Annotated in this window: 130 protein-coding genes, 1 tRNA gene, 2 riboswitches and 1 other annotated feature (2 of these 134 running past the window's edge); of the genes, 29 read left to right on the forward strand and 102 right to left on the reverse strand. The window is 41.5% G+C overall.

The window, feature by feature from the left end; genetic code table 11:
- Positions 1-35, reverse strand: the 5' portion of a protein-coding gene (locus tag MHB38_RS11285) for a GNAT family N-acetyltransferase (protein ID WP_017357930.1). Its footprint begins 940 nt before the window's first position; the window shows 35 of its 975 coding nt (coding positions 1-35); the start codon lies at positions 33-35; its stop codon lies beyond the left edge, outside the window.
- Positions 32-511: a GNAT family N-acetyltransferase gene (locus MHB38_RS11290; protein WP_017357931.1), complete on the reverse strand. Its 480-nt coding sequence runs from the start codon at positions 509-511 to the stop codon at positions 32-34. Before MHB38_RS11290 ends, MHB38_RS11285 begins: the two co-directional genes overlap by 4 nt.
- Before the next feature lie 286 nt (positions 512-797).
- Between MHB38_RS11290 and MHB38_RS11295 the strand changes: the two genes are divergently transcribed.
- From MHB38_RS11295 to MHB38_RS11310, 4 genes are all read left to right on the forward strand, one after another.
- Positions 798-1,247: a YfmQ family protein gene (locus MHB38_RS11295; protein WP_008343832.1), complete on the forward strand. Its 450-nt coding sequence runs from the start codon at positions 798-800 to the stop codon at positions 1,245-1,247.
- 141 nt (positions 1,248-1,388) lie between these two features.
- Entirely contained in the window at positions 1,389-2,621 is a 1,233-nt protein-coding gene (locus MHB38_RS11300; RefSeq protein WP_017357932.1) for a DNA polymerase IV, read from the forward strand.
- Between the two features lie 15 nt (positions 2,622-2,636).
- Positions 2,637-2,981: a YolD-like family protein gene (locus MHB38_RS11305; RefSeq protein WP_007501076.1), complete on the forward strand. Its 345-nt coding sequence runs from the start codon at positions 2,637-2,639 to the stop codon at positions 2,979-2,981.
- Between the two features lie 231 nt (positions 2,982-3,212).
- Positions 3,213-4,448, forward strand: a complete 1,236-nt coding sequence (locus MHB38_RS11310; protein ID WP_008343828.1) for an MDR family MFS transporter — start codon at positions 3,213-3,215, stop codon at positions 4,446-4,448.
- Positions 4,449-4,676: 228 nt separating this feature from the next.
- On the opposite strand, the gene coaA is transcribed toward MHB38_RS11310, so the two are convergent.
- Positions 4,677-5,636 (reverse strand): type I pantothenate kinase, encoded by a 960-nt coding sequence (gene coaA / locus MHB38_RS11315; protein ID WP_008342294.1) that lies wholly within the window; start codon positions 5,634-5,636, stop codon positions 4,677-4,679.
- Between the two features lie 188 nt (positions 5,637-5,824).
- Between coaA and MHB38_RS11320 the strand changes: the two genes are divergently transcribed.
- A complete protein-coding gene (locus MHB38_RS11320) occupies positions 5,825-7,153 on the forward strand; it encodes a CoA-disulfide reductase (protein WP_341003426.1) in 1,329 nt (442 codons plus the stop codon).
- 8 nt (positions 7,154-7,161) lie between these two features.
- The gene (locus tag MHB38_RS11325) at positions 7,162-7,584 is read left to right on the forward strand and encodes a VOC family protein (protein WP_231947209.1); all 423 of its coding nucleotides are present in this window, start codon (positions 7,162-7,164) and stop codon (positions 7,582-7,584) included.
- 16 nt (positions 7,585-7,600) lie between these two features.
- Here the strand turns inward: MHB38_RS11325 and MHB38_RS11330 are convergent, their stop codons facing one another.
- Together MHB38_RS11330 and MHB38_RS11335 are read right to left on the reverse strand one after the other, a co-directional pair.
- Positions 7,601-8,377 carry an SDR family NAD(P)-dependent oxidoreductase gene (locus MHB38_RS11330; RefSeq protein ID WP_007501086.1) on the reverse strand — a complete coding sequence of 259 codons (777 nt, stop codon included), beginning with the start codon at positions 8,375-8,377 and terminating at the stop codon, positions 7,601-7,603.
- A complete protein-coding gene (locus MHB38_RS11335) occupies positions 8,378-9,340 on the reverse strand; it encodes an MBL fold metallo-hydrolase (protein ID WP_072367802.1) in 963 nt (320 codons plus the stop codon).
- A gap of 169 nt (positions 9,341-9,509) precedes the next feature.
- Positions 9,510-9,721 (forward strand) — a binding site (T-box leader).
- 41 nt (positions 9,722-9,762) lie between these two features.
- On the opposite strand from MHB38_RS11335, the gene proC reads away from it, so the two are divergent.
- On the forward strand, positions 9,763-10,590 hold the full coding sequence (gene proC, locus MHB38_RS11340; RefSeq protein ID WP_072367803.1) for a pyrroline-5-carboxylate reductase: 828 nt from the start codon (positions 9,763-9,765) through the stop codon (positions 10,588-10,590).
- A gap of 35 nt (positions 10,591-10,625) precedes the next feature.
- Here proC and MHB38_RS11345 read toward each other — a convergent pair whose 3' ends face one another.
- Together MHB38_RS11345 and MHB38_RS11350 are read right to left on the reverse strand one after the other, a co-directional pair.
- Positions 10,626-11,117, reverse strand: coding sequence for a DinB family protein (locus MHB38_RS11345; RefSeq protein ID WP_116307118.1), 492 nt, complete (start codon positions 11,115-11,117; stop codon positions 10,626-10,628).
- A gap of 117 nt (positions 11,118-11,234) precedes the next feature.
- Positions 11,235-12,848: a M20/M25/M40 family metallo-hydrolase gene (locus tag MHB38_RS11350; RefSeq protein WP_046527206.1), complete on the reverse strand. Its 1,614-nt coding sequence runs from the start codon at positions 12,846-12,848 to the stop codon at positions 11,235-11,237.
- Between the two features lie 140 nt (positions 12,849-12,988).
- Here MHB38_RS11350 and namA point away from each other — a divergent pair, with 140 nt between their 5' ends.
- Together namA and MHB38_RS11360 are read left to right on the forward strand one after the other, a co-directional pair.
- Entirely contained in the window at positions 12,989-14,005 is a 1,017-nt protein-coding gene (gene namA / locus MHB38_RS11355) for an NADPH dehydrogenase NamA (protein WP_035390757.1), read from the forward strand.
- 119 nt (positions 14,006-14,124) lie between these two features.
- On the forward strand, positions 14,125-14,889 hold the full coding sequence (locus MHB38_RS11360; RefSeq protein ID WP_017367554.1) for an alpha/beta fold hydrolase: 765 nt from the start codon (positions 14,125-14,127) through the stop codon (positions 14,887-14,889).
- Positions 14,890-14,934: 45 nt separating this feature from the next.
- Here MHB38_RS11360 and MHB38_RS11365 read toward each other — a convergent pair whose 3' ends face one another.
- Together MHB38_RS11365 and rnz are read right to left on the reverse strand one after the other, a co-directional pair.
- A complete protein-coding gene (locus MHB38_RS11365) occupies positions 14,935-16,242 on the reverse strand; it encodes an aminotransferase class I/II-fold pyridoxal phosphate-dependent enzyme (protein WP_017367555.1) in 1,308 nt (435 codons plus the stop codon).
- Between the two features lie 139 nt (positions 16,243-16,381).
- A complete protein-coding gene (gene rnz / locus MHB38_RS11370; RefSeq protein ID WP_035702824.1) occupies positions 16,382-17,311 on the reverse strand; it encodes a ribonuclease Z in 930 nt (309 codons plus the stop codon).
- Between the two features lie 222 nt (positions 17,312-17,533).
- On the opposite strand from rnz, the gene zwf reads away from it, so the two are divergent.
- Positions 17,534-19,009, forward strand: coding sequence for a glucose-6-phosphate dehydrogenase (gene zwf / locus MHB38_RS11375; RefSeq protein WP_135226719.1), 1,476 nt, complete (start codon positions 17,534-17,536; stop codon positions 19,007-19,009).
- 50 nt (positions 19,010-19,059) lie between these two features.
- On the opposite strand, the gene MHB38_RS11380 is transcribed toward zwf, so the two are convergent.
- The 5 genes from MHB38_RS11380 to MHB38_RS11400 all read right to left on the reverse strand — a co-directional run bounded on the left by MHB38_RS11380 (position 19,060) and on the right by MHB38_RS11400 (position 23,367).
- Complete coding sequence (locus tag MHB38_RS11380; RefSeq protein ID WP_017357941.1) at positions 19,060-19,782, reverse strand: GntR family transcriptional regulator; 723 nt, start codon at positions 19,780-19,782, stop codon at positions 19,060-19,062.
- 175 nt (positions 19,783-19,957) lie between these two features.
- Positions 19,958-21,364 carry a glycoside hydrolase family 1 protein gene (locus MHB38_RS11385; protein ID WP_035390766.1) on the reverse strand — a complete coding sequence of 469 codons (1,407 nt, stop codon included), beginning with the start codon at positions 21,362-21,364 and terminating at the stop codon, positions 19,958-19,960.
- The gene (gene celB / locus MHB38_RS11390; RefSeq protein WP_007501108.1) at positions 21,348-22,694 is read right to left on the reverse strand and encodes a PTS cellobiose transporter subunit IIC; all 1,347 of its coding nucleotides are present in this window, start codon (positions 22,692-22,694) and stop codon (positions 21,348-21,350) included. The genes MHB38_RS11385 and celB overlap by 17 nt, the downstream gene beginning before the upstream one ends.
- Positions 22,695-22,719: 25 nt before the next feature.
- Positions 22,720-23,052 (reverse strand): PTS lactose/cellobiose transporter subunit IIA, encoded by a 333-nt coding sequence (locus MHB38_RS11395; RefSeq protein WP_007501110.1) that lies wholly within the window; start codon positions 23,050-23,052, stop codon positions 22,720-22,722.
- 3 nt (positions 23,053-23,055) lie between these two features.
- Positions 23,056-23,367: a PTS sugar transporter subunit IIB gene (locus MHB38_RS11400; protein WP_017367558.1), complete on the reverse strand. Its 312-nt coding sequence runs from the start codon at positions 23,365-23,367 to the stop codon at positions 23,056-23,058.
- 437 nt (positions 23,368-23,804) lie between these two features.
- On the opposite strand from MHB38_RS11400, the gene MHB38_RS11405 reads away from it, so the two are divergent.
- Entirely contained in the window at positions 23,805-24,794 is a 990-nt protein-coding gene (locus tag MHB38_RS11405) for a hypothetical protein (RefSeq protein WP_125590470.1), read from the forward strand.
- A gap of 122 nt (positions 24,795-24,916) precedes the next feature.
- On the opposite strand, the gene MHB38_RS11410 is transcribed toward MHB38_RS11405, so the two are convergent.
- The 4 genes from MHB38_RS11410 to MHB38_RS11425 all read right to left on the reverse strand — a co-directional run bounded on the left by MHB38_RS11410 (position 24,917) and on the right by MHB38_RS11425 (position 29,442).
- Positions 24,917-25,702, reverse strand: coding sequence for an SDR family oxidoreductase (locus MHB38_RS11410; protein WP_008342255.1), 786 nt, complete (start codon positions 25,700-25,702; stop codon positions 24,917-24,919).
- A gap of 12 nt (positions 25,703-25,714) precedes the next feature.
- Complete coding sequence (locus tag MHB38_RS11415) at positions 25,715-26,560, reverse strand: GRP family sugar transporter (protein ID WP_024718904.1); 846 nt, start codon at positions 26,558-26,560, stop codon at positions 25,715-25,717.
- A 117-nt stretch (positions 26,561-26,677) separates the two neighbouring features.
- Positions 26,678-28,087, reverse strand: coding sequence for an NADP-dependent phosphogluconate dehydrogenase (gene gndA, locus MHB38_RS11420; RefSeq protein WP_008342251.1), 1,410 nt, complete (start codon positions 28,085-28,087; stop codon positions 26,678-26,680).
- A gap of 98 nt (positions 28,088-28,185) precedes the next feature.
- Positions 28,186-29,442: a DNA polymerase IV gene (locus MHB38_RS11425; protein WP_007501120.1), complete on the reverse strand. Its 1,257-nt coding sequence runs from the start codon at positions 29,440-29,442 to the stop codon at positions 28,186-28,188.
- A 120-nt stretch (positions 29,443-29,562) separates the two neighbouring features.
- Between MHB38_RS11425 and MHB38_RS11430 the strand changes: the two genes are divergently transcribed.
- Entirely contained in the window at positions 29,563-29,844 is a 282-nt protein-coding gene (locus MHB38_RS11430) for a hypothetical protein (protein ID WP_008342247.1), read from the forward strand.
- Positions 29,845-29,869: 25 nt separating this feature from the next.
- Entirely contained in the window at positions 29,870-30,688 is an 819-nt protein-coding gene (locus MHB38_RS11435; RefSeq protein ID WP_007501121.1) for a membrane protein insertase YidC, read from the forward strand.
- A gap of 126 nt (positions 30,689-30,814) precedes the next feature.
- Here MHB38_RS11435 and MHB38_RS11440 read toward each other — a convergent pair whose 3' ends face one another.
- Genes MHB38_RS11440 through mce form a run of 4 tightly spaced genes read right to left on the reverse strand, consistent with a single transcriptional unit; the run spans position 30,815 to position 34,310 of the window.
- Complete coding sequence (locus MHB38_RS11440) at positions 30,815-31,279, reverse strand: chemotaxis protein CheW (RefSeq protein ID WP_008342245.1); 465 nt, start codon at positions 31,277-31,279, stop codon at positions 30,815-30,817.
- A 14-nt stretch (positions 31,280-31,293) separates the two neighbouring features.
- Positions 31,294-32,415 (reverse strand): tripeptidase T, encoded by a 1,122-nt coding sequence (locus MHB38_RS11445; RefSeq protein ID WP_035390776.1) that lies wholly within the window; start codon positions 32,413-32,415, stop codon positions 31,294-31,296.
- Between the two features lie 16 nt (positions 32,416-32,431).
- Entirely contained in the window at positions 32,432-33,895 is a 1,464-nt protein-coding gene (locus MHB38_RS11450) for an acyl-CoA carboxylase subunit beta (protein WP_017357949.1), read from the reverse strand.
- Positions 33,888-34,310 carry a methylmalonyl-CoA epimerase gene (gene mce / locus MHB38_RS11455; RefSeq protein ID WP_017367566.1) on the reverse strand — a complete coding sequence of 141 codons (423 nt, stop codon included), beginning with the start codon at positions 34,308-34,310 and terminating at the stop codon, positions 33,888-33,890. Before mce ends, MHB38_RS11450 begins: the two co-directional genes overlap by 8 nt.
- Positions 34,311-34,411: 101 nt before the next feature.
- Between mce and prli42 the strand changes: the two genes are divergently transcribed.
- Entirely contained in the window at positions 34,412-34,504 is a 93-nt protein-coding gene (gene prli42 / locus MHB38_RS11460; RefSeq protein WP_017357951.1) for a stressosome-associated protein Prli42, read from the forward strand.
- Between the two features lie 39 nt (positions 34,505-34,543).
- Here prli42 and MHB38_RS11465 read toward each other — a convergent pair whose 3' ends face one another.
- From MHB38_RS11465 to MHB38_RS11490, 6 genes are all read right to left on the reverse strand, one after another.
- Positions 34,544-35,053 carry a L,D-transpeptidase gene (locus MHB38_RS11465; RefSeq protein ID WP_008342241.1) on the reverse strand — a complete coding sequence of 170 codons (510 nt, stop codon included), beginning with the start codon at positions 35,051-35,053 and terminating at the stop codon, positions 34,544-34,546.
- A gap of 52 nt (positions 35,054-35,105) precedes the next feature.
- Positions 35,106-36,059, reverse strand: coding sequence for an aromatic acid exporter family protein (locus MHB38_RS11470; RefSeq protein WP_007501130.1), 954 nt, complete (start codon positions 36,057-36,059; stop codon positions 35,106-35,108).
- Positions 36,060-36,170: 111 nt separating this feature from the next.
- Positions 36,171-36,893, reverse strand: coding sequence for an amino acid ABC transporter ATP-binding protein (locus tag MHB38_RS11475; protein WP_008342240.1), 723 nt, complete (start codon positions 36,891-36,893; stop codon positions 36,171-36,173).
- Positions 36,886-37,539, reverse strand: coding sequence for an amino acid ABC transporter permease (locus tag MHB38_RS11480; RefSeq protein WP_008342239.1), 654 nt, complete (start codon positions 37,537-37,539; stop codon positions 36,886-36,888). The genes MHB38_RS11475 and MHB38_RS11480 overlap by 8 nt, the downstream gene beginning before the upstream one ends.
- A gap of 127 nt (positions 37,540-37,666) precedes the next feature.
- On the reverse strand, positions 37,667-38,431 hold the full coding sequence (locus MHB38_RS11485) for a transporter substrate-binding domain-containing protein (protein ID WP_017357953.1): 765 nt from the start codon (positions 38,429-38,431) through the stop codon (positions 37,667-37,669).
- A gap of 196 nt (positions 38,432-38,627) precedes the next feature.
- Complete coding sequence (locus tag MHB38_RS11490) at positions 38,628-39,065, reverse strand: BrxA/BrxB family bacilliredoxin (protein WP_007501138.1); 438 nt, start codon at positions 39,063-39,065, stop codon at positions 38,628-38,630.
- A gap of 167 nt (positions 39,066-39,232) precedes the next feature.
- Here MHB38_RS11490 and MHB38_RS11495 point away from each other — a divergent pair, with 167 nt between their 5' ends.
- Positions 39,233-40,126 carry a YegS/Rv2252/BmrU family lipid kinase gene (locus MHB38_RS11495; protein WP_008342237.1) on the forward strand — a complete coding sequence of 298 codons (894 nt, stop codon included), beginning with the start codon at positions 39,233-39,235 and terminating at the stop codon, positions 40,124-40,126.
- Positions 40,127-40,140: 14 nt separating this feature from the next.
- Here MHB38_RS11495 and MHB38_RS11500 read toward each other — a convergent pair whose 3' ends face one another.
- The 9 genes from MHB38_RS11500 to MHB38_RS11540 all read right to left on the reverse strand — a co-directional run bounded on the left by MHB38_RS11500 (position 40,141) and on the right by MHB38_RS11540 (position 50,565).
- Positions 40,141-40,434: a YesK family protein gene (locus MHB38_RS11500; RefSeq protein ID WP_008342236.1), complete on the reverse strand. Its 294-nt coding sequence runs from the start codon at positions 40,432-40,434 to the stop codon at positions 40,141-40,143.
- A 68-nt stretch (positions 40,435-40,502) separates the two neighbouring features.
- Positions 40,503-41,759 (reverse strand): dihydrolipoamide acetyltransferase family protein, encoded by a 1,257-nt coding sequence (locus MHB38_RS11505; protein WP_048003062.1) that lies wholly within the window; start codon positions 41,757-41,759, stop codon positions 40,503-40,505.
- 19 nt (positions 41,760-41,778) lie between these two features.
- Positions 41,779-42,762 (reverse strand): alpha-ketoacid dehydrogenase subunit beta, encoded by a 984-nt coding sequence (locus MHB38_RS11510; RefSeq protein ID WP_007501148.1) that lies wholly within the window; start codon positions 42,760-42,762, stop codon positions 41,779-41,781.
- A gap of 12 nt (positions 42,763-42,774) precedes the next feature.
- A complete protein-coding gene (locus MHB38_RS11515; RefSeq protein ID WP_017357956.1) occupies positions 42,775-43,767 on the reverse strand; it encodes a thiamine pyrophosphate-dependent dehydrogenase E1 component subunit alpha in 993 nt (330 codons plus the stop codon).
- A 17-nt stretch (positions 43,768-43,784) separates the two neighbouring features.
- Complete coding sequence (gene lpdA, locus MHB38_RS11520; protein WP_341003442.1) at positions 43,785-45,209, reverse strand: dihydrolipoyl dehydrogenase; 1,425 nt, start codon at positions 45,207-45,209, stop codon at positions 43,785-43,787.
- Positions 45,199-46,320: a butyrate kinase gene (gene buk / locus MHB38_RS11525; RefSeq protein WP_065460683.1), complete on the reverse strand. Its 1,122-nt coding sequence runs from the start codon at positions 46,318-46,320 to the stop codon at positions 45,199-45,201. Before buk ends, lpdA begins: the two co-directional genes overlap by 11 nt.
- A 33-nt stretch (positions 46,321-46,353) precedes the next feature.
- Positions 46,354-47,448: a branched-chain amino acid dehydrogenase gene (gene bcd / locus MHB38_RS11530; RefSeq protein WP_341003448.1), complete on the reverse strand. Its 1,095-nt coding sequence runs from the start codon at positions 47,446-47,448 to the stop codon at positions 46,354-46,356.
- A gap of 25 nt (positions 47,449-47,473) precedes the next feature.
- Positions 47,474-48,367: a phosphate butyryltransferase gene (gene yqiS / locus MHB38_RS11535; protein ID WP_008342231.1), complete on the reverse strand. Its 894-nt coding sequence runs from the start codon at positions 48,365-48,367 to the stop codon at positions 47,474-47,476.
- 125 nt (positions 48,368-48,492) lie between these two features.
- Positions 48,493-50,565, reverse strand: coding sequence for a sigma-54 interaction domain-containing protein (locus tag MHB38_RS11540; RefSeq protein WP_017367572.1), 2,073 nt, complete (start codon positions 50,563-50,565; stop codon positions 48,493-48,495).
- A gap of 149 nt (positions 50,566-50,714) precedes the next feature.
- On the opposite strand from MHB38_RS11540, the gene MHB38_RS11545 reads away from it, so the two are divergent.
- Positions 50,715-50,951: a DUF2627 domain-containing protein gene (locus tag MHB38_RS11545; protein ID WP_017357960.1), complete on the forward strand. Its 237-nt coding sequence runs from the start codon at positions 50,715-50,717 to the stop codon at positions 50,949-50,951.
- 33 nt (positions 50,952-50,984) lie between these two features.
- Here the strand turns inward: MHB38_RS11545 and MHB38_RS11550 are convergent, their stop codons facing one another.
- The 29 genes from MHB38_RS11550 to MHB38_RS11690 all read right to left on the reverse strand — a co-directional run bounded on the left by MHB38_RS11550 (position 50,985) and on the right by MHB38_RS11690 (position 76,714).
- Entirely contained in the window at positions 50,985-51,722 is a 738-nt protein-coding gene (locus MHB38_RS11550) for a glycerophosphodiester phosphodiesterase (protein ID WP_017367573.1), read from the reverse strand.
- Between the two features lie 226 nt (positions 51,723-51,948).
- Positions 51,949-53,049 (reverse strand): Rap family tetratricopeptide repeat protein, encoded by a 1,101-nt coding sequence (locus MHB38_RS11555; RefSeq protein WP_007501159.1) that lies wholly within the window; start codon positions 53,047-53,049, stop codon positions 51,949-51,951.
- A gap of 449 nt (positions 53,050-53,498) precedes the next feature.
- Complete coding sequence (gene spo0A / locus MHB38_RS11560) at positions 53,499-54,302, reverse strand: sporulation transcription factor Spo0A (RefSeq protein ID WP_008342226.1); 804 nt, start codon at positions 54,300-54,302, stop codon at positions 53,499-53,501.
- Between the two features lie 283 nt (positions 54,303-54,585).
- Positions 54,586-55,863: a SpoIVB peptidase gene (gene spoIVB, locus MHB38_RS11565; protein ID WP_025207604.1), complete on the reverse strand. Its 1,278-nt coding sequence runs from the start codon at positions 55,861-55,863 to the stop codon at positions 54,586-54,588.
- Positions 55,864-56,061: 198 nt separating this feature from the next.
- The gene (gene recN / locus MHB38_RS11570; protein WP_113747197.1) at positions 56,062-57,795 is read right to left on the reverse strand and encodes a DNA repair protein RecN; all 1,734 of its coding nucleotides are present in this window, start codon (positions 57,793-57,795) and stop codon (positions 56,062-56,064) included.
- 34 nt (positions 57,796-57,829) lie between these two features.
- Positions 57,830-58,279 carry a transcriptional regulator AhrC/ArgR gene (gene ahrC / locus MHB38_RS11575; protein WP_007501163.1) on the reverse strand — a complete coding sequence of 150 codons (450 nt, stop codon included), beginning with the start codon at positions 58,277-58,279 and terminating at the stop codon, positions 57,830-57,832.
- A gap of 369 nt (positions 58,280-58,648) precedes the next feature.
- A complete protein-coding gene (locus MHB38_RS11580) occupies positions 58,649-59,503 on the reverse strand; it encodes a TlyA family RNA methyltransferase (protein ID WP_048001394.1) in 855 nt (284 codons plus the stop codon).
- Positions 59,500-61,401, reverse strand: a complete 1,902-nt coding sequence (dxs, locus tag MHB38_RS11585; protein ID WP_007501165.1) for a 1-deoxy-D-xylulose-5-phosphate synthase — start codon at positions 61,399-61,401, stop codon at positions 59,500-59,502. Before dxs ends, MHB38_RS11580 begins: the two co-directional genes overlap by 4 nt.
- Before the next feature lie 151 nt (positions 61,402-61,552).
- On the reverse strand, positions 61,553-62,449 hold the full coding sequence (locus MHB38_RS11590) for a polyprenyl synthetase family protein (RefSeq protein WP_218646142.1): 897 nt from the start codon (positions 62,447-62,449) through the stop codon (positions 61,553-61,555).
- Positions 62,433-62,693, reverse strand: coding sequence for an exodeoxyribonuclease VII small subunit (locus MHB38_RS11595; protein WP_003215880.1), 261 nt, complete (start codon positions 62,691-62,693; stop codon positions 62,433-62,435). Before MHB38_RS11595 ends, MHB38_RS11590 begins: the two co-directional genes overlap by 17 nt.
- A complete protein-coding gene (gene xseA, locus MHB38_RS11600) occupies positions 62,677-64,035 on the reverse strand; it encodes an exodeoxyribonuclease VII large subunit (RefSeq protein WP_017357964.1) in 1,359 nt (452 codons plus the stop codon). Before xseA ends, MHB38_RS11595 begins: the two co-directional genes overlap by 17 nt.
- 70 nt (positions 64,036-64,105) lie before the next feature.
- A complete protein-coding gene (gene folD / locus MHB38_RS11605; RefSeq protein ID WP_007501171.1) occupies positions 64,106-64,957 on the reverse strand; it encodes a bifunctional methylenetetrahydrofolate dehydrogenase/methenyltetrahydrofolate cyclohydrolase FolD in 852 nt (283 codons plus the stop codon).
- A gap of 14 nt (positions 64,958-64,971) precedes the next feature.
- Complete coding sequence (nusB, locus tag MHB38_RS11610; RefSeq protein ID WP_008342218.1) at positions 64,972-65,364, reverse strand: transcription antitermination factor NusB; 393 nt, start codon at positions 65,362-65,364, stop codon at positions 64,972-64,974.
- A 209-nt stretch (positions 65,365-65,573) separates the two neighbouring features.
- Positions 65,574-65,981 carry an Asp23/Gls24 family envelope stress response protein gene (locus tag MHB38_RS11615; RefSeq protein ID WP_017357965.1) on the reverse strand — a complete coding sequence of 136 codons (408 nt, stop codon included), beginning with the start codon at positions 65,979-65,981 and terminating at the stop codon, positions 65,574-65,576.
- A 25-nt stretch (positions 65,982-66,006) separates the two neighbouring features.
- Positions 66,007-67,356 carry an acetyl-CoA carboxylase biotin carboxylase subunit gene (gene accC / locus MHB38_RS11620; protein ID WP_008342217.1) on the reverse strand — a complete coding sequence of 450 codons (1,350 nt, stop codon included), beginning with the start codon at positions 67,354-67,356 and terminating at the stop codon, positions 66,007-66,009.
- An 11-nt stretch (positions 67,357-67,367) separates the two neighbouring features.
- Complete coding sequence (gene accB, locus MHB38_RS11625; protein ID WP_341003459.1) at positions 67,368-67,850, reverse strand: acetyl-CoA carboxylase biotin carboxyl carrier protein; 483 nt, start codon at positions 67,848-67,850, stop codon at positions 67,368-67,370.
- 194 nt (positions 67,851-68,044) lie between these two features.
- Positions 68,045-68,677: a SpoIIIAH-like family protein gene (locus MHB38_RS11630; RefSeq protein WP_024718861.1), complete on the reverse strand. Its 633-nt coding sequence runs from the start codon at positions 68,675-68,677 to the stop codon at positions 68,045-68,047.
- Complete coding sequence (gene spoIIIAG / locus MHB38_RS11635) at positions 68,677-69,312, reverse strand: stage III sporulation protein AG (protein ID WP_370529232.1); 636 nt, start codon at positions 69,310-69,312, stop codon at positions 68,677-68,679. Before spoIIIAG ends, MHB38_RS11630 begins: the two co-directional genes overlap by 1 nt.
- 28 nt (positions 69,313-69,340) lie before the next feature.
- Complete coding sequence (gene spoIIIAF, locus MHB38_RS11640; protein WP_007501185.1) at positions 69,341-69,973, reverse strand: stage III sporulation protein AF; 633 nt, start codon at positions 69,971-69,973, stop codon at positions 69,341-69,343.
- A gap of 14 nt (positions 69,974-69,987) precedes the next feature.
- Positions 69,988-71,181, reverse strand: a complete 1,194-nt coding sequence (gene spoIIIAE, locus MHB38_RS11645) for a stage III sporulation protein AE (RefSeq protein ID WP_017357967.1) — start codon at positions 71,179-71,181, stop codon at positions 69,988-69,990.
- A 19-nt stretch (positions 71,182-71,200) separates the two neighbouring features.
- The gene (gene spoIIIAD / locus MHB38_RS11650) at positions 71,201-71,614 is read right to left on the reverse strand and encodes a stage III sporulation protein AD (RefSeq protein WP_087978339.1); all 414 of its coding nucleotides are present in this window, start codon (positions 71,612-71,614) and stop codon (positions 71,201-71,203) included.
- A complete protein-coding gene (spoIIIAC, locus tag MHB38_RS11655) occupies positions 71,611-71,817 on the reverse strand; it encodes a stage III sporulation protein AC (RefSeq protein ID WP_003153142.1) in 207 nt (68 codons plus the stop codon). The genes spoIIIAD and spoIIIAC overlap by 4 nt, the downstream gene beginning before the upstream one ends.
- A 19-nt stretch (positions 71,818-71,836) precedes the next feature.
- Entirely contained in the window at positions 71,837-72,352 is a 516-nt protein-coding gene (gene spoIIIAB, locus MHB38_RS11660; protein WP_007501189.1) for a stage III sporulation protein SpoIIIAB, read from the reverse strand.
- Positions 72,346-73,269, reverse strand: a complete 924-nt coding sequence (gene spoIIIAA, locus MHB38_RS11665; RefSeq protein WP_083693024.1) for a stage III sporulation protein AA — start codon at positions 73,267-73,269, stop codon at positions 72,346-72,348. The genes spoIIIAB and spoIIIAA overlap by 7 nt, the downstream gene beginning before the upstream one ends.
- 66 nt (positions 73,270-73,335) lie before the next feature.
- Positions 73,336-73,617 (reverse strand): YqhV family protein, encoded by a 282-nt coding sequence (locus MHB38_RS11670; protein ID WP_017367580.1) that lies wholly within the window; start codon positions 73,615-73,617, stop codon positions 73,336-73,338.
- A gap of 375 nt (positions 73,618-73,992) precedes the next feature.
- Entirely contained in the window at positions 73,993-74,550 is a 558-nt protein-coding gene (gene efp, locus MHB38_RS11675) for an elongation factor P (RefSeq protein WP_007501192.1), read from the reverse strand.
- A gap of 25 nt (positions 74,551-74,575) precedes the next feature.
- Positions 74,576-75,637: a M24 family metallopeptidase gene (locus tag MHB38_RS11680; RefSeq protein WP_017367581.1), complete on the reverse strand. Its 1,062-nt coding sequence runs from the start codon at positions 75,635-75,637 to the stop codon at positions 74,576-74,578.
- Complete coding sequence (aroQ, locus tag MHB38_RS11685) at positions 75,634-76,077, reverse strand: type II 3-dehydroquinate dehydratase (protein WP_007501195.1); 444 nt, start codon at positions 76,075-76,077, stop codon at positions 75,634-75,636. The genes MHB38_RS11680 and aroQ overlap by 4 nt, the downstream gene beginning before the upstream one ends.
- A gap of 109 nt (positions 76,078-76,186) precedes the next feature.
- Positions 76,187-76,714 carry a YqhR family membrane protein gene (locus tag MHB38_RS11690; protein WP_017367582.1) on the reverse strand — a complete coding sequence of 176 codons (528 nt, stop codon included), beginning with the start codon at positions 76,712-76,714 and terminating at the stop codon, positions 76,187-76,189.
- A 221-nt stretch (positions 76,715-76,935) separates the two neighbouring features.
- Here MHB38_RS11690 and MHB38_RS11695 point away from each other — a divergent pair, with 221 nt between their 5' ends.
- Both MHB38_RS11695 and MHB38_RS11700 read left to right on the forward strand, forming a co-directional pair.
- Positions 76,936-77,892 (forward strand): DUF1385 domain-containing protein, encoded by a 957-nt coding sequence (locus MHB38_RS11695; protein ID WP_017357970.1) that lies wholly within the window; start codon positions 76,936-76,938, stop codon positions 77,890-77,892.
- A 38-nt stretch (positions 77,893-77,930) separates the two neighbouring features.
- Positions 77,931-78,326: an SA1362 family protein gene (locus MHB38_RS11700; RefSeq protein WP_008342206.1), complete on the forward strand. Its 396-nt coding sequence runs from the start codon at positions 77,931-77,933 to the stop codon at positions 78,324-78,326.
- On the opposite strand, the gene MHB38_RS11705 is transcribed toward MHB38_RS11700, so the two are convergent.
- The 3 genes from MHB38_RS11705 to MHB38_RS11715 form a co-directional block, all read right to left on the reverse strand.
- On the reverse strand, positions 78,323-79,198 hold the full coding sequence (locus MHB38_RS11705) for a patatin-like phospholipase family protein (RefSeq protein WP_341003462.1): 876 nt from the start codon (positions 79,196-79,198) through the stop codon (positions 78,323-78,325). The two genes, MHB38_RS11700 and MHB38_RS11705, sit on opposite strands and share 4 nt — an antisense overlap.
- 102 nt (positions 79,199-79,300) lie before the next feature.
- Positions 79,301-79,735: a transcriptional regulator MntR gene (mntR, locus tag MHB38_RS11710; RefSeq protein WP_003215946.1), complete on the reverse strand. Its 435-nt coding sequence runs from the start codon at positions 79,733-79,735 to the stop codon at positions 79,301-79,303.
- Between the two features lie 85 nt (positions 79,736-79,820).
- Positions 79,821-80,657, reverse strand: a complete 837-nt coding sequence (locus MHB38_RS11715; RefSeq protein ID WP_017357972.1) for a lipoate--protein ligase family protein — start codon at positions 80,655-80,657, stop codon at positions 79,821-79,823.
- A gap of 219 nt (positions 80,658-80,876) precedes the next feature.
- Between MHB38_RS11715 and MHB38_RS11720 the strand changes: the two genes are divergently transcribed.
- Positions 80,877-81,257 (forward strand): rhodanese-like domain-containing protein, encoded by a 381-nt coding sequence (locus MHB38_RS11720; RefSeq protein ID WP_024718853.1) that lies wholly within the window; start codon positions 80,877-80,879, stop codon positions 81,255-81,257.
- Between the two features lie 40 nt (positions 81,258-81,297).
- Here MHB38_RS11720 and gcvPB read toward each other — a convergent pair whose 3' ends face one another.
- From gcvPB to gcvT, 3 genes are read right to left on the reverse strand one after another with little or no spacing between them, the layout of a single operon-like run.
- Entirely contained in the window at positions 81,298-82,758 is a 1,461-nt protein-coding gene (gene gcvPB, locus MHB38_RS11725; RefSeq protein WP_017367585.1) for an aminomethyl-transferring glycine dehydrogenase subunit GcvPB, read from the reverse strand.
- Complete coding sequence (gcvPA, locus tag MHB38_RS11730; protein WP_341003464.1) at positions 82,751-84,097, reverse strand: aminomethyl-transferring glycine dehydrogenase subunit GcvPA; 1,347 nt, start codon at positions 84,095-84,097, stop codon at positions 82,751-82,753. Before gcvPA ends, gcvPB begins: the two co-directional genes overlap by 8 nt.
- Before the next feature lie 16 nt (positions 84,098-84,113).
- Positions 84,114-85,211, reverse strand: a complete 1,098-nt coding sequence (gene gcvT, locus MHB38_RS11735) for a glycine cleavage system aminomethyltransferase GcvT (protein ID WP_116307130.1) — start codon at positions 85,209-85,211, stop codon at positions 84,114-84,116.
- Between the two features lie 104 nt (positions 85,212-85,315).
- Positions 85,316-85,411: riboswitch (glycine riboswitch) on the reverse strand.
- A 3-nt stretch (positions 85,412-85,414) separates the two neighbouring features.
- Positions 85,415-85,522: riboswitch (glycine riboswitch) on the reverse strand.
- A 250-nt stretch (positions 85,523-85,772) separates the two neighbouring features.
- Between gcvT and MHB38_RS11740 the strand changes: the two genes are divergently transcribed.
- From MHB38_RS11740 to sinR, 4 genes are all read left to right on the forward strand, one after another.
- A complete protein-coding gene (locus tag MHB38_RS11740) occupies positions 85,773-87,443 on the forward strand; it encodes a DEAD/DEAH box helicase (RefSeq protein WP_144610269.1) in 1,671 nt (556 codons plus the stop codon).
- Between the two features lie 14 nt (positions 87,444-87,457).
- Positions 87,458-88,255 (forward strand): YqhG family protein, encoded by a 798-nt coding sequence (locus MHB38_RS11745; RefSeq protein ID WP_017367588.1) that lies wholly within the window; start codon positions 87,458-87,460, stop codon positions 88,253-88,255.
- Positions 88,256-88,439: 184 nt separating this feature from the next.
- Positions 88,440-88,604, forward strand: a complete 165-nt coding sequence (locus MHB38_RS11750) for an anti-repressor SinI family protein (protein WP_008342197.1) — start codon at positions 88,440-88,442, stop codon at positions 88,602-88,604.
- Between the two features lie 33 nt (positions 88,605-88,637).
- Positions 88,638-88,973, forward strand: coding sequence for a transcriptional regulator SinR (gene sinR, locus MHB38_RS11755; RefSeq protein ID WP_017357978.1), 336 nt, complete (start codon positions 88,638-88,640; stop codon positions 88,971-88,973).
- Between the two features lie 67 nt (positions 88,974-89,040).
- Here the strand turns inward: sinR and tasA are convergent, their stop codons facing one another.
- The 3 genes from tasA to tapA are packed head-to-tail and all read right to left on the reverse strand — an operon-like array spanning position 89,041 to position 91,049.
- The gene (gene tasA, locus MHB38_RS11760) at positions 89,041-89,841 is read right to left on the reverse strand and encodes a biofilm matrix protein TasA (RefSeq protein ID WP_035390805.1); all 801 of its coding nucleotides are present in this window, start codon (positions 89,839-89,841) and stop codon (positions 89,041-89,043) included.
- A gap of 58 nt (positions 89,842-89,899) precedes the next feature.
- On the reverse strand, positions 89,900-90,472 hold the full coding sequence (gene sipW / locus MHB38_RS11765; protein WP_041091749.1) for a signal peptidase I SipW: 573 nt from the start codon (positions 90,470-90,472) through the stop codon (positions 89,900-89,902).
- Positions 90,473-90,521: 49 nt separating this feature from the next.
- Entirely contained in the window at positions 90,522-91,049 is a 528-nt protein-coding gene (gene tapA, locus MHB38_RS11770; RefSeq protein ID WP_046527018.1) for an amyloid fiber anchoring/assembly protein TapA, read from the reverse strand.
- Positions 91,050-91,301: 252 nt separating this feature from the next.
- Between tapA and MHB38_RS11775 the strand changes: the two genes are divergently transcribed.
- Positions 91,302-91,628, forward strand: coding sequence for a DUF3889 domain-containing protein (locus tag MHB38_RS11775; protein WP_039166025.1), 327 nt, complete (start codon positions 91,302-91,304; stop codon positions 91,626-91,628).
- A 34-nt stretch (positions 91,629-91,662) separates the two neighbouring features.
- Here MHB38_RS11775 and MHB38_RS11780 read toward each other — a convergent pair whose 3' ends face one another.
- The 9 genes from MHB38_RS11780 to MHB38_RS11820 form a co-directional block, all read right to left on the reverse strand.
- The gene (locus tag MHB38_RS11780; protein ID WP_008342191.1) at positions 91,663-91,857 is read right to left on the reverse strand and encodes a YqzE family protein; all 195 of its coding nucleotides are present in this window, start codon (positions 91,855-91,857) and stop codon (positions 91,663-91,665) included.
- Between the two features lie 60 nt (positions 91,858-91,917).
- Positions 91,918-92,301: a competence type IV pilus minor pilin ComGG gene (locus MHB38_RS11785; protein ID WP_046343972.1), complete on the reverse strand. Its 384-nt coding sequence runs from the start codon at positions 92,299-92,301 to the stop codon at positions 91,918-91,920.
- A complete protein-coding gene (gene comGF, locus MHB38_RS11790; protein WP_046343974.1) occupies positions 92,298-92,795 on the reverse strand; it encodes a competence type IV pilus minor pilin ComGF in 498 nt (165 codons plus the stop codon). The genes MHB38_RS11785 and comGF overlap by 4 nt, the downstream gene beginning before the upstream one ends.
- Complete coding sequence (gene comGE / locus MHB38_RS11795) at positions 92,737-93,051, reverse strand: competence type IV pilus minor pilin ComGE (protein WP_007501227.1); 315 nt, start codon at positions 93,049-93,051, stop codon at positions 92,737-92,739. Before comGE ends, comGF begins: the two co-directional genes overlap by 59 nt.
- Positions 93,035-93,481 (reverse strand): competence type IV pilus minor pilin ComGD, encoded by a 447-nt coding sequence (gene comGD, locus MHB38_RS11800; protein ID WP_017357985.1) that lies wholly within the window; start codon positions 93,479-93,481, stop codon positions 93,035-93,037. Before comGD ends, comGE begins: the two co-directional genes overlap by 17 nt.
- On the reverse strand, positions 93,474-93,767 hold the full coding sequence (gene comGC, locus MHB38_RS11805; protein ID WP_008342186.1) for a competence type IV pilus major pilin ComGC: 294 nt from the start codon (positions 93,765-93,767) through the stop codon (positions 93,474-93,476). The genes comGD and comGC overlap by 8 nt, the downstream gene beginning before the upstream one ends.
- Positions 93,768-93,783: 16 nt before the next feature.
- Positions 93,784-94,824 (reverse strand): competence type IV pilus assembly protein ComGB, encoded by a 1,041-nt coding sequence (comGB, locus tag MHB38_RS11810; protein ID WP_035390815.1) that lies wholly within the window; start codon positions 94,822-94,824, stop codon positions 93,784-93,786.
- Complete coding sequence (gene comGA, locus MHB38_RS11815; RefSeq protein WP_341003479.1) at positions 94,805-95,875, reverse strand: competence type IV pilus ATPase ComGA; 1,071 nt, start codon at positions 95,873-95,875, stop codon at positions 94,805-94,807. Before comGA ends, comGB begins: the two co-directional genes overlap by 20 nt.
- 458 nt (positions 95,876-96,333) lie before the next feature.
- Positions 96,334-97,206, reverse strand: a complete 873-nt coding sequence (locus MHB38_RS11820) for an STAS domain-containing protein (protein ID WP_041506953.1) — start codon at positions 97,204-97,206, stop codon at positions 96,334-96,336.
- A 99-nt stretch (positions 97,207-97,305) separates the two neighbouring features.
- Here MHB38_RS11820 and MHB38_RS11825 point away from each other — a divergent pair.
- Positions 97,306-97,376: transfer RNA gene (locus tag MHB38_RS11825), tRNA-Gln, on the forward strand.
- Between the two features lie 55 nt (positions 97,377-97,431).
- Here the strand turns inward: MHB38_RS11825 and MHB38_RS11830 are convergent.
- Positions 97,432-97,812: a Spx/MgsR family RNA polymerase-binding regulatory protein gene (locus MHB38_RS11830; RefSeq protein WP_007501232.1), complete on the reverse strand. Its 381-nt coding sequence runs from the start codon at positions 97,810-97,812 to the stop codon at positions 97,432-97,434.
- 212 nt (positions 97,813-98,024) lie between these two features.
- Here MHB38_RS11830 and MHB38_RS11835 point away from each other — a divergent pair, with 212 nt between their 5' ends.
- Complete coding sequence (locus tag MHB38_RS11835) at positions 98,025-98,267, forward strand: DUF2626 domain-containing protein (RefSeq protein ID WP_003217440.1); 243 nt, start codon at positions 98,025-98,027, stop codon at positions 98,265-98,267.
- 48 nt (positions 98,268-98,315) lie between these two features.
- Here MHB38_RS11835 and MHB38_RS11840 read toward each other — a convergent pair whose 3' ends face one another.
- The gene (locus MHB38_RS11840) at positions 98,316-98,954 is read right to left on the reverse strand and encodes an MBL fold metallo-hydrolase (RefSeq protein ID WP_017357989.1); all 639 of its coding nucleotides are present in this window, start codon (positions 98,952-98,954) and stop codon (positions 98,316-98,318) included.
- 160 nt (positions 98,955-99,114) lie between these two features.
- Between MHB38_RS11840 and MHB38_RS11845 the strand changes: the two genes are divergently transcribed.
- Complete coding sequence (locus MHB38_RS11845; RefSeq protein WP_003217333.1) at positions 99,115-99,288, forward strand: DUF2759 domain-containing protein; 174 nt, start codon at positions 99,115-99,117, stop codon at positions 99,286-99,288.
- Between the two features lie 24 nt (positions 99,289-99,312).
- Here the strand turns inward: MHB38_RS11845 and MHB38_RS11850 are convergent, their stop codons facing one another.
- From MHB38_RS11850 to rpmG, 11 genes are all read right to left on the reverse strand, one after another.
- The gene (locus tag MHB38_RS11850; protein WP_017367597.1) at positions 99,313-99,627 is read right to left on the reverse strand and encodes an MTH1187 family thiamine-binding protein; all 315 of its coding nucleotides are present in this window, start codon (positions 99,625-99,627) and stop codon (positions 99,313-99,315) included.
- Positions 99,628-99,704: 77 nt separating this feature from the next.
- Positions 99,705-100,958 carry an MFS transporter gene (locus MHB38_RS11855; RefSeq protein ID WP_341003480.1) on the reverse strand — a complete coding sequence of 418 codons (1,254 nt, stop codon included), beginning with the start codon at positions 100,956-100,958 and terminating at the stop codon, positions 99,705-99,707.
- 330 nt (positions 100,959-101,288) lie between these two features.
- On the reverse strand, positions 101,289-102,410 hold the full coding sequence (locus tag MHB38_RS11860) for a M14 family metallopeptidase (RefSeq protein ID WP_341003482.1): 1,122 nt from the start codon (positions 102,408-102,410) through the stop codon (positions 101,289-101,291).
- A gap of 86 nt (positions 102,411-102,496) precedes the next feature.
- A complete protein-coding gene (locus MHB38_RS11865; RefSeq protein ID WP_017357992.1) occupies positions 102,497-104,416 on the reverse strand; it encodes an LTA synthase family protein in 1,920 nt (639 codons plus the stop codon).
- Between the two features lie 212 nt (positions 104,417-104,628).
- Positions 104,629-105,582 carry an ROK family glucokinase gene (locus MHB38_RS11870; RefSeq protein WP_099496604.1) on the reverse strand — a complete coding sequence of 318 codons (954 nt, stop codon included), beginning with the start codon at positions 105,580-105,582 and terminating at the stop codon, positions 104,629-104,631.
- Between the two features lie 13 nt (positions 105,583-105,595).
- Complete coding sequence (locus MHB38_RS11875; RefSeq protein ID WP_008342322.1) at positions 105,596-105,799, reverse strand: YqgQ family protein; 204 nt, start codon at positions 105,797-105,799, stop codon at positions 105,596-105,598.
- A gap of 70 nt (positions 105,800-105,869) precedes the next feature.
- The gene (locus tag MHB38_RS11880; RefSeq protein ID WP_268438619.1) at positions 105,870-107,408 is read right to left on the reverse strand and encodes a rhomboid family intramembrane serine protease; all 1,539 of its coding nucleotides are present in this window, start codon (positions 107,406-107,408) and stop codon (positions 105,870-105,872) included.
- Between the two features lie 86 nt (positions 107,409-107,494).
- A complete protein-coding gene (locus MHB38_RS11885; RefSeq protein ID WP_017357994.1) occupies positions 107,495-107,668 on the reverse strand; it encodes a hypothetical protein in 174 nt (57 codons plus the stop codon).
- A gap of 100 nt (positions 107,669-107,768) precedes the next feature.
- Positions 107,769-108,092, reverse strand: coding sequence for a hypothetical protein (locus tag MHB38_RS11890; RefSeq protein ID WP_235632455.1), 324 nt, complete (start codon positions 108,090-108,092; stop codon positions 107,769-107,771).
- Between the two features lie 159 nt (positions 108,093-108,251).
- Entirely contained in the window at positions 108,252-108,812 is a 561-nt protein-coding gene (locus tag MHB38_RS11895; RefSeq protein ID WP_341003486.1) for a 5-formyltetrahydrofolate cyclo-ligase, read from the reverse strand.
- Between the two features lie 49 nt (positions 108,813-108,861).
- Entirely contained in the window at positions 108,862-109,011 is a 150-nt protein-coding gene (rpmG, locus tag MHB38_RS11900; protein ID WP_008360061.1) for a 50S ribosomal protein L33, read from the reverse strand.
- A gap of 451 nt (positions 109,012-109,462) precedes the next feature.
- On the opposite strand from rpmG, the gene MHB38_RS11905 reads away from it, so the two are divergent.
- Both MHB38_RS11905 and MHB38_RS11910 read left to right on the forward strand, forming a co-directional pair.
- Positions 109,463-109,810: a hypothetical protein gene (locus tag MHB38_RS11905; RefSeq protein WP_003217285.1), complete on the forward strand. Its 348-nt coding sequence runs from the start codon at positions 109,463-109,465 to the stop codon at positions 109,808-109,810.
- Positions 109,807-110,307 carry an endolytic transglycosylase MltG gene (locus MHB38_RS11910; RefSeq protein WP_008342335.1) on the forward strand — a complete coding sequence of 167 codons (501 nt, stop codon included), beginning with the start codon at positions 109,807-109,809 and terminating at the stop codon, positions 110,305-110,307. Before MHB38_RS11905 ends, MHB38_RS11910 begins: the two co-directional genes overlap by 4 nt.
- A gap of 44 nt (positions 110,308-110,351) precedes the next feature.
- On the opposite strand, the gene pstB (MHB38_RS11915) is transcribed toward MHB38_RS11910, so the two are convergent.
- The 5 genes from pstB (MHB38_RS11915) to MHB38_RS11935 all read right to left on the reverse strand — a co-directional run.
- Entirely contained in the window at positions 110,352-111,134 is a 783-nt protein-coding gene (pstB, locus tag MHB38_RS11915; RefSeq protein ID WP_017367606.1) for a phosphate ABC transporter ATP-binding protein PstB, read from the reverse strand.
- A gap of 15 nt (positions 111,135-111,149) precedes the next feature.
- On the reverse strand, positions 111,150-111,962 hold the full coding sequence (pstB, locus tag MHB38_RS11920; protein ID WP_007501258.1) for a phosphate ABC transporter ATP-binding protein PstB: 813 nt from the start codon (positions 111,960-111,962) through the stop codon (positions 111,150-111,152).
- A gap of 23 nt (positions 111,963-111,985) precedes the next feature.
- A complete protein-coding gene (gene pstA, locus MHB38_RS11925) occupies positions 111,986-112,870 on the reverse strand; it encodes a phosphate ABC transporter permease PstA (RefSeq protein WP_035390827.1) in 885 nt (294 codons plus the stop codon).
- Positions 112,870-113,796, reverse strand: a complete 927-nt coding sequence (gene pstC / locus MHB38_RS11930; RefSeq protein ID WP_017367608.1) for a phosphate ABC transporter permease subunit PstC — start codon at positions 113,794-113,796, stop codon at positions 112,870-112,872. The genes pstA and pstC overlap by 1 nt, the downstream gene beginning before the upstream one ends.
- A 79-nt stretch (positions 113,797-113,875) precedes the next feature.
- Positions 113,876-114,528 carry the 3' portion of a phosphate ABC transporter substrate-binding protein gene (locus MHB38_RS11935; RefSeq protein WP_007501261.1) on the reverse strand. It continues 265 nt past the right edge of the window, so 653 of the gene's 918 nt are visible here — the last part of the coding sequence; its start codon lies beyond the right edge, outside the window; it ends in the stop codon at positions 113,876-113,878.

A 114,528-nucleotide genomic window follows, 5' to 3' on the forward strand; every position in this document is an offset into this window, starting at 1 on the left:
ACATCACTTATTGTGTGATCTAAATGAACAATCATTTCATCGCCTCCAGCTTCTTCACAAATAACACACGGTCTTCATGAATGCCATCGTAATCTGAAAAGACTGAGATGCCATCTACTGTTTTATCTCCCTTTTCTATCTGAAACCCGAGTTTTGTATGATAAGCAATGGAGACTTTATTGATAGGAGCTGTGACAGCTTTAATTGTTGTTCTTCCTTCCTTTTCAGCCGCTTCATAAAAAGCTTGATAGAGAATTTTACCTATCTTTAATTTACGGTGATCTGGGTGGACGCCAACAAAGTGAATATAGGCTTCATCCGAATGAGATTGTGATAAAAAACCAACCAAAAAGCCGATCAGCTCTCCCTTTTCAACGATAACAAAACTTGTTTGCTGGAAATGTTCAAAAAAGAGCTTTGGCAATTTTGCACGCAAATCTCTGCCTCCCCACCAGCTTTGAATGACGGATGTGACTGCGTAAAAATCTGACGGTTTCACTTGACGTATCATGATGGCCTCGCCCCTTTTTCATTTTGGCTTTCCTTGCTTGAATTAATTTTTTCTCAAAAATACGATTGTTTCAATAGTCTACCTGTCTGATCAAATGATTGTAAAGACAGTATGCCAGTCTTTTTTCATGTTCACTTGTTGGTTCTTCGTCTTTCAGCCGCCATCTCCTTTTAAATCTTCACACTTATTTCAAAAAGTTCACTTTTTGTGCGAAAGTTTCATTCATTTGTTATGTTAAGATGGTTCATATAGGAAATGGTACAAATGTTTATTGGAGATGATGAGATTGGTTTGGGTTGTTATTTCACTTGTTGTGTTTAGTCTTTTAAAGCTGCTTGTCACCTCTTTGCCTTCTGGTGTTGTTGAGCGCCTTTTTAGCCGCTATGCCGTACATGCTAAAGTAACAAGTGAGCAAACAAATATTACTTTTCAAGGTCGTTCGCTTGATAAGCAGCGAGCAGCTGAAGTCATTCAACATTTTAATGATGCGATCTTTATTGAACGCTATTATATTTACCCAGGTGATGAAGAACGTTTTCTTCATCCGAATGAAGGGCCAACGCCGCTTACTATGCAAACAAAGCATGGGAAACATGATGTCACCCTTTATCTGTTCCATTATGATGACCATGTGGATGTGGTTCGGCAGTTTACACATAAGCCAAAGAAAAAGCTGATGGCTTATCGTCTGCGTTCTGAACCGCTCCAAACATTCCACAACATGGCACATGCCTAACAATCGTTGCAGCAGACGAGACGAAGTGTTCACCACTTCGTCTTTTTTGTATGGACAGCTTTTGAATGATTTACCAGTATGAATTTCACCTCATGTTGTTTACAATAGATATAGAACATACGTTCTAAGAGGTGAAGTACAATGAATGAACGAGCCATTCTGCTTGTGGATATGCAGTCATTTTATGCATCAGTTGAGAAGGTGGAGGCGCCTCATTTGGAGAATGTGCCGCTCATTGTCTCTGGAGATCCAGAACGAAGAAGCGGAGTCGTTCTTGCAGCCTGCCCTCTCGCTAAAAAACGTGGCGTACAAAATGCATCAAGGTTATGGGAAGCACAGGAGAAATGTCCTGAAGCAGTGGTCGTACGTCCACGTATGCAGCGCTATCTCGATGTCTCTGTCATGATTACAGAACTGCTTGAACAATACACAGACCTTGTCGAGCCATATTCCATTGATGAACAGTTTCTTGATATTACAGGCAGTCTTACACTATTCGGCTCTCCACATGAGATCGCTCAACATATACAAACAACGATTATGAACCAGACTGGCATTTACGCACGTGTGGGCATCGGCCCTAATAAAGTGCTCGCTAAAATGGCCTGTGACCATTTTGCCAAAAAAAACAGATCAGGCATCTATGAACTGAGTGCCGACCGGGTTGCTGCTGATTTATGGCCGCTTCCAATTGGAAAATTATTTGGCGTCGGCAAACGAATGGAGCATCATTTGAAACGAATGGGCATCAGTACCATTGGCACACTTGCTGCTTATCCGTTAGACCAATTAAAAAAACGCTGGGGAATCAATGGGGAGCTTCTGCAGCGAACAGCTTTAGGACACGATCCCTCCCCAGTCACTATTCACACACATGATCAGCAAAAAGCCGTTGGGCACCATATGACCCTTCCCCGTGATTACGCATCTTTTGAAGAGATCAAAGTCGCTCTTCTTGAATTGAGTGAGGAAGTCGCTAGGCGGGCACGTTTTAAGCATTATCTCGGTCAAACGGTGTCTGTTGGTGTAAGAGGGGCTGATTTTTCACATCCAACAGGCTTTCATCGACAAATGAAGCTTCATTCACCGACACAGTATGGCTCAGATATTGCAGAGGCTGCGATTCAACTATGCCAGCAGCACTGGGATGGCCAGCCCATTCGCAGTGTAGGCATTACACTCTCACAGCTGCAGCCTGACAGCCACTATCAGCTGACTTTATTTGATCATCATTTGAAGAAAGATCAACTCAGCAAAGTATTTGATGAAATCCATCTGAAATATGGACCTGCGGCATTATTGCATGCTTCGTCACTGACAAGCGCAGGGCAGGCATATCACCGCGCCGAAAAAATTGGCGGGCATTACAAATAACGGAGGCGAACAAGCATGAATCCCAATAAATTAACACCTGGATACAACATCATGTGGGAATCAAGCCGAATGATGCTACCAGAGCACCGAGAGCAACTACTTGCTCAAAAACGAAAGAAAAAAGAATATACACCTCTTCCGCTCAGCTCCGATCAGCTAGAGGAAATGAATGTTTTGATCACACAATCGATTACCGAGGATCAAGCGATTTGCGTGACATATATCGCATCCGGTATGAAAGCTCAATTTTGGGGCTGGGTGAAAGCCATTCATTATGAAACACGCCGAATGAAAATCGTGAATGACGAAGATGTTCTAAACCTTTCCTTACATCAAATTATTGCCATCGATCTCAATTGATTTTCGCAAAACGAAAACATGATCATTGAAAAACCCGCTTCGTTTTTCTGAAAAAATCATGACCCATCAAGGCTTAAAACCTTGAAAACGAGGTATATGCTCTTCGAATGAACGGGACGGTTCAAGCTTCTCTGTCATTTGACGGATGACTCCTCCATCAAATTGTGTATTTAATTTGCACAATTTTTCATGTATGATTGGAACATCTTACAAACTCAGGGGAGACACAGCATGAAAAATAACTTACGCACTTTACATCCACTTAGTTGGACGATCATCATCGGCACGATATTTGGCCGAATGGCGACATCCATGAGCATTCCCTTTTTAGCCGTTTATTTGACACAAGTCAAAGGCGCCTCAGCCTCTTCAGCTGGATTGATCATTGCCGTCAGCTCTCTTATTGGGATTGTTGCGAGTTTTTACGGCGGCTATGTTTCCGACCGAATCGGCAGAAAAAAGGTCATGCTTTTATCCATCTTTGGCTGGACACTTGTTTTTGTTGGCTTCGCGTTTGCAGATGCCATTTGGGTCTTCTTTTTTATGAATGCTTTAAATGGACTGTGCCGGGCGCTGTTTGAACCAACGTCTAAAGCACTCTTATCCGATGTCACCCCATCGAGCATTCGGTTGTTTGTCTTTAACTTACGGTATACGGCCATTAACATTGGTGTCATTTTCGGCCCGCTGCTTGGCTTATATCTCGGGTCATCAAAAACGACTTTTCCATTTCTCGTCGCTGCCCTCATTTACTTGTTGTACGGGTTAACGCTGGCATGGCAATTTCAAAAGCATCCAGTGGCTGCTCCAGAAAGCACCAAACAAATCGGTGTCAAAAAAGCTCTTTCCATTATTCAGAAAGATACGGTCTTTAGCATCATCCTCATTGGCGTTACTTTATGTTCATTTGGCTATTCACACCTAAGCTCAACACTGCCTCAATATTTATCGGCATCCCCTATGATTGAGGATGGCCCTAAACTGTTTGGGTATCTTTTATCCTTAAACGCAGTGGTTGTCATTGTCGTTCAGTACCCGCTGATTATGATCGCTAAGCGCTATTCAACGATTTTGTCGTTAACGACTGGGAACGTGCTCCTAGCAGGCAGTTTGTTTGCCATTGCTTTTTCACAAAGTCTCGGTACGCTTGCTTTTATCATTGTCGTGTTTACGATTGGTGAAGTGCTGCTCTTTGCGATGATGGATCTGTTTGTAGACAATATTGCAAAACCTGAAGTGAAAGGATCATACTTCGGCGCAATGGGGTTTTCTCAGCTCGGCAGCGTCGTCGGACCGTTTGTCGGAGGATTGTGTATTGACTTATTTGGCGCAGCCCATCCCCTTTCTATTTTTTCAGTCTTGGCGATTGTCACCGCTGCAGGCGTTCCGTTTTTACTTATCGGATACTACCGCCTAAAAAAACGAACGGCGGCTGCCGTGGCTGTGAAAGTAAGTGGAGGTCATTAAAAAACCGCTCTCAATTTGAGCGGTTTCAGCGTGTAGACAAACCCTCGCATTCTTTGTCAGTCCTGCGCGCTAGTACTCACGAATGTCAAATTCGCTCTGTGCCAGTGCTCGTCCTTCCTAGACTTCAAAGGTTTTCTATCACGCTCAAAAGAAGACAAAGGGCTAAAATAAAGTTCATTTTAGCCCTTTGTCAACAATCTAAAACCGCTCTCAATTGAGCGGTTTTCTTTATACCCTGCGGATGGCGATCTCTTCCACCTTATGCTGATCGCCTTTTTTTAAAATCAAATCGGCTCTATATTTTGTCGGCAAAATATTTTCATATAAATTTGGCCGGTTCACTGTATTCCAAATCGTGCTTGCCATCTGATCTGCTTCTTCATCCGTCAAATCTTTGTATTGATGAAAGAAAGATTCAGGGTCTTGGAAGGCTGTTTCCCGCAGCAAACGGAACCGTTCTTTATACCAGCATTGAATTTGCGTCTCAGCGGCATCTACATAAATCGAAAAATCGAAGTAATCTGATACAAACACGCGCGGCTCATCCTTCAGATCATCCAGTGCCGGTGATTGCAACACATTGATCCCTTCAATGATCACAATATCTGCATCTTCTACTGTCTCATACACCCCTTCAAGACGGTCATAGGTCAGATGTGAATATACAGGTGCATGCACAGTTTGTTTCCCTGATTTCAATTCATTTAAAAACGAAAGTAGCGCTTTAACATCATAGCTTTCCGGGAAGCCTTTCTTTTCCATCAGCCCCCGATCTTTTAACTCTTTTTGAGGATACAAAAAGCCGTCCGTTGTTACGAGACTCACCTTCAGCCCATCTCCAAGCCTTGATAAAAGCGTTTCAATAATACGTGCTGTCGTGCTTTTTCCGACGGCCACACTTCCTGCAATCCCAATTAAAAAGGGGATTTTCGCATGATGCGGGTAGTTTAAAAAAGCATTGACATGCTGATTTTTTTGTTTTTCTGCAAAGACATGTAATGTCAGAAAACGAATAAGCGGTATGTAAATATCTCGAACTTCTTCTAGCGATAAGTAGTCGTTTAATCCTTGAAGTGCTCTCACTTCTTCTTCTGAAACAGATACCGGCATATATTCTCCAAGAGCGGCCCATGCCTCTCTCGTATGGCGTGTATATAGTGTATTAAAATCTAGTCGTTCGTCACCCAAAGTCTTTCCCACCAATCTAAACTAAACTCATAACCAAAAAGACGATAATCCGATTGTAGCTTAAAATGAAGGCGCTGTCTTTATTTTTCAACGAAAGTTTGCTTCTTTTGCGAAAAAAAAGCATTAAATAAAGGAAAATGAGGGTAAATAAGAGTATTCAGTTTGATAGATAGAAGGGAGCACACCAAATGAAATATGTGATGATTGGCGGAGATGCAGCAGGAATGAGCTGCGCTATGCAAATATATAGGGAGGATCCAGACGCGCAAATTGTAGCTTTTGAAAAAGGAGAGATTTTCTCATATGGACAGTGCGGACTCCCCTACTTGATCGGCGGTCTCATTGATCATCACAGAAAACTCATCGCACGCAGCGCTGACACCTTTCGTGACAAATACGGAATTGATGCCAGATGCTTACACGAAGTGACCTCAATTGATCCAGAGCAAAAAACAGTATCGGGTATTCATTCTAAAACAAAAGAGCCCTTTACAGAAACGTATGACCGTCTGTTAATTGCGACAGGAGCAAGCCCCGTCACACTTGATCTAGACAGTCATTCATTAGAAGGTGTCCACGTATTAAAAACAATCCCGCATGCGCTGTCTATTTTAGACAATCTCAAAAAAGACGTCACACATATCACGATCATCGGCGGAGGATATATCGGTTTAGAAATGGCAGAAAATTTAAAAGCGCTAGGCAAAGACGTTCATATCATTCAGCGGGGTGCAACACTTGGGCCAGGCTTTGATCCCGATATGGCAAAATATCTGAAAGAAGAAGCGGACAATCAAAGCATTCACGTGGTACTTGGTGAAACAGTGCAAAAATTAAAGGGCAAGACACATGTAACAGCTGTTCAAACAGACAAACAGACCATTGAAACAGATATGGTCATCATTGCCGTTGGCGTCACTCCGCAAACATCCTTTTTAGACAGCACAGGAATTCAGCGACTTCAAAATGGTGCAGTCGTTGTGAATGAATACATGCAGACGAATGTACAAGATATCTATGCGGCGGGGGACTGCGCAGCGACCTATCACCGTATCAAAAAAGAACTGGACTATATTCCGCTCGGCACGACAGCAAATAAACAAGGAAGAATCGCAGGCTTTCATATGACAGGAACAAACCGCGCGTTTCAAGGCGTCACCGGCACAGCGGTGATGAAATTTATGGACGTGACAGCAGGGCGAACGGGTTTATCAGAGAAAGAAGCAAAAGACGCGGGCCTTCCTTTCTCCACCATCACCATCGACAGCACTGACCACGCTGGATATTACCCAAATGCAGAGAAGATGAAAGTGAAACTGATTTACAGAAGCGATGATCACACCTTGCTTGGCGCACAAATCATCGGTAAAGAAGGTGTTGATAAACGAATTGATGTCATGGCAACGGCTCTTTATCAAGGGCTGACTGTGACAGACCTTGAAGATTTAGATATTAGCTATGCCCCTCCTTTTAACAGTGTATGGGACCCACTTCAGCAAGCGGCAAGACGAATATAGAAAAAGGAGTGAAGCCATTGACCATCCAACAAATTGCTACTATTGAAATTCCTGTGACTGATATCCCCCGGGCTGTCTCTTGGTATGAACAGATTTTAGAGATGATCGTTCTACATCAATCAGAAGAAGCCGCCATGCTCACTTTTACTCATGGCGAGGGACCTTCTTTTTATCTCGTCAAAACAAAACACGAGAAACGAATCTACTTTATGAACTCTTTTACAGGAGTTCGGCATAGTATGATCGATTTATTTGTGAAGGATTTAAAAAACTTTCACCAGTATTTAAGCGAGCATGAAGTGACTGTATCGGATATTCAAATATTAGCTGACCCAGACTTAGGCGGTTTTAGCTTCGAAGATGTTGATGGCAATGTCTTTGGCGTCACCAATATTAAGCCCCATCAAACAAAAAAAGAAACCAGCCTGTGACCGGTTTCTTTTTTTGTTATTTTTTCATCATCGCTTTACGTGCTGCTTTTTCAAATAAAAACGGGAATAATTGATACAATTTACTGCCAGCATTCATCCATCCTGGTAAATTAATCTCTCTTTTTTTCGTCATCATGGCGGATACGACCTTCCCTGCTACCTTGTCAGCACTGAGCATCATAAAATCAACATTTTTCACATATTCACCACTGCGGTCTGCAATGGTAAAGAAGTCTGTGGCAATCGGTCCTGGATTGACGGTTGTGACATGAATTCCGCTGTCTGCCAGCTCCATTCTGAGGCTGTTTGAAAATCCGAGAACCGCATGCTTTGATGCGGAATAGATGGCGGATTTAGGGGTGGCAATTTTGCCTGCCTGTGACGCAATATTGATAATATGTCCCTTCCCTCTTTGTTTCATCTCAGGAAGGACCTTTTTTGTGCAGGCAATTAAACCAAAGACATTGACCTCAAACATCGACACCATTTCTTCAATGGATGCGTCTTCGACGAGATCGAACACACCAAAGCCGGCATTGTTCACCAAAATATCAACAGCACCCACTTGTTGATAGGCTTGATCAATGTCCTCAAGCTGACTGACATCAAGCTGAACGATGTGACATACGCCGCCAGCACTTATAATCTTTTCTTTTACACCTGTGAGCTTTTCAATTCGTCTTGCCGACACAATGATTTCTGCTCCTTCGGCTGCTGCCAAGTACGCCATCTTTTCACCAATACCGCCTGAAGCACCTGTAATCCATATTCTCTTTCCTGTTAGTCGCCCCATTTATTTCACTCCTTCATTTGCTCGATAGTAGAGGGTTCCGTCTTTTTGCACTTCTTCAATATGTCCAGCCGCTAAAAGCACATCAAGCTGCCCGACTGTCTCAGACATTGTCAGAAATAATGCTTCTTCATACAGGCCCGGAAATAGGGTGCGACAAAGATGAAAGGCGGTCATTTCCTTTCGTTGAAGCAGCTGATACATCGTATTTGCCCGTTTTTCCTGTTTTTTAAATCTTTCTTCGATCAATTCGTGATGAGAGGTAATGAGCTGGCCATGCCCTGGATAAATCGCCTGAATGGGCAAATGCAATAAACGCTCGAGTGATGCTTTATATTGAAGCAGCGATTTTTGACGTTCTGTTCCTTTCACCGGCGCTTCCATTAACGGATTGGAAGAAATGGTCGTAAGCAGCAGATCACCTCCGATGAAATTCCCTGTTGTTTCATCTAAAAAAGAAAGATGAGATTGTGCATGTCCTGGGGTCTCCAGCACTTGGAAGTGCTCATGTCCCTTCAAACGATCGCCTTCTTTTATGACGTCATCGACATGTGCCGTACATGAATATGTATAGGACTGCCTCACCATTCTTTCACACTCACCTTGACGAAGCGGGACACCTAACTGCTGAAAAAAATCATTCATAAAATGGATTTGACGCTGTTTAAACGCTGCATCCTGACTAATATAGGGCTCATTCAACTCGTGTCCGATGACACGGACATGGGGTTTCATCAGATCTAAAAGACCGACATGATCTGCATGATGATGTGTCAAAACCACTTGATCAATATCATCTATTGATAAATGATGTTCCTTTAATTGCGTGACAAAGGCATGCTGCGCCTCTTGTGTCATCGGTCCGGAATCAACTAAGGTCACGGCATCGCCTTTTAATACATATGCATGGACATCCCCCACCGCAAACGGTGTAGGGATGGATAATTGAATCATTTCTTCTTTCACTTTTATACGTCATCTCCTGATTTTTGTCTCATAGATCATCCGAACTCACTCTTCTTTATTCATTGTATCTTGCAAAGGGCAGACTGTCATGCGGTTTAGATGATCAATTTTTTTATCTCTCCCTATTGACACAAACTTGTCCATCGTTGCATAATGAACAACAAATATAAGATGCGCGATGACAAGGATTAGTAAGCAAAATAATGATGCAAGAGAGTGAGGTCCGCCGGCTGTAAGACTTCACCATCCTCTTATTTGCTGAACCTGCCCTTTGAGCTGTTAGGCAAACCTAAACGTTTCCCGCGTTAAGGGACTAGAGCTGAGTATGTATGATTGCATACTAATTGAGGGTGGTACCGCGAAAAACCTTTCGTCCTTTGCAGACGAGAGGTTTTTTTATTTTCTACAAGGAGGAGCAGCTTATGAGTAAAATTGGATTTATTGGTGCAGGCTCAATGGCCGAGTCTATGATTAAAGGTCTTTTAAAGAGCGGCATTATGTCAAATGAAGATATCATTGTCACAAATAAAACAAATGAAAAACGATTAGAAGAATTACATGCACGTTATGGAGTCAAAACAGATTTCGCTCGTTCCTTTATTTATGAAGAAGCCGATATGCTGGTGTTTGCTTTAAAACCAAAAGATGCGGAAAGTGGCATTTCTGAAGTAAGGCCCCATTTAAAAGGACAGCTGATTATTTCTATTTTAGCGGGCATTTCTATTGAAACCATTCAGCATTATGCTGGCGCAAAAACGGCGGTGGTTCGTGCGATGCCAAATACATCAGCAGCCATACAACAATCAGCTACTGGCATTGCTGTCAGTGATGAAGTCACAGAGGCGCAAAAGGAAAAAGCAGTTCAGCTGTTTGAAACGATCGGTCATGTGACGGTTTTAGATGAATCACAGCTGAATGCGGTCACAGCCATTGCCGGCAGCGGTCCTGCCTTTATTTATCATTTGATTGAAGGAATGGAGCGAGGTGCATCGGAACTTGGGATGGACCAAGAGACAGCGAAATTGCTCATTTGTCAAATGATTGCAGGCGCTGCAAATATGCTTCAGGATAGCGGTAAGGAACCTGCTGAACTGCGCAAAGAAATTACGAGCGAAGGCGGAACGACAGAAGCAGGACTGAATACCCTTGCTTCCTATCAATTTGAAGAAGCGATTGTCGATTGTGTGAAAACAGCGACAAAACGTGCAGCAGAATTAAACGATATGTTTTCAGCGAGTACGTATAAGTAAGAGAGCAAAGCACCTGCCTTGATGACAGGTGCTTTTCATCTATCACTCGATGCTCTCATGGACATAATGGCTTTGATTTGATCGAGGTGATGAATTTCATGTAAAGCAATGGTTTCAGCTAATATTTGGACTGTCATCATCCCTTCTTCAGGATGGAGACCTGAAAAATCCCATGTATCCTTTTCTAATCGTTGTAGTGTTTTGTTTCTGCTCTCTTTTAAGCGCTCGATCAATGCACTGACCTCTTGTGCAGTATACGTTTCATAAGCTCTTTCCTTCACATATATCTCTGGATCATATGATGCGAAAAGCGTGTGCTCATTTGATATTGCCTGCTCTATCCGCTCTGACCAGACTTCTTCTGTATCATACAAATGTCCAACAATTTGTTTAATCGACCACTTGCCTTCCCCAATAGATTCATCTAATGTAGCCTCATCACATGTCCATACTAACTCCTCAAGCTTACGCAAACTCTCATGAAGTGATGTCATGATCTCTGTTTTTGTTAGTACTCCTGTTTTCACTCTCACAATTCCCCTTCAAATATATGTAAGTATCATTCTATATCATACTCTATTTCTTTAGACAGAAGGTGATTGATATCAAAAAGAAAAGCCCTATCATGACGATAGAGCTTTCACTTAATTCTTTTCTAATAAAGCATGAATTGTTGATTGTAAGAGCGACGGCAAAACGCCAAAAGAAAATGGGACATGCAGCCGTTCTGTCCATTTGTGCGCATCCTTTCCTAATGGACCAACGTTGATGACAGGAACGTTAAGAGCTTCTTTTTCTCCTTGTGGTAACGAGTAGCCTTTTTGGTATAGCGGCATGTTGGCTGTATAATCGTCTATATCTTGATTTTCAAGCTGTAAGTAGCTTAAATCAGATAAACCAGGAAAATATTTGACTTCTTCTACTTCAATTCCATAGATCTCTTTTGCTTCTCTTTGAATCTTCTTTAAGGTCGTTTGAATATGCAGATCGTTTGTTGAAGAAACAGATGGGTAAAATGGCGGACTATAAAACAACACAATCAGTGCTCCATCTTCCTTACAAAGGGTCGTCAGTTCTGATACAATTTTGGTTGAAAAATCACGATCCCCTAGCTCACCCCGGTTGGCAAAGGCGTAGTTGACAATTCGCTCGACCTCCTGCTTGCCGGATCGTTCAGCAGCTTTTTCGTACAACTCATGATACGTTAACACCGTGATGTTTGTATCAATGGGTGTAAAATGTTTAAAGCGTTGAAATGCAGCGGTTTTCTGTTTGAGATTGGCTTCGATTTGAGCTGCTGCTTGTTTCGCAGTTTCATAGAGGAGCCCGTGAAGCTCTTCACTAGAGCGGTTCATCATCAGCACATTAAATAAAGAAACAGCCGTGTGAGGCGTTTGAACAGAGTAAGCTTCTTTCAAATCCTTTTGCATCAAATTGGTCGGAGGCGGTGTCACTTCACCATCTACTTCCTCACAATAATCACTATTCAGTTCTAACAGCCTGTTTAATTCAGATACCATAAAATTTGCATTTAATCCTGAGAAGGGCTCACCTACATGTGTTTCAATTCCTTTGCAGAAAAATCCCGCAAGTACCTTCCCTATACTACCTGTATAGATGTATTGGTGCGCATCCCCGGGATACTTTTCAAACATCGGCTCACTGTTTAAACAAGCGGTATACTCAAGGTCATACTTCTGCTTGAGCTCCTTTAGTTTCGGAACAGCCTCCAGCATCCCCTGTGAATTCACTTCTTCATCTGGCACTGTGACGAGTAGAATATTTCCTTCAAACCTCCCCGCCATCGCTCTTTCCAGCATGGAAAGCTGGACAGTCAGGCCTGCTTTCATATCCATGGACCCTCGTCCAAACAGCCAGTCACCTGAAGCTAAATCCTCTCTTGCCCTTTTTGGAAGAAGTGCACTTTTTTGAGAAAAGGACGCCATTAACTCTTCGGGCTTACACGCCATATTTTGAAATTCTCCGTAATCCTCTGTATCGACGACATCAAAATGGCTGAGGAGTAAAACAGTACGTGGCAGCGTACTTCGTTTGACAAGTGCCGTTAAAAAATACCGGCCATCTTTCATTGGATGCAAAGCCAAGTGATCAGGGTGCTGCTCAAAATATGGACGCTCCCTCAGCAAGTAATATAAATATTCCGCTAATGCGACTTCTCCCGTTGTACCAGATATGCTTTCATACTGCATCAGAGCTGTGAGTAGCTCCTTTAGTTCACTTTCCGTTTGCCATTTCATCCGTTTATCCCCCTTTGATGTCCATATCTTTCATTATACAAAATCATGTACAAAAGCTATATGGTTTGAGCACCTTTTATGACGAATGTTTGAATGACTGTTATAATCGGCTATACCATTCTATGAGGAGGCGAAGGTAATTGGAAACAAAGCTTTTTTCACCTTGGACATTAAAAGGTGTCACACTCAAAAACCGCATCGTCATGTCCCCGATGTGTATGTATTCATCCTATGACCGTGATGGAAAATTACAGCCTTTCCACTTTGCACATTATGTTTCCCGTGCGCAAGGTCAGGCCGGATTAATTATGGTCGAGGCAAGTGCTGTTTCACCTGAGGGAAGAATTAGTGATCAGGACCTCGGAATTTGGAGTGATGAGCACATTGAAGGGTTTGCCTCATTAAACGAACAAATCAAAGCGTACGGAACAAAAACCGCCATCCAGCTAGCCCATGCAGGACGCAAGGCTGAGCTAGATGGTGACATTCTTGCTCCATCCAGCATTCCATTTGACGAGCAATCTAAAACACCTCTTGAGATGTCTATCGATCAAATAAAAGACACCGTTCAGGCGTTTCAAGATGCCGCTGTCCGCGCCAAGAAAGCTGGATTTGACATCATTGAGATTCATGGTGCGCATGGCTATTTGATTAACGAATTTCTCTCACCGCTTGCCAATCACCGGACAGATGAATATGGCGGTTCACCAGAAAATCGTTATCGCTTCTTGAGAGAAGTGGTTGATGCAGTCAATGAAGTGTGGGATGGACCATTATTTGTCCGTGTATCCGCTTCTGATTACACAACAAAAGGACTAGATATTGCAGATTATATTGGCATTGCCGCATGGCTGAAAGAGCAAGGAGTCGATCTAATTGATGTGAGCTCAGGCGCTGTGGTGCAAGCCAGCATTAACACATTCCCCGGCTACCAAGTCACCTTTGCTGAGAAAATAAGAGAAGGTGCCGGCATCCAAACAGCCGCTGTCGGTATGATCACATCTGGTATACAGGCCGAAGAAATTTTACAAAATCAGCGTGCTGACTTGATCTTTATCGGCAGAGAATTTTTACGGGATCCGTATTTCCCAAAAACAGCCGCTAAAGAGCTTCGTACATCCATCGAAAGCCCGCGCCAATACGATCGTGCTTGGTAACATCTCTAAGCAAAAAGGTGTCTATTTTTTGAAATAGGCATCTTTTTTGTTTTTAAGAGAAACATCTTTGCCTTTTGTGCCGTCTTTTAGCTAAAGAACCACTTAGAGGAGATGGAAGAATGAACTCGGCATTGATTGAAAGAACGTATCATATAGATGGACATCACTTTTATACAAAGCATCGTCAAGGGAAAAAGGAAGCCACCATTATTTTTGAAGCAGGATATGGAATTTCAGGCGATACGTGGGCGAATATCGCTCGTGATATTGACCCAGAGCTTGGTGTTTTCTTATATGACCGTTTAGGTAATGGAAAAAGCAGCGAAAGCAAAGAAGGAAGAACTTTGCATGATCTTGCGGATGATTTAGATACACTCTTACATCAAGCCAATATTCAGCCGCCATTTCTCATTGTGGCGCACTCATTTGGCTCTCTTGTCAGCCGCTTATGGGCAAGCCGCAGAAAAGAAGATGTTATCGGTATGGTCCTTCTAGACCCAGCAAGTGAGGAGCAAGAGCAGGTCATTCTGCCGCTCTTATCAAAGGAAGAACGCACTTCATATATGACGCAGTTCACAGCAGAATGTACACATGAGGACTTTGAGCAAATGCTGCGTACGACCAAAGAGGAGCAAACGCATTATGGGATGATGCCCCTTCTTGTCATTTCATCAGGCAAAAGCCGCTTGTTTCATCCAGCACATGAAGCTTGGCTCAGGCTTCATAAACGAATGCTCACATTGTCATCCCAAAGCGGATGGATTCAGGCGCAGAACAGCTCGCACTATATTCATCACGATGAACCACATATTGTGCAGCTTGCGATTTATGATGTATGGTGTGCAGCAAAACAGCCTGCCACTTATTATCAAACAGCTAACTAAAAACAAAAACTCCTTGACCGGACATCAGTCAAGGAGTTTTTTTCGTTATACCGTTGGTGCTGATTGACTTTTCTCAGACAGCAGCTTTTCAATGCTGACAAGCTGAACGCATAACGTAAAGATGTCAATCGCCTGCTCTAGTTCTTCAAGCGTTGGGAACGTTGGCGCAATACGGATGTTACGATCAAGCGGGTCGTTTCCATAAGGATATGTCGCCCCTGCACCTGTTAGTGTAACACCGGCTTCTTTCGCTTTTTGCACAACAGCTTTTGCACAATGATCGAGTGTATTTAAGCTAATAAAATATCCGCCATTTGGTTTGTGCCACTCAGCGATGCCTGTTCCACCAAGCTTTTCATCAAGGATCGAAAGAACGAGGTCAAATTTCGGCTTAATAATCGCTGCATGCTTTTTCATATGTTCCTTCAATCCTTCTGGATTCTTGAAGAAACGAAGGTGTCTTAATTGATTGATTTTATCTGGCCCAATGGTTTGAACTGATAACTGTTTTTGAATAAAGCTGACGTTGTCCTGACTAGATGCCATCAGTGCAACACCCGAGCCTGGGAACGTAATTTTAGAAGTAGAGGCGAACATAAACACACGGTTTGCATGTCCTGCTTTGTCTACTGCTTGAAAAATATCTTTTAACGTATCAGGCGTATCTGTTAGATGGTGGACTGCATAGGCATCATCCCAAAAAATACGGAAGTCGTCTGCTTTTGTCTGCATGGAAGCAAGACGGTCGACAACCTCATCTGAATACGTAATGCCGTCAGGGTTGCTATATTTCGGTACACACCAAATCCCTTTGATGGCTTCATCTTCTGCAACCAATTTTTCTACCTGATCCATGTCAGGTCCATCCGACTTCATATCTACCGTAATCATCTCTATGTTAAAATGCTCACAAATGGCAAAATGACGATCATACCCTGGGCTTGGTGCTAGGAATTTTACCTTTGGAAGCTTGCCCCAAGGTGTTTTGCTGCCATATACGCCGTGAGTCATGGCACGGGCAATTGTGTCATGCATCATATTTAGGCTAGAATTACCGCCAATGATGATTTGTTCTGGCTTCAGATTGAGCACACTTGCAAAAAATTTCTTTGTTTCAGGAAGGCCTGTCAAGCCGCCATAGTTTCGCACATCTGTACCATCCTCAGCTGTCATTGCATCCTTTGATGTCACAACATCGAGCATGCCCATAGATAAATCGAGCTGTTTTGGTGAAGGTTTCCCTCTAGACATGTCTAAGTGTAAGTTTTTACTTTTGTACGTTTCATACTCTTTTTGTCGTGCTGCATATAGGTCATTTAATTCTGCTTCACTTAACGCTGTAAAACCGCTCATCTTTGATTGTGCCTCCCGTATTCTTCATAGTGTAATTCGTCATTTGTTTTTTCTTCACCATTTTACCACTACCTGAAAAAGAGCGTCATCATAAATATCAAAAAAATCACACAACTATTTTTGACGATTCATCCAATTTTTACAGGGTACGGTCAATAGGAAAAGAAAAGAAATCATGTGCAGCTTCAGTCAGCGGGAATATATCGCGGGCTTCTTTGAGTAATTGTTTCATTGACTCTTCCCCTTGGTACCGTGCACTAATATGAGTCAAAATCAGTCTTTTTGCGCCTGCTTCCTGCGCTGTTTTTGCTGCCTGTTCTGTCGTACTGTGATAATAATTATAGGCTAGTTCTGCATCTTCTTTCCCAAATGTTGCTTCATGGACTAACACATCCGCATTCTTGGCAAGCCTTGTTATATTCTCGCACAAACGGGTATCTCCTGAAAATGCAACGATTCTCCCTTTTTTAGGGGGTTCCAAATAATCGGTTCCATCAATCATTCTTCCATCTTCGAGTGTAACGGTTTCTCCATTTTTCAACTTCTGATACAAAGGTCCAGGTTTTACACCGATTTTTTTTAGGTCTTCGGCTTTTAGTGCACCGGGTACATCTTTTTCCACGACCCGATAACCGTAAGCTGGGATCCCATGAGACACTCGTTTTGCTTCTACTTGAAAGGTATCATCTTCAAAAACGATCCCTTCCTCTATTTCTATGATATGCAGCGGATAAGTCAAATGCGTTTGTGTCGCTGAAAGTGCCGCGTTTACAAAAGCTTTAATGCCGCTTGGACCATATATCGTCAATTTATCCTCTCCGCCTTGAAAGGACCTGCTGCCAAGCAGACCCGGGAGACCATATACATGATCACCGTGCATATGCGTGATAAAGATCTTCTCAATTTTTCTTGGTTTAATCGTTGTATGTAATATTTGATGCTGCGTCGCTTCTCCGCAATCAAAAAGCCACACGGCTTTTCTCTCTTCTAAAAGCTTCAGCGCAGTGCAAGTGACGTTTCTTGTTTTTGCAGGAATGCCTGCACCTGTTCCTAAAAAGAGCAGTTCCATTACGATTTCCTCCTACAGCCGGTATACAATCTCTTCATTCATATAGAATACATGAAGACAGGATAAATGTGAATTCAGCGGAATTTTTGAAAAAAGTCAAACTTGGGCAGAAAAAGTCGAATCAAATGTTTGCTTTACGAACAATGAACCTTTAAAATAAAGAAAATGTACATACATTCTCGGTTTTTACAACAATGCTACGAATAAAGTGAGGTACTTTTCGTGAATACAGAAACTAACTATCCAAAAGCAGTCATTGTCATCTTTGGCGCAACAGGAGACCTTGCAAAACGCAAGCTCTACCCTTCTATACATAGACTTTATCATAGCGGAAAGCTTGGAGATCAATTCGCTGTTGTAGGTGTTGGACGTCGTCCTTGGTCTCATGAAGACCTAAGAGCTGTGGTAAAAGAATCGGTCTCTTCTGATGATGCAGAAGCAAAAGCAGAGGAATTTATTTCTCATTTCTATTACCATGATTTTGATGTTTCAAGTCCCGCTTCCTATCAAGCACTGAACACACTTCTTTCTGGTCTTGAAGATACATACAGTATCCCGAATAACCGGATGTTCTATTTAGCGATGGCACCAGAATTCTTCGGAACCATTGCGAAGTTTTTAAAAAGCGAAGGCGTATCAGAAACGACTGGATGGTCTCGACTTGTCATTGAAAAACCGTTTGGTCATGACCTGCCTAGTGCCAAAACATTAAATGAAGAGATCCGAGATGCATTTACAGAGGATCAAATTTATCGTATTGACCACTACCTCGGTAAACAGATGGTGCAAAACATTGAGGTGATTCGTTTTGCGAATGCGATCTTTGAACCGCTTTGGACAAACCGCTATATTTCAAACATTCAAATCACATCGAGTGAATCATTAGGCGTAGAAGACCGTGCGAGATATTACGAGAGTTCTGGTGCACTGAGAGATATGGTACAAAACCATATGCTTCAAATGGTTGCACTACTAGCCATGGAGCCGCCGATTAAGCTCAATACAGAGGAAATCCGTAGCGAAAAACGGAAAGCATTGCGTGCGCTTCGTCCTTTCTCGAAAGATGAAGTGGATCAATTCTTTGTCCGCGGACAATATGATGCAGGAACGATTGATGGCAATATGGTTCCTTCCTATCTTGAAGAGCAAAATGTGGACCCAAACTCCAACACAGAAACATTCGTTGCAGGAAAACTTCTCATCGATAACTTTAGATGGGCCGGGGTACCATTTTACATTCGTACAGGAAAACGTCTAGAAAAGAAATCCACTCAAATCGTGGTGCAATTTAAAGACATTCCGATGAACCTGTACTACGGAAACGGGAATGCCATGCATCCAAACTTACTTGTGATTCACATTCAGCCAGACGAAGGCATCACCCTTCACCTGAATGCTCGCAAGCTTGATGGCGGAACGTATGCTAAACCAATTAAGCTTGACTATCAAACAAATTACAACGACATCATGAATACACCAGAAGCGTATGAAAAGCTGATTCATGACTGTTTGCTAGGTGACGCAACAAACTTTGCCCACTGGGATGAAGTGGCACTGTCTTGGAACTTTGTTGATCCAATTTCAGAAAAATGGGCTGAAACCAAAACGTTAAAACCAAATTACCCTGCTGGTTCTATGGGACCAAAAGAAGCAGATCAGCTTCTTGAAAAAGATGGATATCACTGGTGGAATATATAAAATCAACGAAAAAAGAGCAGTCTCCCGATTGAGGGGGTTCTGCTCTTTTTTTAAAGTCGTGTTTTCGTAATTTCAACCGTTGAAAAATCAAATTTATCATAGCGATGATGGCTAAAGGAATATTCAAACGGCCGACCTGTGTTTAAATAAGCCACCTGCTCCACTTCTAGCACTGGATCCGTAGGGTCACAGCCTAAATATTGCTGATCAAGCTGATCTGATTTAGCCGCTCTAATTTTTTTGTGCGCTCCTGCCACTTTTAAATGAAGTGTGTTTGTAATGTAGCTATAGATAGACCCCAATAAAACCTCTTCATCTATTCCTTTAATGACATTGACAGGCATAAAGGTTTTTTCTAATACATATGGCTCTTCTTCCACCAAACGGAGCCGAATAATGTCATAGACGGGTGTGCTTGAGTCAATGGATAAATGAGCTGCCACCTCTTCACTTGGAAAATGCACATCAAAGCGAATGATTTGGCTCGTCACGTTTTTATCTGCCATCACTTTCGTGAACCCTTTATTTTCATGACCTGATACGTTGATCGCACCTTGATTTAGCGCTGCCTTCACAATAAATGTGCCATGACCTCTTTTTCTAAAGAGCAGACCTTCCGCCACTAAAAGATCGAGCGCACGCTTCATCGTCATTCTGCTGCATTTAAATTCAGCGGCAAGCGAGTTTTCATCTGGAATGGGTTGATCTTCTGGATAATATGCTGTTCCTATTCTTTTTCTAATTTCTTCTGAAATGAGTTCGTACTTTGTCATCTCACACCACCAACTGACTTGTTTTTTCATATCCTATTATAGCGCTTTCTAGCCTTCCTCTCATTCTACACTAAGCCTAGTGCGCTTAAAAGGTTCGAGCCACTTTCATTTCAACCCTTTCATCTTTACATAAGAAAAATACTTGCCCTTTTCAAGGAAAGAGCAAGTATCTTGATTAGAAACCATTATTCTCTGAAACCGATTGAAACCAGTAGCCACTTTTTTTGATGGTACGTTTCCCGTCTTTCTCAAGGTCCACTGAGACAAATCCATAGCGATTTTTATAGGCATTCGACCATGACCAATTATCCATAAACGTCCACAGATGATAGCCTTTTACATGACTTCCTTCTTGAATGGCTTGATGCACCCATTTAAGATGCTCAGAAATAAAATCAATGCGGTAATCGTCATGAATCATTCCTTCTTCATCCTGAAACCGCTCTTCTCCTTCGACACCCATTCCATTTTCAGAAATAAAGCATTCAATATTCCCATAGTCTGTCTGGACTTTTTTCAATATATCGTAAATACCCTTTTCATAGATTTCCCAGCCGCGGTACACATTCATTTTTCTGCCCGGCATTTCAAAAGAATCGAAATAATGGTCTGGCATAAATGGTGCATCAGGGTGAGGCATATGTTCCTTTGCTTTCACTCTTCTTGGCTGATAATAGTTGATGCCGAGAAGGTCGATCGTGTTCTCTTGAATGAGTTCAAGGTCTCCTTCCTCCATAGCCGGCATCAATCCTTCTTTCTTTAACACGTCCACTAGCTTTTCAGGGAAATGTCCTTTCACAGCTGGATCTAGGAAGGACCGGTTAAAGAAGGCGTCAGCCATCTCAGCTGCTTCGACATCCCGCGGATTCTGGCTTCGCGGATACGAAGGAGTAAGGTTGAGGATAATGCCTATTTTCCCATCCTGCTTCATCTCTTTATAAGCCGCAATGGCCTTAGCATTTGATAAAATCTCATGAAATCCAACTTGCACTGCCTTTTGGAAATCAACTTCGTTTGGATAATGGAAGCTATACATATATCCACCCTCTACAGGAACAATCGGCTCGTTATGGGTAAACCATTTTTTCACCCGGTCGCCAAAAAGCTGAAAACACAATGTCGCATAGCTGACATAATCGTCTACGACCTGCCTGTTTACCCATCCTCCCGTCTCCTGAAGCGCCATTGGCATATCAAAATGATACAAGTTCACAAATGGTTCAATGTCACTCGCTATCAGTTCATTGATCACATCATTGTAAAAAGCCACAGCTTCTTCATTAACAGCCCCTTTTCCCTCAGGTAAAAGGCGTGACCATGAAATAGATAGACGAAACGAGTTGTGCCCAATCTCCTTCATGAGGCGGATATCCTCTTTGTATTTACGATAAAATTGCGAGGTCACGCCTGGACCGACGCCCTGAAAAAAACGATTCGGCTCTTTTTCAAACCAGTGATCCCAAATGTTTGGTCCCTTTCCATCTCCTGGATAACTGCCTTCTGTTTGCGTAGCAGAGGCAGAAGATCCCCACCAGAAACCTTCTGGAAATGTATATGATTGACTGTTAGTTTCCATCGACATGTATTGAGTCTCCTTCACCTTTGATGTTTGTTTGTTTCGTTTTTTCTGTCGTGACTATTTTTTCATTTTTCACATTCATACGATCAATAAATTTTAGGAACGGGAACCAAATGACAAACACAATCATTAAATTAAACAGCTGAAGCAGACCGCCCGCTAATGAATTCGTTGCCATGACTCCGCTAATAAAGATCGGTACTGTCCATGGAATATTCACGCCTGTCGGAGGCGGCACAATACCTGCGGCCATCGCAAAATAAGAAATACAAGTAATCACCATTGGCGCCAAAATCCATGGAATGAGAATAAGCGGGTTCATCACAATCGGTAAACCGAAGATAATGGGTTCATTGACGTTAAATAAACCTGGTCCTAAGCCGAGCTTTGCTACTTGTTTCAATTGCTTACTTTTAAGAAAAATTAAAATCGTAAACACAACAGCTAGCGTCATACCGGTTCCACCCATACCCACTGTGTAGATTTCGATAAACTGCTTGCTGATGATGTTCGGTACCTCACCTGTTTTTGTGTAGCTTTCTAGATTTTGAATGGACAATGTATTCCAAATCGGGTCCATGACAGAGTTGATAATAATTTGGCCGTGGAGCCCAAAGAACCAAAGAATTTGTATAAAGAAAATAGCGATCAAGGTCGGAATAATACCGCTTCCAAGTCCGACAAGCGGCGCCTGAATCGCATTGTAAATCAAGTCATGCATGTTGGTTTTGAACCCTTGTGTAATGATGATATTGATGAGTAAAAAGGTTGTGAGTGTCAAAGTAGCCGGGATGAGTGCAGCAAAAGACTTAGAAACAGCTGGCGGAACCCCTTGCGGCATATTGATGACAAATTTCTTTTGGACAAAATAGCGATAAATTTCAGCCGACAAAAAGCCTGTGATCATTCCAAGGAACATTCCCTTTGCGCCCAAACGATCGACTGGGATGACGCCTGCAATGGATGCACCGCCCTCTTGTTCTAGTAAAAATGGCGTAAGAAGCAGAAAAGAGGCTAAAGCGATCACACCGCCAAAGACAGCTTCCACATCATAGCTTTTCGATAAATAGTAGCCAATCCCAAATACAACAAACACACTCATAATGCTGATGGTCGCACTAGGTGCAATATTCAGTGCAGACTGAACACCTTCCAGTGCTGTTTGACTCATGATCTTATCTAAAAATGGCAAATTCATTAATACGACCATGATGGAACCAAAAATCGTTAATGGGAACGCAAGCATAAAGGCATCCCTTAATACCCCTAGATAGCGATTGTTGTTCAATCTCCCAGCAATCGGAACCAAAATCGCACTTATTTTATCAAACATTGGTTTCCCCCCTTGTTTACACCCTTTATTGTTTCAGTGATTGCAATATCGGTAAGAGCTCTCCCACAAGCTCTTTTATCGTCATCGTTGACATGAAATGATCTTCGGCATGCATGAGCAGCAAGGAGAATGAAATCGTTTCTCCGCTTGCCTCTTGCTGTACCATTTGAAAATGGATATCATGTGCATTCCGCAAGTCATCTTCCGCTTCTTTGAGAAGGTCAGATGCTACTATTTCATGACCTTCTCTAAATTGTTTAAGAGATTGAAGCAATTTGCTTCGTGCATTTCCGCTGTGTAAGATCAATTGAAAACTGATTTGTTCTTCCGTGAGTCCTTCGAGTGTTTTCTTTTCCATCCTTTAAGATTCCCCCATCAATGAAACCGCTTGTTCATACGCTTTTTGTCCATCTGCTAGCCCATACGCCTGCATATCGATGACCTCTACTTCAATCCCATATTTTTGAGCTTCTTTTTGAAGATCCCCTTTTAAAAAGCTCATTTGCGGTCCAATTAATACAACATCGGCATGTGCCATTTCTTTTTTCGCTTGGTCTTGTCCGACTGCCCAAATCTCTGCTTCTTCCCCTATAGACTCAGCATGTGCCTTCATCTTTGTGACTAGTAAACTCGTAGACATACCTGAACTGCATGCTAATAAAATACGTTTCATTTCTCTCACCCCATTGTTGTAATAAAAGCGCTTCCAGTTAATATTATATATTTTTATTTTTAAATGTCTAGACATTTAATTATATATGTCTGTATTTTATTTTAAAAATGACCGTATCAATACTCACAACAAGCTTTCAGAACAAAAAAGATCTCATCCAGATATGAACGAGACCCCTTTTCTTTTAAAAAATACTCTCCGAATGAACCATAAAGTAGCTTCTTCTTCTGAAGACAGTCTTTGAGAACTTTGTTAAAATAAGTGCTAATGACTTAGCTCATTCAAAAACCCAATTTTTCATCCCATAAATCATGAGAAGTAACTGCCCAGAGATGGAAACAGATTCTATTCCCACTCAATTTGATGGATAGGTAAACGTCTTTTGCTGCTACTTTTCGAATCTATTCATATCTTTGCAATCAAAAGGAGTGGATATCATGGCAGTCACTCATTTGTGTGAAGCCTGTAAAAGAAACGAGATTGATGTTGTAAAAATTTCTGATGAACCAGCTCAGCCTTATCGATTATGCAATGATTGTCACAGGCGGCTCTTAACCTATTCTTTACGGCCAATTGAATGGTATCACTTAGCGATCATCCACTCTCCAAAGAAATTTTTATTGCACGATGATTTTTATGAAGAAGACGGAGAGGCTTGTCAGCCAGAAGAAGATGTATTGGTCACAGCAGAAGAGAAAATACCCACATTACAAGCGGTTCAACATGATTTGGAGTCTTTATTAGATTTCTCAATCACAAGATGGTTTCTTCAATACGATGTCATCAATGCCCTGAAAAAACACGATACACAAAAAATGTTGATGTCTGTAAAAGCTAGATTTTATGGAACGGAAAATCATGAAGTCAAATCAAGAATGCTAGAGATCGCAGCTGATGTTTTAGGTACTGCAGCTTCGGATTGGGTAAGAGAGCTTTGGGAGAATGATGCCGATAAATTTTTTCATCCGCTTTCTTGGGCAGCAGCCAGTAGTTTACCAGCCGAGGAAGGAATGAGACGTATTTTTGATCAATTGAAATGTGTAAGTGAAAAGGAATTGCCAATGATGGCTCTCTCCAGCCTATATCGTTTCCGTTCACATCACATACTTGATTGGATGGAGTCTCATTGCTCCTCTTTTAACGACAGTTGGGGCAGGTTGGCATCAGCATGCTTTCCAACATGGCTCAGAATGAAATCTTGGCTAAACAAAGGAAGACCTTTCAGTTTAATTGCACTCGATACAATGGCGAACTGTCTAGCAGTTAAAAACGATCCATTTATCGAGGAGTTATCACCTAAAATACTTCGTACAGATATCAATGAAATAGAACCCATTTTATATGATTATCTTCAAAAAGATGGCGTTCCTCGTGTCAAAACGAAAGTAGGCATCATCGTGAAGAACAAAGAAGCCATATTTGAATAAGCCGATTAAATGGATAAAAGCGTGTGCAATGTTTATGCTCACGCTTTTCACTAGCATGACAACATACTAGATCATAATTTGATGTTGTGTTATCCTCTGAGCCCAGCCCGTGTTCATCACGATTATCCTTTTCCTGCTTGGAATCCCGGGTACTTGGTCATACCGCCGTCTACATATAACGTCAACCCTGTCACATAGCTCGCTTCTTTTGATGCAAGCCAGACAGCACATGCTGCCACTTCTTCAGGCTTTCCGATATAGCCAATTGGTATCAGCTCAATGACGCCCTTTTTCAATGCTGGATCATCAAATTTTTCGGCATTGATGGGGGTATCAATTGCACCTGGTGCAATACTGTTTACGCGAATTTTTTTAGGGGCATATTCTAGTGCCAGCGTTTCTGTCAAAAGCTTGGCGCCTCCTTTACTTGCTGCATAATGGACGAAATGAGGCCACGGAATTTGCTGATGGACCGACGACATATTAATAATCGACCCCTCGATCCCATGTTCTGTCATATACTTTAATGCATCACGGCAGCCTAAAAACATACCTGTTAAATTGGTAGACATCACTTTGTTCCAATTATCTAGCGTCATTTCAGTTGAAGGAACTTCATTTTCAATTCCTGCATTATTGATCATGACATCAAGACTGCCATATGTATCAACAGCTTGATCAATCATCGCCTTCATATCCTCTTCTTTTGATACATCCCCTTGAATTTTGACAGCCTGTCCGCCACTTTTTTGAATCTCAGCAATCGTGTCGTCCGGGTTTTCTTTATCGGAGAAATAATTGATCACTACATTGGCTTTTTCTTGTCCAAACCGGCGCGCCATCGCCTGACCTATCCCTGTACCTGCTCCTGTGATGAGAACTGTTTTTCCTTCCAAATCTGGATACATTCGTTTAACCTCCTATTTTGTAAAACCTAGCAGCACACCACCTGCGATAATCATCAAGCAGCCTGCAATAACAAAGCTTGTTTTAGATGCTTTCTCTTTTAATAAATAAATACCGCCTAAAGTCGAGATGACAATTCCTGTTTGAGACATGGAAAAACTTACTGCTACGCCAATGAGCGGAATCGCCAAGAGAAGCCCTAGATTTCCTGTCGACCACACAAGACCAGCAATGATATTTCTGAATGTATATTTGCTAAACGGGTCTTGCTTTAGACTAATCGCTAACGATGAAAGCAGCATGCCGACAGATTGCGGAACGAGCGCAGACCAGCCATCTATATGAAACCATCTTAAAATGACAACATATCCGACGTAGCCTACGGTTGAGATGAGCAAAATGATGATTCCCTTTTTAAAATTGCCGCCTTCGTTCCCGCCACTCTTTTTTTGACCAAGTGATGTCATGACAACACCAGCAATAATAAATAAAATGGCACAAGAACCAATAAGTATGACCGTCATGGTTTGCCATTCTTTGAAGACGATGACACCAAATAATGTCGTGCTCACAAGCTGCATACCCGTTGATAAAGGAACAGCCTTTGACACCCCTAGAAAGGCGACACTTGAAAGCTGATTCATTTGCCCTATACTCCAAAAGATCCCAGAGATAACGGAAACCGCAAAAATAAGCGGTGTCAGTTCCGGCATTTTGATCAAATAGGCGCCGATTGAAAACAAAAAAGCGCCGAGGGTAATGCCGAGTGTTTGCTGATAGGCATTCCCGCCAAGTTTGACACTGATGAGAACAATACTTCCCCAAAATATCGCTGGGAGAAGTGCATATAAAATGCCCACTTCTATCCCTACTTTCTGTTCTTTTTTACTTAGCATCCCTCTTTTTCGGATTTTTAGCCGAATAGATGTAAACACAAAAAAGACCTTACCAAGGTAAGGTCTTTTGAGGTTTTATACTTATTTCATCCATTCAGTATGGAAGACGCCTTCTTTATCTGTGCGCTCATACGTATGTGCGCCGAAGTAGTCACGCTGTGCTTGAATTAAGTTAGCTGGAAGGACAGCTGTACGATAGCTATCAAAGTAAGCAAGTGCACTTGAGAATGAAGGAACAGGAACACCTTGTTCTACTGCAAGTGAAATCACTTTACGAAGTGATGATTGATAGCTTTCTACGATATCCTTGAAGTAAGGATCAAGCAATAGGTTTTTCAATTCAGGGTTACGGTCATAAGCTTCTTTGATTTGCTGCAGGAAGGCTGCACGAATGATACATCCACCACGGAAGATCATCGCAATTTCACCGTATTTCAAATCCCAGTTATACTCTTCAGACGCTGCTTTCATTTGCGCAAAACCTTGTGCATATGAGCAGATTTTACTCATGAAGAGAGCTTTTCTAACAGCTTCGATTAATGCTTGTTTATCTTCAGCTGATTGAGTTGGCTCAGGCCCTTGAATTAATTGACTTGCTTCCACACGCTCATCTTTCATCGCAGAAATAAAACGTGCGAAAACAGATTCCGTAATGATTGGAAGCGGGACACCTAAATCAAGTGAGCTTTGGCTTGTCCATTTTCCAGTTCCTTTTTGGCCGGCTTTATCTAAGATGACATCTACTAGTGGCTGGTTCGTTTCCTCATCCACTTTTGTGAAAATGTCAGCTGTGATTTCGATTAAGTAGCTGTCAAGTTCGCCTTTATTCCACTCTGAGAATACTTCATGAAGCTCCCCTGCTGATAAACCAGCGACATGCTTCAAGATAAAGTATGATTCAGAGATCAATTGCATGTCTCCGTACTCGATACCGTTATGAACCATTTTGACATAATGTCCTGCTCCATCTGGACCGATATACGTTGTACAAGGCTCACCATCTACTTTCGCAGAGATGGCTTCTAAAATTGGTTTCACTAGCTCGTGCGCTTCTTTTTGACCGCCAGGCATGATAGAAGGACCTTTAAGTGCGCCTTCTTCACCGCCAGAAACACCTGTTCCAATGAAGTGAATACCACTTTCCGCAAGCTCTTGGTTACGTCTTTGTGTATCCTTGTAATATGTATTTCCACCATCAATTAAAATGTCACCTTTCTCTAGGTGAGGAAGTAATGATTGAATGGTTGCATCTGTTGCTGCACCCGCTTTTACCATTAAAAGAATTTTACGCGGCGTTTCAAGCGATTGAACAAATTCTTCAATGCTGTATGTGCCTACAACGTTTTTCCCTTGTGATTCTTGAAGAAATTCTTCTGTTTTGCTGCTAGATCTGTTATAAACGGACACGGAGAAACCGCGACTTTCAATATTTAGGGCAAGGTTTTTCCCCATAACGGCTAGTCCAACGACACCGATTTGTTGTTTTGACATAATTCTGACGTCCCTTCTAACACACTATATTGATTACTGCTGAAATGATGTACCCTTTGAAATTACCACAACATCACCTCTTTTATCAAGTTTTCAGGCTAGTCATTTCCTCTTTCGTCCTGAAAAAAGTCTTTATTAAAACTTGTACCACTTGTTTTGCTCTCTTTTTCCTTAATGGTCACTCCTCTTTGGATGAGTGGTTTACCGTACTTTTCTTTCAGTCCGTCTAAAAGAGATTGGAGCGGTTCGTCTTTTGCATCTTCTGTATAAGAGAATAAATCAAGCTGCTTGACGGCTGATTTTCGTTCCACAAGATCGGTCCCCGTCACACCTAAAAGTCTTACTGGTTGGTCATTCCAATGCTTTAGGAATAGCTGCTTTGCCGCCTCAAATAGATCTTCCTTTCGATCAGTTGGATTCGTGAGTGTGACGCTCCGTGTGATATTTTTCCAGCTTGCATAGCGAATCATAATGAGCAGCCGGTTCGCCATCACTTCTTTTCTTCGTAATCTGGCACTCACCGATTGCGACAGTTTCTCTATTAATGAGACGAGTTCATCTGTATCATCCGAATCGTGAGGAAGAGTGGAAGAATTGCCGACAGATTTAAATTCGTATATTCTTTCTGGATCTACAATGCCGTCATGCTCTCCGTTTGCCTTTTGCTTTAACCTCGGTCCATTGATGCCTAATAACTCTTTCAGCGCATATTCATTCGCTTTTGCTAAATCTTCAATTGTATGAATTCCGATGGTTTTCAGCTTATCTGCCGTTTTCTGTCCAACCCCATGCATGTCACCTGCAGGGAGCGGCCAGAGCATTGTCGGGACATCTCGTTTACGCAAAATGGTAATGCCCATTGGCTTTTTCCAATTAGACGCCATCTTCGCTAGAAATTTATTCGGTGCAATGCCAATACTCGATGGAAGCATGAGCTCTTCTACGAGCCTCGTTTGAATATCATGAGCGGTTTTCACGGCATGCTCAGCATAAGGTGTATCGGTTAAATCAATATAGCCTTCATCAATTGAAACGGGTTCAACTAAGTCACTATATTCTCTTAGTATGGTAAACATTTCTTGTGAGGAGCTGCGGTACCGGTCGAAGTTGGGTGTACGCACAATCAGTCCCGGACATAGCCGCTTCGCTTCCCAAAGTGGCATCGGCGGCTTCACCCCGAGTGCTCTTGCCTCGTAGCTGCAGGTTACAACTATGCCTTTGCGCTCTTTTGCATTTCCGCTAATGGCTAAAGGTTTCCCTCTCAAAGAAGGATCATACGCCATTTCTACCGATGCATAAAAACTATTCATATCAATATGAAAAATGATTCGCCCCTTCTTTTGAGAATCAGCCATTTGCTTGCCTCCTTAGGTGATCTACTTTCCTTCACTTCACCGTGATTTCACCTGTTTGTTCCATTAGACATTTCATATGGTGTATAGTACACTGTGAGTAATGAAATGGATGTGATAATCATGATTATTGATACATTCAATGAAGTCTTTTTCCTTGTTGAATTCTTTACGATTATTCTTCCAGCGCTGACCGCCATCGGTATTGCTTTCTTATTAAAAGACTGCCGAATGAACGAGCACCTCGGAGGACATCGTTTAGAAGAGTTGGATGCATCTTGTTTGAATCGAACAGACTTTCTGTTTATCATATATGATCGCATTACAACTTGGATTAGTAAAGTCATTCGAATGAAAAGATCATCAAATGATGATGAAGACCATTCGCTTCCTCTCTCTTATTAGATTTTATTATTGAGGAGGAAACGAATTGAAACGTTTATTGACTATTTGTACGACTTTATTTTTGATGATGGTAGCGTCACCGGCATTTGCTGCGAGTGCGCAAACAAATACAAGCTCTGATGGGTTTTTCCATCATTATTTTGTTCAGCCTTTTTCTGAGTTGATTATCTGGCTTGCGAACTTTTTCCATGATGACTACGGTTTATCCATTATGTTCGTGACATTGATTGTCCGGCTGCTTATTTTCCCGCTTTTTGCAAACCAATTTAAAAAGCAGAGAGTGATGCAAGAGAAAATGGCACTCGTTAAACCTCAGATTGACCAAATACAAAGCAAATTGAAAAAAACGAAAGAACCTGAAAAACAAAAAGAACTGCAAATGGAAATGATGAAAGTATATAAAGACAACAATGTGAACCCGCTGGCAATGGGCTGTCTGCCGATGCTGATTCAAATCCCAATTGTTCTTGGCTTTTACTCGGCAATTCGCTCAACACCTGAGATCGCAACGCATTCGTTCTTATGGTTTAACTTAGGACAAACTGATCTTTTGGTGGCAATCTTTGCAGGGGCCATGTATTTCTTGCAATTTTATGTCACACAAAAATTCGCAAAGCAATCAGGCACCCAAACAGAAGCTGCACTGAAACAAGCAAAAATCATGGGCATGATTTTCCCAGTCATGATGCTGTTTCTATCAATTAATGCTCCCGCTGCTCTTCCTTTATATTGGATGACAAGTGGACTTTTACTCACCATTCAAACGATTATTTTAAATGTGATGTACCAAAAATCAAAAACAAAAGCTGCGGCAAACGATTCAATTAACCCAGCAGCTGAATAAATTATAGCCCCCTTACCTAAACATGATAAGGGGGCTATATTTGTCTTCTGTAGAGCGCAACAAATAAAGGATTCGTGAGCTCCGGCACGCAAAATGACCCCTTATCCATGGATAAGGGGCCTTTGTTTATGCCAATTCCTCTTTCAATCGCTCAGGCAATTGATCAAGATCCTCAATTTTCCCTAGAAACTTATTAGGGTCCACTTGTAAAATCATCTTGTTCTCTCTCTCAACGACGCCGAAGAAATATTCAGATGCTTTTGTGTTCATATGAAATGGCTTGATCTCACTTAGCTCGATATCAATGATATCTTTTGCATCAGAAACAAGGCAGCCAATCATTTGATCGTTTAATTCAAATAGTAGAACCTTAGACTGTTCGGTTACATCCAGAGGTTTTCCGTGCAGCATGACACCTGTGTCACTGACTGGAATGACCTCTCCTCTTAACGACATGAGTCCTTTAATCTCTTTTGGAAGGTTCGATACTTCTTGTAAATAAGGGACCTTCTCAATCGAGCGTATATGCTCTACGCTGATACCAAAATCCTCTTGTCCCACTTGGAAAATAATGATCTTTTGCGTGCTCACAGAGTCTCCTGCCTTTACGATGGATTTGTCGTTTCTTCGATAATGGCGAGAACCATTTCAGCTGTCTTGACTAATTCTTCAATCGGCATTTTCTCATTTTTCGTATGAATATCTTCATATCCAACAGCTAGGTTGACAGTTGGGATGCCATTTCCAGCAATGACGTTTGCATCACTGCCTCCCCCGCTTGTCTGTAGTTCTGAAGGGCGGCCAATTTTCGCAGCCGCTTTTTTCGCCACTTCAACGACTTGATCGCCGTGTGAGAATTTAAAGCCTGGATACATGATGTCAATTTGTACATCGGCACTTCCGCCCATTTCTTTAGCGGTTTTTTCAAAGGCTTCTTTCATTTTTGCTACTTGTGCTTCCATTTTTGCCGGTTCTAAAGAACGCGCCTCTGCCAGAATATCCACTTGATCACAGACAATATTCGTTTGTGTTCCACCTTCAAAACGGCCGATATTCGCCGTTGTTTCTTCATCAATACGGCCAAGCGGCATGCTGGCGATCGCTTTTGATGCAATCGTAATCGCAGAAACGCCTTTTTCTGGTGCCACACCTGCGTGAGCTGTTTTTCCGTAAATGGTTGCACGTACTTTCGCCTGTGTTGGCGCAGCCACGATGATGGTACCGACCTTGCCATCTGAATCAAGCGCATAACCATATTTTGCTGTCATCAGTTTCGGATCTAACGCTTTTGCTCCTACAAGTCCTGATTCTTCACCAGCTGTAATGACAAATTCAATCTTGCCATGCGGTACATTTTTCTCTTTTAGGACACGGATCGCTTCAAACATTGCAGCAAGCCCTGTTTTATCGTCAGCACCAAGAATGGTTGTGCCATCTGTCTTGACATAGCCGTCTTCAATGACTGGCTTAACACCATTACCTGGTACAACTGTATCCATATGAGAAGTAAAATAAATCGTATCTGCCTCTTGATTCCCTTCAAGTGTGCAAATAAGGTTGCCTGCTCCGTGGCCGGTTGTCTCTTTTGAATCATCTTCAACTACATTAAGCCCTAAACCAGTAAATTTCTCTTTTAGGACTTCAACAATTTTTTCTTCATGTTTCGTTTCTGAATCGATTTGAACAAGTTCTAAAAATTCGTCTAATAAGCGTTTCTCATTGATCATGATGATGTTCCTCCTCTTATAGCGGCATGTTTCCATGCTTTTTTAACGGTCTATCTTCTTCCTTACTGCGAAGCAGGTCAAATGAGCGAATGAGCCGCTCTCTCGTTTCATCTGGCATTAAAATATCGTCGATTAATCCTAATTGTGCTGCCTTGATGACACTAGGTTCATTGTCCACCTCACGCAAAGCAGGATGAACAATTTCGTCTGCAAACGATTTTCCCATGACATCAATTTCTGCCTCTGGCCATGCATATACAAAGTCAGCACCTAATCCCTTACTATTCATCGCAACGTATGCGCCGCCAAACGCCTTTCTCAAAATCACAGTGATTTTTGGAACAGTCGCCTCAGCATACGCATACAGAAGCTTTGCGCCGTGGCGGATAATGCCTGCATGCTCAGCTTTCTCACCTGGCAAAAAACCAGGAACGTCCACAAGGGTTAAAATGGGAATGTGAAATGCATCGCAAAATCGAATAAACCGAGCCGCTTTATCAGCAGCATCGAGGTCAAGGCTTCCTGCCAGCACCTTAGGCTGATTGGCTACAAGACCAATGGAAGACCCTTGTAATCTGGCAAAACCTGTGACGATATTTTTGGAGAAACAACGCTGCGTTTCAAAAAATGAGCCGTGGTCGGTGATCGCTGTCACCACTTGTTTGACATCATAAGTGCGTGATGGCTCCTTTGGCAAGATGTTCCCAAGATCGCTCGCATCATGCTTTTGCACCTTACGATGAATGACAGGCCGTCGTTTCGTTGGTATGTACGTTAAAAGCGTTCGAACTGCTTTTAACACGTCTCTCTCATCTTTCCCTGTATAGTGCACATTCCCGCTTGTTTGATGCTGAACTGCTGCACCTCCAAGCCGGTCAGGACAGACCGTCTCTCCTGTTGCTTTTTCTATCACTTTCGGACCAGTTAAAAACATATGAGCTGTTTGCTCCGTCATGAATACAAAATCCGTCAATGCAGGTGAATAAACTGCACCTCCCGCACAGGAGCCTAAAATAACGGATATTTGCGGAATTTGACCAGAGTACAGCACATTCCGTTTAAAAATCTGACCATATCCCTCTAATGATACCACACCCTCTTGAATTCTCGCACCACCTGAGTCTTTTAGACCGATAACAGGCATTTGATTTTTAGCCGCCAAATCCATTAAAGCCGCTATTTTTTTCGCATGCATGTCCCCTAGTGAACCCCCGTACACGGTCGCATCTTGTGCATAAACGCCTACTTGTTTCCCATGAATCAGTCCCGTCCCAGTGACAACGCCATCCCCTAAATGCTCTGAGCGGGAGCCTTTAGCAAATGACTGGATTTCCATAAAGCTGCCTTCATCAAGAAGTTCATGAAGCCGCTGACGAACAGTCAGCTTTCCTTTGTTTCGGTGAGCCGCTGCTCGTTTTTCACCGCCACCCCTTAAAGCTTTCTCGCGCCATTCAGACAAGTCATTGAACGATTCATGCATCTTCCTGTTTCTCTCCTTTCAATGGCGCACACAATTCAAATAGCACACCTGACGTTTCTTTTGGTGAAATAAACGCGATGCGCTTTCCGTTCGCACCATTTTGTGCGTCCTTTTGAATGAGCTGCATGCCGAGCTCGTCAAGTTGACTGAGATCAGCCTGAATGTCACCTGACTTTAATGCAATATGATGAAGCCCCTCTCCTCTTTTTGTTAAGAAGGTATGTAATGTGCTGTGATTTGATATCGGTTCAATCAACTCAATGTGCAGATCACCTAGGGAAGCAAAAGATACTTTGACCCCTTGATTTGGAAGTACTTCTATGTCTGAAAATTCCCAGTTAAACAGCCTGGAGAACGTACGTGCTGTTTTTTGAATTGAAAAAACGGCAATGGCTATATGATCGATTTGATTCATCCGTTCACTTCCTTTGTACATCACTTGTCGCCTGCGTAAAAACGAGCTAGAATAAAGAAAGGTGCGCTCGTCGCAAAAACATTTGATTATAGGGGTGCGATATGTCTCAGAAATTCATGAAATTTATGGTATTGCTCATGATTAGCTTACTGTTAATTTCTTCACTTTTAGCAGGAGCGGCAGCCTTTTTATAAAGTGTTGATAAAAAAGCAGACAAGCAGGTGATTCGTTTTTTAACGAATGGCCTGTTTGTCTTTGGCCAGTTTTTCAAATGCATCGCTTGATGTCGTGATCCATACCTTTGTACCAACTGGAAGCTGATCAAATAGCCGTTCTACATCTTGATTATGAAGACGTACACAGCCCGCCGTAATAAATTTCCCTATCGATGTCTCATCACTTGTTCCATGAATGCCATAGGTTCTCCCGTCGGTTCCTCGCGCATCAAATCCAATCCACCTTCGGCCGAGTGGGTTATTCTTCGCGCCGCCTTCAATATTTTTTCTTCTGTAATAAGGATCTTTCGCTTTGATCATAATCGTAAATTCACCTTCTGGCGTTAAATCAGCTGTTTTGCCAGTAGAAGCCGGGTAGACTTTTTGAATTTTCCCATGATCAATATACGCAAGCTCGTTTGTTTGTTTATTAATAATGACATACGGGTCTCCTGGAAGCGGGTTTTGCCCAAGCGGCCAGATGGGTGAAAGGGACATGGTCAGCACAGTATAAAATAAAAGACGCATAGGCTCCTCCTTTTTCATTAGATTGACCAATGAAGGAGGAACTCATGCGTCTTTATTCTTTCATCCCTTTAAAATAACTTTTCAGCACCAAATATTGTTCCATTTCCCCGAGAAAATGAAAGAGTGCGGCTCTAGCTTCAAATTCTTCACGTGTTTGCGGAAGCGGCAGTGCATCAAACTCTTCTTTCATATCAATCAGGCGTCTTAAGAACTTATGCGCCGTGTTCCCTGGGTGAATATGTTCTCGTAAATCTCTAATATATTCTGCAATGATTTGCCCATGCTCCGTTGTAACAGAAATGGACGTAATTTTCGGAAGCACACGCTCAATGATTTCAAATTGCTTTTGTCTCATGTTGAAATAATGATAATACAGATTTTCATGTCTTAAGACATGGTTTTCAACATCACGGTATGCAAGAGCCTTCGCTTCTTTAATCAATTGATGCGTCTCTGGAATTTCTTTTCCTGTCCAGTCTTGTTTTCCGGTCATTAAATATTGCTCGATTTCTTCAAAGATTTTCGCAAAATTCGCTTCAATTTGTTCACTGTATTGTTTCAGCTTTTTATCAACGCTAGGCATATACAGGTTCATAATGAGTGCGACCCCTACACCAATGGTGATGAGTAAAAGCTCATTCCAGATGAGATGAAGCGTAATGCCTCCAGACATATACAAATGAAGGATAATCACTGAACTTGTGACAATCCCTTCTTTAATCCGAAGCAAGACCGTTGTTGGAATAAAGACGAGCAGCATCAGTCCAATGACAAAAGGATGATACCCAATCAGATCAAAAAATAAATAAGAAAATAAGATGGCAAGACTGCATGCGGCAAAGCGGGCCCCAGATGCGAGGAGTGACCTTTTTTTCGTCACCTGAATACAAAGAATCGTAATAATGCCGGCAGCTGAATAGTTTTGCAGACCGAGCATTTGTGCAATGTAAATGGCTAGAGCTGTTCCTAATGCTGTTTTCAGCGTTCGGTAGCCGATTTTAAACATGATGTGATTCACTCTTTTCTGTCTACTTTTGTGAAATGATGAACTTTTTTTACTTTCCCCATTATAATCAAAAAAAGAAGGAGATGTTAAGTCTCCTCCTCGTTTTTTTCATTATAATATTTTTTGTAAGAAATCTTGAGCACGCTGTGAAGACGGAGATTCAAAGAATTCTACAGGATTGGCATCCTCTACAATTTTCCCATCATCCATAAAGATCACACGGTCTGCCACTTCTTTTGCAAAGCCCATTTCATGTGTGACGATCATCAGCGTCATCCCAGATTGAGCGAGCTCTTTCATGACCTCTAATACTTCCTTTACCATTTCTGGATCAAGAGCAGACGTCGGCTCGTCAAAAAGCATGATGTCTGGTGTCATCGCAAGGGCACGTGCAATGGCGACACGCTGCTTTTGACCACCTGACAGCCGGTTCGGATAATCATCTTTTTTCTCTAAAAGTCCTACCTTTTTTAAAAGATCCTCTGCCTGCTTGATGCTGTCTTCCTTCGATTGGTTCTTTACATTCATTGGCGCATACGTAATATTTTCTAGCACTGTTTTGTGCGGGAATAAGTGAAAATGTTGAAACACCATACCAATATTCTCGCGCACTTTTAGTGCATTTGTTTTTGGATTGGTAATTTCCGTCCCCTGAATCGTAATCACTCCAGAAGTCGGTTTTTCAAGTAAGTTAATACAGCGAAGAAATGTTGATTTTCCTGAACCAGACGGCCCGATGACAGCTACCACTTCGCCTTCTTTAATCGTGGTATCAATCCCTTTCAACACTTCATTTTTACCGAAAGATTTTGTGAGTTTCTCTATTTTAATCATTTGATTTTAACTTCCTTTCCACCGATTTGCCGACGAAGGTAAGAATAAGCACGATGACATAATAGATGAGACCCGCAAAAATAAGCGGTTCAAGATAGTTATAGGTGACGGCACCTGCTTGATAAGCTCGTCTCATGACATCGCCCAGTCCAATGACTGTGACAATCGCTGATTCTTTTGTCAGTGTAATCGTTTCGTTCACAAGTGCTGGTGAAATATTTTTGAATGCTTGCGGAAGCAATAAGTCCTTCATCATTTTAGCATACGGGATACCTAAAGCAACGGCCGCTTCTTTTTGCCCTTTATCAATGGCATTGATTCCTGCACGAATGATCTCAGAAACGTACGCCGCCGAGTTTAGTGAAAATGCTGCTACAGCTGCCCAGTATTGATCAATTTGAAAGCCGAGCAGCTGGGGAAGACCAAAATAAATAATCAAAAGCTGAAGCACAAGCGGTGTGCCTCGGAAGATTGACGTATAAAAATCTGCTAGCCAGATAAGCGGCTTAAATACACTAATTTTACAGAGCGTTAATAAGATTCCTAAAATAAAACCAAGGAACAGTGATACCACAACAATAGAAAGCGTTACTTTAAGACCTTCTAAAATAAAGGGCATCTGAGGTATGACATCTTTAAAATCCATCATGATATTCTCCTTTTTTTCCTTCAGATAAAATCAAAGAATAAAACAGGAAAAAAGTTCAACACATGTTGAACTTTTCAGCGCTTTCTACTTGATTTTCATGAATGACGCTGATCCTTTTCCTGACTTACTTTTCATCAGCAAACCATTTTTTAATGAGTTTATCAAGTTCGCCATTATCCTTCATTTCTTTTAATGATTTATTGAATTTCGCTGTTAAGTCGCTATTTTTTTTGAATGCAATGGCTGAACCTTCGTTTGAGCTATTCAATCCAAACGCTTGGAAATCTTTTTCCTTTTTCAAGTAGCCAGCCGCTACTTTATCTTCAATAATGGCTGCATCAAAACGGCCTGCCTTAATTTCTTGAATGATATCAGAGATTTTATTACGATCTTCGACCGTTAAGTTATATTTCTTTTGCAATCCATTTGCTTCATCTTGCTGGATAGAACCTAATTGAACGCCAACCGTTTTGTCTTTTAAATCTTTCTCTGTTTTCATACCGCTAGATTTTTTTGATACAACCAAGTTTTCAGCATTGTAGTAAACATCTGAGAAATCAACTTGTTTTTTACGCTTTTCAGTAGGTGTCATACCTGCAAGCACAATATCAGCTTTATTTGTTTTAAGAGCTGACACGAGGCTTGCAAAGTCCATATCTTGAATTTCTAGCTTGTAGCCGTTCTTTTTCGCTAGAGCTGTAGCAAGGTCGACATCAAAACCGATAATTTTATCACCATCTTTTGATTCAAATGGCGGATAATCTGCTGAAGTCGCCATAATGAGTGTTTTGTCGTCTCCTGATGCGTTTGAATTATTAGAAGAAGTTCCGCATGCTGCTAATGCAGCTGCAAGACCAGCTGTCATAAGTAATAATAACCACTTTTTCATATGATAATGCCTCCTAGTATTTAAAATCATGAGTAGATTTGAATATTTATTCACTATAATGTATTTTAAACACTTTCTTTTTGATATGCAATAGTATTTTGCTAAAATTATTTTGATTCGTATGTCATATAAAACAAAAAAACAGACCGATCAAAAGACCGGACTGCCTCTAAATGATTCATTCAAAAGTAACATGTTACACTTCTTCGCAATACTCATCGAAAGCGGCTTGAAGTTTTGACACCACTTCCATCGGTTCATGTCCTTCGATTTCGTGACGTTCGACCATTTTAATGATCTTCCCGTCTTTTAATAGAGCAAATGATGGTGAAGATGGCGGGAAGCCTTCAAAGTATTCACGTGCTCTTGCGGTTGCTTCTTTGTCCTGTCCAGCAAACACTGTGAGCAATTGATCTGGACGCTTATCGTAATGAACAGAATAACCAGCCGCTGGTCTTGCAATACCGCCTGCACAGCCGCACACTGAATTCACCATAACAAGTGTCGTTCCTTTTTTCGTTAGCGCTTCATCAACTTCTTCAGCTGTTGTCAGCTCCGTATAGCCTGCCTGTTTAATTTCTTCTCGTGCTTGTTTCACGATATCATTCATAAATAAATTAAAATCAATATTCATAACCGTCCACTCCTTCTACGTACCAAACCATTTTAACTACATCATATCAAGGAAAACGCCGGCGGGCAAATGTCTTGTTTCGTCCCCTTCACTTTTTTCAAACGTCGTTTATGACCTGTGGAATTGGGGAAAAGTGATAATAAAGTGATGAAAGGGAGAACTGCGTGATGGCACAATTCAAAAAAGCGATACTCATTTATAACGGAAATGCTGGACAAAAAAACATGGAAAAAACACTAGGTCAAACAGTGCCTCTTCTTTCTTTACATATTGATGAACTCATCCTTAAGCCTACAAAACAGCCGAATGATGCCTATCATTTCTGCCGCGAGATGGATGAGTCGATTGAATTGTTGATTATACTAGGCGGAGACGGAACCGTCCATGAATGTATGAATGGAATTGGCGGTTTAGAAAAAAGGCCAGCTGTAGCGATTTTACCTGGCGGGACGTGCAATGACTTTTCTAGAACGCTAGGCATCCCGCAGCAGATGCCAAAGGCCGCTCAAATGGTGATAGATGGCACTGAAAAAAAGGTCGATTTAATCAAAGCAGATGATCGATACCTTTTAAATTTTTGGGGGATTGGTCTCATCGCAGATACCTCAAACAATATTAATGATAAAGAAAAAGCTGTCCTCGGAAAAATCAGTTACTTCACGAGCGCTCTTCGAACCCTTCAGCAGACAGAACCTTTCTATGTACGCATTGAAACGGAAGAGGAAAACTGGGAAGAAGAAGCTGTGATTGTCCTTGTCATGAATGGGCACTTTATCGGTACAAATAAAATAGATCTGCCAAATGCTTCAATTGATGATGGAAAAGCCGAAATTTTAATTTGCAGAAATACGAGTTTCTCTGCTTTAAAAGAGATTTTTTCAATGAACCGCGAAGAGCTAGAAGATTTTAAAGGTGACCTGTCTCTTATACAAGCATCCCGCATTCATATTCATACTAAAGAGGAAATGGATGCAGATACAGATGGTGAAGTATACATGACCGCTCCTTCTTCCCTTGAAGTATTAAAACAGCATTTGACCTTTATTGTTCCGGCAGAATAAAGAAAACGCCTGCATCATTTCGATGCGGGCGTTTTTTTGATATAACGTCTGTATAAATATTCAAGTGCATACCCTAGCAGTGTACCTATCAGAAGGGAAATGCCTAATAAACTATTGGCGACTCCTTTAAATCCACCTATCATCAACAAGCAATAGGCGATTTGAATGATTGAAACGATCGATATGATGAGCAGTAAGCGTTCAGGATGATTGCGTGATTTGGAAATATACCGAAGAAAAGCGAACGCAATGGCTGTGATAAACATCAGACCAATCGTAAGAAAAGCAAAAAAATCTAGTCCAGACATCTCATGGCTCCTTTCTGATTGATATGGAAATCCCCCTCTCATTGTGAGAAGGGGACATATAAATGAGCTTAATAGACGGACGTCTCTTCGTCAATGCCTTCAAGAATTTGTTTAATTCTTTGCAGGAATCTACCGCATACAAGACCATCGAGTACTCTATGATCTAATGAAAGACAAAGATTCACCATATCTCTTGCGGCAATCATACCATTTACAATCATCGGGCGCTTTACAATAGATTCTACTTGTAAAATGGCTGCTTGCGGATAGTTAATGATCCCCATTGATTGAACCGAACCAAATGATCCTGTGTTGTTCACAGTGAAAGTGCCGCCTTCCATGTCACTTTGCTTCAGTTTGCCTTGTCTGACCTTGAAAGCAAGTTCATGAATTTCTTTGGCGATTCCCTTAATCGTTTTCTCATCCGCATCTTTAATCACTGGGACAAAAAGAGCGTCATCTGTCGCAACAGCAATGGAGACATTGATCGCTTTCTTTTGAACAATTTTATCTCCAGCCCACATGCTGTTCATTTCAGGAAATTCCTTTAAGGCCTGAGCCACTGCTTTGACAAAGAATGCAAAGAACGTCAAATTAAAGCCTTCTTTTGCTTTGAATTGATCTTTTAGCTGATTTCTTCTTGTCACAAGGTTTGTCACATCCACTTCCATCATCGTCCAGGCATGTGGAATTTCATGCTTGCTTCTTAGCATGTTTGCGGCAATCGCCTGTCTAATCGGTGTGACCGGCAGTTCAACATCTCCAGGCATTGAAGAGATGGAAGGAGCCGCTTTTGCTTGTGACGGCTTTGCAGGCTCTGGTTGACCCGTACCATCACTCACAGGTGCTGCCGTTTCTTGTGCGCCTCCACTTTCGATAAGCTTCAGCAAATCTTTTCTTGTGATTCTGCCGCCAGCTCCCGTTCCTTGAACAGCCGCTAAATCAATTCCGTGCTCATCTGCTAAACGCAGGACTGCCGGAGAGTATCGTTTCTTTTGACTCTGATCCACATTTGTTTGGTCAGGTTCTGGTGCTTCATCTTGCGCAGGCGCCTCTTCTGTTTTCGCACTCTGCTGCGCACTGCCTTCTACTTCAATTTCACAAAACACTTCTCCTACTTGAAGTGTATCACCCTCTGCAGCCGCTAGTTTAGTGATTGTTCCTGTAAAGGATGACGGAACCTCTGCATTTACTTTATCTGTCATGACTTCCGCAATCGGATCGTATTTATTCACATGATCGCCAGGTGAAACGAGCCATTTGCTAATGGTTCCTTCTGTTACACTTTCACCAAGCTGAGGCATTTTCATTTGTTCAGTTGCCACTTTGAAACCCTCCTCTTTCTTAAAACGCCGCTAGTTCTCTCATTTCAGCTTCTACCTTATCCGGATTAACCATGAAGAATTTCTCCATTGTCGGTGCATAAGGCATTGCAGGGATATCAGGTCCTGCTAGACGTTTAATTGGCGCATCTAAATCAAACAAGCAGTGCTCTGAAATGATGGCCGCCACTTCACTCATGATGCTTCCTTCTTTTGTATCTTCCGTTAACAAGAGTACTTTCCCTGTTTTTGATGCCGCTTCAATAATCGCTTCTTGATCAAGCGGGTACACTGTACGTAAATCGAGAATATGAGCAGAAATTCCGTCCTTCGCAAGGCGCTCTGCTGCTTGGAGGGCAAAATGAACACAAAGGCCATATGTAATGACCGTAATGTCATCGCCTTCTCGTTTCACATCCGCTTTTCCAATAGGGAGCGTATAATCCTCTTCAGGCACTTCTCCTTTAATGAGACGGTATGCACGTTTGTGTTCAAAGAACAATACAGGATCTGGATCACGCACTGCGGCTTTTAACAACCCTTTGACATCATAAGGTGTAGAAGGCATCACAATCTTTAAGCCTGGCTGATTGGCAAAAATGGCTTCGACAGATTGTGAATGATAAAGCGCCCCGTGTACGCCGCCCCCGTAAGGAGCACGAATGACCATTGGGCAGCTCCAATCATTATTGGAACGATATCTAATTTTTGCAGCCTCTGAAATGATTTGGTTGATGGCTGGCATAATAAAATCCGCAAATTGCATCTCCGCGATCGGACGCATTCCATACATAGCAGCCCCAATACCTACACCTGCAATCGCTGATTCGGCAAGAGGTGTATCCATGACGCGCGCTTCTCCAAATTGCTCGTAAAGACCCGCTGTTGCTTTAAATACGCCGCCTTTTTTCCCGACATCCTCTCCGAGCACAAACACTTTCGGATCTCGCTCCATTTCTTCTTTCATCGCTAGTGTAATAGCGTCTATATATGACATAACAGGCATTTTTCTTCCCCCTTACTCCGCATACACGTAACGAAGTGCGCTTTCTGCATCGGCATAAGCTGCGTTTTCCGCTTCATCAGTGGCTTCGTTTACGATTTGCATGATTTCTTTGGTCATGTCTTCTTTCATTTCAGAAGTCATGACATTTCCTTCGATTAAGTACGTTTCATATTGAATGAGCGGATCTTTCTTTCTTGCTTCGAGCACTTCTTCCTTTTCTCGATAGCTAGAATCATCGTCATCACTTGAATGCGCAGTTAACCGGTAAGAAATGGTTTCGATCAATGTTGGGCCTTCGCCTCTTGCCGCACGGTCTCTCGCTTCTTTGACCGCTGCATACACTTCAAGCGGATCATTTCCATCAACCGTCACACCCGGCATTCCGTACCCTATTGCACGATCTGAAATACGCTCACATGCCACTTGTTTGTCATACGGGACAGAAATCGCATACTTATTGTTTTCACACATGAAAATAACAGGCAGCTTATGCACCGCAGCAAAGTTGGCGCCTTCGTGAAAGTCTCCTTGGTTTGAAGAGCCTTCACCGAACGTGACAAAGCTAACAAAATTCTTTTGCTCTAGACGCCCGGCAAGTGCGATGCCAACCGCATGAGGAACCTGTGTTGTCACAGGCGATGATCCAGTCACAATTCGGTTTGATCTTTGCCCAAAATGACCTGGCATCTGTCTCCCGCCTGAGTTTGGATCGTCTTTTTTCGCAAAACCAGACATCATTAAATCTTTCGCCGTCATCCCGAATGCAAGGACAACCCCCATATCACGGTAATAAGGTAAAACGTAATCCTCTTCCCTATTGAGGGCAAAAGCGGCACCGACTTGCTGCGCTTCCTGTCCTTGACAAGAGATGACGAATGGAATTTTTCCAGAACGGTTTAAAAGCCACATCCGTTCATCAATTTTTCTTGCTAAAAGCATGGTTCTATATATGTCAATCGCTTGTTCATCTGATAATCCTAATTCCTGATGACGCATGTTACTCATCATGTTTCCCTCCTTGATTAAAAATGGATCGCCTTTCCGTCAACAGCCAGTGCTGCCTCGCCAATTGCCTCTGACAAGGTTGGATGCGGGTGGATCGTCTGTCCCACTTCCCACGGAGTTGCATCTAATACTTTGGCTAATCCAGCTTCAGATATCATATCTGTTACATGAGGACCAATCATATGAATCCCTAAGATATCATCTGTCTTTTGGTCAGCAATGATTTTGACAAATCCATCAGACTCTCCAAATACAAGCGCTTTTCCGATGGCCATAAAGGGAAACTTCCCAATCTTGACTTCGTAGCCTTGCTCTTTTGCCGCCTGTTCAGTCAGTCCAACGCTAGCGGTTTCTGGGTGAGAGTACACACATTTAGACACGAGCGTTTCATCAAGCGGCTTTGGATCTTTACCAGCCATATGTTCTACTGCAATCATGCCTTCATGTGATGCGACATGCGCCAGCTGAAGACCGCCAATGACATCACCTATTGCGTAAATATGCGACTCTTTCGTTTGGTAATGCTCATTCACGACAATGCCATGATTTTCTGTCTGGATGTCCGTGTTTTCAAGACCTATGCCTTCCACGTTTGGCACTCGGCCAACTGAAAGAAGCAGTTTCTCTGCTTCAAACGACTGAGTGTCTCCACCTTTTTCCACTTGGATCTTGACGAGATTCTCGTGCTTTTCGGCAGTATCTGGCAGAACCTTCGCATTTGTCACTAAGGTGATGCCCTTTTTCGTTAAAAGCTTTTCCATTTCTTTAGAAATATCTTGATCCTCTGTTGGTAAAATGCGATCTGCAAATTCGATCACTGTGACTTTTACGCCAAAATCATTGAGCATAGAAGCCCATTCGATTCCAATCACGCCTCCGCCGACAATCAGCATGGACTGAGGGAGTTCTTGCAGTTCAAGTGCTTCGTCTGATGTAAGGATGTGTGTTCCATCCGCTTCAAGTCCGGGCAGGACGCGCGGTCTTGATCCAGTCGCAATGATGACCTGCTTAGGAATCAGCATTTCATTTTCATCGCCATTCGCCATTTCTACCGAGATGGTGCCTGGCATTGGCGAAAAAATCGAAGGGCCTAAGATACGGCCTATTCCTTCGTATACATCAATTTTCCCTTGTTTCATTAAATGTTTGACGCCGCCTGCTAATTTGTCGACAATCTCTGTTTTTCTTTTTTGTACGCTTGCAAATTGTAAGGCAATTCCGCTTGCTTCAACGCCAAAATCAGCGGCACGTTTGACCGTTTGATAGACTTCTGCACTTCTAAGCAGCGCTTTAGATGGGATACAGCCTTTATGAAGACATGTTCCACCGAGCTTTGATTTTTCTACGACTGCTGTTTTCAATCCAAGTTGAGAGGCACGAATGGCTGCTACATAGCCGCCTGTGCCTCCACCAAGAATGACGAGGTCATATTCAGTTGCCATGACTTGTCACTCCTTTCTCCGCCTTTTGATCATTTGGGTATTCTTTTGGTGTTTCTTCTTCTTTTAAAATACGAAGCGCCCCTTCTGCTAAGGATTGCAATTCATTTTCACCTGGGTACACAACAACATCTGAAATCCAGTCAATGTATCCTCTAATGCTTGACGTAATTTGTTTGCTGTAGGCAAGGCCGCCTGTTAACACAATGACGTCTACAGCTCCTTTTAAGACCGCACTAGCCGCACCGATTTCTTTGGCAATTTGATAGCACATCGCTTCATAAATAAGCGCCGCACGCTCATCACCTGCTTCGATCATGCGCTCTACTTTTACTGCATCTGTCGTACCAAGATAGCCTGCAAGACCGCCTTCGCCAATAATGCGTTTGAGCATTTCCTCTTGCGAATATTCACCAGAAAAGCATAAATTAACAAGGTCACCTGTTGGAAGAGTTCCTGCCCGCTCTGGGCTGAAAGGACCCTCGCCATGAAGACCGTTATTCACATCAATGACTTTTCCTTTTTGATGTACACCAATCGTAATTCCGCCGCCCATATGGGTAATGATCATGTTCAAATCTTCGTAACGCTTTCCAAACGAAGCAGCCGTTTTTCTTGCGACTGCTTTTTGATTTAACGCATGAAAAATGCTTTTCCGCTCAATTGTTGGCAGTCCTGAAATACGAGCAATCGGCTGTAGTTCATCTACGACTACGGGATCAACAATAAAAGCTGGGATGTTAAGGCCAAGTGCAATTTCTCGGGCAATAATTCCGCCTAGATTAGAGGCGTGCTGGCCAGCATACCCTTCTTTTAGGTCTTCAACCATTTGCTCATTTACTTCATATGTGCCACCTTCAATCGGGCGAAGCAGACCACCACGTGCGCAAACTGCATCAAACTTTGAGATGTTCATCCCCTGTTCATGCAGTGTTTTCAAAATGGTTTCTTTCCGGAATGAAAATTGATCAATGATATGAGGAAACTGCTTGATTTCCTCATCTGTATGTCTTAATGTCGTTTCAAAAATAGATCGTTCATTATGAAACACACCGATTTTTGTTGAGGTAGAGCCAGGATTAATCGTGAGAATACGCCATTCTTTTGTCAGCAAAAACAAAACCTCCGTTTCAACTCATTCATCCATTTAGCGACGACTTAAAATATGTTGACCATTTTGCAGGAATTGGCTTCTTGATTTGCGCATTCTTTCAATTCGCTCTTCAGCCAATCGGTCAGCCGCTTTATAAGTTGGAATGGCATCACGGTTAGAGATTTCAATCACTCGCTCAATGTTTTGGTAAATGCCTTCTACTTTTTTCATTGCACGATCTGCATTATAGCCATAAAGCTCATCTGCAACATTAATCACACCGCCTGCATTGATCACATAATCAGGTGCATACACAATGCCCATTTCATGAATAAGATCTCCATGATGTGTTTCTCTCAGCTGGTTATTCGCTGCACCTGCAATGACTTTTGCCTTTAATTTAGGAATCGTCACATCGTTAATGGTTGCACCGAGTGCACATGGTGCGTAAATATCACATTCTTGATCATAAATATCATCAGGGTCTACCGCTTTTGCACCGAAGTCTTCTACAGCTCGCTGAACTGAGTCTTTGTTGATATCAGTAACGATAAGCTGTACGCCTTCTTCATGCAGGTGTTTACATAGGTTGTAAGCCACGTTTCCAACACCTTGAACGGCAATTGTTTTTCCTTCTAATGAATCTGTACCGAATGCTGCTTTTGCAGCTGCTTTCATCCCTTTATATACACCGTAAGCAGTCACTGGAGATGGATTTCCTGAAGAACCAAATGCAGGAGAGATGCCTGTGACAAAGTCTGTTTCTTCATGGATAAGATCCATATCTTCTACCGTTGTACCGACATCTTCAGCGGTGATATAACGGCCATTTAATCCTTGAATGTAACGGCCAAAAGCACGGAACATTTCTTCATTCTTTTCTTTTCTCGGATCACCAATGATGACCGTTTTACCGCCGCCAAGGTTAAGCCCTGCCGCCGCATTTTTATAAGTCATACCTCTCGCAAGACGCAAGGCATCTTCGATCGCTGCTTCTTCATTTTCATATGTCCACATTCTTGTTCCGCCGAGTGCTGGCCCAAGTGTTGTATCATGAATGGCAATGATGGCTTTTAAACCAGACTGTTCATCCTGACAAAATACAAGCTGTTCATAATCGTATCGTTCCATATATTTAAAAAGTTCCATTTTCTATTCCTCCTAATACTTTCACTTAATTTGATGTACAGATGGCAAGTGCAATTGAATAGAGCTTACTTTCTGCTGAATCAGACCGACTTGTTAAAGCAATCGGTGCTTTCGCTCCTGCCACCACAGCTCCCACTTTTGCATGAGCAAAGTAGATGAGAGATTTATAAAGAATGTTGCCTGCTTCAATGGTTGGCACAAGCAAAATATCTGCATGACCAGCCACATCACTCGTAATATTTTTATGAGAAGCTGCCGTTTGAGAAATGGCATTATCTAAAGCAAGCGGCCCATCAATCAGGCAGCCAGAAATTTGACCTCTTCGATTCATTTGCGCAAGACTTGCAGCTGTGAGCGTCGAATCCATCGCTGGGTTTACGACTTCTACCGCTGATAATACCGCCACTTTGGGCATATCATTTCCGACAGCTTGTGCGACTTGAACGGAATTCACCGTAATTTCTTTCAGCATATTTAAATCAGGCGCAATGTTCATCGCAGAGTCCGTCACATAGATAAAACGGTCAAAGCCCGGTACTTCGAAGGCTGCAACATGTGAAAGGACACTCGCTGTCCGAAGCCCATATTCTTTATTTAGGACAGCTTTTAACAGTACGGCTGTCGGGACATGACCCTTCATGAGAATATCTGCATGATTTTCACTTACTGCCTGAACGGCAATTTTGGCAGATTCTTCTGGTGAATCTGAATGAATAATATCTATCCAGTCTTCATTGATCTCATGCTGTTTGACTAGCTCCTTTAGGTTGCGTTTGTTTCCAACCAGCAGGAAGCGAGCGACTTTTCGTTCGATTGCCATTTTGATGGCATGAAGCACTTCTTCGTCTTCTGCATGAGCCACAGCCGCTGTTTTATTCTGCAGCTGCGAGGCTTTGATAATCAGATCGTCAAGCTTCATACTTGCCCACCTTTCCTTGTGCTCGGTTCCTCTTTTTATATGCAAGTTCCGTGCCAGCTTGAAATGTGTGAAAAATAAACCTTTTCGCAAAGAAATCATGCAATTTTTTGCAGGTTACGTGCATGTTACTGCATGCTATCTTTTGCAAGCTGATACTTATCCATTTTATAGTAAAGATTGCGAATGCTGATCCCTAATGTTTTCGCTGTTTTTGTGCGATTGAATTGATGTTTTTCAAGGGTTTGTTTGATCAGCTGCGCTTCAAATGCTTCTACAGCATCCGAGAGCGTCTCCCCCTCAAATTGACTTACAGCCAGTTCCTGCTGCTCTTTTTCCTCATGCTCGTCTGACTCCATGAAGGCGATATGTGCTTCATCGATCCATTCTTCTTGCGGATTCAAAAAGATCATCGCTCGTCCAAGCACATTTTCAAGCTCTCTCACGTTGCCTGGCCAGCTATATGATCGAAGTCTATGAAGCGCACGATCTGTTAAGCCGCTGACGTTTCGCCCATAGTCTAAATTGATCTTTTGGATGAGGCGTTTACTTAATGATTCAATATCTTCGAGACGCTGTCTGAGTGGTGGAATCGATATCGGGTATCTGTTCATTCGATAATATAAATCCTCTCTGAACTTACCTTCTGCCATCGCCTTTTCAATATTGACATTTGTCGCTGTGATCACACGCACATCGACCGGTATCGCTTTCGTTCCGCCTACCCGTACAATTTCTTTTTCTTGCATGACACGTAGCAATTTCGCTTGTGTACTTGGCGTCATTTCACCGATTTCATCTAAAAAGATGCTGCCTTGATTGGCTTCTTCAAACAGCCCTTTTTTCCCGCCTCGCCTTGCACCAGAAAACGCTCCTTCCTCGTAGCCAAACAGTTCTGACTCTAAAAGAGTTTCTGATAAGGCAGCACAGTTGACACGGACAAAGCGGTTGTACTTGCGATCACTTTCATTGTGAATGGCATGTGCAAACAGCTCTTTCCCAGTACCTGATTCTCCACGGAGTAAAATGGTTGCCGGCGTTTTTGCACCCAGCTTTGCCTGCTCAAGTGCGACAAGCATTTGTTCACTTTCTCCAATAATGTCTTCAAATGTGTACTTTGCTTCAAGTGTTCGGATGAGCTGCCTTGCTTTATTTAATTCATTCGTCAATGATTGAATTTCGGATACATCGTGAATGACCCCGACACTGCCTTTTAGAATGCCGTCCACAATAACAGGTGCTACATTGACGATGACATCTTTTTTGTTTGGACCAACCTTCATTCTGACGCCTCGAACAGGTCTTCTTGTTTCAAGCACCTTTAAGTGCATGCTTTCCCCTTCGGAAATATCAGCTCCTGCTGGTTTCCCCACGACCTCTTTATCCGTTAAACCGGTCATTTTCGTATAAGCACGGTTGATCAAAATACCTTTCCCTTGCTCATCGACAACCGATATGGCTTCATCTGATGATTGAATAATAGCCTCAAGCATCGTTCTTACTTCTTTGAGGTTTGTTACTTCCTCCGCAAGCTCCACCGCATCTGTTATGTCTTTAAAGATCGATAAAGCACCTAACATTCTCCCCGCGTCATCAATAATCGGCAGACGGGTGGTCACAATTTGAATTTGCTGATTCAAAAATTGCTTTTGGTTAAATTCCGGCTCCCTTGACCTTAATATATCGGGAAGTTTCGTGTTCGGAATCACTTCTCGAATGTGACGGCCAATCGCATCCTTTTGCGAACACCCCACCATTTTGGCAGCCGATCGATTAAACAGGACCACTTCTTCATCCATATTAATAAAAATCATGCCATCATTCGTTGCATTAAAAATGCGGTCATGTTTATAGGTTTGTTCCTTCAATATTTGAATAAGCTGTTGTTTCTCTGCCATTAATTCTGACATGACGTATGCCATCGAGCTTGGCACAATCACAGCATGCTCTGGTTTTTGTTCAATTAGTTCCTTCAGTACAGCAGAACTGCCTGTGGTTTCAATGATGATATCAATGTCATCTTTTATGTATTCTTTCCAATCCGTCGTCGTCTCAATTCCATTCTTTTTCGCTTCATCCATCCCCGGTGCCTCGAGATCAAGGTCGGCGATCGCAATGATTTGAACCGTATTTGTTTTCAGCAATGTTTCAAGCAGTGCTGATCCACCTTGTCCTGCACCGACAATCAAGACTCTCTGCATCCCGTTACCCCTTTATATGAAAAATTTTGCACACCATATTTTTCCGTTGCAAAAAATTGCACAACACCTATATTACCACGTTTTCCTTTCTTGACAAAATATTTTTTGAATTAGACAATGGAAGTAAATGACGTTTAAGGGGACATTTGATGGGGAGAATACTGGCATTAGTGATTATTTTAATACCTGGAGCCTTTGCAGCACTTGGCATTAAGCTGCTGCGCGACACTGTTTTCGGCATCATCATTGCACCATTTCCATATTTATGGCTGCAAGGAATTGCAGGGTTGTTATTTTTAGGGGGAGGTCTTTATGTTGTTGCAGGATTTATTTTATATAGAGACCGTAAACGAAATAAAGTAACAACTCGTTTTAAGCAAAGGTAATCATGAAAAAGACCCGCTGTTGATAGCAGGTCTTTATTTCATTTCTTCTCTTATTTTGACGGCTCGATCAGGAAAATCAGTAAAGATTCCATCAACACCCAAGGTCAACATATTTTTTATTTGCTTCTCACTGTTTACAGTAAACGGTCTGATCACTTGTTGGTCCGCATGGAGAGCGGATACTACTTCTTTTGTCACCCCAGCGCCCTTTATATTCGGATGGTAGCCCTTTGCCGGGATTGTTTTTAAATACATGTCCGGTTGATGAATCACATCCATCGTGAGGACCGCCAGTTCAATGTGCGGCATCAGCTTGTGAAAAAGAGCTAAGCTGCCGTGATGAAATGATGAGACAAGCACTCGATCCTCTATTTGAAAGTGCTCAATTTGCTCTTTTACTTTTTCTTCAATCCCTGGATATCGATAAATAGAGTTTTTTAATTCAATGTTGATCATAAAGGATGGTCTCTGCGTCACTAGCTCTAATACTTCTTCTAATAGAGGAATGGAGACCGCACCCGTTTCTTCATAGAAAGAATGACTGGCATCTCCTCTTTTTAACTCTTCATATGTATAGTCTTTCACTAACCCTTTCATATTGGTCGTTCGGTTCAGCTTTTCATCGTGAATGACAGCTAGTCTGCCGTCTTTGGTGAGCTGAACATCAAGCTCAATCCCATCCGCTCCAGAATGGAGTGCGTGCTCAAAGGCAATCATGGTGTTCTCTGGATAGTTTCCTTTAAAGCCTCTATGTGCAAAAATTTTCGTCATATGCCACCTCTAAATATGATGATTACCTATATTATGACGTGTCTGTTTTCGTTTTGCCAGTTTGAGCACATAAAAAAACCTCTTCTAATAAGAGAGAAGAGGTTGACAGGTAAATTCGATCACGTAATCGCTCTGATGGCTTGCTCTGTCGTCTCTGCGTCAAGAGCAAAAAGGGAAGAAACAACTGCGACTGCTGTAACGATTGTTACACCTAACAACAACTTTTTCATAAGATAACCTCCACTTTCTTTTGAAGTATTTGTGCATCGAATTTCTTTTCAAGAAAACGAATGGCATTTTGATAATCATTTCGTTCCTTGAAGTATTTCGATATTTGTTCAGACAAATCCTCAAGCTCCACATATAATCTATTTTTTTCTATGTAGTCTAATTTTTCAGAGAATACGTCTGCTGCTCCACTATTTTCGCACATCAAATCCAAAATTTCAAATTTTACTATATATTCATTATTTTGGATATCGCAGCTATATTGAATCCCCTCTTTAATATATTCTTTTGCCTCATGATCCCCTAAATGAACTAAGGCATTTGCGAGAACATATAAAGATTGGATGAAATAATGGCTATTGTCGCGATGAATTTGAATGCTCATCCCTTTTTTAGCGTATTGTGCGCTTTTTTCATAATCATGTTTTGCGTAATAAAGAACCGCTAAATTGTGATAGCACTTCCCAATCAGCACTTCATTGTTAATGCGCTTACTTTTCTCAAGTGCCTCTTGGTACTTTTCCTCAGCTTCATCAAACTGTAGTAAATCAATACAGTTGCTTGCATGTAAGATCAAGCTGTCAATCGCCTGTGCGGTATATTCCTCATGCGCTTTAAACGTATCAATGGCTTTTTTAATATGATTAATGGAAATGAAATTTTGCTTCAGTTCGTAATAAATGGAAGCGACTTTATGATGAAAAGTCCCTACTTCAAGATCTTCATTCACACGTTTTAGCCGCTGCTCAGCAATCTTATAAAAACTAATCGCCTCATCATATTTTTTGACATAGGCAGCATATTGGCCTTTATAAAAGTAAAAATAAAAATTAATAATGTCATCTGCTTTTTCATCCAGCGTTCCGACACTTTTCATAATCTGATTGGCTTTTTCAATATTTCCAAGTAACATTTCATGTCTGCCGTCGACTAGCTGATAATAAAGAAGAACTTCTCGATCCTCATCTGTATTTTTTAGCAAATTCTGAATTTTCTCTTTATAGACAGCAGATTTTTCTAGGTCATTCTGAGAAATGACCCTCGTCCACTTGCTAATTTCGTTCGCAACCTCAGCAGAGTGGATTTTCAGCTTTCCCATAACCTCACCCTCTTCTTTTCATTATTATAGCATAGTAAAAGAATGTGAAAATTATTAAATTCGACAATGGGAATATTCAGTTCAAATGGCACAATCTCTAAGAAGCCAGTGACTTTAAAACGCCAACCAATCGGGTCAATAGAAATAGAACTTTCGATCTCATTTACTTTATTTACTAATTACATAAGACCTTTTCCTCTCATCCTTTTTCTTACGAATGAGCGTTTTCTTCTTCTATAAGCCAATTGATTAGCGTAGCTGATTACCACTATTTTATGTCCTATTCATTTCTTTCATGCTTTATTTTTCATTTTATTCTGAAAATAAAGCAGCCCGTTTGTCCAATTTAAACATTAAAGATGATTTTATCAACATATCCATTTTTTAGCAATATTTTACAAAAATAAAAAAACGCCTCATTGAAGAAACGTTTTTTTATGGACGTTGACTTAGCTTGCTCTATGCTCTAAACGCAGACGATCAGCCACCATCGCAATAAATTCTGAATTGGTCGGTTTGGCTTTTGACATGCTGACTGTGTAGCCAAAGAGTGACGAAATGGAGTCAATATTCCCTCTGCTCCAAGCCACTTCAATGGCATGACGAATCGCTCGTTCTACCCTGCTGGCTGTCGTGTTAAATTTCTTTGCAATGTCTGGGTACAATACTTTTGTAATACTGCCAAGTAGTTCAATATCATTGTACACCATCGAAATGGCTTCTCTTAAGTATAAATAGCCTTTAATATGAGCTGGCACGCCAATCTCATGAATAATCGTCGTAATGCTCGCATCTAAGTTCTTACGTTTCGGTTCAGGTTTGCTGCGAAGGACACTGTTTTGGATAGATGAAGATCGATGGCTGACTTGTGTGCCGTTTCCACTGACTTGACGAATATGACCTACGAGGTTTTCCATATCGAATGGTTTCAAAATGAAGTAGGATGCGCCCAAATCGACTGCTTTTTTCGTTACGTCTTCTTGTCCGAAAGCCGTCAGCATAATGACACTTGGCTGTTTGGTCATTTCATTGTTTTCACGGAGGCGTTCCAGTACAGCAAGACCGTCTAAATGAGGCATGATAATATCTAAGAGGAGAACGTCGGGCTCTTTATCTTTAAATAATGTCAGACATTCCTGACCATTATACGCCACGCCAAGTACTTCCATATCTTCCTGTCCCTCAATATACTCTGTCAAAAGGCCAACAAGTTCTCGATTGTCATCAGCTACACACACTTTAATTTTCTCCACGTTCTTTCCTCCCCAATGTCGATTCCTTAGTCTTTTGCATTTCTCTTCTGAGTGTTCAATTCGACAAAACCATGCTATCCCCTTTAAAAAAGTTTAATTTTCCGAATAATAGAGCATTATCTAGCTTTTTCTACGTTTTTCTTAATGAATCGACGATTATTGCAATTTGACAACACACTGTTTTCCATTTTGTCGAAAAATCTCTTTTTCCTTATTTTATAACATGATGGAAGAGAAAGAAAGGGTAGAAAAAAACTGCCGGAAGATTCGCGGCAGTTTTTCATCAGCTTGCTTTTTTGTTTTTTTGATAAAGGTCAATTCCTGCTTCTGACAGCATCCATTCAATGTGTACGCCGTATCCGCTTGTCGGGTCATTGACGAACACGTGAGTGACCGCTCCAATGACTTTGCCATTTTGGATGATCGGACTACCGCTCATTCCTTGAACGATCCCGCCCGTTTTGCTTAATAAGCGCTCATCCGTTACTTTAAGCACCATTCCTTTTGTTGCCGGGAATTTTTGTGGTGTTGTGCTGACGATTTTAATATCAAATTTCTCTACTTTATCATGGTCCACAACCGTTAATATTTCGGCTGGACCTTCTTTTACTTCATTTGATAATGCGACTGGAAGTGGTTTGTCTGCTACATGATTTTCAAGTTTTTCGGTTAACGTACCAAATATACCGAATGGACTGTTACGTGAAATATCACCTATCGTTTTTCTTTCGGAAGAAAACCTGGCCAATTTTTCTCCAGGGTTGCCTCCTGTCCCTTTTTCAATGGATGTGACAGTTGATCTGACAATTTCACCATTGTCGACCACGATTGGTTTTTTTGTATCCATGTCAGAAATCACATGCCCAAGGGCGCCATATTTTTTAGAAGATGGTTCAAAGAAGGTCATCGTCCCGATTCCTGCTGCGGAATCACGAATATAAAGACCGATTCGATAAGTACCTTCACTTGCATCTTTCGCGGGTGTTAATGTCGTTTGAAAGGTTTTATGGTCTCTTTTTATGAGTAAATGAAGGGTTTCCCCCGTTTTTCCGGCTTTCTGAATAAATGGGGTGAGGTCATTCATCTTCTCCATTTTGTGACCATTGATCTCAATGATCATATCCCCTGATTGAATGCCTGCGGCTTCACCTGGTGATTTTTTGCCGTCTGCTGTTGTGATTTGATGAAAACCGACAACGAGAACTCCGACAGAGTGGAGTTTGACGCCAATGGATTGTCCTCCAGGAATGACTTTTAATTCGGGAAGAACATCGACTTTTGTTTTCTTAATAGGAAATCCTTTAAAATCATAAACAATTTCGGCTTTTCCCGCCTTTTGTCCCGTTACTTCAAGTTGATTCTTTTTCTCTGAAAGACTAAAGGCTGGTGAAGAAGCATTGGCTGACGCTTCAATGGATGTATCAATCGAATGCTTCTCGTGTTCAAATACTGCGACAGTTGTTGGAATGCTGATATATTCCTTCACTATGCTCATAAACCCTGTACTTATTAAAGAAACAAGGAGAATCACACCAATGGCTTTTCTCATCTTTTCGGGCATTCATTTTTCACTCTCCTCGCTCCTTACCCACACCAGAACATTAATGTTTTGGCTACATCTTTACTTTTGCCTTCTTAGCGAGGATTTATAACCGACACCTTTAGAAAATGATTGGATAAATTGATAAAAGAAAAAGACGAATTCATGCGTATATACGGCGAATATGAGACAATATAAAAAAGGCAGCTGTTGTTTCAGCTACCCTGTCGTTTTGACATCATTTGCTTGGTGCAGTAATTCTTTTGCATGCTGTTTTGTGAGCTCAGTGACTTCTACACCAGCAATCATTCGGCCGATTTCACTCACTTTTTCATCATCACTTAGTGGTTTGACGTTCGTCATTGTTCTACCAGCTTTAGCGCGTTTAGAAATAAAAAGATGTGTATCAGCCATTGCTGCGACTTGCGGCAGATGGGTAATACAGAGTACTTGTGAACCTGCTGCTACTTTATAAATTTTTTCAGCAATGGCTTGTGCTACTCTGCCGCTAACGCCCGTATCCACTTCATCAAATATAATGGACGTCACTTCTTGTTTCGCTGAGAAAATACTTTTCACTGCCAGCATGACACGCGAAATTTCTCCTCCAGATGCTACTTTTGACAAAGATTTCATCGGTTCACCCGGATTTGTAGAAATGACAAATTGCGCTTGATCTATGCCATTTTTCCCGAGCTGTACGGGTTTTCCATCTAAAAGCGGGCAGTCCGTACTGCCAAATGGTGCATATCGAATCGTAAAAGCGGTATCAAAAGAAGACTTCTCCATATATAAATCCTTCAATTCAGCTTGAATTTGCTTCGCCAGTTTTTTCGCCCATTTTTTACGGAGCTCTGACACGTTGAGCGCTTCAAGCAATGCATCCCGGCTTATCGCGTCAAGTTTGTTTTTAAGTGTCTGCAAATGGCTGTCTCGATTTTGGATTTGGTCTATCTCCTCTTCAATCTTAGCCGCATATTCTAAAATTTCCTCAACGGTTGTGCCGTACTTTCGCTTCAGCTGCTTCATCTCATTTAACCTAGACTCAATAAAATCAAGACGGGCTGGGTCAAATTCTAATTGATCAAGCATGCTGCGCATTTGAAAAGTAGAATCTTCTAATAAATAATAGGAGTTTGACACTTGCTCAGAGAGCTTTTTCAGATCGTCGTTGATCTCAGAAACTTGCTCAAGCTCGCTTGAAGCCATTCCAACCCAATCAAGTCCTCCCTGCTCATTACGCAGAGCATTATATGCGTTTTGAAGCGAGGAAAAGATTTTTTCAAAATTGCTAATTTGATGACGTTCCTCTTGAAGCTTCTCATCTTCTCCAGGCTCTAATTGTGCCGCTTCAATCTCTTCCAGCTGAAATTGCAATAAGTCTAACCGGTGAACCATTTCCTGTTCATTTTCAGACAGCTGTTTGAGCTTTTGCGCTGTCTTCATATATTGATCATACGCTTCTTGATACTGCGAGAGAGCAGGTGCAATTTCTTCTGCTCCAAATTGATCAAGCAAATGCAAATGATTTTCATCCTCCATGAGCAGCTGATTATCGTGCTGTCCATGTATATCAAGCAAAAGCCGGCCAACTTCTCTTAAAAGCGAGATGGTGACAAGCTTACCATTAATGCGGCAAATGCTTTTCCCGCTTTGATTGATATCACGGCGAAGAATCATCATTTCATCAGATGCATCAATTCCTTGCTCCTCACAAAGGGCAAATACAGGATGATCTGCTGGTACAAGAAAAAGACCTTCAAGCTCTGCTTTTTTTTCGCCATAACGGACAAATTCGGATGATCCTCTTCCCCCTACGAGAAGTGAGACAGCGTCAATCATGATTGATTTTCCGGCACCTGTTTCCCCTGTTAGAACTGTGAGTCCTTTTTCAAACGAAACCGTTAACTCCTCAATGATTGCAAAGTTTTTAATGGTTAGTTCTGCTAACACTCATTTGACACCTCTTTTTGTAAACCTGATCTCTTTATAGAAGCTCTAAAATTTTGGACGAAACGGTATCCGTATCGTCTGGCGTGCGGCAAATGATTAAGATGGTATCATCCCCACAAATGGTTCCCATAATTTCTTCCCAATCTAAATTATCCATTAAAGCACCGATGGCTTGAGCGTTCCCAGGCATTGTTTTTAGAACGATTAAATGACTGGCAGCATCCATTTTAATAAATGCGTCCATTAAGGAACGCTTTAATTTTGATAGCGGGTTAAACCGCTGATCTGCAGGAAGGCTGTATTTATATGTTCCATTATTTGTTGGCACTTTGACTAAATGCAGTTCTTTGATATCTCTTGATACGGTCGCCTGTGTGATGTTATATCCATCCGCTTTCAAAATATCGACTAATTCGTCTTGTGTTTCGATTTCTTGGCTTGCGATAATTTCTCTAATCTTAATATGTCTTTGACCTTTGTTCATTTTGACCCCCCTAGGCGTTAGAATCTCAGTTTGTCTTTACGTTCTATGTTATATGATGCACACTTCAAAAAACAAGCATTACGTGAGAAACGGTTAATTCTGATCTTTTGACCATGTAAAAAGGAATAATAGCGAGCGATTATTCCGTTCAGCATGTAGACAAACCCTCGCATTCTTTGTCAGTCCTGCGCTCTGGTGCTCACGAATGCCAAATTCGCTCCGCGCCAGTGCTCGTCCTTCCTAGACTGCAAAGGTTTTCTATCACGCTGAAAAGAAGACAAAGGGCTAAAATCAAGTTCATTTTAGCCCTTTGTCAACAATCTAAAAGGAATAATAGCGAGCTGCTATTATTCCTTTTGTTTCAATAATTCATGTGTCAGCCGGCTCAGGACTGTTTTTCTTTTCTTTCAATACGGCATGGGCTTCTTTGACGACTTTTTCAAGTTCAGATACTGGAAGTGCCGTATTCTCTTCTTGATCAGAATGCAGGACCAAGTGGAGGAGAAATTCGATATTTCCATCTCCGCCTGTAATGGGTGAAAAAGAAACATCCTTTACATCATAGCCTTCTTTTGCAGCAAATTGATTCATTTCTTCTAGCACACCAAGATGTACAGAAGGTTCTCGCACAATGCCTTTTTTTCCAACAAGCTCTCTGCCCGCTTCAAACTGCGGCTTTACTAGCGCAATACAGTCGCCGCCTGGGATAAGAATATGCTTTAATGCGGGAAGAATGAGTTTGAGCGAGATAAATGATACATCAATAGATGCAACCTCTGGTAATCCTTCGGTGAAATCTGCCGGAACAGAATGGCGGAAGTTGGTGCGTTCCATGACGATCACCCGATCATCCTGTCGTAATTTCCACGCAAGCTGATTGTAGCCAACATCCACAGCATAGGATTTGACTGCTCCATTTTGGAGTGCGCAATCTGTAAATCCCCCTGTTGATGAGCCGATATCAATTAAAAGCTTTCCTTCAACGGTTAAATCAAATTCTTGAAGTGCCTTTTCGAGCTTTAGCCCACCTCGGCTGACATATTTCAGCGGATTCCCCTTCACAGTCAGCGGGGTATCACGAGCGATTTTTTCTCCTGGCTTATCCAAACGGTTTTCATTTGAGTAAACGATCCCTGCCATAATGGCGCGTTTTGCTTTCTCTCTCGTTTCCATTAGTCCTTGTTCGACTAATAAAACGTCAAGTCGTTCTTTCTTTGATGTCATGATCCAATTCCTTTTCTTGGTGCTGCGGGAAGCAGGTCACGTAACGTTTCAGCAACCTGTGTTTTCGTCAGTCCAATTTCCTCAAGTAGCGCATCGACACTTCCATGCTCAATAAATTCATCTGGAATGCCCATACGTTCTACTTTTATATGAGACGCTTTTTTGTCGTGAATATATTCTAATACGCTGCTGCCAAATCCACCTTGAAGCACCGCTTCTTCTATTGTTAAAATTGGCAAACCTTCAGACAGTATCTCATTTAACATGCCTTCATCAAGAGGCTTAATGAAACGTGCATTGACAACACGGATTGATTTACCTTCTTTTTGCAGTTCTTCTGCTGCCTGCAGCGCCATTTTAATGGTTGTACCGAATGTTAAAATGACAGCATCTTTCCCGGGACGAAGAACTTCCCAAGAACCAATTGGGATGGTTTTCAGCTGTTCATCCATTTTGACGCCTAGTCCATTTCCACGCGGGAAGCGCATGGCGATTGGACCATCATCATATTGAATGGCTGTGTTGACCATATGTTGTCCTTCATTTTCATCCTTTGGCATCATGAGAACCATATTCGGCATATGACGCATGAAAGCAATGTCAAACACACCTTGATGTGTTTCTCCATCTGCACCGACAAGACCTGCACGGTCAATTCCAATGAACACATTGAGATTTTGACGACAAATATCATGCAGCACTTGATCATAGGCTCTTTGGAGGAATGTTGAATAAATCGCTAAAAATGGCTTCATGTCCTGTGTAGCAAGTCCAGCAGCCATTGTTGCAGCGTGCTGCTCTGCAATTCCAACATCAAACATTCGCTCAGGGAATTCTTTTGCAAACCCTTCAAGCTTTGAGCCAACAGGCATTGCAGGTGTAATTGCGACAATCCGCTCATCTTCCCTTGCCAGCTTTCTGACGGTTTCACTGACGAGACCACTCCATGACGGTGCAGCTGCTGTCGGTTTTACAAAGTCACCTGTGTCGATTTTGTATGGGCCTGTTCCGTGCCATGTGCCGATCTTATCAGATTCGGCCGGCTTATAGCCTTTTCCTTTTTTCGTGATGACATGAAGGAGAACCGGGCCTTTTGTTTTCTTTGCGTACTCAAGATTCTCAAACAAATCTTCATAGGAATGTCCATCTACTGGTCCTAAGTAAGTAAAGCCCATTTCCTCAAAGAACATACCAGAGACAAGCAAATATTTCAGACTGTCCTTGATACGTTCTGCTGTTGCAGCAAGCTTCCCGCCTACTGCTGGGATACGCTTGAATAAGTATTCAAGCTCATCCTTTACCCATTGGTATTTACCAGCTGTACGTAGTCTGCCAAGCATTGTATGGATCGCCCCAACGTTTGGCGCAATACTCATTTCATTGTCGTTTAAGATCACAATCATGTCTTTTTTTTCATCCCCGATATGGTTCAGTGCTTCTAACGCCATACCGCCGGTTAGTGCACCATCGCCGATAATCGGGAGAATGTATTCATCTGTTCCTTTAATGTCACGCGCTGCTGCCATTCCCATTGCACCAGATAATGAGGTTGAACTGTGTCCAGTCTCCCAAACATCATGTTCACTTTCATTTCGTTTAGGGAACCCGCAGAGCCCTTTATATTGACGAAGCGTATCAAACTCGGCTCCTCTTCCAGTTAACAGCTTGTGAACGTAAGACTGATGTCCAACATCCCAAAGAAATTTGTCTTTCGGGCTGTCAAATACTTTGTGAAGTGCAACAGTAAGTTCAACGACACCAAGGTTTGGACCAATGTGCCCACCAGAGTTCGCTAACGACTCAATTAAAAACGTGCGAATGTCCGCACTCAGCTCCTCTAATTCTGCATTTGACATTCCTTTTAGAAACGTTGGATTTTTTATTGATAAAAGATCCAATCAGGATCAACTCGCTTTCAACAAAATTTCTATCTACATATATAATGCCTTATTCCTATGAAAACCAATTCAGGAATAAGAGTTGTCTCATCATGATAAACTGTTTACAGTTTACCACAATTGCTCGAGGACCCTCAAATCTAGGCTGTTTTTAGTGATCTCGTGAGGCAATCAGATCGCATAAATCATGCAGCAAGTTTTGCTCCAACTCAAGATTTGAGACAATTTCTTTCGCACGAGTGATATGTTCATCCAGCTTTTCTTTTGCTCCTGAAAGCGTTAATAAAGAAGGATATGTCGACTTTTCATTTGCTGTATCGGAGCCGATCCGCTTTCCTATTTTCTCTTCGCTGCCTTCAAGATCTAAAATATCATCACGGATTTGAAAAGCAATGCCAATATGATAGCTGAATTCTCTCAGCTTTTCGATCTCATCATCAGATGCACCTGCCAGTATCGCACCAGCAACCACACTAAAGGTGAGTAGCTTTCCTGTTTTGCGGGCATGAATCGATTCTAATTCAGAAAGAGGGATTTGTTTCTGTTCTGCTTCCATATCATCAAATTGCCCGCCAACCATTCCGAGTGCACCTGCTGATGTAACAAGTTCATCGATGATTCTAAGCTTTTGATCAGCAGGTACATCGTCAGATAATTGCGATGTAATCAGACGGAAGCTTTCAGTGAGCAGCGCATCACCTGCAAGAACAGCTGTTGCCTCGCCGTATACTTTATGGTTGGTCGGCTTTCCTCGGCGCAGATCATCATCGTCCATACAAGGAAGATCATCATGTATCAACGAATACGTATGAATCATTTCCACTGCACAGCCTACTGGTATACCGTCTTCTTCCCTTTTTCCATACGCATTTAAAAGAGCAAGAACAAGCACAGGACGCAGTCTTTTTCCGCCAGCTTTCAGAGAATAAAGCATAGAAGATTTCAGCTCTTCTGGAATAGACAATTCCTGCACATATGTAAATAAATAATCTTCAATTGCTTGTTTTCGTGTTGTTAAAAATTCGTTTAAGTTACTTGTCACCAGCATCTGCCTCCTTCACTGAAAAAGGAGCCAGTTCACCGTCCTCTTTTAAAATGAAATCCATTTGCTTTTCAACATGCTGTAATTTTTCATGGCAAAGTTTTGAGAGTGTCATACCCTCTTGGAAATAGTGGATGGCTTGTTCAAGCGGTACATCGCCTTCTTCGAGCTTTCCCACAATCTCTTCAAGTCCTTTCATGGCCTCTTCAAATGTCATTTGTTCTTCTTTTTGTTTATTTGATTCTGTCATGATGATTGCCCTCCTTCTCAATAACCTCACAAATCAGACGTCCATCCTTCATTGTAATCGTCAGTTGATCCTTCGTTTCTACTTGATTCACACTTTTAATGAGCTCATCTTCTTTATAGGCTAAACTATAGCCTCTTTCCATGACTTGAAGCGGATTTAATGCATTTAGTTTACCAAGAACCGATTGGAACTGCGAATGAATTGTTTTCATTTGCACATTCATGCTCCGAACGAGCTGTTCTGTTTCATTGGCGTGACGTTTTTTCGCCTGAAGCAGCTGCTCTTTTGGATGAAGCGGCTTCAGTCTATATGTTTGGCGGTCAAGTTGACTGCGTTTTTGTTCCATTTGTCTTGTCAGCTGTTTTTGAAAACGATCAAATACCATATCAAATTGCTGCTCTTTTTGCTCTTGTAATCGCTTTGGAAAACGGAAAGCATAAGAGGATTGAAGTGCCACAAGACGGTCTTTTGCTTGTGACGTTCGATTTTTCACCGCTCTTGTTAACCGAATGTCGATTGATTTGATTCGTTCAATTAAATCAGCGGTGCTTGGAACAGCTAGTTCTGCTGCTCCTGTTGGTGTGGGTGCTCTCATGTCTGCAGTGAAATCACTAATGGTAAAGTCTGTTTCGTGCCCAACTGCAGAAATGATTGGAATGTCTGATGCGAAGATCGCTCTTGCGACTGCTTCTTCATTAAAGGCCCAAAGTTCTTCAATCGATCCTCCGCCTCTCCCGACAATCAAGACATCACAAAGCTGTTTTTCATTGGCTTCTTTAATCCGTTCCACAATCGAACGCGGAGCATTTTCTCCTTGGACTAATGCCGGAAGCACAATGATCTTGGCCTGCTGATAGCGCCGATTGATCGTGGTAATGACATCTCGAACAGCTGCTCCTGTTGGGGATGTAATGACACCAACAACCTCTGGAAATTCAGGAATTGTTTTTTTATAGCGCTCATCAAATAAGCCTTCACTTGCTAGTTTCTTCTTCAGCTCTTCATAGGCAAGATGAAGAGCACCAACACCATCAGGCTGCATTTCTTTTGCATATAATTGATAGCTTCCGCTCGGTTCGTAGACTTGAATTCCGCCACGTACGAACACTTTCATTCCGCTCTTTGGTGAAAAAGGCAGCTTGGACGCGGAGCGCTGGAACATAACAGCTTGCATACGTGCATTTTCGTCCTTTAAGGTGAAATAAACATGACCTCTTGAATGAATCTTCACATTTGATAACTCACCTTTGATCCAAATATCTTCTAAATGAGGGTCAACATCAAATTTTCTTTTTATGTATTTTGTAAGGGCTGTGACCGTCACAAAGGCTTTTTCACTCATGACGTATTCCTCCTCTTCAAAAACGCACATTCATCCACCGGCAGCACGCAGGTGGATGAATGGATCAAGCTTATGATAATGTACGTTTTGCTGATTTAACCGTATTGTGTGCAAGCATCGTAATTGTCATTGGACCCACTCCGCCAGGGACTGGTGTGATGTAAGAAGCTTTTTCTTTTGCTGCTTCAAAGTCAACGTCCCCTACAAGTTTCCCCGTTTCTAGACGATTGACTCCTACATCAATGACAATAGCGCCTTCTTTAATTTGGTCAGCTTTAATAAAGTTTGCTCGACCGACGGCAACAACTAAAATGTCCGCTTTTAACGTATGTTCTGAAATGTTCGCCGTTCTTGAATGACAGTAGGTGACGGTTGCATTTTCGTTTAATAGCAATTGTCCAACTGGTTTGCCGACGATATTGCTTCGTCCTACAACGACCACTTCTTTACCAGAGAGATCCACACCTGTTTTGTTCAATAATTCAACAATACCTGCTGGTGTGCAAGGGAGGAATGTGTCTTCCCCAAGTAGCATTTTCCCGATATTCAGCGGATGAAAACCATCTACGTCTTTCTCTGGTGAAATTCGTTCAATGACGGCTTTTTCAGAAATATGTTTTGGCAGTGGAAGCTGAACAAGAATTCCGTGGAATTGATCATTTGCATTGTACTGATCAATCATCTTTAGCAATTCCTCTTCTGTTAAAGAAGCATCTAAATGATCAAGCTGGAAATGCATGCCCATGGCTTCTGCTGCTTTTTTCTTCCCGCGTACGTAAGAAAGTGAAGCCGGATCATCACCGATTAGAATAACGGCAAGACCAGGTGTGACTCCTTTTTGTTTTAGCTCTTCTACTTCTTTTGCTAATTGTTCACGCTTTTCTTTTGCTGTTTCTTTCCCATCGATGATTGTTGCTGTCATGTCGAATCCTCCTATTACTGCTTTAGGTCGTTTTTAATGTTTGAAAGTACACCATTTACAAATTTCGGCGCCTTATCGTCACCGAACAATTTAGCCAGTTCAATGGCTTCATTCATTGAAACACTCACCGGGATATCTTCTTGATATACCATTTCGTACACAGACAGCCTTAAAATGGCTCTGTCTACGTTCGCAATACGATCAAGTTTCCAATTCACAAGATGCTGTGAAATCATGTCATCGAGCTTGTCCTTTTGTTCGAGCACACCGAAAACCAGTTCCTCGAAAAAAGGATCTGATTCTTGTTCATCCAGCGCATGTGTAATGGCCTCTTTCGGATCAATATTGCTGACATCAATTTGAAATAATGTTTGTAGCGCCTTTTCTCTTGCAGTTCTTCTTTTCATTATTTACTCCTTTAACCACTTTATCCGCTTGTCGTTAAGCCATACAGAGATCATAACATATTTTGACCGTAGTCGCACCAAGATCCATGCGAGCTGTGACGAAAAACGAATCACTCCATGCGTGACGTAATCATCATGCGGAATTTTCCCAAAAATGGGCTTTAAAAAACCAAAGAGGCAATGCCTCCTTGGTTTCACTTCAACCCTTTTTACATTTCTTGATCAACTTCAGCTTCAGCTGTTTTTGTATCAAATTGAATGCCGACGACATGAATGTTGATTTCATTAATCGTTAAGGCCGTCATGTTTAAAAGGGTTTGACGGATATTTTCTTGAACAGCAGTGGATACCTTTGGAATGGATAGGCCAAATTCAACCACACAATACACATCAATTGTGATGCCTTCATCAGAGACATCTACTTTCACACCTTTACGGTGATTTTTCTTCCCAAAGCGTTCTGCCACATCAGCAGCGAAGTTGCCGCGCATTTCCGCAATTCCTTCGACCTCTGATGCAGCGATCCCAGCAATGACTTCAATCACTTCTGGCGCAATTTGCACTTTTCCCAATTGATCTTCATCAAGGTTCATTTCAAGCAAATTGTTTTCTGACACGATCATTCACCTCCGAAAGCTGTTATTATTTCATAATTTGATACGTTTCTAAAAACTTCGTATTAAAATTACCGCTCACAAATGTTTCGTGCTCTAGTAATCTGAGGTGGAATGGAATCGTTGTGTAGACTCCTTCAATGACGAATTCTTGCAGCGCACGTTTCATTCTTGCAATTGCTTCTTCTCTCGTTTTACCATATGTGATCACTTTCGCAATCATACTATCGTAATATGGCGGAATCACATAACCAGGATAAGCGGCAGAATCAATACGTACTCCTAAACCGCCTGGCGGAAGGTACATTTTAATTTCACCAGCAGAAGGCATGAAGTTTTTCTCAGGGTTCTCTGCGTTAATACGACATTCAATCGCCCAGCCTTCGTATACGACATCCTCTTGCGTAAGGGAAAGCTTTTCACCTGAAGCTACTTTGATCTGTTCTTTGATCAAATCAACACCAGTGACCATTTCCGTTACAGGATGCTCTACTTGGATACGTGTATTCATTTCCATGAAGTAAAACTTCTCTTCATTATAATCGTAAATGAATTCAACCGTTCCGGCACCTGTGTATTCAACAGCTTCGGCTGCTTTTACGGCAGCTTCACCCATTTGCTCACGAATATCTGCATTTAGTGCAGGTGATGGCGTTTCTTCCAGAAGCTTTTGCATTCTTCTTTGGATAGAACAATCACGTTCACCTAAGTGAATGGTATTCCCATGCTGATCAGCAAGGACTTGAATTTCAACGTGTCTAAAGTCTTCAATGAATTTCTCCAAATAGACACCTGGGTTCCCGAAGTTTTGTGCTGCTTCCTGCTGCGTGATGGTGACACCGTTAATGAGCTCTTCTTCTGTGCGAGCCACACGGATACCTTTACCACCGCCGCCTGCAGTTGCTTTAATAATGACAGGATACCCAATACCAGCTGCTGTTGAAACAGCATCATCAAGATCTTTTACAATTCCTTGAGAACCAGGGACAATTGGAACACCAGCTTGCTTCATTGTTTCTCTTGCCACATCTTTCGTTCCCATTTTGGAAATTGCTGACGCAGTTGGTCCAACAAAGATGACATTACATTCCTCACAAAGCTCTGCAAAGTCTGCATTTTCAGCAAGGAAACCATATCCTGGATGGATGGCATCTGTACCTGTTAGCTTTGCCACACTGACAATATTTGTCACATTTAAATAACTATCTTTTGAAGCAGTCGGTCCGATGCAATATGCTTCATCAGCCATTTGAACATGCAGCGCATCACGATCCGCTTCAGAAAATACCGCAACTGTTTCAATTCCAAGCTCTTTACAAGCACGGATGATTCTAACTGCGATTTCTCCTCTGTTTGCAATTAATAGCTTTTTAATCATGATCGTACTCCTTACTCTGCTTTCACTAGAAAGAGGGGTTGTCCGAATTCTACAAGCTGACCGTTTTCAGCTAATACTTCGACGATTTCGCCTTTTACTTCTGCTTCGATTTCATTAAACAGTTTCATCGCTTCAACGATACATACAACTGAGTTTTCCTTCACTTTAGAACCTGTTGTCACATATGGATCTGCTTCTGGTGAAGAAGAAGCGTAAAATGTGCCAACCATTGGGGATGTGATTTTATGCAGGTTTTCAGACGCAGTTGCCTCTTGTGCAGGGACTTCGGTCTGAGCTGGAGCTTGTGCTTTAGGAGCTTGTTGAGCTGGAGCTGCTTGGACAGGAGCCACTGGTGCTTGTGCCGCAACTTGCTGAACGACTTCTTTATTTTTCTTTAACTTGATTTTTGCGCCTTCATTTTCGTACGTAAATTCATCAATTGTTGATTCGTCAATTAATTTAATTAGTTCATGAATCTCTTCAATTTTTAACATGGATTTGCACCCCTATGTATGGATTTATCTTTTTTTATAGGCTAGTACTAAAAGTACATACTATAACCATCTTACAGGAGGATTTCGTTGAATTCAACTATTAATGTGATGAGACACCTCGCGCAAGCACCTGAAAAAGGGCGTCAACCCGCATGAAAAAACGCCCTTTTCAGAAAAGGGCGCTTGTGCATTTTTTATTGATTCGATGGCTCAAAAGTGACGGCTACGTTATCAAGCCCTCTCATTTCTTTTGTGACCAAATCAATAATATCTGCTGCTTGGGACTTTGATTTTTTATCAGAACGAACCGTGATGTTCACTTTATCTCCTTCTGCACTGACGAGCGCATCTTTATATCCTTTTGTTTTGATTAATGTCTCCAGCTGACGCTCTGTTCCTTCTGCCTCACTAAGCGCTGTCATTTGATCATAAGCTTCACTTTTTTCTTGCGCTGTTGCATCATCGCTAGACACGATTTCGTTATACTCTTCACGCTGCTTGCTGCGCTTATCTTCCAGTTCAAGTCTGTAGGTTGTGAAAAGTTCATCGTCGGTCTGCTCTGAAACAGCCTTTCCTTCTTCTCCACTTGTTTCAACATCTTCTTGTTTCGCATTGGTTTCTTTGTCAGTTGATTTCTCTTCTGCATTCTTTTCGGTTCCTTTATCAGTCCCTTTTTCTGGCTCAGCCTTTTTCTCTTCCATTCCTTTTGATTTTGTATCCTCTACTGTCACAGCATTCTCACCTTGCGGGGACATGATATAGTACACACTTAATACGACAACTAAACTTAGCATCGTTAATAGCCAAACCGTTTGTTTTTTTAACATCATTCCGAATCCTCCTTGATTTTTTTAGGGGCAACAGCCACTCTATGGCTCGGTACATCAAGCACTCGTGTAACCGCTTCAATGATGGTTTTCTTTATTTGAACGTTGTCTACTCCTTGAGCAACAACGAGGACACCTCGAATGTCTGGCTTTTTCGTTTGGACAACAACAGGTGTTTCTTCATTGCCATTTTTAATAATGACAACCTCTTCTTCTTTTGTTTGATCCGTGACACTTCGCACGCCGCCTTCTTTGTCTGTTTCCTCGGTCGTAGTGCTTTTATTGGATTTGTTTTTTTCAAACACTTTTAAAGAAGTTGCGTCTACATTTACCACGATGGAAACATCCTCAACACCAATGATCGTTTCTAAAATCTCTTTCAGCTGATTTTCGTATTCTTGTTCAACATCCTCTATCGAGTTGTTTGACTTACCTGAAGAGGATGGTTTGAACACCGCCTGCTCTTCTGAGGATGTTTTTTTAGACGCAGGAACAGCAGCCTCTTGTTTGCTTGATGGCGGTGACAAAATTTGACTGACTAACATGAATGACACGCCGATGATGAAGACAAGCAGTAAGTAATGGTGCTTCGTTAATTTTGGTTTCCCTTCACCTTTTTCAGGTGCTTGGAACATTGATTTCAGTTTTTGTCTCCAGTCTTTGTTATTCATGATCTGCTGCGTCACCTCCCTCAATGTTGAGCGCAATGTGTTCAGGCCGTGTATTCCAAACATCTGCAAGCGTCTCTTTCACCCTCGCCATCTCTTTTGCTGACGCCCCGGCGCTTTCCTCCTTTTGCCTGGAGAGATCAATGTCGACCTTTGCCACCGTTTCTACAGCATCACCTGTGAGCGGGACAAGGACTGCTTTGATGCGAAATTGATCTGCCTCCATATTCTGATCAAGGTGCTCCTCATCTGCCAACACTTCTACGTGTTTCATTTCATAGCTCTCCTTCTCCAGTGGCTCCTTTGCGCTTTTTTCTAGTTGGACAGCCATTTGCTTTAAAATATATGCACGCTGTGAAGCTTGTATTTCTTTTTTTTCTAAATTCATCTGATTTTTTATTTCTTCTGATTGCGCTTGGTCCTTCCCTTTCATGATTTCTGAGAAAATTTGGTCCGGATCTGCCCGGAATAACGCAAAGATCGGATTAAGCATCACCACAATCAACAATAAGCTGACGACCATTTTTGCATACTTCTGCATGCTTGAATTGGGAAGCAAAAGATCAATCACAATCGCAAATAAAATAAATAGAATAATACTTGTGATCCATTCTGTGAGAAAACTCAAATGGTGTCCCCTCCTTACTTCATCATCATGGTGAGGTTGCCAGCTGTGATGATAACGGTAATGCTTAAAAAGAACATAAGCGATACAACAGCTAATGCAGCAAATATATAAAGAACACTTTTTGAAATGACATCAAGGCAGCTTATAATCGGCCCGCCTCCTAAAGGCTGAAGAATCGCAGCGGCCAGTTTATAAATGAGAGCGAGCGACAGCACTTTAATTGCTGGGAAAGCCGCAATTGAAATCAAAATGGCGACGCCTACAAGACCAACCGTATTTTTCAGCAGCACAGAGGCGCTGATAACGGTATCTGTCGCATCAGTAAACATTCTGCCAAGGACAGGGATGAAATTTCCGGTAATAAACTTGGCTGTGCGAAGAGCGATTCCATCAGTGATAGCAGCAGATGCCCCCTGTACAGAAATGACGCCGAGGAATACAGTTAAAAAAACAGCGAGCCCGCCAATGGCGACATTTCTTAACAGCTGGGCAAGCTGGGTCACTTTGTATTGTTCGGTCAATGTACTGACGATGCTCAAGATCGCTGATAAAAAGATGAGCGGAAGAACGACATATTGAATAAAAACACCGCTCGTGTTCATTAAAAACAAAATCACAGGATGAAAGAATCCGGCTGAGACAAGCCCGCCTGATGAGGCAATAAGTGCTAATAAAAGAGGAATAAGAGCAAGAATAAAACTAGTCATCGTTTGAATGGCTTCTGTTGCATAAGAGATCGCAACATGAAAACTGTTTAATGCAATAATGATAAGCACCATATAAACAAGAGCGTATGCAACTTTACTAACAGTGCTTTGTTCAAACGCATTTTGCAAAAGCTGCAAAAGCGAACAAAAGATGGTGAGTAATATAAGTGTGCCTAAGAGCTTTCCATTGGCAATCAGCTCATGAAACAGATAATGAACAAAAGCCTTCAGCCACGTTTGGGGAGACAGCTCTTTATCGCCATCGATCATTTCCTTCACTGTACCTTTTTGGCTTTCAGGCAGAAAGCCGCCATACTCGTCCAATATCGTTTCCCAAAAGTCACTGATAGAATGAAGCTCTAAGGCATCAGCCTGTCCACCCGCAACTTCTTCTGCGACCGGTTCTTCACTTGATAAAGGCACACTTTCTTCTGCACCTGCATACGGAACGATCATCCAAAAGAACATCATAAACCCTAGCACAGCTGTCACCCGTTTCATCATCATCACCTCTTTTCCATCAAGTCATGGACGGGATCATACCTAGGATCGTCTCAATGATGACCGTTAAAATCGGTACCGCCATGACCAAAATAAGAATTTTGCCGCCAAGCTCTATTTTTGAAGCGATGGCGCCTTGTCCAGCATCCTTTGTGAGCTGGGCACCAAATTCTGCAATATAGGCAATGCCAATGATTTTCAAAATGGTTTCAACGTATTTCATATTGACGCCTGCACTTGCTGCAATTTTTTCAATCATGGAGATAATGGCATAGATTTGATCGATTAAATAAAGGAAAATGACACACCCAGTAAACACAACAAGCATAAAGGCGAAGGTTGGCTTTTGTTCTTTGACGATTAATGCTAGAAAAGTAGCGATTAAACCAAGTCCAACAATTTGAATAATTTCGATTTGTAAGCCCTCCCCTATCCTTGAAATAGAAATACGGCTTTAATCTTCTTAAACAAATCATCCACAATGGTAGCAACCATAAATAAAATGTAGATAAATCCAAGCAGTGTCACCCACTGTGCGTACTCTTTTTTCCCCATTTGATCTAAAATCGTATGGAGAAAAGCCACGACGATACCCACTCCCGCAATTTGGAAAATGACGTTTACATCAACGCCCATGCTCTCGACTCCCTTCTTCTCACATCAATAACAGAATCAGTAGTAACCCACTTAGAAAACCAAGACTTCTCACCATTTTTTCATTTTTCGCTTGGGCAACTTCAGCTTCTTTTTCCTCTGATTCCAAATGGCCTAAAGCTAGCTTGATATATTTTTGCTGAGCCGTCACATCATGCTGACCAAGGGTTTCTCCAAAGTGCTTCAGCGCCTCATATTCGCCTTTTTTTAATACGGTTTTTTTCCATACATCCTCTAGACTTTCATTCCATGCATGCCTCGCAGAAAAGGTTCCAACGTTGAGTTTTTCTGCAAATTGTTCAAATAGCCGATTCACAGGCGGTCCTACTTGGGACGCAATTTGGTCAGCGGCTCTAGCTAAAGGTGTTTGACCATACATAATTTCAGCTTCAAGAGATTGGAGTGCAAACCGGAGCTGGCGGATTTGCTTTGGCCGATCACTGTACCGCTTCGCAAACTCGAATCCTCCCCATGTCGTAGCCGCAACAATGAAAATAGCACCAATAAGCTTTAACATACGTCCACTCCCCGCCTCCTCTTCAGCTCTTGTCCCTCTTGGTCAAATATCCGTCCGATCGTGCCAGGCCCTTTTTCTCTATTTAATTCCACATATCGATCAAACACACGAAGCTGCCATAACGGTTCAAATGATGGCCGTTTAGATAAGTCTTCAAGAGAATACCCATGAGCTGAGACGATAATGGTGACTCCAGCATGGATTGCTTCTAGCAGTGCCTGTACATCTTCACTTTTTCCGATTTCATCGACAATGATGACTTCTGGGCTCATGGACCTGATCATCATCATTAACCCTTCAGCCTTTGGGCACGCATCAAGTACATCAATCCGGTGCCCAAAAGAATGCTGCGGCACTCCTCTTATACAACCTGCGATTTCAGATCGTTCATCTACAATCCCTGTTTTTCTAGGAGAAATGGTTGTTGTTCCTGTACTGACAAGACGTGCTAGATCACGCAGCAATGTCGTTTTCCCGGTTTGCGGCGGACCTATAATCAGTGTGTTACACCAATGTTTTTCATATAAATAAGGGAGAAACGGCAGAGCAATTCCGATCTTCTCTTTTGCGATGCGAATATTAAATGAAGAAATATCTCTTAAGCCTTTGACGAATCCATTTTCGACGATGACCTTTCCAGCAAGCCCAACCCGATGTCCGCCAGATATGGTGATATAGCCCTGTTTTAACTCTTCCTCAAGTGTGTACATGCTGTAATTACTGAGCCTGCCTAATAGCTGAGCCGCATCTTCACCTGTTGTATGATAGGAAAGAAAGCGGGGTTTTCCTCCTTGCATCAGCTCAATTGGGCGATCGGTGCGAATGCGGATTTCTTCTATTTGCGCCCACTCTGCTTCTTTTAACATGCTGAGTTCTTGTCCAATTGAGTGCGGGAGAATATCCAACAAACTCCGCAACGAATTCCCCTCCTTTTTTTCTTCTCTAAAATGTATGATGCATGCCGTTAATTATGCCAAGCCATTTCACTTATAAATTCCAACAAGAATAAATACGACACCAATGAAAATAAACACAAGCTTCGCATAGGATAACTGCCCTGCAATTTGATAGATTCCAATCGTCATCGTGATAATAAAAATGAGCGGCCCGATAATCGCTAATATACTATTGATGACAACCGCTTTACGCACATCATTTGTCACTAAAATGAGGATGGCGGCCGTCAGTTCAATCGCGGCAGATAAAAACCTCATCCCAGCCATGGCAGCGACTGATGGGTGTATACCCGGGAGAAATTGTTTCATATAGAACCTCCAGCTTTTTTTACACTATATGCTTCACTAGCTAGAAGTAGTCTTGTTTTTCAAAAGGAAGAGAGATGGATGAGAGAATAGAGTAAGGGGTGTCATAACGAGGCGTCCTATTTTTCAAATAAAAAAAGACTGTAAACACGAAGTTTACAGTCTCAGATAGTTGACAAAGGGATAAAATGAACTTGATTTTATCCCTTTGTCTTCTTTTCAGCGTGATAGAAAACCTTTGCAGTCTAGGAAGAACGAGTACTGGCGCGGAGCGAATTTGACATTCGTGAGCACCAGCACGCAGGACTGACAAAGAATGCGAGGGTTTGCCTACACGCTGAGACTGTAAACACGAGGTTTACAGTCTCTCTCCGTTCATTACGCTCTTGAAACGTATGAACCGTCAGATGTATTGATCACTAGTTTATCACCTTGGTTCACAAAGAAAGGAACGTTCACGATTAAACCAGTTTCTGTTTTTGCAGGTTTTGATCCACCTGATGTCGTATCACCTTTAATACCAGGCTCTGTTTCTACTACTTCTAGTTCTACAGTGTTTGGAAGTTCTACTCCAAGTGTTTCATCACCGTACATGACGATTTGAACCGACATATTCTCAAGCAAATATTTCAGCTCATCTTTGATTTGCGCTTCGCTTAGTTCAAGTTGTTCGTATGAACTTGTATCCATGAATACATGCTGATCGCCATTTGCATATAAATATTGCATTGTTTTTGTTTCAATTTGAGCTTTCGCTACTTTTTCACCTGCACGGAATGTTTTCTCTTGAATCGCACCTGTACGCAGGTTACGCAGTTTCGAGCGGACAAACGCTGCGCCTTTTCCTGGTTTTACGTGTTGGAAATCCACTACACGCCAAATACCGCCGTCCACTTCAATTGTCAGGCCTGTACGAAAATCGTTTACTGAAATCATTTTGTCATCCTCCTACATTTCACCATCATAATATGATAAGTTCTTTCGGTGAGTGGGTCAATCGTTTATTGCCGTCAGCTGTCAGGACAATATCATCCTCAATTCTCACGCCGCCGACATCCGGCAAGTAAATGCCTGGTTCAACTGTCACAACCATTCCCTCTTCTAACACGACATCTGAGCGTGAGGAAAGGCCAGGTGCTTCATGTACTTCCATACCAAGACCATGTCCAGTCGAATGCCCGAAGTATTGACCGTAGCCATACTTTTCAATGATGTCTCGTGTGATGCGATCAGCTTCTTTTCCTGTTAAGCCTGGCTTGATTTTATCCACACCAGCGTTTTCTGCTTCTAATACGATATGATAAATTTCCTTTAATTTGTCGCTTGGTGTTCCTACAGCAATGGTTCTTGTCATGTCTGAACAATAGCCTTTATAATAGGCACCGAAATCCAGTGTCACCAAGTCGCCAGATTCAATCACCTTTTCGCTCGCTCTCCCGTGTGGCAGGCTTGAACGAACGCCAGAGGCAACAATCATATCGAATGAAGATCCTTCTGCCCCTTCTTTTCTCATGAAAAATTCAAGCTCGTTCATGACCGCAATTTCTGTCAGGCCCGGCTTGATGTACGTGAGAATATGATCAAAGGCACGATCTGCAATCTTCGCAGCTTCCTCTAATATCTTAATCTCTTCATTAGACTTAATCAAGCGCAACTTTTCAACTGATTCTGAGACTGGAACAAGCTCGATACCGCTTGCTTTCCCCGAGTACTGCTGGTAGGTGGCAAATGTCATATGGTTTTGTTCAAAACCAAGACGTTTCACCCCAAATTCGTTTGCCGTTTGGACAGCAGTTTCCACAATGTTTCCTTTATGTTCAATGATGTCATAGCCCTTTACTTGATCCTTGGCTTGCTCTGTGTAACGAAAATCCGTAATAAAGGCGGCACGATCCTTTGAAACGATGGCAAGACCGGCTGATCCAGTAAAACTCGTCATATAATGTAAATTAAAGCTGCTCGTAATCACTAAACCATCTATGTCTAATTCAGCTAAAAGTTTTCTTAGTTTTTCAAGTTTCATGATACTGCTCCCCCTTCACTGACTAAATAACGAATCGCCAATTTATATCCTTCTAAACCGAGTCCAACGATTTGACCTTGGCATACTGGAGCAAGAACCGAATGATGGCGGAATTCCTCTCTCTTATGAACATTTGTGATATGTACTTCGATGACAGGTAACGTAATACTTGCAATGGCATCTCTCAGTGCATAGCTATAGTGGGTAAAAGCACCCGGGTTAAACACGACGCCATCGTACTGGTCTTCTGCTTCATGGAGCGCATCGACCAAATCTCCCTCGTGATTCGATTGAAAGAACGTCAATTGAATATTTGCTCTTTCTGCAAACTGAAACAAATCCGTTTCTAAATCTGTTAATGTTTTACTTCCATAAACTCCTGGCTCTCTCTTGCCGAGCCTATTTAAGTTGGGCCCATTCAGCACTAGAAAATGAGGCATATGACCACTCCTTCACCCTAATTCACTCTATATCGATGTCTGTTTCTTTTTCCTTAGAAACCTTTCGTTTCCAAAAATAATTTTATCATATGAATGGTGGATTTACACTTTATTCTGTCTTTTTCCCGAGTGCCCTTGCAAGCTTCTGACTCGTTAATTCATTATATTCAAATGAAATACTGTATCCGACAAACATGCCATATAAAATATATAGGCAAAATGTCGTCACAATGGTGCTTTGCTGCAAATCTTGCACTTGCTTCACATCGGGGAATATAGGATTAAATACATAAAAAACAAGCAGCCACAAAATCCCTCCATAAATCAGTCCCATCCAAAAACCTTTTATCCGTTTGAGCAGTCCATAATAAATAAAGGCTGCCCCAATAGATAAAATCCCTAAAAGTACAATACTCATAAATGTACCAAGTCCGCCTTTTTTCCATTCACCAAGCACAAATGGCTGCAACAGCATATTTGGACTCACCTCTGAAAAATGAAACATATGGGTCAGAAATCCGATAAAGCCCCAAAAAACTCCGCCGACAAAACCTGTGGCTGCTGCCCTTGCCACCATTGAAGACGTTTGTACTGATTGATTTTTTTCTTCTTGGTTTTTCTTTTCATCACGTTTCATATAAACACCTCCAGCAAGTAGTATGTCCAAAATGTCATGAAAAAAAAGGATTTCCGTGCGAGAGTGTAAAATTTTTATAACAGGGTATACTGGCTAAAAAGAGGTAGATAGAATTCTAGTAGATAATCGACCTGTGAGCTAGTGATTTCCCCTCTTTTCCTGTACAATAAAGGTATAAGGAAATGCATGTAAATTACAGGAAACAGGCAGGTTGATGAAATATGTCCAATCAAACAAAACCTCCAGCATATGGAGGGCAGGCAGTTGTGGAAGGTGTCATGTTCGGAGGTAAAATGAACTATGTGACAGCGATTCGGCGTAAGGATGAGTCGATTGAGTTTTTAAAGCTTCCCCGGACCTCCAATAAACGAACCGCCTTTCTTAAGAAAATCCCTTTTGTCAGGGGTGTTGCTGCACTTGTTGAAGCAAGCGCAAACGGCAGTAAGCACTTAAACTTCTCCAGCGAGCGCTATGACTTAGATCCTTCTGAAGATCATTCTCTTGAAAAAGAACAAAAAAGCTCGAAATTATCAATGATCTTTGGCATTGCTGTGATCGGAGTTCTCTCTCTTCTTTTTAGTAAATTTGTCTTTACTTTAGTGCCTGTCTTTTTAGCCGAACTTGTGCGTCCGGTGTTTTCTGGAAACTTCGCACAAATTGCAGTGGAAACATTCTTTAAATTGATCCTGTTATTAGGCTATATTTACTTTATTTCCATGACCCCTTTAATTAAAAGGGTATTTCAATATCATGGGGCAGAACATAAAGTCATAAACTGCTATGAACAGAATCTTGACATCACAGTGGAAAATGTCCAAAGCCAATCTCGCCTGCATTATCGATGCGGAAGCAGCTTTATTTTATTCACTGTCATTGTCGGCATGTTCGTCTATTTACTCGTACCGACAGATCCTTTATGGGTGAGAGTTCTGAATCGTCTGGCGCTTATTCCGGTTGTTTTGGGCATTTCATTTGAAGTGCTTCAGCTCACAAACAAACTCCGTGATGTGCCAGTGCTTAAAGTGCTTGGCTATCCTGGCCTTTGGCTGCAATTGCTCACAACAAAAGAACCCTCTGATGATCAAGTCGAGGTAGCCATTGCAAGTTTTAATGAACTTCTTCGTTTAGAGGAAGCATCTGCGAAACAAGCATCAGATTCTGCTCATCAAGTGATCTAGTTTATAAATCCGGTAAATTCTTTCGGAGGTGGACAGTTATGAATCGCCGAGTACATCCTGCTTTTACCATTATTTTCGCTTTAGGTGTTTTGGGATTTGTGTATTTACTCACAACGAATCCAAGCAGACTCTTTACAATGCTGCTATCAGTTGTGATCATTGGAGCGGTTATGTTCTTCCTATTTAGATGGCTGATGAATCGAAGAACTGGAACAGAAGGAAATCTTTATCGTAAAGCAGTCAAACAATCAAAACGTCGCTACCAGCAGCCTAAACCAAAAACGAAAAGCCAGATGAAAAACCGGGTCACTCATTTGCGAAGCGTGCCGACTGACCACAAGTCGAAGCCCGTCCTTCTCAAAAAGAAAAGCCAAACACATTTGACAGTGATTGAAGGCAAGAAAAACAAAAAGAAAAATCGCGCCTTATTTTAAAATGTCCAGCTCTTTAAAAATTGCTCGGCCTTCAGTCTGCCTAGATCGACGAGCGCCCTTTTCTTTTCTGTCATCAGCTGAAAATCAGTGGCAATGACGTGTTCTACAGGAATAAAAATAATATGACGTTCGTGTTTTGTGGCAATATGTCTTTCGTCATGAGCACCACGCATCGTTTCAAATAGAGCGCCAAACAGTTCAAACGCATTGCGGATGGAATGTTGAGGGCGTTCTTTTTCGTTTGGGGTTAATGTGACACCGACAAACGGTCTTTTTTTCTCTTCTGCAAATAGCCAAATGGGAAAGTTGCTGAGCACTCCGCCATCCACTATGGTACAAATTCCTTTTGAAGACCTCAGTTTGACAGGTTCGAAAAAATACGGCAGACTGCAGCTCATCCGAATGGCTCTGGCAACAGAAAACCGTTCTGGATTTAACCCATAGGAAGGAAGGTCATCTGGAAGGACAAGGATTTTGCCATTTGTTAAATCAGAAGCGACGATTTTGAGCGTATCTTTTTTCAGATCCCCAAATACGGTGACGCCTTTTCGTTTTAACACGTCTGTCAGCCATTTTTCTAGACGGTCACCTTTGTAAAGGCCAAGACGCCAATAAATAGACACCCACCTGAGCATTTTAAACGGGATGAATTGACACCTTCGATCAAGCAATTGATGCTCATCCATTTCGTCTAACAGCTCCCGAATCTCCTGACTCGTAAAACCCGCTGCGATGAGTGAAGCAATGATCGCTCCCGCACTTGTTCCAGCGAGACGGACAAATTGAAACCCTCTTGCTTCAAGCGCTTCATAGGCGCCTGCAAGTGCTGCACCCTTAATGCCTCCACCTGAGAACACACCATCTATCTTCATCAAGGAGCCCCCTTTTCTGTCACACTATTAATAGTGTAGGAGCATTTGCCTTTCATTAGAACTATATTCAAAAAGGACACCCTTCGACAGGTGTCCTTTTTCTTAAGATTCTTGATTTGTTTGTTCGTTTTTCTTTTGAATCGCTTTCAGCTGAACGGATCGCTCATCGTTTTCTTCAAAGAATTGGACAAGGTCGCCGATGCGGTCAATGCTGTTCCAGCTGAGATGATGCTCAATACCTTCTACATCATCATAAATTTTCTCTTCATCTACACCAATGATTCTTAAAAATTGCTCTAGCAGTTCATGTCTGTATACGAGACGTTTTCCAATTTTTTTGCCTTTCGGGGTTAAAATTAGACCACGATATTTCTCATAAATGAGGTATTCATCTTTATCTAGCTTCTGAACCATTTTTGTTACAGAGGAGGGATGGACAGCGAGGGCTTCTGCAATATCAGATACTCTTGCATATCCTTTTTCTTCTATCAGCATATAAATTTGTTCAATATAATCTTCCATACTAGGTGTAGTCATAAAACCCCTCCAAAATGCACCTTTACTTAATAATCATAACAATTCTACACCATCGCCCATTAAAAAACAAGAAGAGTCCTTCGTCTTAACGCTTGTAATTCCAATCATCTGTGGCGTATTTCGTTTTGGCGAGGTGATGAACAAATGCCAACTCTTCATCTGTCAGCTCATAAGGCACAAGCTCGATATTTAATCCTTTTTCAAACCCTCGTTTAAATGCAACACGCGCATCGTCTATCGTACATGTTCGATCTGAAATTTCATTGATCGCCACCGCTTTGTTTTTAAAGCTGCGCTGCATCCGCTCTCTCACCCGGTCATTTGGATACAGAAATAAATCAAACAATTTATCCTCATCAAGATCAATTAAAATCGAGCCATGCTGGAGGATCACACCTTTTTGCCTTGTTTGCGCACTGCCTGCTACTTTTCTGCCTTCTACAACAAGCTCGTACCATGAAGGCGCATCAAAACATACAGACGATCTTGGATTTTTTAAGCTTTCTTTTTCTTTTTCTGTACGAGGAATGGCAAAATACGCATCGAGTCCCAGTTCTTTAAAGCCCTCTAAAATCCCTTCTGAAATGACGCGGTATGCCTCTGTCACCGTCGCCGGCATCTCTGGGTGCTCTTCTGACACGATGACACTGTAGGTCAATTCCTGATCATGAAGAACGCCGCGGCCTCCTGTAGGCCTGCGAACAAATCCAAGACCATAGCGCTCAACCGCTTCCATGTTGATTTCTTTTTCAACATGTTGAAAATATCCAACAGATAATGTCGCTGGATTCCAACCATAAAAACGGATCACAGGCGGGATCAGCTTCTCGCTATGCCAATAAAGCAAGGCTTCGTCCATTGCCATGTTAAAGGCAGGGTCTTGGTTTCCTGTATCAATGAAACACCATTTCTCTTTTTGCATATAAAATCCCTTCTCTTTTACGTAGTCAACGTTAGATGACGGTGGTGACCACCGATTTTCTCTCTTCATCAGTCTATCAAATAGGGAAGGAATTGAAAATAATTCTTACCATTTATGATGACAAGTTTCTTTTGCTTTACTATAATAGTATTTGTCTAAAACGTACCATCAGACAGGTGACTGTGCTGATGCTCAAGAAGGAGTCGAGTCGTATTGCCAATATTCAACTATATCGTCCTCTCACTTTGTGGACTTTTCGTTCTTTATTCCATCGGCAGTTACATTTATCAGCAGCGCATTATGAAAACGCTGACGGAAGCAGAATTTATCAAAGGTTACCGCAAAGCCCAACTCATTGATGTGAGAGAACCAAATGAGTTTGAAGGTGGACATATTTTAGGCGCAAGAAACATTCCCCTTTCACAATTAAAGCAGCGCAAAAATGAAATACGCCCTGACAAGCCTGTTTATCTCTATTGCCAAAATAATTTGAGAAGCGGAAAGGCTGCTCAAACGTTACGTAAAAATGGCTGTCGTGAGATTTATAATTTAAAGGGCGGCTTTAAAAAATGGGGCGGCCGCATTAAAACAAAGAACTAACAAAAAAGACTCTGGGAGCTATTGCCCCCCATGAGTCTTTTTATTTTCTTTCAAAAACCAGCACTGGATTCCGTGCAGCCTTTGTTTCATCCATTCGTTTCACAACGGTTGTATGTGGTGCTTCCTGTACGATTTCTGGGTTCTCTTCCGCTTCTTTTGCAATTTGAATCATCGCTTCAATAAATGCATCAAGGGTTTCTTTTGATTCTGTTTCAGTTGGTTCAATCATGATACATTCCTCTACATTGAGCGGGAAGTAAATCGTTGGCGGATGATAGCCAAAATCAAGTAATCGTTTGGCAATATCCAGTGTCCGCACACCTAGTTTCTTTTGACGTTTACCTGAAAGGACAAATTCATGCTTACAGTGGCGGTCAAATGGCAAATCATAATGAGCACATAAGCGGCGCATCATATAGTTTGCATTCAACACCGCATGATCAGTTACAGCCTTTAAGCCGTCTGGTCCCATAGAGCGGATATACGCATACGCTCTGACATTGATACCAAAGTTCCCATAGAACGGTTTCACACGGCCGATGGATTCTGGACGATCGTAATCAAAGAAATAACGACCTTCTTTCTTCACAAGCACTGGCTTTGGCAAATATGGAATCAAATCCTTTTTCACGCCAACTGGACCTGAACCAGGGCCTCCTCCTCCGTGTGGACCTGTAAAGGTTTTATGAAGATTTAAGTGAACCACATCAAATCCCATATCCCCCGGTCTTGCTCTGCTTAATACGGCATTTAAGTTCGCTCCATCATAATAGAGCTTCCCGCCTGCTCCGTGGACGATTTCAGCCATTTCTAAAATATTTTCTTCAAAAAGGCCAAGTGTATTTGGATTTGTGAGCATGAGAGCCGCCGTTTCTTCATTGACAACACGGCGCAGGTCGTCTAAATCGACAAGCCCATGTTCATTAGATGCCACCGTAATCGTTTCAAATCCAGCCACTGTTGCAGATGCGGGATTTGTTCCATGAGCAGAATCAGGCACGATGACTTTTGTTCGTTTATGATCTCCTCTTGCTTCATGGTATGCACGAATCATCATGAGCCCCGTCCATTCGCCATGTGCTCCTGCCGCAGGCTGTAATGTCACGGCGTCCATTCCTGTAATTTCTTCTAAATGGTCGCCTAAATCATAAAGTAACTCTAATGCACCTTGCACAGTGTCTGCCTCTTGAAGTGGATGCACATGCGAGAAGCCTGCAAGACGTGCCACCTTTTCGTTAATCTTTGGATTATATTTCATCGTACAAGAGCCTAGAGGATAAAAGCCAGAATCGACCCCGTGATTACGCCTAGATAATGCTGTGTAGTGACGCATAATATCCAGCTCAGAAACCTCTGGCAGCTCCGCATCTTCATGGCGGATATACGTTTCATCAAATAAATCTGGGAGCTTCTCCTCAGGTACGTCTAAATCAGGCAGGCTGTAACCAATTCTTCCTTCTTTGGATAATTCAAAAATAAGCGGCTGATCTTGTTTATTCATGACGATCCCCCAATTCCTTGATGAACGTATCAATTTCTTCTTTTGTTCTTAGTTCTGTCACAGCGACGAGCATATGCTGCTGAAGCTCTGGATAATCCCGTCCCAAGTCATATCCACCGATGATTCCTTTTTCAAGCAATCGTTTATTGGCTTCTTTCACAGGTTCATTCAGTTTCAACACAAATTCATTAAAATGAGCGCCCTCTATTTCAGCCTGTAACCCGTGTTTTTCTGCCTGCGTCTTGGCATAATGGGCTTTTTGTACGTTTTGATAGGCAATGTCTTTGATACCTGTTTTTCCAAGCGCCGTCATCGCAACAGAAGCGGCTAACGCATTTAATGCTTGGTTCGAACAAATATTTGAAGTCGCTTTGTCTCTTCGGATATGCTGCTCGCGCGCTTGAAGGGTCAGCACAAATCCTCGCACACCGTTCTCGTCTTCTGTTTGCCCGACTAAACGCCCCGGCACTTTCCGCATTAATTTTTTCGTCACAGCAAAATATCCACAATGAGGTCCGCCAAATGCAGCTGGAATGCCAAATGGCTGCGCATCACCAACGACAATATCTGCCCCAAGCTTTCCTGGAGGTGTCAGTAAACCAAGTGCAAGCGGGTTGCTTGAGACGATGAATAAACTTTTCCCTTTATGTGCAATCGGTTCAATGTCTTTTAACGGTTCAACAACACCGAAGAAGTTTGGGTATTGTACAAGGACCGCTGCTGTTTCCTCGCAGACAGCTTCTTCTAATGCAGCTAGATCGGTCTGACCTTTTCGCGCAGGTACCTCGACGACTTCAATATGCTGTCCTTTCGCATATGTTTTCAGCACCGCTCTTGATTCAGGATGAACCGTTTCAGAGACCACAACCTTTTTCTTCTTTGTATGTCCTGCAGCCAGCATCGCCGCTTCAGCTAATGCCGTTCCGCCATCATACATCGAGGAGTTGGCAAGATCCATACCGGTCAGCTCAGCAATCATTGTTTGAAATTCAAAGATTGCTTGCAATTCACCTTGAGAAATTTCAGGCTGATAAGGTGTGTACGCTGTATAAAATTCAGAACGTGAAATCACATGGTCGACAATCACAGGCTGGTAATGATCATACACACCAGCACCTAAAAACGAGGCATAGGCCACTGTATCTTTATTTTTTGCAGCAAGACGAGACAATTCCCGCACTAGCTCTGTTTCAGATGCGGCTTCTTTGATGTTGTATGCACCTTTGAATCTGACTTTCTCTGGGATATCTGAGAAAAGCTCATCAATCGACTGAACACCGATGACATCCAGCATTTCTTTTTGATCTTGCTCTGTTTGCGGCAAATACCTGTGCTTCATCCTCTATTCCTCCTCGTTATTTGGCTCTTTTATAAAATGGTGTGGCGACGATTTTGGCTTTTAGACGTTTTTTACGAACTTGCACTTCCACTTCTGTCCCAAGCTGCGCCTCTGATGTTTCAATCAAGGCAAGCCCAATATTTTTCTTTAATGTTGGAGATTGTGTACCGGTTGTGACTACACCAATCTGCTTATCTCCTGAGAAGACCGGATAGTCTGTCCGCGGAATCCCCTTATCTATCATTTCAATCCCGACAAGCTTTCGCTTTGGTCCTTCTTCTTTTTGTTTTTTAAGTGCATCTTTTCCGATAAAATCTGCTTCTTTATCCGTTTTAACAGCAAAACCAATGCCGCCTTCTAAAGGAGAAATATCCTTTGTGAGCTCTTGGCCATAAAGCGGAAGTCTTGCTTCAAATCTTAAGGTGTCACGTGCACCGAGTCCACATGGAATCAGTCCTTTCGGCTGTCCGGCATCTAATAAAGCGGTCCAAAGGTGAACAGCATCTTCTGACTGGCAGTAGATTTCAAAGCCATCTTCTCCTGTGTAGCCGGTTCTTGAGACAAGCACCTCTTTTTGCGCAATGATTGCTTTTGATAAAAACGTAAATGGCTTCAGTGATGTTACCTCTTCATCCGCAACATCTTTGATGATGTCAGCAGCATGAGGTCCTTGAAGGGCTAACAAGGCGGTTTGATCAGAGACATTTTTAATCGAAACACCTTCCTCACCTTGATGTTTAAGCAGCCAATCCACATCTTTTTCAATATTTGAAGCATTGATCACAAGTAAATAGTTGTTCTTTTCTTTTTGGTAGACGAGCAGATCATCCACCGTTCCGCCATCTTCATAACACATGGCTGTATATAGTGCCTTACCGTCTGTCAGCTTTGACAGATCATTGGTTAATAACCTTTGTAAAAAAGGAAGGGCTCCCTGACCTGTGACTTCCACCTCACCCATGTGAGACACATCAAACAGCCCTGCTTTTGTTCGAACAGCTTCATGTTCTTCTTTAATGGAAGAAAATTGGACAGGTAATTCCCAGCCCCCGAAGTCAATGGTTTTTGCGCCAAACGTTTCATACGCATGAAAAAGCGGTGTTCGTTTCAACATCAATCGTTTCCCCCTTTTTTCTTACAGTGCACATCACAAGCTGAATTTTCAGAAAAAAATCACAGCAAAAAAGGACAGAGCGCTCCCTTTTATCAAAAAGAAGTCTCTGTCCTTGCACCTGAAAGTTTACAGCACAACATCATTGTGCGTTTTCCCCTTTGGTGGTTTGCTAAAAATCGCTGCGCAAACACTCTCCAGAGTTGCGTCCGGTAAGAGTACTTTTGCCTGAGAGATTCACTGAACCAATTCAGCTTGCTCCTTCGGCGCCTGTCAGTGCAAAATAACCGCTAGGTCTCTCCCCATACCATCATCCGCTCATATTCTTCACCTTTATTGGACATACTATCAAAATGGGTGACTTATTCTCTAGATCACTTACCAACATCCTACCATTAGAAATGGATGAAGAGCAACAGAAAAATCATTAACATTTTTAAAATAATCATTCATTATCGTTCGCTTTTATTGATATATAACATCTTTTAAATCGCTATCAAAAAATGAAGCGTTTAAAAACAGAACGATTTTATCATCACTCTACCAGAAAGGCAGGCGGTCACATTGAATATTCAAACGATATTTGATCAAAAATGGGCAAGTGAATTTCAAAAGCGGCTTACAGCAGACGGTCCCTGGGCGAATTGGGATATGTACCGTTTAGCAGCACAGGTACAAAAAGTGACAGCCATTGATTCATTTGAAGGACTGCAAGCACCTGCGCACCTGCCTGCATTTACTCCTTTAAAACACCAGCTCGAAGTCGCTAGAAGAGTCGTAGAAGAGATGAATGGGAAAGCCATTTTAGCAGATGAAGTGGGTCTTGGAAAAACCGTTGAAGCAGGACTGATTATCAAAGAATACATGATTCGCGGACTTGCTAAAAAGATTCTCATTCTCGTACCCGCCTCCCTTGTGTCCCAATGGGTACAAGAACTGCGGACGAAATTTTACATAGATGCTGTCGAGCAAAAGAAGAGCTATGTGTGGGAGCAGTGCGATGTTGTGGTTTCCTCAATTGATACAGCCAAAAGACAGCCGCATCGAGACACGATCTTATCCATCTCCTACGATATGGTCATTATTGATGAAGCACACAAACTGAAAAACAATAAAACGAAAAACTATGAGTTTGTGAGAAATTTGAATAAAAAGTTCTGCCTACTGCTCACAGCCACACCTATCCAAAATCGGATAGGAGAAATTTTTAATCTCGTCTCTCTGTTGAAGCCAGGCCATTTAGGTAATGAAACACAATTTAAAGACCTCTTTGCCAAAAAAGATCTTCAACTTGAAGACCATGACCGGCTAAAACAGTTAGTCAATAAAGTCATGATTCGGAACCGGAGACAAGACACTGGCATCGAGTGGTCAAAGCGTCATGTAAAGACGATTTCTATTGATTTCTCCCCGACAGAACAAGCACTATATGATGAAATTTGCAAGTTAAAAGAAAACCCTTCCTATACGAAGCACATGTTTTCAATTATGACCTTAGAACGAGAATGCTGTTCGAGTCGTGAGGCCGTCTATATGACCATTAAAAAAATGCAAGAAGAGGAAAAACACATTCTAGGTGCTTCTGCGATGATACACATCATGGAGAAAATTAACCAGGTAGAACAAAATTCTAAAGCACTTGAAGTCGTTAAACTCATTCAGCAATTAAATGAAAAAGTCATTATCTTCACTGAATACCGTGCGACACAAATTTATTTGCAATGGTTTCTCCAGCAAAACGGCATCAGTTCGGTTCCTTTTCGAGGCGGGTTTAAACGTAGTAAAAAAGACTGGATGAAAGATTTATTTAGAGAGCGGGCGCAAGTTCTCATCGCAACAGAAGCAGGCGGCGAGGGGATCAACCTTCAATTTTGCAACCAAATCATCAACTACGACCTTCCGTGGAACCCAATGCGCTTGGAACAAAGAATTGGACGTATTCACCGGCTCGGTCAAGAGCGGGATGTCCACATTTACAATATGGCAACAAGCGGGACAGTCGAAGAACATATTTTAAAACTTTTATATGAAAAAATTCAGCTGTTTGAAAACGTCATTGGCGATCTAGATGATATTTTAACCCGAATTGATATCCAAGATGCTGAAACAGAATTGCATCAAATTCTCTTCCAGCACGAGTCTGACGTAGACATGAAAAAGAAATTAACCCAATTTGCTTCCTATTTAACAGAAGCACAAACACCGCTTTTAGAAGAAAGACAGCAAGGTTCATAAAGGAGAGTTGACCAATGGAGCAGCGCGAGATTCACACATTTCTTCTCCGTTTCTTTCAGGCAAATCAATGCGACATACTTGAAGAAAGTGCAGGGCACATGACCGTACAGCTGACAATCGAAATGGATAAATTGATCATGAACCGTCCTTTTTATTGGCATTGGCTCGAAAAAACGGGAGGCGTACCTGAGCCACGGCAATTGACTTTGATCACCGATCAAAAAAAAGCTGATGACTCGGTCGAAGGAGAATTTGTCCACTTCGGCTCCCCTCGTTTATTCCAAATATTCGAGGTTGTGAAACAGCAAGGCCGTTTTATTCGGCTGTATGAAAAAGTCAGACCGCTCACAAACAGCCAGATCGCACTGGAGCCGTGGCTTGGTCTCAATGTCAAAATATCCTATCTGGCAGACCGTAAAAAAGACAAACTGCTGTCTCTTGGACTTCATCTAATACGCGGAGAAGTCATCGAACAATTTCAAGAGAAGCTAGAAGCACGTGAGCTATCGTCTCAAATTCCTGATTATTGCTTCACAATGAGTACGATGATTAAGCCAGAGAGCGGCGTCAAACGGCTTTACAGCCTGATGGAACGTTATGCCAATGAAGAGCCGGATGATTGGGCGGTAAGAGCTGTTCAAAAGTGGAAAGAAGACTCGGAACTTTTAAACCAATTTTATGAAGGGACTTCAGACACATCTGTAGAATATGAAATAGAAAGACAAGCACTTAAAACTTTATACGAACCAAAAATCAGTCTTACGATTGAAAATGGCGGACTTTTTTACTTACAGCAAAAAAGAGGGGGCTGACTTAGCATGTCTCCCTCCCTTTCATGTGATATCAAATTTTCGATCAATCAAAAGCAACGTTTGTCTGTTTGTATTGGGCGGAAACATGACGCAAGCAATCTATGAGGTCTTATCACCTGTGTTTTTCCATTTCATGCGTTAAGTGCCTGAAATACACGATTCAGTATTTTAGGAGGGTATTTGTATGGAAAAGAAAACGAAGTTATTAGACAGTGAATGGGTTCAATTATTACGCGAAGCGCGCAAAGCAGGACTAACAGTAGAAGAAGTCCGTCATTTTCTCAAATCACGCGAAAAGTCCTCTGAGTCTCCCCCTATGGCAAGAAGTCATTCTATCAAACCTTTCTGAATGTGCTATAATATCGAAAGGAAGGTGATGACATTGATTGGCCAGCGTATTAAACAATACCGCAATGAAAAAGGCTACTCACTATCAGAACTGGCCGAAAAGGCTGGGGTAGCGAAGTCTTATTTAAGTTCAATAGAAAGAAACTTGCAAACAAACCCCTCCATTCAATTTCTTGAAAAAGTCTCCGCTGTTCTGGACGTCTCGGTTCATACACTGTTAAACGAAAATGATGAAACCGAATACGATGGTCAATTAGATAGTGAATGGGAAAAACTAGTTCGAGATGCAATGACATCAGGGGTTTCGAAAAAGCAATTTCGTGAATTTTTAGATTATCAAATCTGGAAAAAAAAGCAAGAAGAGGAGTAATGCGCATGTTTTAGCGCATACTCCTCCAATTGCTATGCAGATCTTGTTATCAGTCTAAAGACTGACTTTATTTTTTATCTTCGCTGTGTGCTTTTTCGTTTTCTTTCACGTAGCCTTTTTCATCCGTATGCTTTTTTGGATTGATCGTTAAACCATTCCACTGAGTCGCTTCGAAGGAAAGATCAATTTGAATCGCATCGCCTTGGTATTTATTTTGGATATAGTGACCCGCTTTATCCTTCGTCTGGTCATTGACAAATTCAATGATCATTTCCATTTTATCGTAATCAAACGGATTCTTTGGAATGCCGTCATACTCTGGAGCTGTTGACCCATCAACGGTGGCAACATTAATTTTACCACTTTCATGTAAAAACTTCTCATCGACGGCATGACGAAGCTTTTCAAATGCGGTCTGATCCTGCTTTGACGTTAATAGATGCAGGTCAAGCAGGTTTGCATGGTCTAAAATAATATTTTTCGGGTATCCATTCCCACCTTCGGCTCCAACCGTTAGAACACTCACCTGAAATTGGCTGAGGAATTCTTCAGCTGTATTCTTCCCGCCATTTTTCGCTGATGTTCCATCTTGAAATTGGCTATAATCAAGACTCATCAGGACTTGATTAATTGCAAGAGACCCTTTATTTTCAAAATTAAATTCCTTCTTTATACGGTCACCGGGTTTTATGTTCGCAAGGTTGATGGCGCCGGAATTCTCTTTTGCAGATAGATTCAGCTCTCCTGTAGAGTAGACCGCGTTTGCCGTCTCAACATCATTAAATGCAGCCCACGTTCCCCCTCCAATTAAAGCAAGACCTAATGCTCCCGATAAAACACCTAAACGAATTGATTTTTTCATTGCCATGATTGAACCCCCTAATAAATTGTTTTATTGAAACCTGATTTAGGTTACAAACGAAAATTTATGCTTGTTCCTCTGACATATGTAACTCAGCCGTATGTCTTCGATGTTTGGCAGCACCAACAAAATGAATGGTTGAATAAACAAGCAGCATCACCCCTGGAATGATGAGCAAAAGAGCGGTCCCAGCAGAAGTTCCTGCATACGAAAGAAGCTTTCCTGCATAAGGAATGTTCACTCCCGTATACTGCGCAGTCACTTGATTCGCTTTGACGAGCGTGCCGTCTTGATACATATTGTGGTCTCCTTTTGTCTCAAAGGCTTTATTTACTCCTTTTCCTTTCACCCCAACAATGCGGTGAGTCACAAAGGATTGGTCTTGCTTCGTTTGAAACGTAATAATATCCCCTTTTTTGAGTGCTTCAGGTGAGGTGACATGTTTCACGACAATCAATGAACCAGTCGAAAATTCCGGTTCCATTGATCCAGATAATACTTGCTTGAACTCATAACCAAAAATCTGAGGATCTCCTCCTGTTGTTCTTGATGACAACACGACAATAATACACACAATCATCATTGTGAAGACCAGCGCGTAAAGAATACTCCCAGACATTTTCATCCACTTTTTCATACCTTTCTCCCCTTTACATATCATGTTTCATTCAGCAGGCAAACCCTATTTAGGACGCCTTTTCTTGACAGTTCGAAAGCTGCATATGTTGAGACGTAAAGAATGGCTTTTCAGAACCACCAAACCCTTTAGGATAATAGATTTTAAACAAATAGATTCCATTTGTTTTTGCTTTAACTGCCGTGACAGTCGTCGTTTCTTCTGATGAGAGGGACTGTATAGCACCTTTTTCAATAACATGGCCATCTTGTAATGGCATCTGAGCACTCTCTACTTTATACAGTTCCCACTTCCATTCAGAGTGCGCGATGGGTTGTCCAATATTTTTTAGTGACATGCTCAACTTTTGAGGCGCACAGACTGTCCCCTCAATGATCGTTTGATCGATCAGTTTCAAATGGCTTCTATCCCATTTCTTCGGCTGACAATGCTGATCTGTCTCTTCGAAATTTTCACATGTTTTCATGACAAAATTCGAATGCTCGACATCGTTAAAAGAAGCATTAGTAGACGTAATAAAAAAAGAAGTGAAAATCAAACAAATAGCACAAAATAGTACAAAGAGCGGCTGTTTCATTGATTCTTTCAACTCCTTGAACAATTGTTCTTTAAAAAGAACGATTACACTCAGTATAAGGAATTACCTATAAAATCCAAAACGTCAAATTAGTCCATTTTGTTCTTAAACAAGAACATTACCGAGAAAATTCTTCCATTTTCTCATTCTTTCGCCATATTCAATATTTTTTTCTGTGACATTTGTACTTCTTAAAAATTTACATAAAAGTGCAGGATTTGGTCAGGATAATAATTGGTGAGGTGATGTTAGTTGAAATATGGAAGAATCATGATCATGCTCAGTTTACTGTTAAGCCCTTTGATCCAAAGCGCCCATCTAGCGGAGGCAAAAGGAATCACTGCCGCCGCAGATCAATGGGAAACAAGGGCAGTCAAAGAAGCAAAAAAACGGTATCCGCTGGCACATGTTTTATTCAAACAAAAAGTGTGGGATCGGCACCGGGAGAAGGAATCTGTGAAGCAATATCATATTACATTGAAAGATCAGGCCAAAGAATTCGGGGTATATGTCACCATTTCCTATAACCCATACTCGAACAAGGTCAATAAAGTCATTGTTGTGGAAGAATACAGCTAAAATGGCATTAAAAAAACCGCCTTCTGGCGGCTTTTTACTTTTGTCGATGACGTTGACGTTTTTTTAGCATCATTGAGAAGCCAAATGGCAGAACACCAAATAAACGCTGAGAAAATGGTGGTTTTGTCTCCATTTTTTCCTGTTTATGTTCTTTCCGTTCGTCACGTGGTGTATTCATATATTTAATAATTTCCTGCGTCATATATTTTACATAATCATTTGTCTTCATCGAACACTCACCTCTTCTTCCTTAAAGTGTTACCAAGAAGAGTATCGTTTTATACACTCGCTAATGAGTGCTGATCCATTGATTGATTTCTCCTGTCTCCTTATTCATCTCTAGTTCCCGCTCGTCAGTTACACCACCCTTTGTTTCGATGTTAACCAAGAGGCGGACTATCTTTTTTCTGTGATCGCACCCAATTCGCTTCAATGTCACTCGGCCTTCTTCTGTGACAATTGGACTTAATTGCTGATCACAAATACGATTTAATTTGTTTGCAGCTTCATTTAGTCCCATCCTAAATAACTGCTGTTTTTGATAAAAAGAAATCGTGAGCTCTGCACTTTTCAACTCTTTTTGAAACCCAATGGTCATCGAGCCTAGAATCAATAAAAATAAAAGAATGACAGCAAATACGTGAGGATAAATAAACCCGTCTTCTCTTTTCACGTTTTAGGAATCACTCCTTTGTAAGTGAAAAAAACAGCCTCATGTACTTGACCAAATACATCTGTGACTTGGAGAGTGGTGGTTTGCTCTTTTGTTCCTACATAGAATTGTTTCACCTTTTGTAATAAAGGGAGATGACCTGCCTGATCCGTTCGTTTACGAAGCATCTCTTGATACGGCTCAATCGTCACCACTCGCCCTTGACTTGAAGTATACTCCAGAGCTGTTCCATTTTTCACCGCTCTTACAGCGACAGCACAATTTAGATCCTCCTCTAATTGCAGGACCGTTTGTTTCCACTCCATTTCCGAAAATTTGTTGATTTCTGCAAACGGATGAGCTTTTTCAACAATTGATAAAAGCAGCATGCAGCCAAAAGAAAGCAGCAAAAATAGCTGCAATTGCCATATTGCTTGAGCGAGTGTAAAGCCTTGTTCATCGCTCCAAATGTCGAAAGCAAATCGTCTTCTTTTTTTGTACTTTGTATGAAACACATCCCTTCTCCTGACCCCAAATGAATTCATATGTGATCTCGCCTCGTTTCTTTGTACTTGATTCATTTTGACCTTCTATAAAAGCTTTATTCATATACTCATGTAAGATTTGATAAGCTTCAAGTTTAGCCCTTAATTCTTCTTTCCCAATTGTCAGTTTTTCAAAGGATGGCACGAGCACAAGAGCAGCAAATAGAAAGAGGTGGCAAGAAAAGAGCATCTCAAACGTACTAAATCCTTTATTGTTGCTGAACATGAATCCGCCCGCTCCCTAAGTAAATCGTGAGTTTATATATTTGACTGCCAAATTGAACAATGAGAGAACCGCCGCTATTTGGATGTCCGTTTTTATTAAAGTGAAGGCCTTTTTGAAATGTGGATTGCTTGATGGTGCCTTTTTTATGTGGATTAGAAGCAATGATCTGCTCACTATTCTGCTCGATGACTTGATAAGATACATTGGGCGGGTGAAACTCAACAGTTACTCGTGTTTTTTTAATAAATGCAGTATAAGATGCCAATTGAAGATCTTGTTTTAGCAAGTTCACTTGCTTTTTTGCTTCAGCACTTTCTAATACATTGGGCACTTTTCCACCTATTATCGATAATAAGATAGAGAAAATCATGACGATCAAGAGCTGCTCAATGAGTGTAAATCCTTTCTCCTGGAAAAGCGATTTATTCATTTTTCACATCGCCGTTTTGAATGAAAATTGCTTTTCCATTTGGACAAGTTAATCCTTTTTTGACATAGCCTTCTTTTTCTAATTCAGCTAAAGATGGCGTCTTGCCGTCATGCTCTAATTCATATGCCATTACCTGTGTACTCACCATTGATTTCAGCCCTTCACAGCCCTTTGCTTGAATGCTTTGATGATGCCGAGTGATATTTGGAATGGTGATCAATAAAAGAATGGAGATCACAAGCATAACAATTAACATTTCTAACAGTGTAAATCCTTTATCATTCATGCTTTAGTCCTCCTTTTCACACTTGTTCCATTAGTTGATACATTGGTAAAAGAATAGATAAATACACAATGAGTATAAGAAATGCTGTTAAGCCATAGATGACAGGCTGCAGCCATGAAACCCATTTTTCAATTTTCAATTCTGCATTCTCTAAAAGAAATTGACTATATGTGTACATTTCTCTTGCTAGCATCCCACTTGCTTCCCCATGCTTAATGACAGCCGCAAAATGCCTTTCGAAAAAAGGAGACCGGCTTATTTGATGTTCCATACTCTCACCTTTTCTTAACTCTCCTATCATTTGTTCAGACATTTCTTGAAGGAAGGGTAAATAGGTCTGCTGTTTAAAAGCTTGCAAACTTTCGTAAATCGATAACCCAGCTTGAAGAAGTCCGCTTAGTTGAAGGGAAAAAAGATACGTATGCGTCAGCTGCACCCCTTTAAATAACACCGGCAGCCTGCTGATGACTTTTAGTTTCTCAAGGGTCGATTTTTTCTTAAAAAAGAGCTCATAATATCCAAAAAGACAGATACATATACAACCGATCATGAGCAGCAAAGCGTGTAGGAATTGGAAGAGGCCAAACATTCCTTGAATGAGCCATGACATGCTTGTATTCATAGATGAATATAATAAAGAAAATTGAGGGACGATCATTTGCTGAACAATGATGAGCACAACAAAAACCGTAAACATAAGAAAAATCGGATATCGTAACATACGCTTGAATGTGTCTACCTGCATGATTTTTTTCTCTAAAAAACGGGCGCTTTGTTCAAGAGCTCGCGCTAGGCTGCCATGTTTCTCTGAAAAACAAAGAATAGCGACGGCTTCCCGCTGAAAATGAAGTCGCTCAAGTACAACGTAAAAAGGCTCCCCTTCAAGCAGCCACTGAATGCCTGGCGTTAATCGCTGTTGCTGTTTTTTTGATAACTGAATATTCACCATCGTTAATGCCTCAACCAATGTATATCCAGCTTGAATCAATTGAGCCAGTTTCGATAAGAATTCAGCTTGTTCTTTTTTAGACCATGCTTTAGAGGTTCGTTTCTTCATAAACCCAGCGATGATATGTGCTTTTTGATAAATAGCCGAGTGCCACTCCTTTCCGAATTAACCTTTGCAGTGTTTCGTATGACGAATGAGCGTATTCTCCTTTTGCCTCTTTGATACACTCACCAAGCTCTTTTCCGTAAAGCAGTTCAAATACATTTGTTCGTCTGACTGGCCGATTTAGTTTGCAATAAAGCTCACACATTTCGCCGCAAAATGGACATACGAGTTCGATTAACCGCTGAGCAGCAATGGCAACCATTGTTTGTTCGAGTTCATTCATCGTCACTCCAAATTCCAGCATTCGATAAAGAGCTCCTTTTGCATTTTTTGCATGCAGTGTGCTCATGACTAAATGACCTGTCAAAGCTGCTCTAATAGCTGTTCGGGCTGTTTCCGCATCTCTGATTTCTCCAAGCACAATCATATCTGGATCATGTCTTAAAATAGCGCGTAAACCTGCCGCATACGTGATACCAGCTTTTTCATTTACTTGAACCTGCAGCACTTCTTCATTTCTTGTTTCCACAGGATCTTCAAGGGTAATAATATTCCGATTAAAATGTTTTTTGGCAAACTGAATCAATGAATAAAGTGTTGTCGTTTTCCCTGAATTTGTTGGTCCTGTAAATAAAATGAGCCCATGTGAATGATTCAGAAACGATAATAATCTCGCTGAAGCCTTCGGGAACAGTGACAAATACTTTGTTTTCGGCACATGATCCTGCGGTAAAATCCGAATCACTAGACTTTCATCATTGACAGTTGGTAGTGTAGAGAGCCGAACAAACACTTGACCGCGTCTTAACATCACAGCCAATGATCCATTTTGTGGTCTCCTTCTTTCACCAATATCCATAGAAGATAAAAATTTGAAATGAGCAATGAGCCGCTCTCCGCTCTTTTTGTCAATGATCCGCTGCTGAATGAGGTCAGCGTCTACACGAAAAGAGACTGAAGCTTCCTTTTCTCTCGGAACAATATGCACATCAGATGCTCTCATGCGGCACGCCTCTTCTAGCAGCTCTTGCCCCAAATATTCAATACCATACAAGTGGTTCACTCCTTTCAGTGACCATATTGTATGATGGCGGAACGTGCCTGACAAAAACGCATTTCATGATTTTCATGACTGAAAAGGTGTGAAAATATTCAATTAGAGGTGTATTTCATCTATAAATAACAGAAGGACATATCAAAAAATTTGACTTTTACAACAGCGGGTTCCATTCAGAGGAAAAAATAAAAAAGAAGTGCTATTGGCACCTCTTTTTTGATGATCATTTCATTTGGTTCTTTCATTATGGATGATCTGTTACAAGGAGGTGTCTCCAAATTTAATCCTCCTTAATAGATTACTGATTTGAAGATAAAGAATATCCTTTCGTGTCTGATTTATGGATAAAAAAAGAGACCAAATCTGTATGCGAATTGGTCATCTCATTCATATGCTCATTATATTGTTTCTCCTTGTCAACGGACCCGTTACTTTTACTAGTAACATTTTTTGGTTCACGTTGCTTCTTGCTGCTGCTCTTCAAAGATACGAAAGCCTCTTTTTTCTAAAGCTTTTGCAAGGCTGTGTTCAGTATTTACTTTTGAGAAATCAATGCCGAGTTTCACTACAGTTTGAGCGATTTCTGGGCGAATGCCTGATATAATCGTCTCAATTCCTAGCAACTTCGCACTATCAACCACTTTAAACAGCTGATAAGCAACCATCGTATCAACAACGGGAACGCCAGATATATCAATAAATAAATGGGTTAGACGCAGTCTAGATGCCTGTTCTAGTACTGATTCCAAAATGATTTTTGCCCGGTACGTATCAATTTCACCAATCAGCGGCAAAATACCGATCTCTTTTGAAACTGGAATAACAGGCGCACTAAGCTCTTGAATCATTTCTCTTTGTGCATTAAGCTGATTGATCGTCACGCGGTCATACTCTTCTGATAAACGCGCAATCATGTCATCAAATGTGGCGTGAAAATGCTGATTCCAATCGCACACATCTTTGAGTGTCACTTCAAGCTCCGTATGTTGTGTAAAGGTCTCAATTCTGGAACAAAAAATGTGGCGGAACACCTTAAATTGTCCGATGATTTCATATAAAGGTACTTCATGAACAGCTCGATCGCGGGCAATATCAACTGACCACTTTTTTAGATGGTCTTCTACTTTATCTGATAGCGTGACTAACGTTGCTGCAATGGTTTGGATAAATGCTGTGTTTTGTTCTTTCAGCTTCTTTTCTGTCTCCTCTGAAGCATGTTTGGAATATAATGAGCCTTCTTCTGTTCTTGTTTTCAGCCATTCTTCGGTCATGACAGGGGCTTCTTTAAGAATAAATTCATATAATTGCTCAGATTTTTCATTTTTCATTTCTGTCGTTCGCTCCTTTTTCACTTACAACTAGTGACAACCAACTTTTTATGTATAAATGACCGCAGATGGTGAACAATAGCATTACACGTTTCATAATGGGCTATAGCCAAGTGGTAAGGCAATGGACTTTGACTCCGTGATCGTTGGTTCGAACCCAGCTAGCCCAGTTCAGCACAAAAACGAAGACGGCTGAAACATCATTCAGCTGATCTTCGTTTTTGATTAGGAAACCGATTGATGAATCGCTTTCTTTTTTGAAATTTTCATGAGTTCTCCTGGATTATAGCCGACCACTAATTTATTTCCATCAATGATAATAGGTCTCCGGAGCAGCTTTGGTTTTTCAATGAGAAGCTGAAGTACCTCATTTACTTTTAGATCATTAATATTTAAATTTAAGCTTTTAAAAGCTTGGCTTCGAGTAGCTAAAATTTCATCCATTCCTTCTGTTGTTAAGGAAAGGATTTTTTTCAATTCGTCTAGTGTTGGCGTTTCTCTGAAAAGGTGACGCTCTTTAAAATCAATTTGATTCGCCTTTAACCAATGTTTTGTTTTGCGGCAAGACGTGCAGCTTGGGTATGAATAAAAAGTAATGTCACTCATTAGTCTTCCTCCTTAGGTCGTTAACCTTTTCTCTTATAGACTAAGTACCCTCATGCATTTAGGCATAAACACTTTTTCATCACTTTTTCAAAAAAATTTTTTCTAACGAAAGAACGAATGTTCACACGTTGTCAAAAATGTAAATGTTTACATAACAAGTGATCATCAGCTATAATATGAATCAAAGGGGTTTTTTAAGGGGAGGGAAAGAAATGAATCGCATGTTCCGCGTTCTTGGGTTTTGGACGGGTATTTTTGCTGTCATGTTCTATTTAGGACATATGAAAGATGCATCCTTGCTGTTCTTCGGTCAAACCGTTCTTTTTGTATTTTTATCCTACTTGAATTTATCCGAAAGAATGTATATTTACATTTTCGGAGCGTACTTGACGATTTTCTTTGCCGGATTTACATATTATTCGATTTTCATCATGGTTCCCGGTACCGGACATTAATAGAAAAAAGCATCTCTTTTGAAAGAGATGCTTTTTTCGTGCGTGCTATTATAAAGAAAACCCATTGATAAACGGATTTTGCTCCTGTTCTGTAAGCACAGTTGTTTCCTCGCCATGTCCACTTAACACAAGAGTTGATTCTGGCAATGACAACAATTTGTCATGTATCGATTGAAGCAGCACGTCTTGATTACCGCCCGTTAAATCAGTTCTCCCGATACCACCTTGGAATAGAGTATCACCAGAAATCACAAATCCTTCTTCCGCTGAATAGTAAGACACACTGCCAGGTGAATGACCTGGTGTGTGGAACATTTCTAATGTAAACGATCCAATTTGAAGAGGTCCTTCTGACGTAATCAATTGTTCAGCTTCTTTGACCGTAATTCCGTTACCAATTAGTCGAGCTGAACCGTTTAACTGAGCATTTGTCAGCCATTCTTTTTCCTTTTCATGGACATAAAGCGGAATTCCCCATTCTTGACGCACCTCATCTGCTGCACCAATATGATCAAAATGGGCATGTGTCAATAAGACAGCAAGTGGTTTCAGCTGTTTTTCTTTCACATAAGAAATTAGCTTTTGCGCTTCGCCACCTGGATCAAAAATTAAACATTCTCCCTGTTCATTTTTCCAAATATATGCGTTCGCTTGCACATAGCCTAGCGGCATTCTTCTCCAATTCATTTTCATCACCTACTACTTTTTTCATTCTTTTTTATTATGAAGGCTATTCAATAAAAATTCAAACAATCGTCAACTTGAATGTACTCGACAAGCTTTATGAAAACGGTTAAAATGAAAAGAAAGGAAATCAAGGGGATTGATGACAAAGGGGGACTTTCATATGATGCTCGTCATTATTTTTGGTCTAGTCACGATTTTAGCCGCTCTCGGCATCTATCGCTCACTCAAAAAAGTGAACGTACTAGCCATTGCTTTCGCTGGCGCCACATTTTTGGTTTTTGGATGGTTTACCGTCATGACCATCATCTATAGCGGTTATCCAACTGCACATTAAAAGCCTGCAATAAGCAGGCTTTTTCTATTGATTCAAATGTTTATTCACGCTTTCTAATTTGCTTGAAAGGGTGGTCGTTTGATCTCTTCTGTCATCTATGCGGATATTGGTTGCTACTCGATGTAAACCCTTTTCAAATGGAGCTTCATGAATACGCTGAATGACCTCAAATAAAACGGATAGCTCCCCTTCAATTAAAGTATTCATTGGTGTGAGCTGATATTTGATTTTCCCTTCTTGTTGAAAGCCCTCTAACAGTCTTTGTACGTCTGCTACATATGCACTCACGCTTGGTGTCTCAGTGCCTATTGGAATGATGGTGACATCTGCTATCGCCATGGTTCTTGCTCCTTTCAATGACATCCTATTTCTTTCTCGTTCTCATTGTAACCCATCGTGATTCAAAAATGCCATCATCATGTGGCGTTTAAGCTTGGTTTGTCCCGTTCTATCGTCAAATCTGCTCTCTCTACCTTCCCAATCTTTGTGAAAAGGAGCAAGCATATACCTGAAATAGCTTCGATCAGTCCACCAGCTGCAATGACATATCCTGAACCGAATAACGTCGCCATATAGCCACCAATGAGAGCGCCTAACGGTATCATTAAATACGAGATCATGTTAATAATCGCATACACTTGCGGCTGATCCTCCGCTTTTACTGACAATTGAATCATCGTATGCTCAGGTACATTGACTGCACTGATGGCTGCACCTAAGGCAAATGCAGATATAAACACAAGTGGTAATAAGGCATTCATCCCTGTAATGAAAAATGCAATTCCATCAACGATCCCTGCCCCGATAAACAACAGACCGTATCGATTCACTTTCACCTTTGTTAAAACGAATCCCATCAAAAATGCACCTAATGCCGTGGTCACTTTGATGAATGAATATACTACTGGTCCACTATGTAAATCTTCTGTTAAATAAATAACCGACAATGCCTCCCACGGTGCTGCAGCAAAATTGGAGCAGACACAAAAAATGGCTAATGGAAACAAAATATGATGACTTTTCACAAGTGAAAATCCTCTTATTAATCGTTTTCCGTATGACAATCCTTTTTTTCCTTCATCCATGATCGCTTCCGTTTTATATGTAATCAGCAAAACCAGCAAAGCGGACATGAGGTAAAGAGGAATAATCACAAGCATTGTATATCCTACCCCTACAAATGCAATCATGACACCACAAATCGTCACAGTCACAAGCCTGACCACATGACTGGCTGATTGAATGGTTGCATTCGCCTTTTGTATCACATCTTCATGCACAAGCTTTGGAATAATGGACACCGAAGCTGGTTCATAGGAACCACCAGTCGCTGAATGCAGCAACATACCGCCAATGATGAGTGCCAAAGGAGAAAAATCATAAAAGTAACTCACCACAATCACAAGTATAATCGCCGCCCGAGTTAAATCAGCAAAGCACATCCAAAATTTCAATTGATGCGGCTTCATCATTGGGGTAATAAACGGCCCAATAATGGCTTGAGGGACAAAACTAACGGCAATAAAAAATGCTGTTCCAATTGCTCCTTTTCCCCCTAGCACTAAAAGCCACAAAATGGTGTTAAAAGATAAACTATCAGCAGTAATTTTACACATTTTAGAAACAAATAGATAAGTAAAATTCCGTTTCCACAGGATTTGAGCATTCAATCATCGACATCTCCCTAATTCATATCCTTTTTTTTACATCCACTCTTTCACAATAGCTTACAGGGATGCTCTCGTCAATCACATCAGCACGGTTTTTATTGACCATAAGAAATTGATTGGTTTGAACGGATTAAATGATTGTTGACAAAGGGCGAAAATGAACTTGATTTTAGCCCTTTGTCTTCTTTTCAGCTTGATAGAAAACCTTTGCAGCCCTAGGAAGGACGAGTACTGGCGCGGAGCGAATTTTACCTTCGTGAGCACCGGCACACAGGACTGACAAAGAATGCGAAGGTTTGTCTACACGCTGAAAGCACCAATTAGGTGCTTTTAATACTTACATGCTTCCCACAATAACCGCTTTGTTTTTTCATAGATCGAATCAAATTGACTCATAGAAAGCGGGTTCTTACCTCGCCCAAGTTCCACCGTATAGCCCTCACTTTTACATTGATAAATAAACCAATCTCGATAACCTGCATAGCTATCAAGATATTGAATCGCTTTGTAACCACTCACCCGTTCTAACCGTTCGACCGTCTCTTTTGAAATGGCAGGTTCGTGGCCAAGAAAACCCCAGTATATCTCTTCTCCTTGTGTATGAAGGGCAATTAGCCGGTCAAAGCGTTTTCGTAAGGCGAGATGTGCCATTGCTTTCGCTTCTGGTTCTGTTAACGGCTGATGCCCTGGGAAATCCCTATAAGACGGTGCCTTCGGCTTATTACGATAATATTCGATTTCCCAATAAGCAGGAAATTGATTGTTTAAATCAATTCCTCGAATATTCGCCTTCCATTCTCGATAATCGGAAAATCCACCATTTAGCGGTGCGAACTCCTCACGGCGCAGCCCTAAAGATTCTGGACCATTGCGAACCAAATCAACACCGTCTGGATTTACCATCGGGACAATAGACAAAGCAGTGGTCTGCAATATACGAACCGCTTCGTGATGTCTTGCTTGCACTGGGTCCGAGGCCGCTAAACAAAGTGATTTAAGCCATTTTAATAAAACGGAGGTCGTGATCCATTCATTTGCATGAAAAGAGGCATTAACATGTATGGAATGTAAATGTTGTACAGGCTCCGTACGGATTTCATAAATGGGCGTATCAAGCACTGATTGACCAATCACACTCATCTGAAGAAAAGGAAAAACAGCTTTCAAATATTGAAGCTCTCGTTCTAAGTGAGCGCTATCATATTCAAATGTTCCGCTGATCCATTCATCTGATTGCTGGAGCCGGTAAGGCGCAATGAAGCTTTGCACATCACCTACCGATTGAAATGAATGGGTCCCTTCTGGAAGTCTATACCCCGGTAAAAGGAGGTGCTCCGTATTTGACTGATTGGATAAACGGAAAGCTTCTTTCCCTATACCAAGCTGCTTTGCCACATCCTCCTTCCTTGCTTCACCCAGATGCCATTCAATTGTGCCAAGCGACTTTTTCATTTACATCCCTCCCCTCTCACACTATATGAACCAGTAAGTAAAAAAAGAAAACCTCTGCATGTAAATAGCAGAGGTTTTCTTTTAAATTAAGACGCCTTTTTTAGCTCAGTGTCATCTTCTTTTTTAGATGGTGAATGGTCCGAGTTGTTTCGATCATAAAATCTAAGGAGATCTCCATAGATAATTTGATCAGAGAATTGAAGCTCTTGTTTTGCCTTTTCTTCATAAGACTGACAAGCAGACTCATCTTCTCTCGGCTCACCCGTTTCTTTGTTGTAGCACACACCAGTTGTGAAAACACTGTCCTTCGTAATAAAACTTCCATCTCGTAGCACTGTGAAGTCATTTGTATCTTTTGATAATAGGTCATGACCAAATTGAATTTGCTTGCTTGTATCGATTCCTAGAAGGTTCATGACTGTTGGACGGATATCCACTTGCCCGCCAACTGTATCAATCTCTTTTGGATGTTTATCCGTGATACCAGGAATGTGTACAACAAATGGTACTTTTTGAAGCTGAACTTCTTCAAAAGGTGTAATGTCTTTGTTTAAGAATTGTCCCATTGCTTCGTTATGGTTTTCAGAAATCCCGTAGTGATCCCCATATAACACAAAAATGGAGTTATCGTATAAACCTGCTTCCTTCATTTTTTTAAAGAAAAGCTTTAGTGCCTCATCTTGATAACGCACTGTAGGGAAGTATTTGTTCAACGTTTTGCTCTTTGAGTCATATTCATCAATGAGCTTATCTTCTTCATCTAAGTCAAATGGAAAATGGTTCGTTAATGTAATCAATCTCGTATAAAACGGTTGCGGGATCGTTTTCATTAAATCCACTGACTGCTCAAAAAACGGACCATCTTTTAGTCCCCAGCCAACTGAATTTTCTTCATTTACATCGAATGATTTAATATCAAAAAATTTGTCGTAGCCAAAGCTGTCATAGATCAGGTCACGGTTCCAGAAACTTTTGTTATTCGCATGAATAACAGAAGAATGATAGCCTTCCTCTTTTAACAACTCAGGTGCGGCTTTGAACTCGTTGCTTGGATTTGTGAAAAATACAGCTCCTCTTCCAAGCGGATAGAGTGAATTATCAACAATAAACTCGGAGTCGGATGTTTTCCCTTGACCCGTTTGATGATAGAAATTACTGAAATTGTAGCTTTTCTTGATCAATTTGTTTAAGAACGGCGTGATCTCTTTCCCATTCAATTTTTCATTGATCACAAAGCTCTGAGTAGACTCAAGCGATACTAAAATGACATTTCGTCCTTTTGCTTGACCAAACGTCTTTTCATTACGGTCTGTTTGATTTGCGCTTACATAGTTTTCAATTTCCGTTAAGCTATTGCTGTCGGCAAGTGCTCGCTGAGCGGATTGCTTCGATTGCAGAACCCCATCATAAATATGGAAGTTATATAAGCTGATGTTTTTCACTAGCATCTCACGGTCAAATGAACGAGTTAACAGCTCTGGTCTTTCTGTTTCAGCCAGACCAAGGTTAAAGAAGAAAGTGGCTGCCACAAATAAATAATAAGCTGCACGTCCCTTACGTGAAATCGTTACATCTGTTCTAAAGGAAGGCTGTTTTTTATAGAGCCAAATTAAAATGATGATATCAACAAACATCAGAAAATCAACTGGTTCAATTAAAGAGGTAATACTTGACCCGAGGTCACCCATATTGTTTGTTTGAAATAGGACGGGGATGGTTAGAAAATCACTGTAGAATCGATAAAATACAATGTTAGCTAACAAAATAAATGTCAGAACAAAACTCGTCACAATGATATATCGATTGCGATTTTTTTCTTTAAAGAATAAACCGATACCGAAGATAAACAAGAGAAAGCTAAGCGGATTAATAAACAGGATAAATTCCTGCATGAAATTTTCAATTTTGATATTAAAACTAGATTTATAGATAACATAGGTTTTCACCCACATTAACAAAGTCGCAATCAGTAAAAATGAAATCGCCTTTAATCTTTTCTTTCGCATTGTAACCTCCTTATGCTAAAAACGCACTCAGGTTAGGGACATCCCCAATTATTGGTGCTTCTTCAAAAATAACTAAAGTATATCTTATCCTGTCTATGATGGAAAATCAATGTCTTTTTCCCCATGACAAACTTATGAATATGCTAATCATTCAATTTCATGCCTATCTATCGCTGATTTTAATAAAAATGACATCATTATGACATTTTTGTTCAAGACAGCCACTTGTTTTTTGCCATCCATGCACCGCCGATCACGCCTGCATCGTTTCCTAGTGAGGCAATCACCACTTCAACATCCTCAGCACATGGCGGGAAGGCATGATGCTTGACGACACGCTCTACTTTACTGCGAAGAAGCTCGCCCGCTTTAGATACACCGCCACCAATGACGATTTTTGTTGGGTTTAAGGCACTGGCTAGATTCGCAAGGACAAGACCAAGATGGGTTGTTACTTCATCTACGACACGCATCCCCAGTTCGTCTCCGTTTTCTGCTGCCTCAAATACATCCTTTGCAGACAGCGAAGTAAGTGATGCAAGTGATGATGTATGGCTCTTTGTTTGTAATGTATCCTTTGCGATTCGGACGATACCTGTAGCAGACGCAATGGTTTCAATACAGCCTGTTCTCCCGCAGTTACATGGTGCTCCTTGAAATGGAACGGCACAAATATGACCAATTTCTCCACCAGCACCTGTTTCGCCTTGAACCACTTCTCCATTGACAATAATACCGCCGCCAACCCCTGTGCCCAGTGTAACCATCAGGATGTTTTTGGCACCATCACCTGCACCCTTCCACATTTCACCGAGTGCAGCAATATTCGCATCATTTTCGATGACAGATGGAAGTCCTGTCTCTGCCTCTAAATGGTCTTTCAAGGGATAGTTTGTCCAGCCCAGATTCGTTGTTTTATAGACAATTCCGGATACTTTATCCACTGGTCCAGGTGCTCCCATACCGATCCCAATTAGGGCTGATTTCGGCATGCTGATCTCAACTAGTTTATGGTCAATTGACTTGGCAATGTCGACTGTAATTGTCTGCCCAGATTTATCCGTAGGAATCTCCCACTTATGCTGAATTTCACCATAAAGATTAATAAACGCAAGCTTAATTGTCGTACCGCCAAGATCAACTCCTACAAACCAATCCCCTGTCATATGTCCTCCACCTTCACATTGTTTTTCGATTTAATTTGGCTAGTTCCATTTGAAGGATGGTCATTGCGTTTGACCATTCAGTTCGATCGATGATGCCCGATGTGTACATTTCCTTCAATTCATCTGCCATAAATTCTAATTCCACTTCACGATCTCCGAAATACACGTAATTTCCAAATCTCATGAGCAGCTGCTGTACATCATATAACGTTTTCATTATTTTCACCATTTCTCTAAATCAACAGATAGGATAAGCGTATTCATAAATACGCTTTCAGTCAAGTCATTCAACGTGTTTGAGTGTTTTCAATATATTGTTTCAACTTTAAAAATTGGTCATTTTGCGGATCTTGTTTTAATGCTTTTTCGATGAAGTCGTCTGCTTCCGCTGTCTCGCCTTTTTCTACATATAACAACGATAAGTGATACAATTTATTCGGCTCATTTGGATCTTTTTCAAGCGACTTTTGCAAATACTCAATGGCCTTGTCAAGATGTCCAAGCTGCGCTTCGGAAAGCGCATATATATGAAGTGCTTCAGCTGAGGCATCCTTTTGCTTTACATATTCCTCTAGACGCTGACTTGCTTCGCTATAGTTCTTTTCATCAAATAAACTCGCTGCCTCGCTAGTTGCCACCGCTTCTTTTTGATCGTCTGAATGAAACCCTGTATACAATCCAATGCCGCCAATAAGGAGGAGAAGAAGACTAGCAAGAAGCATTTTGACAGGCTGAAACTGTTTAGGAAGACGGACTGCTAAAGCGGCTAAAAATCCGCCAGCGAGCCCCCCAAGATGCCCTGCATTATCAATCCCTGATACAGTGAAACCTATCCCTAAGTTGATGAGGATAATCACGATAATATTTGTCCCCATCGTACGAAAGAAGAGCTTCCGGTTAGAGATCGCTAAATATAACAATGCGCCTAAACAGCCAAAGATCGCACCTGATGCTCCTGCTGCGATGGCTGTATTAAACACAAAGCTCGCTATGGAGCCAAAGATGCCGGAAATTAAATAAATGAGCAAAAATCTTCCTGAACCATAAATTCTCTCAACAGCCGCTCCAACGGACCAAAGAGCAAATGTATTAAAGAGTAAATGCGTCAAACCAATGTGTAAAAACATAGGTGTCACAAAACGCCACCATTCACCCTCTAAAATCAGCACATTATTTTTCGCACCGAATGCTGTTAAAGTGGCTGTATTGGTACTTCCACCAGATAATTCAAGTAAAAGAAACATCACCACTTGAACTGCTATTAACATATAGGTAAAAATCGGTCTGCCATTTTGAAAAACGGCCCGTTCTCGTTCACGCTGCTTTTCCTGATCTTGAAATGCCTGAAGCACGTTCATTTTAAGCTGCATCACATCTTCGGCTGTATCTGCCTTCGCCTCTTCTACATCAATCGAGAGTGATGTATTCAGCCATTTTTGCAGCTCGTGTCCATCGTTTTGAAGGGTTTCTTCATTCAGTAAAACAGGTGTCACCGTCACCTTTTGCTGTTTTTGCGGTTGACCGTTTATGTCTTCCCAATCATCTACTGGATGATCAGCTGTAAATTGTAGCTGCAGGAGATGGAGAGAACGTTTACGCATGGCTTCTCTTAACTGATTCATCCGAAAGGCCTGCTCTTCCATATCTCGAACGATCTCCTGTCTAAAATTCACATCTCTTCTATATAGACGGATGAGATCATATCCTGAGTTTCGTGGTGCTTCAAAAAAGATTTCATCTTCTGGGTACGGACTTTGAATCATCTCGTATCCTTTTTGTCTGAGTTCATCAATCACTCGCCAAAATAGACTATCTATGACATTCATTCATTCGCGCTCCATTTTTTACATTATTATAGCAAGAATTACTCTTATACGCATTTCTCAACAAAAAAATCCCGGCTTTTGCGGGATTAGAATGCTTGGCGAATAAATTTCGTCCGAAAATATGGGATTTTCATTAGCCATTTAATAAAAAAGTGACGCACTTGGTTTTGACCTAAGATCAAATTCATGACCCGATAACGATTTTGCACAAGAACGAATGCAAACAGTGTGAACACAATGCTCCAAATCATTTTATTCATCATATTCCCTCCTATGTTCGTATCGTGGCTTAAATAGGATTTGTTTATGCATGAACCATCATTTTTATCGCTGACAATGGCCTCTTTTATTAGTCAGTTTTCACAGCCTAATCCCTTGTTCTTTTGATTGAATATAAAACTCTTCTCCATACTCTGTGTGAAGATAAGCTACATCAAATTGTTGAAGGTCAATCAAATCCTTGAACGTATGAGGCAGCTTACCATCCCACTCTAACTCTTCGATCTTGTGCGGGAAGTTGTGATCGTTTGGATTTGGTGTATGGATATATACTGCGTCAAATGCAGGATCTTGTTCGTAAATACAAATCCATGTTTGATATGGCTTTTCAAAACCTTCAAGCAGCTTGAGTGTTCTATTGTACAAGGCGACATGAGCTTTAATATGCTCTCTTCTTATTTTCAAGCTATTTTTCCCAACACCCCAAAATCAAGATGGGTTTGAAAAAAATCGAACCAATAATCATGATCAAGTTGTAAGTCAAAAGTATTCACTTCGACCAACGCATCAAACCAAACAGTCTCAACACAAAAAAGCCCGTTCTTACGCATAAGCAGCGGACTTTTACTTTTGATAAAACGCGCCTTCCTCACTGACCATGATAGATACTGGTATGTCATGCGGTTCAGCTGGAAGATGGTCTACTTGCTGAACAGAGAGGCAAAGAGCAAGCGTGGTTCCATGATAATCAGCTAAATACCGGTCATAATAGCCGCCTCCGTAACCGATACGGTAACCACGTTGATCGAAGCACACCCCAGGGACAATGATCAAATCAATGGCTTCTTTATGTACAGCTTTAGACTCAAGAGGGTCTGGCTCCAATAGCCCAAAGTAGCTGGATGTCATCTTTGTTTCAGGTGTATATTCATAAAACACCATCTCTTTTGTTTTCGGGAAACAGGTGGGAATACAAACTGTTTTTCCTTCTTCCCACGCTTTTTCAATCAGAGGCATTGTCGGTATTTCTTTTCCCCTAGACATAGTCAAAGCAATCGTTTTCGCCTGTTTCCATTCTGACAGCTGTAGCACGTGTTCATGAATTAGAGCGGCGTAGCGATTGAACTCTTCAGCGCTTATCTGATCAAGCATGGCCAATGTTTGAAGGCGGAGCTCCTTTTTCATACAGGTTCATCTCCCATCATAAAAAAACAGCAGGAAAATTCCCTGCTGCTTACTTTGTTTCACGATGTAAAGTTTGTTTTTTATCACGTGAGCAATACTTTTTGAATTCAACGCGATCTGGATTGTTTCGCTTATTCTTTTTAGTAATATAGTTACGCTCACCGCATTCAGTGCAAGCTAGAGTAATATTTACGCGCATGTTTTTCCCTCCAAACTAAAATCAATTCACATTCAGACCTAACTATAATACCACTTCTAGCTAAGGAATGCTAGAATGTTTTTTCACCAATTTCATTTTTCAATGCATTCCACCCGCATCCTGATCCATATTGTCTGGTCATGTGATGAAAAATCGCCTTCTCCCCTATAAAAACACGTTCTTTGTCGTACTGTATACATGAGAACCCCCTCTTTGTTCCACAGCTTTTTTTCATCTGATCCGTCTTCTTTTATTTTAACAGCGGGCAAGGTTTTCATACTTGGTTTCCCTATAAAAAGAAAAATGATGAAAAAAAGGTGATTTTTTCAGCAATTCCTTTTGAAACTAGCTTTTTTATGGTATAAAAAAGAAGGGTCGAAAACTGTCTGAAACAATCATGAGAGCCTTTTTTGGCTTTCAGCATTAAAATATGAATAAAAGGTGATGAAACATGGAAATTGCAATTATCGGATTGCTTGTTGTCAGTATTGTACTGATTGCATTCTCATATTTTCAAAGAGAGCCGATTAAAGAAGTCGAACAGGAACTTGAAACACTTCAACTATCTGCAATGCAAGAAATCTATAAACTGAAAAAGAAAATGAAGGTTCTTGAAGAAGAATTGCTTGAAACAAACATCGTTGTCCGCAAGCATTCAGAAATTGATCCATCTATTGCAAGACAAATCATTTCAAAGCATCAAAATGGCATGTCTCCTGAGGCGATTGCGCGCGCTGAGCATGTATCTGTAGAAGATGTGAACATGATCATTAAAGACAACGAGAGGGTGCTTGTATGACGAAAAAAAGCATCCAAACGTTTGCAGCAGGTATGATTCTTGCAACTGGTGTTCTGGCGATCGTCTTTTTCCTTACTGGAAAAGATGAAGCGGCAGCTGATTCTACAACAAAAGAAACCCTCGCAGCGAAAGTGACAGACACTGACGTGAAAAATTACTTAGACTCTAAAAAAGAAGTCTCCGTCAGCCGTGAAACATATCAACAACTTCTTGATTATAAAGAAAAAGCACTGAAAGCAAATGAAGACGGCGATTCTCAGAACGATAAACAAACAACGGACAAGCCAAAAGGCAAAACGGTTAAATTCGTGATTAAAAACGGTATGAGCACAAGTGATGTTTCAGACATGCTTGAAAAGGACGGAATCATCAACTCGTCTAAAGATTTTAATGATTACGTGATAGACGCAGGCTACCATAAAGAAATTCGTGCCGGCAAATTCAATTTAAAAACAGGTATGACATTCAAACAAATCGTCAAAGCCTTAACAAAATAACATCAAAAACCCCCTGGCGGCATTGACCTCCAGGGGGTTTTTGATTATCCAAATCGTCCTGATATATAATCATTTGTTCTTTGATCATTTGGCTCTGAGAACATCACATTCGTATCATTGACCTCAACAAGCTCGCCCATCAAGAAGAACGCTGTTCGGTCTGATACCCTTGCCGCTTGCTGCATATTATGCGTCACAATGGCAATCGTATATTTCTCTTTCAGTTTCATGATCAATTCTTCAATCTTTAATGTTGAAACAGGGTCAAGCGCAGATGTTGGTTCATCCATTAATAGAATATCCGGGCTTGTGGCAATGGCTCTTGCGATACAAAGACGCTGCTGCTGACCGCCGGAAAGACCTAATGCAGGCGCACTTAATCGATCTTTCACTTCATCCCAAAGGGCAACATCACGAAGCGCTTTTTCAGCGATTTCTTTCAATTGCTGCTTGCTCTTCACCCCGTGAATTCTTGGCCCGTAGACGACATTATCAAAGATAGATTGAGGGAATGGGTTTCCTTTTTGAAAGACCATCCCGACGTTTTTACGCAGTTCCACTAGATCGACACGGCCTTTTAAAATATTGTCACCGTTATACATCATATCCCCGGTGATTTTCACACCTGGCACTGTTTTGACCATGAGATTTAAGGTCTTTATAAAAGTTGACTTTCCGCAGCCGGACGGACCGATAATCGCTGTGACCTCATGCTCTTTAATGTCTAAATCAATATGCTTCAGTGCGTGATGCTGTCCGTACCAAAGGTTCATATCATTCACACGAAACACTTCTTTTTTGGCTGTTTCAGTTGCTACTGCATTCATCAAAATCCACCCGCCTTATCCGAATCGACCATTAATATAGTCTTCTGTTTTTTGCTGCGCAGGACGTGTAAAGATACGTTCAGTCGCATCGTATTCCACTAGATCACCATTCAGGAAAAAGGCTGTATGATCAGATACACGTAACGCTTGCTGCATATTGTGTGTGACAATGACAATCGAATAATCATGTTTTAATTCCGATAATAGCTCTTCAATTTTTGCATTTGAGATCGGGTCTAAGGCAGAAGCCGGTTCATCTAATAAAAGCACGCTAGGTTTCATCGCAAGGGTACGTGCAATACAGAGGCGCTGCTGCTGGCCGCCTGATAATGATAAGGCAGATCGGTGCAAGCGATCCTTGACCTCATCCCATAGTGCTGCCTTTGTTAAGCTTTCTTCTACCGCATCATCAAGCACTGATTTCCTTTTTTCACCCGCATATTTTAGCGCATGCGTAATGTTGTTGTAGATGGATTTAGGAAATGGATTTGGCTTTTGGAAGACCATCCCGATTTCTCTTCTTAAATTCACCACATTAATACGATCATCCAAAATATTTAACCCTTCGTACATGATCGCCCCTTCACTTCGTGCACCTGGAATTAGGTCGTTCATGCGGTTAATACTGCGTAAAAAAGTCGATTTTCCGCACCCTGATGGGCCGATTAATGCCGTAATTGCATTTTTTTCAATTTCAAATGAAATTTGATTGACTGCTCTTTTTTCACCATAATAAATACTTAAATCCTGCACCTGTAGAATCTGTTCCGCTTGAAGTGGAGCCTTTTTTGCTGCAATCTCTTTTTTTTCTGCTAGCATTTGAACCATTTCCCCTTCACACCTCTCACTATTTATTTTGACGTAAGCTTCTTATGAATAAATGAACCAAGCCATCTAGCTGCTAAGTTGAATACTAATACAGAGAGCACAAGTACGGCTGATGCACCATTTGCAATGGCCTCTGCATCTGGAATAATCCCCTGTGTATTGACGTTCCATATATGAACGGCTAATGTTTCTGCCGGTCTAAAAATATTCAGTGGTGACGTATCGGAGAAAGGACTCCAGTTTGTAAAATCAAGACGCGGTGTTGAAAGACCTGCTGTGAAAAGAAGAGCAGCCGCCTCACCGAAAACTCTTCCCGATGCTAAAATCGCTCCAGTTATAATGGATGGAATCGCACCTGGGATCAGAACCGTCTTCACTGTATGCCACTTTGTCACACCGAGCGCAAGCGATGCTTCCTTTTGATCCTTCGGTACAGATCGAAGTGCATCTTCTGTCACCCTGACCATCACTGGCAGATTAAAGACAGTCAGCGCAAGGGCTCCTCCGATGATCGTATAGCCCCATCCTGTTAAATTAACAAACATCAGCAAACCAAACATACCGATGACGATCGATGGCAGAGACGATAACACTTCAATACATGTACGAATAAAATCAGTCACTTTGTTTTGAGGTGCATATTCTGCCATGTACACCCCACCGCCCACGCCAAGAGGCACAGTAAACAGCATCGTAATAAATAGAATGTAAAACGAGTTAAACAGCTGATCCCTGATACCGCCGCCAGAGCCAATCGCACTTGAGCGGGTAGTCAAAAAGTCAAAATTTAATTCTTTGGCACCGTTGAAGATGATATAAGAAAACAAGCCAACAAGTATCGCCGTAATAATGACGGCACATAATCCAAAAACGATTGTGGCAAAACGATCGGTCATTTTGCTATTCATTAAATCTTCCTCCTAGATGACAAGTATCTGATAATGAGTATGAACATAAATGATACAACTAGAAGGACAAGTCCCATTGACCAAAGTGTATTGTTTTCAACACTTCCATACGTTGTATGTCCCATGTTTAAAGTAATAATGGTAGTTAATGTACCAGCTGTGTCCATAATACTTTCTGGTAGATTACGCGTGTTTCCAATGACCATCTGAACGGCAAGGGCTTCTCCAAATGCTCTTGCCATTCCAAGCACGACCGCTGTCATTAATGTCGGAAGCGCTGCCGGTACAAGAACACGTCTGATCGTTTGCCATCTTGTTGCGCCTAATGCATACGATCCCTCACGTAAACTTTTTGGAAGTGAAGCCATTGCATCAGTTGCAATGGATGTAACAGTCGGCAGAATCATAATAGACAGGACAATCGTTCCTGCTAAAACACTGTGCCCTGAACCGCTTAACTTGAAGTGTCCAATAAACGGCACCAATACTGTAAGACCTATGAATCCGTAAACAACGGATGGAATCCCTACAAGCAGTTCAATCACTGGCTGGAGAATTTTCCGTCCCCATGCAGGTGCAATTTCTGTCATAAAGATCGCTCCTGCGATGCCTAGCGGTGCTGCTATGAGTGCTGATAGAAGCGTGACAGCGATTGAACCAAAGATAAACGGAAATGCGCCGTATTGCGGATTTTCTGCTGTAGGGTTCCAATTGATACTGGTTAAGAACTCAATTGGGCTTACACCATTTACGATGAAAGATTGTAAACCCTTAATACCAAGGAAGATTGTGATGGCAATTGATACAGCAATCATTAAGAATGCGCAAAATTTCACCAAAATACTTCCTCTTACTTCATCCATTTGCCTATTTTTTTTCGAGCTGATCAGTCGATCGCTCGCTTCTGTATGTTCTATCTGTTTCATCTTTTTCTACACTCCTATGAATGTCATAAAAGGAAAAGTGAAAAGCTCCACTTTTCCTTCATCATCAATTCAAGACCTTTTACTTATCTGTTTGTTTGCCTGTTGCGTCTCTTTCTACTTTCATATTAGAGACTGAGATGTAGCCTTGGTCTTTAACGATTTCTTTTTGTACTTCGTCACTCATCAAGTAATCTAAAAATTGTTTTGCTAAACCGTCTGGCTCACCTTTTGTATAAGAGTGCTCATATGCCCAAATTGTATATTTACCGCTTTCTACATTGCTTTCTTCTGGTTTCACACCATCAATGCTAAGCGGTGTAATTTTGTCATCTGTTAAATAAGAGAATGCTAGGTACCCAATCGCACCTGGTGTTTCTGCAATCAACTTTTTCACTGTGTTTGAAGAATCCTCTGTGATTCCTTCTGCAGGAGTCGCGCCGTCAAGTGCATATTTCACAAATGTTGCACGAGTTCCTGATGAGTCAGGTCTGTTCACAAGTGTGATTTTTTGGTCTTTCCCGCCAAGCTCTTTCCAGTTTTTGATTTTACCAGTGAAGATTTTTTTCAATTCGTCCTTTGTGATGTCTTTGACACCAACTTCAGGGTTAACAGCTGCCGCCATTCCAACAACTGCTACTTTGTGGTCTTTTAAAGCTTTTGCGTCGATTCCGTCTTTCTCTTCTGCGAATACATCTGAGTTCCCAATTTGTACAGATCCTTCTGATACTTGAG

The organism is Bacillus sp. FSL K6-3176 (assembly GCF_038003325.1).
In the GTDB taxonomy this organism is placed as follows: Bacteria; Bacillota; Bacilli; order Bacillales; family Bacillaceae; genus Bacillus; species Bacillus altitudinis.

Coding starts and splice junctions, on each gene's coding strand:
- MHB38_RS11680 (WP_017367581.1), bottom strand. CDS start 75,637: ATGAAACTTGAAAAACTAAGAAAACTTTTAGCTGAATTAGACATAGAT.
- MHB38_RS11910 (WP_008342335.1), top strand. CDS start 109,807: ATGACGAAAAAAAGCATCCAAACGTTTGCAGCAGGTATGATTCTTGCA.
- accB (WP_341003459.1), bottom strand. CDS start 67,850: ATGTTAAAAATTGAAGAGATTCATGAACTAATTAAATTAATTGACGAA.
- MHB38_RS11690 (WP_017367582.1), bottom strand. CDS start 76,714: ATGAAACGTGATGAAAAGAAAAACCAAGAAGAAAAAAATCAATCAGTA.
- efp (WP_007501192.1), bottom strand. CDS start 74,550: ATGATTTCAGTAAACGATTTTCGTACAGGCCTGACAATTGAAGTGGAC.
- MHB38_RS11385 (WP_035390766.1), bottom strand. CDS start 21,364: ATGTCGATGGAAACTAACAGTCAATCATATACATTTCCAGAAGGTTTC.
- MHB38_RS11360 (WP_017367554.1), top strand. CDS start 14,125: ATGAACTCGGCATTGATTGAAAGAACGTATCATATAGATGGACATCAC.
- MHB38_RS11450 (WP_017357949.1), bottom strand. CDS start 33,895: ATGCATGAATCGTTCAATGACTTGTCTGAATGGCGCGAGAAAGCTTTA.
- MHB38_RS11495 (WP_008342237.1), top strand. CDS start 39,233: ATGGCACAATTCAAAAAAGCGATACTCATTTATAACGGAAATGCTGGA.
- comGC (WP_008342186.1), bottom strand. CDS start 93,767: ATGAATGATAAAGGATTTACACTGTTAGAAATGTTAATTGTTATGCTT.
- MHB38_RS11490 (WP_007501138.1), bottom strand. CDS start 39,065: ATGAATATTGATTTTAATTTATTTATGAATGATATCGTGAAACAAGCA.
- MHB38_RS11365 (WP_017367555.1), bottom strand. CDS start 16,242: ATGAGCGGTTTTACAGCGTTAAGTGAAGCAGAATTAAATGACCTATAT.
- MHB38_RS11695 (WP_017357970.1), top strand. CDS start 76,936: ATGTCCAATCAAACAAAACCTCCAGCATATGGAGGGCAGGCAGTTGTG.
- nusB (WP_008342218.1), bottom strand. CDS start 65,364: ATGAAAAGAAGAACTGCAAGAGAAAAGGCGCTACAAACATTATTTCAA.
- MHB38_RS11745 (WP_017367588.1), top strand. CDS start 87,458: ATGGAGCAGCGCGAGATTCACACATTTCTTCTCCGTTTCTTTCAGGCA.
- MHB38_RS11400 (WP_017367558.1), bottom strand. CDS start 23,367: ATGAAACGTATTTTATTAGCATGCAGTTCAGGTATGTCTACGAGTTTA.
- MHB38_RS11860 (WP_341003482.1), bottom strand. CDS start 102,410: ATGAAAAAGTCGCTTGGCACAATTGAATGGCATCTGGGTGAAGCAAGG.
- MHB38_RS11845 (WP_003217333.1), top strand. CDS start 99,115: ATGATGCTCGTCATTATTTTTGGTCTAGTCACGATTTTAGCCGCTCTC.
- MHB38_RS11670 (WP_017367580.1), bottom strand. CDS start 73,617: ATGAAACAATTTCTCCCGGGTATACACCCATCAGTCGCTGCCATGGCT.
- comGE (WP_007501227.1), bottom strand. CDS start 93,051: ATGTTCAGCAACAATAAAGGATTTAGTACGTTTGAGATGCTCTTTTCT.
- MHB38_RS11750 (WP_008342197.1), top strand. CDS start 88,440: ATGGAAAAGAAAACGAAGTTATTAGACAGTGAATGGGTTCAATTATTA.
- MHB38_RS11830 (WP_007501232.1), bottom strand. CDS start 97,812: ATGAGTGACATTACTTTTTATTCATACCCAAGCTGCACGTCTTGCCGC.
- yqiS (WP_008342231.1), bottom strand. CDS start 48,367: ATGAAGCTTGACGATCTGATTATCAAAGCCTCGCAGCTGCAGAATAAA.
- MHB38_RS11515 (WP_017357956.1), bottom strand. CDS start 43,767: ATGAGTAACATGCGTCATCAGGAATTAGGATTATCAGATGAACAAGCG.
- ahrC (WP_007501163.1), bottom strand. CDS start 58,279: ATGAACAAAGGTCAAAGACATATTAAGATTAGAGAAATTATCGCAAGC.
- MHB38_RS11430 (WP_008342247.1), top strand. CDS start 29,563: ATGATTATTGATACATTCAATGAAGTCTTTTTCCTTGTTGAATTCTTT.
- rpmG (WP_008360061.1), bottom strand. CDS start 109,011: ATGCGCGTAAATATTACTCTAGCTTGCACTGAATGCGGTGAGCGTAAC.
- MHB38_RS11545 (WP_017357960.1), top strand. CDS start 50,715: ATGGGGAGAATACTGGCATTAGTGATTATTTTAATACCTGGAGCCTTT.
- gcvPA (WP_341003464.1), bottom strand. CDS start 84,097: ATGAAGCACAGGTATTTGCCGCAAACAGAGCAAGATCAAAAAGAAATG.
- gcvPB (WP_017367585.1), bottom strand. CDS start 82,758: ATGAATAAACAAGATCAGCCGCTTATTTTTGAATTATCCAAAGAAGGA.
- MHB38_RS11330 (WP_007501086.1), bottom strand. CDS start 8,377: ATGGGGCGACTAACAGGAAAGAGAATATGGATTACAGGTGCTTCAGGC.
- MHB38_RS11870 (WP_099496604.1), bottom strand. CDS start 105,582: ATGACAGGGGATTGGTTTGTAGGAGTTGATCTTGGCGGTACGACAATT.
- rnz (WP_035702824.1), bottom strand. CDS start 17,311: ATGGAACTGCTCTTTTTAGGAACAGGTGCAGGCATTCCTGCAAAAACA.
- tasA (WP_035390805.1), bottom strand. CDS start 89,841: ATGGCAATGAAAAAATCAATTCGTTTAGGTGTTTTATCGGGAGCATTA.
- lpdA (WP_341003442.1), bottom strand. CDS start 45,209: ATGGCAACTGAATATGACCTCGTCATTCTTGGTGGAGGCACAGGCGGC.
- MHB38_RS11380 (WP_017357941.1), bottom strand. CDS start 19,782: ATGACAAAGTACGAACTCATTTCAGAAGAAATTAGAAAAAGAATAGGA.
- MHB38_RS11320 (WP_341003426.1), top strand. CDS start 5,825: ATGAAATATGTGATGATTGGCGGAGATGCAGCAGGAATGAGCTGCGCT.
- MHB38_RS11540 (WP_017367572.1), bottom strand. CDS start 50,565: ATGCAGAGAGTCTTGATTGTCGGTGCAGGACAAGGTGGATCAGCACTG.
- MHB38_RS11630 (WP_024718861.1), bottom strand. CDS start 68,677: ATGTTAAAAAAACAAACGGTTTGGCTATTAACGATGCTAAGTTTAGTT.
- MHB38_RS11590 (WP_218646142.1), bottom strand. CDS start 62,449: ATGCTGGTGACAAGTAACTTAAACGAATTTTTAACAACACGAAAACAA.
- MHB38_RS11425 (WP_007501120.1), bottom strand. CDS start 29,442: ATGGCTGATTCTCAAAAGAAGGGGCGAATCATTTTTCATATTGATATG.
- MHB38_RS11835 (WP_003217440.1), top strand. CDS start 98,025: ATGAATCGCATGTTCCGCGTTCTTGGGTTTTGGACGGGTATTTTTGCT.
- accC (WP_008342217.1), bottom strand. CDS start 67,356: ATGATTAAAAAGCTATTAATTGCAAACAGAGGAGAAATCGCAGTTAGA.
- MHB38_RS11470 (WP_007501130.1), bottom strand. CDS start 36,059: ATGTTTAAAATCGGCTACCGAACGCTGAAAACAGCATTAGGAACAGCT.
- MHB38_RS11305 (WP_007501076.1), top strand. CDS start 2,637: ATGAATCCCAATAAATTAACACCTGGATACAACATCATGTGGGAATCA.
- pstB (WP_007501258.1), bottom strand. CDS start 111,962: ATGGTTCAAATGCTAGCAGAAAAAAAAGAGATTGCAGCAAAAAAGGCT.
- MHB38_RS11395 (WP_007501110.1), bottom strand. CDS start 23,052: ATGGAAAAGAAAACACTCGAAGGACTCACGGAAGAACAAATCAGTTTT.
- tapA (WP_046527018.1), bottom strand. CDS start 91,049: ATGAAACAGCCGCTCTTTGTACTATTTTGTGCTATTTGTTTGATTTTC.
- spoIIIAC (WP_003153142.1), bottom strand. CDS start 71,817: ATGGGCGTTGATGTAAACGTCATTTTCCAAATTGCGGGAGTGGGTATC.
- gndA (WP_008342251.1), bottom strand. CDS start 28,087: ATGTCAAAACAACAAATCGGTGTCGTTGGACTAGCCGTTATGGGGAAA.
- MHB38_RS11840 (WP_017357989.1), bottom strand. CDS start 98,954: ATGAATTGGAGAAGAATGCCGCTAGGCTATGTGCAAGCGAACGCATAT.
- gcvT (WP_116307130.1), bottom strand. CDS start 85,211: ATGTTGAAACGAACACCGCTTTTTCATGCGTATGAAACGTTTGGCGCA.
- MHB38_RS11865 (WP_017357992.1), bottom strand. CDS start 104,416: ATGCGAAAGAAAAGATTAAAGGCGATTTCATTTTTACTGATTGCGACT.
- MHB38_RS11445 (WP_035390776.1), bottom strand. CDS start 32,415: ATGATCAATGAGAAACGCTTATTAGACGAATTTTTAGAACTTGTTCAA.
- MHB38_RS11905 (WP_003217285.1), top strand. CDS start 109,463: ATGGAAATTGCAATTATCGGATTGCTTGTTGTCAGTATTGTACTGATT.
- spoIIIAB (WP_007501189.1), bottom strand. CDS start 72,352: ATGTTAAAGCTTATTGGTGCTATTTTCATTGTTGCGGCTACGACATGG.
- MHB38_RS11510 (WP_007501148.1), bottom strand. CDS start 42,762: ATGCCTGTTATGTCATATATAGACGCTATTACACTAGCGATGAAAGAA.
- MHB38_RS11820 (WP_041506953.1), bottom strand. CDS start 97,206: ATGAAAAATGAAAAATCTGAGCAATTATATGAATTTATTCTTAAAGAA.
- MHB38_RS11705 (WP_341003462.1), bottom strand. CDS start 79,198: ATGAAGATAGATGGTGTGTTCTCAGGTGGAGGCATTAAGGGTGCAGCA.
- MHB38_RS11715 (WP_017357972.1), bottom strand. CDS start 80,657: ATGCAAAAAGAGAAATGGTGTTTCATTGATACAGGAAACCAAGACCCT.
- MHB38_RS11555 (WP_007501159.1), bottom strand. CDS start 53,049: ATGGGAAAGCTGAAAATCCACTCTGCTGAGGTTGCGAACGAAATTAGC.
- sipW (WP_041091749.1), bottom strand. CDS start 90,472: ATGAAAAAGTGGATGAAAATGTCTGGGAGTATTCTTTACGCGCTGGTC.
- MHB38_RS11480 (WP_008342239.1), bottom strand. CDS start 37,539: ATGGATTTTAAAGATGTCATACCTCAGATGCCCTTTATTTTAGAAGGT.
- mntR (WP_003215946.1), bottom strand. CDS start 79,735: ATGACTACACCTAGTATGGAAGATTATATTGAACAAATTTATATGCTG.
- MHB38_RS11350 (WP_046527206.1), bottom strand. CDS start 12,848: ATGAAATGGCAAACGGAAAGTGAACTAAAGGAGCTACTCACAGCTCTG.
- MHB38_RS11290 (WP_017357931.1), bottom strand. CDS start 511: ATGATACGTCAAGTGAAACCGTCAGATTTTTACGCAGTCACATCCGTC.
- aroQ (WP_007501195.1), bottom strand. CDS start 76,077: ATGCCTCATTTTCTAGTGCTGAATGGGCCCAACTTAAATAGGCTCGGC.
- MHB38_RS11880 (WP_268438619.1), bottom strand. CDS start 107,408: ATGAATGTCATAGATAGTCTATTTTGGCGAGTGATTGATGAACTCAGA.
- MHB38_RS11700 (WP_008342206.1), top strand. CDS start 77,931: ATGAATCGCCGAGTACATCCTGCTTTTACCATTATTTTCGCTTTAGGT.
- MHB38_RS11875 (WP_008342322.1), bottom strand. CDS start 105,799: ATGAAAACGTTATATGATGTACAGCAGCTGCTCATGAGATTTGGAAAT.
- pstB (WP_017367606.1), bottom strand. CDS start 111,134: ATGAATGCAGTAGCAACTGAAACAGCCAAAAAAGAAGTGTTTCGTGTG.
- MHB38_RS11405 (WP_125590470.1), top strand. CDS start 23,805: ATGGCAGTCACTCATTTGTGTGAAGCCTGTAAAAGAAACGAGATTGAT.
- MHB38_RS11550 (WP_017367573.1), bottom strand. CDS start 51,722: ATGACGAAAATTTTTGCACATAGAGGCTTTAAAGGAAACTATCCAGAG.
- mce (WP_017367566.1), bottom strand. CDS start 34,310: ATGAATCAAATCGATCATATAGCCATTGCCGTTTTTTCAATTCAAAAA.
- MHB38_RS11850 (WP_017367597.1), bottom strand. CDS start 99,627: ATGGCGATAGCAGATGTCACCATCATTCCAATAGGCACTGAGACACCA.
- MHB38_RS11895 (WP_341003486.1), bottom strand. CDS start 108,812: ATGAAAAAGGAGCTCCGCCTTCAAACATTGGCCATGCTTGATCAGATA.
- MHB38_RS11500 (WP_008342236.1), bottom strand. CDS start 40,434: ATGTCTGGACTAGATTTTTTTGCTTTTCTTACGATTGGTCTGATGTTT.
- bcd (WP_341003448.1), bottom strand. CDS start 47,448: ATGGAACTTTTTAAATATATGGAACGATACGATTATGAACAGCTTGTA.
- MHB38_RS11310 (WP_008343828.1), top strand. CDS start 3,213: ATGAAAAATAACTTACGCACTTTACATCCACTTAGTTGGACGATCATC.
- folD (WP_007501171.1), bottom strand. CDS start 64,957: ATGACAGCAACAATCATCGATGGGAAAGAAACAGCAAAAGAAAAGCGT.
- celB (WP_007501108.1), bottom strand. CDS start 22,694: ATGTTTGATAAAATAAGTGCGATTTTGGTTCCGATTGCTGGGAGATTG.
- MHB38_RS11780 (WP_008342191.1), bottom strand. CDS start 91,857: ATGAAGACAAATGATTATGTAAAATATATGACGCAGGAAATTATTAAA.
- comGD (WP_017357985.1), bottom strand. CDS start 93,481: ATGAATAAATCGCTTTTCCAGGAGAAAGGATTTACACTCATTGAGCAG.
- MHB38_RS11465 (WP_008342241.1), bottom strand. CDS start 35,053: ATGCGTCTTTTATTTTATACTGTGCTGACCATGTCCCTTTCACCCATC.
- MHB38_RS11485 (WP_017357953.1), bottom strand. CDS start 38,431: ATGAAAAAGTGGTTATTATTACTTATGACAGCTGGTCTTGCAGCTGCA.
- proC (WP_072367803.1), top strand. CDS start 9,763: ATGAGTAAAATTGGATTTATTGGTGCAGGCTCAATGGCCGAGTCTATG.
- MHB38_RS11885 (WP_017357994.1), bottom strand. CDS start 107,668: ATGAATAAAATGATTTGGAGCATTGTGTTCACACTGTTTGCATTCGTT.
- spoIIIAE (WP_017357967.1), bottom strand. CDS start 71,181: ATGAAACGGGTGACAGCTGTGCTAGGGTTTATGATGTTCTTTTGGATG.
- xseA (WP_017357964.1), bottom strand. CDS start 64,035: ATGAGTGAAAAAGCCTTTGTGACGGTCACAGCCCTTACAAAATACATA.
- prli42 (WP_017357951.1), top strand. CDS start 34,412: ATGTCTCAGAAATTCATGAAATTTATGGTATTGCTCATGATTAGCTTA.
- pstA (WP_035390827.1), bottom strand. CDS start 112,870: ATGAATAGCAAAATGACCGATCGTTTTGCCACAATCGTTTTTGGATTA.
- spoIIIAG (WP_370529232.1), bottom strand. CDS start 69,312: ATGTTCCAAGCACCTGAAAAAGGTGAAGGGAAACCAAAATTAACGAAG.
- MHB38_RS11475 (WP_008342240.1), bottom strand. CDS start 36,893: ATGATTAAAATAGAGAAACTCACAAAATCTTTCGGTAAAAATGAAGTG.
- spoIVB (WP_025207604.1), bottom strand. CDS start 55,863: ATGCCCGAAAAGATGAGAAAAGCCATTGGTGTGATTCTCCTTGTTTCT.
- MHB38_RS11410 (WP_008342255.1), bottom strand. CDS start 25,702: ATGTATCCAGATTTGGAAGGAAAAACAGTTCTCATCACAGGAGCAGGT.
- MHB38_RS11580 (WP_048001394.1), bottom strand. CDS start 59,503: ATGACATCAAAGAAAGAACGACTTGACGTTTTATTAGTCGAACAAGGA.
- comGB (WP_035390815.1), bottom strand. CDS start 94,824: ATGAAGAAACGAACCTCTAAAGCATGGTCTAAAAAAGAACAAGCTGAA.
- MHB38_RS11300 (WP_017357932.1), top strand. CDS start 1,389: ATGAATGAACGAGCCATTCTGCTTGTGGATATGCAGTCATTTTATGCA.
- MHB38_RS11595 (WP_003215880.1), bottom strand. CDS start 62,693: ATGACAGAATCAAATAAACAAAAAGAAGAACAAATGACATTTGAAGAG.
- pstC (WP_017367608.1), bottom strand. CDS start 113,796: ATGAAACAGATAGAACATACAGAAGCGAGCGATCGACTGATCAGCTCG.